Origin of the sequence: Variovorax sp. SG517 (assembly GCF_013376045.1) — a bacterium.
Classification (GTDB): domain Bacteria; phylum Pseudomonadota; class Gammaproteobacteria; order Burkholderiales; family Burkholderiaceae_C; genus Variovorax.
On sequence record NZ_JABMJG010000006.1, the window covers coordinates 393,699 to 507,023 of the forward strand.

Annotated in this window: 98 protein-coding genes and 2 pseudogenes (2 of these 100 running past the window's edge); 50 read left to right on the plus strand and 50 right to left on the minus strand. The window is 67.1% G+C overall.

The features are described from left to right. From FHT32_RS20465 to sctQ, 3 genes are all read right to left on the minus strand, one after another. Positions 1-5,988: the 5' portion of a DUF4781 domain-containing protein gene (locus FHT32_RS20465; RefSeq protein ID WP_176666421.1), read on the minus strand. Its footprint begins 3,846 nt before the window's first position; 5,988 of the gene's 9,834 nt are visible here — the first part of the coding sequence; the start codon lies at positions 5,986-5,988; its stop codon lies beyond the left edge, outside the window. Between the two features lie 253 nt (positions 5,989-6,241). After that, positions 6,242-6,901 carry a type III secretion system export apparatus subunit SctR gene (gene sctR / locus FHT32_RS20470; RefSeq protein WP_125947233.1) on the minus strand — a complete coding sequence of 220 codons (660 nt, stop codon included), beginning with the start codon at positions 6,899-6,901 and terminating at the stop codon, positions 6,242-6,244. 28 nt (positions 6,902-6,929) lie between these two features. Next, the gene (gene sctQ, locus FHT32_RS20475) at positions 6,930-8,045 is read right to left on the minus strand and encodes a type III secretion system cytoplasmic ring protein SctQ (protein WP_176666422.1); all 1,116 of its coding nucleotides are present in this window, start codon (positions 8,043-8,045) and stop codon (positions 6,930-6,932) included. A gap of 312 nt (positions 8,046-8,357) precedes the next feature. Between sctQ and sctV the strand changes: the two genes are divergently transcribed. The 13 genes from sctV (at position 8,358) to FHT32_RS20540 (ending at position 20,385) form a co-directional block, all read left to right on the plus strand. Then, positions 8,358-10,430: a type III secretion system export apparatus subunit SctV gene (gene sctV, locus FHT32_RS20480; protein WP_176666423.1), complete on the plus strand. Its 2,073-nt coding sequence runs from the start codon at positions 8,358-8,360 to the stop codon at positions 10,428-10,430. Positions 10,431-10,474: 44 nt separating this feature from the next. Continuing rightward, complete coding sequence (sctS, locus tag FHT32_RS20485) at positions 10,475-10,741, plus strand: type III secretion system export apparatus subunit SctS (protein WP_093200459.1); 267 nt, start codon at positions 10,475-10,477, stop codon at positions 10,739-10,741. 14 nt (positions 10,742-10,755) lie between these two features. Further along, positions 10,756-12,519 (plus strand): type III secretion system outer membrane ring subunit SctC, encoded by a 1,764-nt coding sequence (sctC, locus tag FHT32_RS20490; protein ID WP_176666424.1) that lies wholly within the window; start codon positions 10,756-10,758, stop codon positions 12,517-12,519. A gap of 2 nt (positions 12,520-12,521) precedes the next feature. Next, positions 12,522-13,712, plus strand: a complete 1,191-nt coding sequence (locus tag FHT32_RS20495) for an FHA domain-containing protein (RefSeq protein ID WP_371132210.1) — start codon at positions 12,522-12,524, stop codon at positions 13,710-13,712. A 145-nt stretch (positions 13,713-13,857) separates the two neighbouring features. After that, positions 13,858-14,064 (plus strand): hypothetical protein, encoded by a 207-nt coding sequence (locus FHT32_RS20500; protein WP_021004014.1) that lies wholly within the window; start codon positions 13,858-13,860, stop codon positions 14,062-14,064. A gap of 72 nt (positions 14,065-14,136) precedes the next feature. Beyond that, positions 14,137-14,550 (plus strand): hypothetical protein, encoded by a 414-nt coding sequence (locus FHT32_RS20505; protein ID WP_176666425.1) that lies wholly within the window; start codon positions 14,137-14,139, stop codon positions 14,548-14,550. 7 nt (positions 14,551-14,557) lie between these two features. After that, entirely contained in the window at positions 14,558-15,364 is an 807-nt protein-coding gene (sctJ, locus tag FHT32_RS20510; RefSeq protein ID WP_371132211.1) for a type III secretion system inner membrane ring lipoprotein SctJ, read from the plus strand. A gap of 6 nt (positions 15,365-15,370) precedes the next feature. Next, the gene (locus FHT32_RS20515; RefSeq protein WP_176666426.1) at positions 15,371-16,075 is read left to right on the plus strand and encodes a type III secretion system protein; all 705 of its coding nucleotides are present in this window, start codon (positions 15,371-15,373) and stop codon (positions 16,073-16,075) included. After that, positions 16,057-16,695 (plus strand): type III secretion system stator protein SctL, encoded by a 639-nt coding sequence (gene sctL / locus FHT32_RS20520; protein WP_176666427.1) that lies wholly within the window; start codon positions 16,057-16,059, stop codon positions 16,693-16,695. The genes FHT32_RS20515 and sctL overlap by 19 nt, the downstream gene beginning before the upstream one ends. Then, on the plus strand, positions 16,692-18,038 hold the full coding sequence (locus FHT32_RS20525) for a FliI/YscN family ATPase (protein ID WP_176666428.1): 1,347 nt from the start codon (positions 16,692-16,694) through the stop codon (positions 18,036-18,038). Before sctL ends, FHT32_RS20525 begins: the two co-directional genes overlap by 4 nt. Continuing rightward, positions 18,035-18,523 carry a serine kinase gene (locus FHT32_RS20530; protein WP_176666429.1) on the plus strand — a complete coding sequence of 163 codons (489 nt, stop codon included), beginning with the start codon at positions 18,035-18,037 and terminating at the stop codon, positions 18,521-18,523. Before FHT32_RS20525 ends, FHT32_RS20530 begins: the two co-directional genes overlap by 4 nt. Positions 18,524-18,566: 43 nt before the next feature. Then, the gene (gene sctT, locus FHT32_RS20535) at positions 18,567-19,349 is read left to right on the plus strand and encodes a type III secretion system export apparatus subunit SctT (RefSeq protein WP_371132212.1); all 783 of its coding nucleotides are present in this window, start codon (positions 18,567-18,569) and stop codon (positions 19,347-19,349) included. 4 nt (positions 19,350-19,353) lie between these two features. Then, positions 19,354-20,385 carry an EscU/YscU/HrcU family type III secretion system export apparatus switch protein gene (locus FHT32_RS20540; protein ID WP_176666431.1) on the plus strand — a complete coding sequence of 344 codons (1,032 nt, stop codon included), beginning with the start codon at positions 19,354-19,356 and terminating at the stop codon, positions 20,383-20,385. A gap of 14 nt (positions 20,386-20,399) precedes the next feature. Here FHT32_RS20540 and FHT32_RS20545 read toward each other — a convergent pair whose 3' ends face one another. Then, positions 20,400-21,299, minus strand: a complete 900-nt coding sequence (locus FHT32_RS20545; RefSeq protein ID WP_176666432.1) for an AraC family transcriptional regulator — start codon at positions 21,297-21,299, stop codon at positions 20,400-20,402. 265 nt (positions 21,300-21,564) lie between these two features. Here FHT32_RS20545 and FHT32_RS20550 point away from each other — a divergent pair, with 265 nt between their 5' ends. The 5 genes from FHT32_RS20550 to FHT32_RS20570 all read left to right on the plus strand — a co-directional run bounded on the left by FHT32_RS20550 (position 21,565) and on the right by FHT32_RS20570 (position 26,734). After that, entirely contained in the window at positions 21,565-22,503 is a 939-nt protein-coding gene (locus tag FHT32_RS20550) for a LuxR family transcriptional regulator (protein ID WP_176666433.1), read from the plus strand. A gap of 6 nt (positions 22,504-22,509) precedes the next feature. Beyond that, positions 22,510-22,995 (plus strand): hypothetical protein, encoded by a 486-nt coding sequence (locus tag FHT32_RS20555; protein ID WP_371132214.1) that lies wholly within the window; start codon positions 22,510-22,512, stop codon positions 22,993-22,995. A gap of 454 nt (positions 22,996-23,449) precedes the next feature. Continuing rightward, the gene (locus FHT32_RS20560; protein ID WP_176666101.1) at positions 23,450-23,812 is read left to right on the plus strand and encodes a hypothetical protein; all 363 of its coding nucleotides are present in this window, start codon (positions 23,450-23,452) and stop codon (positions 23,810-23,812) included. Beyond that, complete coding sequence (locus FHT32_RS20565) at positions 23,812-25,653, plus strand: ATP-dependent DNA helicase RecQ (RefSeq protein ID WP_176666434.1); 1,842 nt, start codon at positions 23,812-23,814, stop codon at positions 25,651-25,653. The genes FHT32_RS20560 and FHT32_RS20565 overlap by 1 nt, the downstream gene beginning before the upstream one ends. A gap of 208 nt (positions 25,654-25,861) precedes the next feature. Then, entirely contained in the window at positions 25,862-26,734 is an 873-nt protein-coding gene (locus tag FHT32_RS20570; RefSeq protein WP_256099080.1) for an IclR family transcriptional regulator, read from the plus strand. A 31-nt stretch (positions 26,735-26,765) separates the two neighbouring features. Here the strand turns inward: FHT32_RS20570 and FHT32_RS20575 are convergent, their stop codons facing one another. Genes FHT32_RS20575 through gstA (FHT32_RS20595) form a run of 5 tightly spaced genes read right to left on the minus strand, consistent with a single transcriptional unit; the run spans position 26,766 to position 31,137 of the window. Beyond that, positions 26,766-27,770 (minus strand): tripartite tricarboxylate transporter substrate binding protein, encoded by a 1,005-nt coding sequence (locus FHT32_RS20575; RefSeq protein WP_176666435.1) that lies wholly within the window; start codon positions 27,768-27,770, stop codon positions 26,766-26,768. Positions 27,771-27,809: 39 nt separating this feature from the next. Next, positions 27,810-28,793 (minus strand): tripartite tricarboxylate transporter substrate binding protein, encoded by a 984-nt coding sequence (locus FHT32_RS20580; RefSeq protein ID WP_176666436.1) that lies wholly within the window; start codon positions 28,791-28,793, stop codon positions 27,810-27,812. Between the two features lie 32 nt (positions 28,794-28,825). Next, positions 28,826-29,797: a tripartite tricarboxylate transporter substrate binding protein gene (locus FHT32_RS20585; protein ID WP_176666437.1), complete on the minus strand. Its 972-nt coding sequence runs from the start codon at positions 29,795-29,797 to the stop codon at positions 28,826-28,828. A gap of 32 nt (positions 29,798-29,829) precedes the next feature. Continuing rightward, positions 29,830-30,477 carry a glutathione transferase GstA gene (gene gstA / locus FHT32_RS20590; protein WP_176666438.1) on the minus strand — a complete coding sequence of 216 codons (648 nt, stop codon included), beginning with the start codon at positions 30,475-30,477 and terminating at the stop codon, positions 29,830-29,832. A 33-nt stretch (positions 30,478-30,510) separates the two neighbouring features. Continuing rightward, positions 30,511-31,137, minus strand: coding sequence for a glutathione transferase GstA (gene gstA / locus FHT32_RS20595; RefSeq protein ID WP_176666439.1), 627 nt, complete (start codon positions 31,135-31,137; stop codon positions 30,511-30,513). A 582-nt stretch (positions 31,138-31,719) separates the two neighbouring features. Between gstA (FHT32_RS20595) and FHT32_RS20600 the strand changes: the two genes are divergently transcribed. From FHT32_RS20600 to FHT32_RS20655, 12 genes are all read left to right on the plus strand, one after another. Further along, the gene (locus FHT32_RS20600) at positions 31,720-32,706 is read left to right on the plus strand and encodes a tripartite tricarboxylate transporter substrate binding protein (protein ID WP_256099081.1); all 987 of its coding nucleotides are present in this window, start codon (positions 31,720-31,722) and stop codon (positions 32,704-32,706) included. Between the two features lie 48 nt (positions 32,707-32,754). Beyond that, entirely contained in the window at positions 32,755-34,314 is a 1,560-nt protein-coding gene (locus FHT32_RS20605) for an acetolactate synthase large subunit (protein ID WP_176666440.1), read from the plus strand. 44 nt (positions 34,315-34,358) lie between these two features. Beyond that, the gene (locus FHT32_RS20610; RefSeq protein ID WP_176666441.1) at positions 34,359-35,153 is read left to right on the plus strand and encodes an SDR family NAD(P)-dependent oxidoreductase; all 795 of its coding nucleotides are present in this window, start codon (positions 34,359-34,361) and stop codon (positions 35,151-35,153) included. 25 nt (positions 35,154-35,178) lie between these two features. Continuing rightward, on the plus strand, positions 35,179-36,216 hold the full coding sequence (locus FHT32_RS20615) for a glycosyl hydrolase (protein WP_176666442.1): 1,038 nt from the start codon (positions 35,179-35,181) through the stop codon (positions 36,214-36,216). A gap of 16 nt (positions 36,217-36,232) precedes the next feature. Then, a complete protein-coding gene (locus FHT32_RS20620) occupies positions 36,233-36,736 on the plus strand; it encodes a VOC family protein (protein WP_176666443.1) in 504 nt (167 codons plus the stop codon). 55 nt (positions 36,737-36,791) lie between these two features. Beyond that, positions 36,792-37,394 carry an amino acid synthesis family protein gene (locus tag FHT32_RS20625; RefSeq protein WP_176666444.1) on the plus strand — a complete coding sequence of 201 codons (603 nt, stop codon included), beginning with the start codon at positions 36,792-36,794 and terminating at the stop codon, positions 37,392-37,394. Positions 37,395-37,414: 20 nt separating this feature from the next. Continuing rightward, positions 37,415-38,287: an alpha/beta fold hydrolase gene (locus tag FHT32_RS20630; RefSeq protein ID WP_176666445.1), complete on the plus strand. Its 873-nt coding sequence runs from the start codon at positions 37,415-37,417 to the stop codon at positions 38,285-38,287. Continuing rightward, positions 38,284-38,580, plus strand: coding sequence for an NIPSNAP family protein (locus tag FHT32_RS20635; RefSeq protein WP_176666446.1), 297 nt, complete (start codon positions 38,284-38,286; stop codon positions 38,578-38,580). Before FHT32_RS20630 ends, FHT32_RS20635 begins: the two co-directional genes overlap by 4 nt. A gap of 47 nt (positions 38,581-38,627) precedes the next feature. After that, positions 38,628-40,310 (plus strand): bifunctional 3-(3-hydroxy-phenyl)propionate/3-hydroxycinnamic acid hydroxylase, encoded by a 1,683-nt coding sequence (locus tag FHT32_RS20640; protein ID WP_176666447.1) that lies wholly within the window; start codon positions 38,628-38,630, stop codon positions 40,308-40,310. Positions 40,311-40,373: 63 nt separating this feature from the next. Next, positions 40,374-41,801: an NAD-dependent succinate-semialdehyde dehydrogenase gene (locus FHT32_RS20645; RefSeq protein ID WP_176666448.1), complete on the plus strand. Its 1,428-nt coding sequence runs from the start codon at positions 40,374-40,376 to the stop codon at positions 41,799-41,801. A gap of 11 nt (positions 41,802-41,812) precedes the next feature. Further along, positions 41,813-43,264, plus strand: coding sequence for an NAD-dependent succinate-semialdehyde dehydrogenase (locus FHT32_RS20650; protein ID WP_176666449.1), 1,452 nt, complete (start codon positions 41,813-41,815; stop codon positions 43,262-43,264). A 122-nt stretch (positions 43,265-43,386) separates the two neighbouring features. Then, complete coding sequence (locus FHT32_RS20655; protein WP_176666450.1) at positions 43,387-43,977, plus strand: nitroreductase family protein; 591 nt, start codon at positions 43,387-43,389, stop codon at positions 43,975-43,977. A 27-nt stretch (positions 43,978-44,004) separates the two neighbouring features. Here FHT32_RS20655 and FHT32_RS20660 read toward each other — a convergent pair whose 3' ends face one another. From FHT32_RS20660 to FHT32_RS20685, 6 genes are all read right to left on the minus strand, one after another. After that, the gene (locus FHT32_RS20660; protein ID WP_256099082.1) at positions 44,005-45,033 is read right to left on the minus strand and encodes a YCF48-related protein; all 1,029 of its coding nucleotides are present in this window, start codon (positions 45,031-45,033) and stop codon (positions 44,005-44,007) included. 20 nt (positions 45,034-45,053) lie between these two features. Continuing rightward, positions 45,054-47,444 carry an efflux RND transporter permease subunit gene (locus FHT32_RS20665; protein WP_176666451.1) on the minus strand — a complete coding sequence of 797 codons (2,391 nt, stop codon included), beginning with the start codon at positions 47,442-47,444 and terminating at the stop codon, positions 45,054-45,056. 59 nt (positions 47,445-47,503) lie between these two features. Continuing rightward, positions 47,504-49,168, minus strand: coding sequence for a DUF1302 domain-containing protein (locus tag FHT32_RS20670; RefSeq protein WP_176666452.1), 1,665 nt, complete (start codon positions 49,166-49,168; stop codon positions 47,504-47,506). Positions 49,169-49,214: 46 nt separating this feature from the next. After that, complete coding sequence (locus FHT32_RS20675) at positions 49,215-50,615, minus strand: DUF1329 domain-containing protein (RefSeq protein ID WP_176666453.1); 1,401 nt, start codon at positions 50,613-50,615, stop codon at positions 49,215-49,217. Positions 50,616-50,877: 262 nt separating this feature from the next. Next, the gene (locus FHT32_RS20680) at positions 50,878-51,507 is read right to left on the minus strand and encodes a cytochrome b (RefSeq protein ID WP_176666454.1); all 630 of its coding nucleotides are present in this window, start codon (positions 51,505-51,507) and stop codon (positions 50,878-50,880) included. A 38-nt stretch (positions 51,508-51,545) separates the two neighbouring features. Next, positions 51,546-53,000, minus strand: coding sequence for an aldehyde dehydrogenase (locus FHT32_RS20685; protein WP_176666455.1), 1,455 nt, complete (start codon positions 52,998-53,000; stop codon positions 51,546-51,548). Positions 53,001-53,327: 327 nt separating this feature from the next. Here FHT32_RS20685 and FHT32_RS20690 point away from each other — a divergent pair, with 327 nt between their 5' ends. Both FHT32_RS20690 and FHT32_RS20695 read left to right on the plus strand, forming a co-directional pair. Next, positions 53,328-54,290: a helix-turn-helix domain-containing protein gene (locus tag FHT32_RS20690; protein WP_176666456.1), complete on the plus strand. Its 963-nt coding sequence runs from the start codon at positions 53,328-53,330 to the stop codon at positions 54,288-54,290. 154 nt (positions 54,291-54,444) lie between these two features. Beyond that, on the plus strand, positions 54,445-55,917 hold the full coding sequence (locus FHT32_RS20695) for an APC family permease (protein WP_176666457.1): 1,473 nt from the start codon (positions 54,445-54,447) through the stop codon (positions 55,915-55,917). An 18-nt stretch (positions 55,918-55,935) separates the two neighbouring features. On the opposite strand, the gene FHT32_RS20700 is transcribed toward FHT32_RS20695, so the two are convergent. Continuing rightward, complete coding sequence (locus FHT32_RS20700; RefSeq protein WP_176666458.1) at positions 55,936-56,484, minus strand: GNAT family N-acetyltransferase; 549 nt, start codon at positions 56,482-56,484, stop codon at positions 55,936-55,938. Positions 56,485-56,642: 158 nt separating this feature from the next. Here FHT32_RS20700 and FHT32_RS20705 point away from each other — a divergent pair, with 158 nt between their 5' ends. Beyond that, the gene (locus tag FHT32_RS20705; RefSeq protein WP_176666459.1) at positions 56,643-57,383 is read left to right on the plus strand and encodes an IclR family transcriptional regulator; all 741 of its coding nucleotides are present in this window, start codon (positions 56,643-56,645) and stop codon (positions 57,381-57,383) included. A gap of 34 nt (positions 57,384-57,417) precedes the next feature. Here FHT32_RS20705 and FHT32_RS20710 read toward each other — a convergent pair whose 3' ends face one another. Continuing rightward, positions 57,418-58,794: an aspartate aminotransferase family protein gene (locus tag FHT32_RS20710; RefSeq protein ID WP_371132216.1), complete on the minus strand. Its 1,377-nt coding sequence runs from the start codon at positions 58,792-58,794 to the stop codon at positions 57,418-57,420. 228 nt (positions 58,795-59,022) lie between these two features. Between FHT32_RS20710 and FHT32_RS20715 the strand changes: the two genes are divergently transcribed. Genes FHT32_RS20715 through FHT32_RS20725 form a run of 3 tightly spaced genes read left to right on the plus strand, consistent with a single transcriptional unit; the run spans position 59,023 to position 62,353 of the window. After that, a complete protein-coding gene (locus FHT32_RS20715) occupies positions 59,023-60,423 on the plus strand; it encodes a flavin monoamine oxidase family protein (protein WP_371132217.1) in 1,401 nt (466 codons plus the stop codon). A gap of 59 nt (positions 60,424-60,482) precedes the next feature. Next, positions 60,483-60,860, plus strand: a complete 378-nt coding sequence (locus FHT32_RS20720; RefSeq protein WP_176666460.1) for a DUF4440 domain-containing protein — start codon at positions 60,483-60,485, stop codon at positions 60,858-60,860. A gap of 41 nt (positions 60,861-60,901) precedes the next feature. Beyond that, positions 60,902-62,353, plus strand: coding sequence for an APC family permease (locus tag FHT32_RS20725; protein ID WP_176666461.1), 1,452 nt, complete (start codon positions 60,902-60,904; stop codon positions 62,351-62,353). 124 nt (positions 62,354-62,477) lie between these two features. Here FHT32_RS20725 and FHT32_RS20730 read toward each other — a convergent pair whose 3' ends face one another. From FHT32_RS20730 to FHT32_RS20765, 8 genes are read right to left on the minus strand one after another with little or no spacing between them, the layout of a single operon-like run. Further along, the gene (locus FHT32_RS20730; RefSeq protein ID WP_176666462.1) at positions 62,478-63,767 is read right to left on the minus strand and encodes a porin; all 1,290 of its coding nucleotides are present in this window, start codon (positions 63,765-63,767) and stop codon (positions 62,478-62,480) included. 44 nt (positions 63,768-63,811) lie between these two features. Continuing rightward, complete coding sequence (locus FHT32_RS20735; RefSeq protein WP_176666463.1) at positions 63,812-64,768, minus strand: tripartite tricarboxylate transporter substrate binding protein; 957 nt, start codon at positions 64,766-64,768, stop codon at positions 63,812-63,814. 31 nt (positions 64,769-64,799) lie between these two features. Then, positions 64,800-66,212, minus strand: a complete 1,413-nt coding sequence (locus FHT32_RS20740) for an MFS transporter (RefSeq protein ID WP_176666464.1) — start codon at positions 66,210-66,212, stop codon at positions 64,800-64,802. A gap of 43 nt (positions 66,213-66,255) precedes the next feature. Further along, positions 66,256-67,326 (minus strand): GTP-binding protein, encoded by a 1,071-nt coding sequence (locus tag FHT32_RS20745; protein ID WP_176666465.1) that lies wholly within the window; start codon positions 67,324-67,326, stop codon positions 66,256-66,258. 2 nt (positions 67,327-67,328) lie between these two features. Beyond that, entirely contained in the window at positions 67,329-67,697 is a 369-nt protein-coding gene (locus FHT32_RS20750) for a hypothetical protein (protein ID WP_176666466.1), read from the minus strand. An 8-nt stretch (positions 67,698-67,705) separates the two neighbouring features. Beyond that, complete coding sequence (locus FHT32_RS20755) at positions 67,706-69,493, minus strand: hydantoinase B/oxoprolinase family protein (RefSeq protein ID WP_176666467.1); 1,788 nt, start codon at positions 69,491-69,493, stop codon at positions 67,706-67,708. Beyond that, on the minus strand, positions 69,490-71,592 hold the full coding sequence (locus FHT32_RS20760) for a hydantoinase/oxoprolinase family protein (RefSeq protein WP_176666468.1): 2,103 nt from the start codon (positions 71,590-71,592) through the stop codon (positions 69,490-69,492). The genes FHT32_RS20755 and FHT32_RS20760 overlap by 4 nt, the downstream gene beginning before the upstream one ends. A 15-nt stretch (positions 71,593-71,607) precedes the next feature. Further along, positions 71,608-72,459: a fumarylacetoacetate hydrolase family protein gene (locus FHT32_RS20765; protein WP_176666469.1), complete on the minus strand. Its 852-nt coding sequence runs from the start codon at positions 72,457-72,459 to the stop codon at positions 71,608-71,610. Positions 72,460-72,613: 154 nt separating this feature from the next. On the opposite strand from FHT32_RS20765, the gene FHT32_RS20770 reads away from it, so the two are divergent. Next, positions 72,614-73,543 (plus strand): LysR family transcriptional regulator, encoded by a 930-nt coding sequence (locus tag FHT32_RS20770; protein ID WP_176666470.1) that lies wholly within the window; start codon positions 72,614-72,616, stop codon positions 73,541-73,543. A 180-nt stretch (positions 73,544-73,723) separates the two neighbouring features. Here FHT32_RS20770 and FHT32_RS20775 read toward each other — a convergent pair whose 3' ends face one another. The 8 genes from FHT32_RS20775 to FHT32_RS20810 form a co-directional block, all read right to left on the minus strand. Beyond that, positions 73,724-75,415 carry a cyclic peptide export ABC transporter gene (locus FHT32_RS20775; protein ID WP_176666471.1) on the minus strand — a complete coding sequence of 564 codons (1,692 nt, stop codon included), beginning with the start codon at positions 75,413-75,415 and terminating at the stop codon, positions 73,724-73,726. A gap of 144 nt (positions 75,416-75,559) precedes the next feature. Further along, complete coding sequence (locus FHT32_RS20780; protein ID WP_176666472.1) at positions 75,560-75,796, minus strand: hypothetical protein; 237 nt, start codon at positions 75,794-75,796, stop codon at positions 75,560-75,562. Between the two features lie 338 nt (positions 75,797-76,134). Further along, a complete protein-coding gene (locus FHT32_RS20785) occupies positions 76,135-77,328 on the minus strand; it encodes a HAMP domain-containing sensor histidine kinase (protein ID WP_176666473.1) in 1,194 nt (397 codons plus the stop codon). Then, positions 77,325-78,020 carry a response regulator gene (locus FHT32_RS20790; protein ID WP_176666474.1) on the minus strand — a complete coding sequence of 232 codons (696 nt, stop codon included), beginning with the start codon at positions 78,018-78,020 and terminating at the stop codon, positions 77,325-77,327. Before FHT32_RS20790 ends, FHT32_RS20785 begins: the two co-directional genes overlap by 4 nt. Before the next feature lie 543 nt (positions 78,021-78,563). Beyond that, positions 78,564-78,785 (minus strand): hypothetical protein, encoded by a 222-nt coding sequence (locus FHT32_RS20795; protein WP_176666475.1) that lies wholly within the window; start codon positions 78,783-78,785, stop codon positions 78,564-78,566. Beyond that, positions 78,782-79,753 (minus strand): ChbG/HpnK family deacetylase, encoded by a 972-nt coding sequence (locus FHT32_RS20800; protein WP_176666476.1) that lies wholly within the window; start codon positions 79,751-79,753, stop codon positions 78,782-78,784. The genes FHT32_RS20795 and FHT32_RS20800 overlap by 4 nt, the downstream gene beginning before the upstream one ends. Continuing rightward, the gene (locus FHT32_RS20805; RefSeq protein WP_256099083.1) at positions 79,750-80,889 is read right to left on the minus strand and encodes a glycosyltransferase family 2 protein; all 1,140 of its coding nucleotides are present in this window, start codon (positions 80,887-80,889) and stop codon (positions 79,750-79,752) included. The genes FHT32_RS20800 and FHT32_RS20805 overlap by 4 nt, the downstream gene beginning before the upstream one ends. Continuing rightward, positions 80,876-82,315, minus strand: coding sequence for a glycosyltransferase family 39 protein (locus FHT32_RS20810; RefSeq protein ID WP_176666477.1), 1,440 nt, complete (start codon positions 82,313-82,315; stop codon positions 80,876-80,878). The genes FHT32_RS20805 and FHT32_RS20810 overlap by 14 nt, the downstream gene beginning before the upstream one ends. Positions 82,316-82,773: 458 nt before the next feature. Here FHT32_RS20810 and FHT32_RS20815 point away from each other — a divergent pair, with 458 nt between their 5' ends. The 4 genes and pseudogenes from FHT32_RS20815 to FHT32_RS20825 all read left to right on the plus strand — a co-directional run bounded on the left by FHT32_RS20815 (position 82,774) and on the right by FHT32_RS20825 (position 87,459). Further along, on the plus strand, positions 82,774-83,988 hold the full coding sequence (locus FHT32_RS20815) for an efflux RND transporter periplasmic adaptor subunit (protein ID WP_256099084.1): 1,215 nt from the start codon (positions 82,774-82,776) through the stop codon (positions 83,986-83,988). After that, a pseudogene (locus FHT32_RS20820) lies at positions 83,982-85,457 on the plus strand (ABC transporter permease); the annotation flags it as partial. The gene FHT32_RS20815 and the pseudogene FHT32_RS20820, both read left to right, overlap by 7 nt. 168 nt (positions 85,458-85,625) lie before the next feature. Next, positions 85,626-85,943 carry an FtsX-like permease family protein gene (locus tag FHT32_RS35450; protein WP_371132232.1) on the plus strand — a complete coding sequence of 106 codons (318 nt, stop codon included), beginning with the start codon at positions 85,626-85,628 and terminating at the stop codon, positions 85,941-85,943. 58 nt (positions 85,944-86,001) lie between these two features. After that, positions 86,002-87,459, plus strand: coding sequence for a TolC family protein (locus FHT32_RS20825; protein WP_176666479.1), 1,458 nt, complete (start codon positions 86,002-86,004; stop codon positions 87,457-87,459). A 33-nt stretch (positions 87,460-87,492) separates the two neighbouring features. Here FHT32_RS20825 and FHT32_RS20830 read toward each other — a convergent pair. After that, a pseudogene (locus FHT32_RS20830) lies at positions 87,493-87,759 on the minus strand (IS21 family transposase); the annotation flags it as partial. Between the two features lie 368 nt (positions 87,760-88,127). Between FHT32_RS20830 and FHT32_RS20835 the strand changes: the two are divergent. Next, complete coding sequence (locus tag FHT32_RS20835; RefSeq protein WP_176666480.1) at positions 88,128-90,467, plus strand: LamG-like jellyroll fold domain-containing protein; 2,340 nt, start codon at positions 88,128-88,130, stop codon at positions 90,465-90,467. Here FHT32_RS20835 and FHT32_RS20840 read toward each other — a convergent pair. Continuing rightward, positions 90,454-90,834 carry a hypothetical protein gene (locus FHT32_RS20840; RefSeq protein ID WP_176666481.1) on the minus strand — a complete coding sequence of 127 codons (381 nt, stop codon included), beginning with the start codon at positions 90,832-90,834 and terminating at the stop codon, positions 90,454-90,456. The genes FHT32_RS20835 and FHT32_RS20840 overlap by 14 nt on opposite strands. Before the next feature lie 226 nt (positions 90,835-91,060). Here FHT32_RS20840 and rrtA point away from each other — a divergent pair, with 226 nt between their 5' ends. Continuing rightward, positions 91,061-91,561 (plus strand): rhombosortase, encoded by a 501-nt coding sequence (gene rrtA, locus FHT32_RS20845; RefSeq protein ID WP_176666482.1) that lies wholly within the window; start codon positions 91,061-91,063, stop codon positions 91,559-91,561. Between the two features lie 40 nt (positions 91,562-91,601). On the opposite strand, the gene FHT32_RS20850 is transcribed toward rrtA, so the two are convergent. After that, positions 91,602-94,367, minus strand: coding sequence for an endo-1,4-beta-xylanase (locus tag FHT32_RS20850; RefSeq protein ID WP_176666483.1), 2,766 nt, complete (start codon positions 94,365-94,367; stop codon positions 91,602-91,604). Positions 94,368-94,635: 268 nt separating this feature from the next. On the opposite strand from FHT32_RS20850, the gene FHT32_RS20855 reads away from it, so the two are divergent. Then, positions 94,636-95,637 (plus strand): LysR family transcriptional regulator, encoded by a 1,002-nt coding sequence (locus tag FHT32_RS20855; protein ID WP_256099085.1) that lies wholly within the window; start codon positions 94,636-94,638, stop codon positions 95,635-95,637. Between the two features lie 86 nt (positions 95,638-95,723). Here the strand turns inward: FHT32_RS20855 and FHT32_RS20860 are convergent, their stop codons facing one another. The 4 genes from FHT32_RS20860 to FHT32_RS20875 form a co-directional block, all read right to left on the minus strand. Continuing rightward, on the minus strand, positions 95,724-96,149 hold the full coding sequence (locus FHT32_RS20860) for a cupin domain-containing protein (RefSeq protein WP_176666484.1): 426 nt from the start codon (positions 96,147-96,149) through the stop codon (positions 95,724-95,726). Between the two features lie 77 nt (positions 96,150-96,226). Further along, the gene (locus tag FHT32_RS20865) at positions 96,227-97,057 is read right to left on the minus strand and encodes an AraC family transcriptional regulator (RefSeq protein WP_176666579.1); all 831 of its coding nucleotides are present in this window, start codon (positions 97,055-97,057) and stop codon (positions 96,227-96,229) included. A gap of 137 nt (positions 97,058-97,194) precedes the next feature. Then, the gene (locus tag FHT32_RS20870) at positions 97,195-98,397 is read right to left on the minus strand and encodes a major royal jelly family protein (protein WP_256099086.1); all 1,203 of its coding nucleotides are present in this window, start codon (positions 98,395-98,397) and stop codon (positions 97,195-97,197) included. 202 nt (positions 98,398-98,599) lie between these two features. Further along, complete coding sequence (locus tag FHT32_RS20875) at positions 98,600-99,304, minus strand: type 1 glutamine amidotransferase domain-containing protein (protein ID WP_176666485.1); 705 nt, start codon at positions 99,302-99,304, stop codon at positions 98,600-98,602. 120 nt (positions 99,305-99,424) lie between these two features. Here FHT32_RS20875 and FHT32_RS20880 point away from each other — a divergent pair, with 120 nt between their 5' ends. Continuing rightward, a complete protein-coding gene (locus FHT32_RS20880) occupies positions 99,425-100,330 on the plus strand; it encodes a LysR family transcriptional regulator (protein ID WP_176666486.1) in 906 nt (301 codons plus the stop codon). Positions 100,331-100,563: 233 nt separating this feature from the next. Here FHT32_RS20880 and FHT32_RS20885 read toward each other — a convergent pair whose 3' ends face one another. Then, positions 100,564-101,259: a hypothetical protein gene (locus FHT32_RS20885; RefSeq protein ID WP_256099087.1), complete on the minus strand. Its 696-nt coding sequence runs from the start codon at positions 101,257-101,259 to the stop codon at positions 100,564-100,566. A 256-nt stretch (positions 101,260-101,515) separates the two neighbouring features. On the opposite strand from FHT32_RS20885, the gene FHT32_RS20890 reads away from it, so the two are divergent. Beyond that, positions 101,516-101,977 carry a tetratricopeptide repeat protein gene (locus FHT32_RS20890; protein ID WP_256099113.1) on the plus strand — a complete coding sequence of 154 codons (462 nt, stop codon included), beginning with the start codon at positions 101,516-101,518 and terminating at the stop codon, positions 101,975-101,977. A 51-nt stretch (positions 101,978-102,028) separates the two neighbouring features. On the opposite strand, the gene FHT32_RS20895 is transcribed toward FHT32_RS20890, so the two are convergent. The 6 genes from FHT32_RS20895 to FHT32_RS20920 are packed head-to-tail and all read right to left on the minus strand — an operon-like array spanning position 102,029 to position 106,981. After that, the gene (locus FHT32_RS20895; protein ID WP_176666582.1) at positions 102,029-102,757 is read right to left on the minus strand and encodes an amino acid ABC transporter ATP-binding protein; all 729 of its coding nucleotides are present in this window, start codon (positions 102,755-102,757) and stop codon (positions 102,029-102,031) included. A 20-nt stretch (positions 102,758-102,777) separates the two neighbouring features. After that, on the minus strand, positions 102,778-103,527 hold the full coding sequence (locus FHT32_RS20900; protein ID WP_176666488.1) for an amino acid ABC transporter permease: 750 nt from the start codon (positions 103,525-103,527) through the stop codon (positions 102,778-102,780). Between the two features lie 6 nt (positions 103,528-103,533). Next, the gene (locus FHT32_RS20905) at positions 103,534-104,229 is read right to left on the minus strand and encodes an amino acid ABC transporter permease (RefSeq protein WP_176666489.1); all 696 of its coding nucleotides are present in this window, start codon (positions 104,227-104,229) and stop codon (positions 103,534-103,536) included. 25 nt (positions 104,230-104,254) lie between these two features. Continuing rightward, positions 104,255-105,076, minus strand: coding sequence for an ABC transporter substrate-binding protein (locus FHT32_RS20910; protein WP_176666490.1), 822 nt, complete (start codon positions 105,074-105,076; stop codon positions 104,255-104,257). Then, positions 105,069-106,313 (minus strand): aminotransferase class I/II-fold pyridoxal phosphate-dependent enzyme, encoded by a 1,245-nt coding sequence (locus FHT32_RS20915; RefSeq protein WP_176666491.1) that lies wholly within the window; start codon positions 106,311-106,313, stop codon positions 105,069-105,071. Before FHT32_RS20915 ends, FHT32_RS20910 begins: the two co-directional genes overlap by 8 nt. Positions 106,314-106,327: 14 nt before the next feature. Further along, positions 106,328-106,981, minus strand: coding sequence for an RraA family protein (locus tag FHT32_RS20920; protein ID WP_176666492.1), 654 nt, complete (start codon positions 106,979-106,981; stop codon positions 106,328-106,330). A 92-nt stretch (positions 106,982-107,073) separates the two neighbouring features. Here FHT32_RS20920 and FHT32_RS20925 point away from each other — a divergent pair, with 92 nt between their 5' ends. From FHT32_RS20925 to FHT32_RS20935, 3 genes are all read left to right on the plus strand, one after another. Beyond that, positions 107,074-108,009 (plus strand): LysR family transcriptional regulator, encoded by a 936-nt coding sequence (locus FHT32_RS20925; RefSeq protein WP_176666493.1) that lies wholly within the window; start codon positions 107,074-107,076, stop codon positions 108,007-108,009. 312 nt (positions 108,010-108,321) lie between these two features. Beyond that, positions 108,322-108,933 carry a DUF421 domain-containing protein gene (locus FHT32_RS20930; protein WP_256099088.1) on the plus strand — a complete coding sequence of 204 codons (612 nt, stop codon included), beginning with the start codon at positions 108,322-108,324 and terminating at the stop codon, positions 108,931-108,933. Continuing rightward, a complete protein-coding gene (locus FHT32_RS20935) occupies positions 108,930-109,436 on the plus strand; it encodes a DUF421 domain-containing protein (protein ID WP_256099089.1) in 507 nt (168 codons plus the stop codon). Before FHT32_RS20930 ends, FHT32_RS20935 begins: the two co-directional genes overlap by 4 nt. Before the next feature lie 151 nt (positions 109,437-109,587). On the opposite strand, the gene FHT32_RS20940 is transcribed toward FHT32_RS20935, so the two are convergent. Then, complete coding sequence (locus tag FHT32_RS20940) at positions 109,588-111,171, minus strand: tannase/feruloyl esterase family alpha/beta hydrolase (protein ID WP_176666494.1); 1,584 nt, start codon at positions 111,169-111,171, stop codon at positions 109,588-109,590. A 101-nt stretch (positions 111,172-111,272) separates the two neighbouring features. Here FHT32_RS20940 and FHT32_RS20945 point away from each other — a divergent pair, with 101 nt between their 5' ends. Continuing rightward, positions 111,273-111,968 (plus strand): Crp/Fnr family transcriptional regulator, encoded by a 696-nt coding sequence (locus FHT32_RS20945; RefSeq protein WP_126472218.1) that lies wholly within the window; start codon positions 111,273-111,275, stop codon positions 111,966-111,968. An 83-nt stretch (positions 111,969-112,051) separates the two neighbouring features. Here the strand turns inward: FHT32_RS20945 and FHT32_RS20950 are convergent, their stop codons facing one another. Beyond that, entirely contained in the window at positions 112,052-112,246 is a 195-nt protein-coding gene (locus FHT32_RS20950) for a hypothetical protein (RefSeq protein ID WP_176666495.1), read from the minus strand. A 54-nt stretch (positions 112,247-112,300) separates the two neighbouring features. Further along, positions 112,301-113,325, minus strand: the 3' portion of a protein-coding gene (locus FHT32_RS20955) for an efflux transporter outer membrane subunit (RefSeq protein ID WP_176666496.1). 433 nt of this gene lie beyond the right edge of the window; 1,025 of the gene's 1,458 nt are visible here — the last part of the coding sequence; its start codon lies beyond the right edge, outside the window — the gene reads right to left on this strand; its stop codon occupies positions 112,301-112,303.

The window sequence follows — 113,325 nt, forward strand, 5'->3', positions numbered from 1 at the left end:
GTCGTGGCCGAGCAGCGTGGCCAGGCGCTGCGCCATCGGCACCGCGCCGTCTCCGCTGAGGCACGACAGCATCAGCACCGGCTGGCCGTGATAGTTCTCGTGCGCGACGATGGCTCGCGCCAACCCCTCGGCCGTGAGCGGATTGCCGCTCGCGTCGTTCATCATGCCTTCGAGCCCGTGGCCGTTGACCGCGAAGTAGCCCTCGGGAATGGGGACCGCCTCGCTGCCCGGCTTGCCGTCGCTGCGTACGGCGCGCTCGCCCGGCGCGAAGATCTCGAGGTCGGCCACGCGGCGGCGGAAGGCGTTGATGCCCATCTCGCTGCGGCCGGACTGCGTGTTGAGCAGGTCGACGCGCTGGCCGTTGGCGCTGGTGTAGATCAGCGGCCGGCCCGGCGCATAGCCCTCGGGGTAGGCGATGCGCAGGGCGGGCCTGCCCGGATGGGCGGTGACCTGCATGGCCTTCGCGGGGCCGCCTTGGGTGGTTTCGACCTTCACGGTGGCCATCACGGCCGAGGGTGGGACGCTGCCGTCCGGCGCGATGCTTGCCGCGTGCACGATCGCGATCTCGTCGCCCAGCGCGACGAAGCCCTCTGGCTGCACCGTCGCGAGCGCTTCGTCGAGGGTGGCGTAGTGAGCGGGCAGGACGCCGGAGAAGTCGCCGCTGTTTTCGCCCTGTGCATGGGCGCTGGCGCGCTGCGCGGCGCTGGGGCTGTCCGTGCCGGCAGGCAATCCGTCGCGATGCGCGGCGAAGACGAAGCCGTTGTCGTCAACGGTGCGCGGATAGACGTAGTAGCGCACGCCCTCGGCTTCGCCGCCGGCGGCGAACACGGTGAGCAGCGAATCCGACCAGTTCGTCGGACCGAGACGGCTGGTTGCCGGCAGCGGATAGCTCGTGGGCCCGCCGAGCTCGGGGTCCTGTGCCGGCTTGTAGACAGCGAAGCTGCCCTCGTCGCCCTTGGCGGGCGATGCCGGCGTGGACTTCACGCTCACCAGGTCCTTGGTGCCTGCGTTCTGCTTCAGCCCGATGCGTTGCGCCGAGCGCACGAAGGGGGCGTTGGCGCGCGGTGCGTCTTCCGCGGTGTTCGAGCCTGGGGCCGCGCGTTTCTCCTGGGGACTGCGTGCGCCCGTCGGTGCGCGCGCGGCTCCCGGGGCATCGGCGGTATCGCCCGCGCGTCGCACCGAGGCCATGACCGGGTTGAACGAGACATCGGTCACGATGGACGGCAGCGCCGCCGGACCGGCCACGTCGGCGGGCACCGTACGCGGCGTTGTCGGCCATGCGACGCTCATGCGCGGCGGCTCGCGGAACGGCGTGAGCGCGTCGGGCTTTGTCGTTGCGTCCGCCGGCCTGGCGGCACCGGCCGTATCGGCGGCATCGACCGCATCGACAGGCTTGGGCGACGCGGATTGCGCCGGTCGTCCGGGCACGGCCGCGTCGGTGGGCGTCGTGTTCCGCGCCTCGTCGCCCACCGTGCCGGCCGGCCGGTTCACGACCGCGGGCCGCGCGGTGTTCGTGGATGGCGGCTTGATCGCGTTGTGCACGCGCACGTAGCCCTTGGCGAAGATAGGCGAGGCAAAGCCCGCGGCGTTGACGCTGAGCATCATGATCTGCTGCTCGCGCTCGGCCGGGCTCATCTGGTCCCAGTTCTTCACCAGCGAGTGCACGCCTTCCCCGGTGGCGTAGGCGCTGCCGAGGCCGAGCGGCTTGGAGGCCATCGCCGCGGGCTTGCCCCAGGCCTGGGCAGTCTTCGCGTAGCGCGCGAAGTCGGCCGCGCGTGCCTGTGCCGTCACGGCGTCGCCGGCGGCTTCGGCGGCCGTGGCCGCCTTGGCGGCCCGGCCTGCGCGCAGCGCGGCCATGGTGGCGCGCGTGGAGGCGCCCACCACCGGCACGCTGACCGTCGAGAGACCGAGGTTCAGCCAGTCCATGCGCGCCTGCTCGCTGTTCGCCGGATTGATGCTCTGGCCGTGCGCGCTGAGCTTGTTCAGGTCTTCGACCGAGGTCGCGACGCCGTAGCCGGCCGCGAGCACGGTGAACGCGCCGGCCGCCAGCATGACGCCAGGCGCCGCGAGCGTGCCGAAGGAGCCCACCGTCAGCGCCACGCCGGCCACCAGGCCCACGCCGGCGACCACCATGTCCAGGTGGGTCGCGCGCCGGAAGGTCTCCCATCCGGTCTCGGTGCGCGCGTCGCCGGCGAAGAGCTTGACGTTGCCGTTCTGGTCGAGCGAGTAGCTGGCGTCCTCGGGCGTGACGAGCTTCACGCCCTCTACCGGCAGGCTGTTGTTGGCGCGGTAGTCCGTGAGGTTCTTGTAGGTCCAGGCCTGTTCGTCGACGAGCTTGGTCTCGCCCGGCTTGTCCTTGCTCTCGACCTTGAAGATCGCCGTCTTGATGATGCCGCCGTCGTCGCTGTCGAGGGCGTAGACGACGGGCAGCACGGTCACGTGCGCGTGCTCGCCGCCGACTTCCACCACCTTGTCGACCATCTTCGAGAGCAGGTCCTTCTGCGCGTCGCCGAGGTTGCCGAAGAGGCGCTGGTTCTGCCGGATGCGCTCGCTGTCGGCCGGCGTCGCGGCATCGAGCGAGCGGCTGGGGTTCCAGCCGAGCGCAAGGCCGATCTCGTTCTCGAGCTGCGTGCGGCTCTTCATCTCGATCGGGCCGCCGCCGTACTGCACGAACTGGTCGTTCATGATGGCCTGTGCCATCACCTGCGGGTTCTTCTCGAAAAGCCGGTAGAGCGCGCGCTTGTCCTCGCGCTGGTTGAACGGCAGGTTCTGGATGGTGAATTCCTGCTGCTGCGCGTAGGCGTTGTCGCGTGCGCCGGCGGCCTGGTAGCGCACGGCCGTGTCCGACTGGGTCTGCGCCGCCTGCAGCTTCTTCCATGTGTCGCTGCCGGTCTCGGCCAGGCCGGGGTTGGCACTCTTCCATTTCTCGTGCGCCGACTTCGCGGCTGCGAGATCGCGCGCCGCAGTGTCGGTGTGGAACTTGTTGACCGAGCTGAGCCAGTCCTTGCGCGCGGCGTCGGCCTTGTCGCGCGCATCGTCGGCGGTCTGCTGCGGCGAGGTGGCGTAGCACAGCTGTGCGCGGCCCGCGCGCTTGTCGGCTTCGATGCGCTGGCGCGCGTGGTTGGCCTCCTGCCAGGCGATCGCGGCATCGACTGCGAGCTGTTCGTTCTGGGCGATGGTGACGCGCGTCTTGGCGTCGTCGAGGTCGTTGCCCAGCGCGGTGCGGTCGCCGGTGCCTGCGTCGTAGTCGGCCTGTGCCTTGTCGCGTGCCTTGATCGCATCCGTGAGGTTCTGGTCCACCGTCTTCTTGCGCGGCGCGAGGTCGTCGCCGAAGTTCAGCGTGGGCGCGGGCTTGCCGTCGGGCCCGGGCGCCGGCTGTGCGCCGGGCTGCGGCGGCGCATCGGCCGCGGCCTGCGCAAGGCGTTTCTCGACGTCGGCGCGCGCACCGCGCGCCTTCGCCAGGTCGCCGTCGCCGAACTCGGAGGTCTTCCACCGCGCGGCCGTGGCGGGGTTCATCTTGTAGGTGCCGGCGCGCACCGAGAAGTCGACCATCTTGCCCTGGTCGGACTGCTGCCAGCCGAAGACCTTCGAGTCCTTCTTGATCGTGACGTTGTAGCCGCCGTTGCAGTCCGAGTGCACCTCGATGTCGTCGGGCGAGAGGCCGCGCGGCAGGCCCTCGGCGCTGACCTTGCCGTCGTCGCCGCGCTTGATGTTCCAGGTCGGGTCGTAGTTCTTCGGGTAGACGTCGCCTGTGGTCGACTTGTCGCCGTTCATGAACATCGTCAGCTGCGGCTTGGCGAAGGTCGTGCGGTCGTACTGGTAGCGAGCGGCATACCAGGCGCGTTCGGCGTCGATTAGGCCGAGCTGGGTCTCGATGTCGCGCTTGGAGAGATCGAGCGCGTCGAGTTCGTCGAGCGCCTTCTGCTGCTCGGCCCCGGTGGCCTTGCTGCCGGGCGCGGTGAGCGTCGTCACCTCCGCGGCCTTCTTGTCGTAGGCCTCCTTCGCCGCGGGCAACTGCGTCTCGCGCATCTTCTTCTCGTCGTCGGCCGAGAGCTTCGGCTTCGCGCCGTCGGCCAGGCGCTGGGCCTCGCGCGCCGCCACGCGCAGGTCATCCAGCTTGCCGCCGTCCACGGTCTTGCCCGCGGCCTGGTCGCGCTCGGCCGCGCGCAGGTCCTGCATGGCCTTCAGCGCCTTGGCGTCGGCCTGCGCGGCGCGCTGCTGCTCGAGCGCCCGGCCCAGGTCCTGCGGCCTGGCGTTGGCGACGGCGTTGTTGGCGTCGGTCAGCCCCCGGTTGATCTTGTCCGCGCGATCGAGATAGCCGGCCTCGTCGAGCTTGGCGCGGCTGCCGTCGGCGCCGCCGAAGAGGTCGTCCTTGACGGCGTTCAGCGTGGTCGTGGTCTGGTCGCCGCGGGCCTTGGCGGCATCCTGTTTTTCGTTCGCGGCGTACAGCGCGGCGGTCAGCGGATCGAGCTCGGTCTTCTTGTCGCCGTCGACGTAGAAGTACTTGCCGTCGATGTTCTTGACCTTCTTGCCTTCCTCGCTGCCGGGCTTGGCCCAGAACGCGGGGTCGTAGCCGTCGGGATCGATGTTCCGCGTTGTGGTCTTGTCACCGTCGTGCTCGGTCACGGTGACGCGGGCGGGGCGCTGCAGCGATGCCGCGCTCCATGCGCTCTCGGCGTCGGTCTTGGCATTCTCGGCGTCGCTGGCCCCGAGCTTGGCGTCGAGGTCGTCGCTCAGCGCGTGCATGTAGCGCTGGCCCTGCTGCGCATCGCGCAGGGCGGCGTCGGCCTTCTGGATCTCCTTGGCATCGCCGCCGGCCACCGCCTGGTCGTACTTGAAGCTCAGCTCCTTGACCTCGGCGTCGGCGACGCGCGCGTTGTAGTCGGCATCGACCGTGCCGAGGGTGTTCGTCTTGGGGTTCTGCGGGTCCGACGGATCGGTGGTGCCGAAAGCCTTCTCGGCGCTCTGGAGTTCGGACTTGGCGCGGTTGGCCACGGCCCGCAGGCGCTCGGCTTCGGCCTTCGCGTTCTGCTGCGCGGTGATGATCGTGTCGTTGCCGCCGCCGCCGGTGCCGAAGCTGGCGGCGTATTTCTCGGCCTTGGTCGCGGCGGCGTCGGCGTCCTGTGCGCGGCTGCGCGCGTCGGCCACGTGCGCCTTGCCGGCCTGGCCGGCGTCGTATTGCTCGCCGCGCAACTGCCGCACCTCGGGCGAGTCCGCGCGCACGCCGTCGCGCGCCTTGTCGATGTACTCGCCGATGCTCTTCGGGTCGAACACGCCGCCCTTGTCGAGCGCGTCGTGGGCGTCGGCCGCCACCTTGTCGATCGCGTCGTTCGGGTCCTTGCCTTCGGCGATCGCCTTGAGGCTGGCCTTGCGCATGTCCTGCTCGGCGGCCTGCAGCCAGTCCGTCATGGCGGTGTCGACGGCGGCCTTCTGTTCCTTGGTGCCGTCGCCGCCGTTCGCCTGCGCCTTGAACACCGGCTTGGCAGCGGTTTGCGCCTTCTCGAGCAGGTCCTGCGTGCCCGGGCTGGTCGCGGGGGCCTGGCCCTTGGGCTGGTTGGCCGGCGGCTCGAAGATGGCGTTCATCTTCTGCGCCGCGTCGACCTCGCCCTGCGCGGCGCGCGTGGCTTCCGACGGATTGTTGTCCGCGCGGCGCTGCTGGATGTCGTCGAGCTTGGCATCGGCGAGCGTGGACTGCTTCTGCTTGAGGTTGCTCGCCGCTTCCTGCTTGAGCGCATCGCGCTCGGCCGCGTCGCTGGCACTGCGCGCCTTGGTGGCTTCCTGCTGGTCGGCCTCGGCCTTGCTTTTCTCGGCCTTGGCCTCGGCGGCTTCCGCGGCCTTGCGCGCTTCCTCCGCCTTGCGGCGTGCCGCTTCGGCTTGCTTGCGCGCTTCCTCGGCCTGCCGACGTGCCTCCTCGGCCGCGCGCTTCGCCGCGGCTTCCGCCTGGCGCCGCAGTTCTTCGGCAGCCCTGGCGGCCGCCAATGCCTCCATCGCTGCCTGTGCGGCGGATTGCGTTCCCGACCCATCGCTGCTGACTGCTAGAACCATAAGACCCCGGATGAAGTTGCAGATTGAAAGAAGGGCGCGCGGAACTGCCCGGCCGGCTCCGATGCCGCGCGAACTCTAAGTGGCATACCCGCGCGCGGGCAACAACGAGTTCTCGTAGACGGGCGCGCGCCAATGCGTGGATTCGAGGGGCTGCGCGATGCGCGCGGCAGCCGAAGAGTCATGCGCCGTCGCGAGCTCATCGATACGACAGCACGAGCCCGTGCACCAGTCGCGTCCAGCCGTCGAGCATCACGAACAGGAGCAGCTTGAAGGGCAGGGAGATGGTGGTGGGCGAGATCATCGACATGCCCAGTGCCAGCAGCACCGTGGCGACGATCAGGTCGACCACCACGAACACCAGGTAGATGATGAAGCCGATCTGGAACGCTCGCGTGAGCTCGCTGAGCGTGAAGCTCGGCACCAGCACCATGAAGTCGTCGTCCTTCAGTTGCTCGGCGCGTGCCTTCGGCCAGATGTTGGCGGCCGACTTCAGGAAGAACTGCCGCTCGCGCTCGTGCGTGTGCTTCTGCAGGAACTCCTTGACCGGTGCCTTGGCCGCGTCGATGACGGCCATGATGTCGCCGAGTCCTTCGCCTTTGGCGCCGAAGCTGCGGCTGCGCAGCGTGTCGCCGATGTCCATGCCCACCGGCGCCATGATGTAGACCGACAGGATGATCGCGATGCCGTTGAGCACCATGTTGGGTGGCGTCTGCTGCAGGCCCAGCGCGGTGCGCAGGAGGCCGAACACGATGACCAGCTTGGTGTAGCTCGTCACCATCAGCGCCACGAACGGCGCGATGCCGAAGGCGACGATGAGCGCGACCAGCGTGAGGGGTTCGGGAAGTCCGCCTTGCATGGGTATGGACCGCTTGAGGGGCGGCCTCTCAGACTTCGCCCGGCGCGAATTCCGACACGCGCACGCCCAGTCGGTCGCCCACCGCGACCAGATAGCCCTTGCCCAGCACGTTGCCGTGCGCAAGGATGCGCACCGGGCTGCGATTGAGCGGCTGGCCCAGGTCGAAGACGTGGCCTGCGCGGATGCTCCGGAGTTCGCCCAGCGACACGGAGAGGTCGCCGACCTCGAAGCGCAGCGTGACCTCCAGCGCGTCGAGCCGGTCGATCGGCAGGTTGGCGTTGTCCGCGACGTCGGTCGCGAGGGCGGGTGTGTCTGGCTTCATGGCACTGTCTCTCGATTGCTGAACGGTGATGCGCGAGCCTTCGGCAAAGGCGGAAAGATGCCGCCCCGCGGGGCCTCCGAGTTCCGCCGTGACCACGATGGCGGCTCCAGAAGAACTCCATTGCTCGATGCCGACGATGTCGCCGGGCCGGATGCTGCCCACCTCGCCCAGGCGGATCGGCGTGCTGCCGAGGCGAAAGCTCACGGGCAGGCGCAGCGCGTCGAAGGCATTGGCGGCGTGGGCGTTGTGGCGCGGGCCGGAGCCCGCGGGCACCAGCGCGTCGAGCGTGGATGAATCCTCGAACTGCACGAAGCCGTGCAGCACGGCGCTGCCTTCCAGCGGCATGGCGACGAAGAAGGCCGCGCGTTCCGGATCGCAGTGAAGCGGCACCGCCTGCGGGCTGCGCTCGCGGGCCTCGCGCGCTTCCGCTTCGGAAGGCTGCCATTCGAAATGAAGCCGCAGCGCCTTCTCGAGCGCATCGACCAGTGGATGCAGCGCATCGGCAAGCAGGATGTAGCGAAGGTCGCGCGGCAGCAGGTCGATGCGGCGTTCGCCCAGCAACGCCTGGAGGCTGGGCGCATCCATCGAGAGATGACCGATGTGCGCGCCGAGCCTGAAGCGGAAGCTCTCGCGCGCGGTGCGGCCGGAGGCCGGGTCGTGGTGCCAGCGGATGCGGTAGCGCGCGCCGCGCGCGGCCGCCATGTCGGGCAGCGGCGCGGCGCCGTAGAGGCGATTGAGCGCGCGCACATTGGCTGCATCGGCACGCGGCAATGCGCGGGCTTCGCCGAGCTCAGTCACTGCGTCGGCGCCTGCGTCAGGCATGCGTGCTTTCGGTCGGTATGCGGATGCTGGCGGCTGTGCTTCTTGTCACCTTCTTCATGCCTCGGAGCAACGCGAGACGGCTCGCATCGGGACCGGCAGCTTAGCCAGACGCATTGCGCGAAGGTAGTCCGCAAACACGTAGTGCCGTGCGCGCCACACGCGGCGAGCGTTTACGAAAACTCGTGGTTGCCGTGAATGGATGGCGGCGCATAGAGTCCGTCGCGACGCGAATCCCCGCGATCGACAACGAAGCGATGCAATGCAATCGGCATCGCACGGCACTTCGGAACACCCGCAAGAAGAAAAGACACCATGGCGAGTTCTCCGCGACCCTTCCCTGCCTACAGCGGCGGCGTGCGCGACCTGCTGGGCAATGCGGGCCGCTACAACGACCTGCTGCTCGCGGGACTGCTGGTGGTGATCGTCGCGCTGTTCGTGTTGCCGCTGCCCACGCCGTTGCTCGACCTGCTGATCGCGAGCAACCTCGCCATCAGCCTGGTGCTGCTGATCGTGGCGATGTACGTGCCTTCGGCGCTTTCGCTTTCGACCTTTCCGTCGCTGCTGCTGTTCACCACGCTGTTCCGCCTCGCGCTGAACATCGCGTCGACCAAGCTGATCCTGCTGCATGCGCACGCGGGCCACATCATCGACACCTTCGGCAAGCTGATCGTCGGCAACAACGTGGTGGTCGGCGGCGTGGTGTTCCTGATCATCGCGATCGTGCAGTTCATCGTGATCGCGAAAGGCTCCGAGCGGGTGGCCGAGGTGGCCGCGCGGTTCGCGCTCGATGCGATGCCGGGCAAGCAGATGAGCATCGACGCCGACGTGCGCGCCGGCGTGCTGTCGTCCGCGCAGGCGCAGAAGCGCCGCCAGATGCTGGAGCAGGAGTGTCAGCTCCACGGAGCCATGGACGGCGCGATGAAGTTCGTCAAGGGCGACGCGATCGCGAGCATCGTGATCGCGCTGGTCAACATCCTCGCTGGCATCGCGATCGGCACGATGATGCACGAGATGAGCCTGGGCGGCGCGCTGCAGCGCTACGCGATCCTCACGGTGGGCGACGGCATGGTCTCGCAGATCCCGTCGCTGCTGGTGTCGATCGCGGCCGGCATCGTCATCACGCGCGTGAGCACCGGCGAGCGCCGCGACACGCAGCTCGCGAACCAGATCGGGCAGCAGCTGATGGCGCACCCGCGCGCGCTGATCATCGCGGGCCTCGCGGTCGCGAGCTTCCTGGTCGTGCCGGGTTTTCCGAAGTGGGTGTTCGGCCTGCTGGCAGCGGTGCTGCTGGGTCTGGGTTTCGCCGTGCGCATGCGGCGCCAGAAGAACCAGACGCCGGGCTGGATCTCGCACCGCGAGGGCGCCGACCAGGAGGACACCGACGGCGACCACGCGATCGCAGCGCCGCTGGCGGTGCGGCTGTCGAGCGGCCTGCGCGGCGGCATCGACCGTCATGCGCTCGACCTGCAACTGGCCCGGGTCAAGACTTCGGTCGAGTCCGATCTCGGTCCCGTGTTCCCGCGTTTGCAGCTCGCGTACGCGGACGGCCTTGCCGAGCACGGCTACCAGGTTCTGGTGCACGACGTCGCCGTGACCGAGGGCACGCTCCGGCCCGGGTGGCTGATGCTCGATCCGGCAGAAGCGGCCGCACCGCCGGCCGGTGCCGAGGTGGCCGAGCCTTTCGGTCCCTTCGCGCGGGTGGTCTGGGTGCCGGGCGAGGCTGCAGGCTTCAAGGCCTGGGACAACGAGGAGGTGGTGGGCCTGCATCTGGACCATGCGGTGCGCGGCAACGTTCGCGAGCTCATCGGCCTGCAGGAGGTGCAGCGCCTGCTGCATTCGGTGCAGCGCGATGCGCCCGAGCTCGCGGCCGAGGTGTCGCGCGTGGCCTCGAGCCAGCGCATCGCCGAGGTGCTGCGCCGGCTGCTGCAGGAAGGCATCCCGATCCGCAACCTGCATGCGATCTTCGAATGCCTCGCGACCTGGGCGCCGAAGGAGCAGGACGCCATCGCGCTGACCGAGCTGGTGCGCATCGACCTGGGGCGCTACATCACCAGCCGCTACGTGGGGCCTAACCGGCAGCTCGAGGCCATCCTTTTCGAGTCGAGCCTGCTGGAGCGCGTCCAGAACGCGATCGAGCGCTCGCCCCGCGGCAACCTGCTGCTGCTGAGCCCGGCGGTCACGCAGGACATCCGCGAGCAGGTGCGCCGCATCCTCGGGTCGGCCGCGACGCGCGTGGTGGCCATCGCCTCATCGGACGTGCGCCGCTACATCAAGACGCTGATCGAGCCGGTGGCCCCGCTGCTGCCGGTGCTGTCCTACCAGGAAGTCGACGAAGACGTGGCCCTGCAGCCGGTGGGCTGGGTCACCAATCCGCAAGCCCACTGATGAACTTTTCACAGCCTTCGAAGGCGCACCGCAAGAACAACGCAATGACTCCGCAGAACATCCTGGACATCACGCGCGAGGGCCTGCTCCTCGTGCTGTGGATCTCGCTGCCGGTGGTGGCTGTGGCGACGCTCACGGCCCTCGTGGTGGCGGTGCTGCAGGCCGTGACGCAGGTGCAGGACCAGAGCATCGGCCAGTCCATCCGGATGATCGCGGTGATGGTCGCGATCATCGCCACCGCGGGCTGGATGGGGCGCGACGTGATGCGCTTCGCCGAGCGCGCGATCCAGGCATTGAGTTCGCTGCCGTGAGGAACTTCTTCGACATGCCCGCACCGCGCCTGAAAACCTTCAGCCTGCGCAGCCTCGTGCTGTGGGGTTACGCCGCCCTCGCACTGCTGGCCGTGCAGCCGCCGGCGCGCGCGGCCGAGCTGCGCTGGAGCAACCGGCCGTTCCAGATCGTCGCCAACGAGAAGCCGCTGGCCGACTTCCTGCGCGAGCTGGCGTCTTCGCAGAACGTCACGGCGGTGATCGACACCAAGGTGGCCGGCGTCATCAGCGGCAAGTTCGCCGGCTCCGCGCTGGCCACGCTCAACAGCGTGTGCGCGGTCAACGGGCTGACCTGGTACTTCGACGGCGCCTTCCTGTTCATCGACCTGGCCGCCGACGCGAAGAGCGAGGTGCTGCCCATCGCGGCAGAGAACGCAGGGCGCATCGCCGAGACGCTGGTGCGCCTGCACATCTCCGACGAGCGCTATCCGCTGAGCATCAGCGAGCGCGACGCCAGCGTGTACGTGACCGGGCCGCGCCGCTACGTCGAGATGGTGCGCCAGGCGGTGAAGCTGGCCGACCAGAAGAGCGCGATGGCCGAGGGCGCCGAGATCAGGCTGTTTCCGCTCAAGTACGCGTGGGCGTCGGATTTCCGGATCAACCGCTCAGGCAAGGAGACCGTCATTCCCGGTGTGGCCAACGTCCTGCGCAGCCTCTATGGCCGCGCCAGCGGGAATGCCCCGTCGGGCGGCGGCGGCGCGCGGGGCATGAGCGGCGGCATGTCGCTCGGGCCGAACCGGCAGATCAAGCTGCGCAGCGGCGAGACCATCAACGCCCCCAAGGTCGAGATCGCCGGGGGCGGCGGCGGAGATGCCATCGCACCGGGCGGCGTCTCGGGCATCGCGGGCGGCGAGCTGCCCCAGTTCCAGGCCGACACGCGCATGAACGCGGTGCTGGTGCGGGACATGCCCGACAAGATGGCGCAGTACGCGAAGCTGATCGAGTCGATGGACGTGCGCCCGCGGCTGGTCGAGATCGAAGTGACCATCATGGACATCAGCTCCGACACGCTCAACAGCCTGGGCATCGACTGGCGCCTGCATGGCCGGCACGCCGACTTCCAGACGGGCCGCGGCGACCGCGGGCAGCTGACCTGGGGCGGCACGGGCAGCGAGGCCGGGCAGATCGGAAGCTCCGACGGTTCGGGCAATCCGCTCACGCCGCTGGGCGGCATGTTCACCGCCGCCATCGGCAACAGCGCGCGCAACTACCTGCTGGCCCGCGTGACCGCGCTGGCCACCAACGGCAACGCGAACTTCGTGGCGCGCCCCAAGGTGATGACGCTGGACAACACCGAAGCCGTGCTGGAGAACCTCAGCGAGTTTTACGTGCGGGTGGACGGCTTCCAGGACGCGGGCCTGTTCAGCATCACGGCCGGCACCGCCGTGCGGGTGACGCCGCTGGTTATCGACGAGAAGGCCTCCCGCGGCGTGATGATGTCCATCGACATCGTCGACGGCGACCTCAGCCCGATGTCGGTCGACAAGATCCCGATCGTGCGGCGCCGCACCGTCAACACGCAGGCGCTGGTGGAGGAGGGCGCGAGCCTGCTGATCGCGGGCTACTCGTCGGAAGAGAGGAGCAATGCCGTCACGGGCGTGCCGCTGCTCAAGGACATTCCGGGCGTCGGCGGACTCTTCCGCTCGACCGAGAAGAAGCAGTCGAACATGGAGCGTTTCTACCTGCTGACGCCGCGCCTGGTGCTGCCCGGCGCCACGGCGAACGTGCCGACGCTGCCCTTGCCGGAAGTGGGAGGTTGAACGTGCGCGACCAGGACGACGACATCTCCCTCGACGGCGAAGAGCAGGCCGCGGCCGGCCCGGCTCCGGCGGCGCTCGGCGACGGCTGGTGCCTGCGCTTCCTCAGCGGCGCGGTGAAGGGGCGGACCATCGCGCTCAAGCCCGGCCTCAACGTGCTGGGTTCGGGCGGCGACTGCGAAGTGATGCTGCCCGGCGGCGACGTGCTGCCGCGCCATCTGGCGTTCACCGTCGGCGAACTGGTGGTGTCGATGCAGCGCCTGGGAGCGGCCTCGGCGCGGCTCAACGGCGAGGATATGCGGCAGCCGCGCAGGAGCGTGGTGGCGGGCGATGTCGTGAGCCTGGGGCAGATCGACTTCCAGCTCGACCGCAGCTATGCGACCCGCGTGCGCGAGGACCGCATGTTCGCTCCGGACCATGTGGCGCAGCCCGATGCGCTCGCACAGGCGAGCCCGTCGTCGGCCCGATCGCGGCGCCTGGGCTACTGGGCGGGCGGCGTGATGGCGATGCTGGCGCTCGTCGGCCTGGCCGCCGTGTCGCTCGGCGATGCGGGCGCCAGTTCGCGGCGCACCGCCCGCGTGGACCTGGCGGCGGTGGAGAAGGCGCTCGTGCCGTTCCCCGAGGTGGAAGTAGTGGCCGCGCAGGGCGGCCGGCTCGGCGTGAAGGGCTATGTCGAGTCGAGGCAGCGCCGCGAGGCCCTGCAGCAGGCGATGGAGCCCTTCGGCAGCCAGGTCAGCGTCAACGTGCATTCCGCCGAGGACATGGTCGAGCAGGCGCGTCGCTACGTCGGCGACCCCGGCGTGGCGGTCACCTACACCGGCCAGGGCCGCCTGGTGCTCACCGGCACCGTGGAAGACGCGGCCGTGCGGCAGAAGATCCGCAGGCTCAGCGAAGACCTGCATCCGTCGGTGCTGGTCTCCGACAAGGTCCAGTACCGCGAGAAGCCCGCCGCCGAGCCCAAGGAGACCGACCTGCGCACGCAGTGGGACGGCTGGCAGAGCGTGCTGCCGGCGCGCATGGTGAGCATCACCGAGGACGGCAACGGCCTGCGCCACATCCAGCTGTCCAACGGCAGCAGGTACTACGAAGGCTCGGTGCTGCGCTCCGGCGCGGAACTCAAGCGCATCGACGCCGATGGGCTGGTCCTGAGCGGCGGCGTGCCCGACAGCGGCAACAACAACAGGCGCGGGAGGTGAGGCATGGCCATCGGCAAGGTCCTCCTCGCGCGCACTCCGGATTTCATGCGGCGCCGCATCCGTGCGCCGCGTGGAATGGCTCCGCCCCGCCGGGACGGAGCGCTTCAACCCTCGTAAATCATCCTTTCTTGACCAGGAGATACACATGGCAGGCGCAGTTGACAGCTCTATCCAGCAGATGAACCAGGCCGCGGCGGACAACGCCAGGCTGATGTCGGCCAGCATGGCCGCCTCCACCAGCATCCAGGGCGCGGCCTCCACCGCGCACACGGTCAACGGTGCGAGCGCCGCCGGCGGCGAGGTGGCCAAGTCCACCGGCAACGACATCCGCCAGTCGGCCAAGTCCTCGTAAGCAGGTCCGCGCGATGCCCCCGGGGTGCATCGCGCGGCCCTTTTCCCCAAGGACCCCCGAAAGAGGTGAACCATGACCGATTCCACCGCGCTGGTCGCGGCAGGCGCGCAGCCGGCCGGCGTGTCCGGGCCCGCGGCGCCGCAGCAGTCCGCGGCCCCTTCGCGCCTCGATCCGGGCGAGACCCGGATGTTCGCCAACATGATGCAGGGCGTGCAGGCGCCGCCGTCCGCGGTGGCCGCGCCGAGTGCGCTGGGCGATGCCGCCAAGGCGCTCGCGTCCCAGCTCTCGGGCAACGTGCGCTCCTACGAGGAGATGCGCCGCAGCATGCTCGAGTCGATCGACATGTCCGACCCCATCAAGACCATGTTCGCGATGACCGACCACGCCATGGAGGCGCACATGATGTTCGCGAAGATGCACATTTCCACGGGCCTGGCGAGCGCCGCCACCAGCCTGTTCGGCACCCTGCTGAAGAACCAGCAGTGAGGACGCCGTGAAGCTGCTGTCGCGCACCCTTTCATTCATTCCGCGCCGCAGCCGCTGGCTCGCGGCGCTGGCCCTGCTGATGGCATTGGGCGGCTGCAAGGTCGGCCTGTATTCCAACCTCAACGAGCAGGAAGCCAACGAGATCGTCGCCGCGCTGTCGTCCGAAGGCATCGATGCGGCCAAGAGCCGCGTGGAGGGCAGCAACTGGCAGGTCGAGGTCGACGAAAGCCGCATGAGCGCCGCGCTCGACGTGCTGCGCGCCCAAGGCCTGCCTCACGAGCGCTTCGCCACCATGGGCGAGGTGTTCCAGAAGCAGGGGCTGGTGTCCACGCCCTCCGAGGAGCGCATGCGCTACATCTATGCGGTCTCACAGGAGCTGTCGCAGACGCTGCGCAACGTGGACGGCGTGGTGTCCGCGCGCGTGCACGTAGTGATCCCGGCCAACGATCCGCTCAGCGAGAAGACGCGGCCGTCGTCGGCCGCGGTGTTCATCAAGCACCGGCCGGACGTGGACATCCGCCTGCTGGCGCCGGCCGTGAAGGAGATGGTGGCGCACAGCATCGAGGGGCTGACGCACGACCAGGTGTCGCTGTCGCTGTTCGAGGCGCGCCGGCCGGCGGTGTCGGCGGCCGCCCTGGCAGGCGGCGCCAGGGAGCGCCCGATGGTGCTGGGCCTGTTCCCGGCCTCGACCGCGATGGTGCTGTTGGGCCTGCTGCTTGTGGCCGCCGTCTGCCTGATGGTGCTGCCGGTGCTGCTGCGCAGGCAGGGCGTCGACTGGCGCAACTGGGCGCGCCGCCAGGTGCTCAGGCGCTGACACGCCATGCCGGCATCCGCTCCTTCCGTCGACCCCCAAACCGCACAGGCCGCGCCCGGCCCGATGGACCTCGTGCGGCTGGTGATGCGCTTCAACCTGCATCCCGAGATCGACCTGCACCCGAGCTGGCTGCCCGCCGACTGGCCGGCGCGCCACCGCATCCCGGCGCGGCTGGGGGAAGCGGGCCGCACGGTTCTTGCCGGCCAGCTTCGCCGCGGCCAGGGGCCGGCGAACGGTGCCGCCGACTACAACTTCGACGCCCGCCTCAAGCGCGTGGTGCTGCTCGACGGCGCCGCGCTGCGACGGCTCGCGGCCTACATGGGCTTCTGCGTGCACCTGCCGCTGTTCCGGCTGCGTGGCGGAGCGGGCGCGCAGATCCGCCGCCAGGCCCGCCGCTTCGACGCGGATGCCGTGCAGTTCCTGCTCGAGCGCGTGCCGCAGCTCACCGAGCTGCGCATGGACAACGCCGCGCTGCAGCAGTGGCCGCTTTCCGCGGGCCGGGTCGCGGTCGACCGGGGCTATCGCCTGCTGCTGGCGGCGGCCGCCGCCGAAGGCGAGGTGGTGCGCCGCCGCCTGGAACACAAGCTGCCGCGCCGCATCTCGGTGCTCGGCGCGCCGCCGCTGCGGCGACGCCAGATCCTGCAACTCAACGAACTGATGCTCTCGTGCATCGTTCCCGAAAGACTGCCCCAATGGGATTGGCTTTTCTGATCACCACCGAGAACCTTCAGCTCCTGAGCGAGCGCAAGGTTCTGAAGGAACACGAGTACGCGGCGCTGCTCGACGCTTCGACCGTGGTCGAGACCGCGCGGCGCGAGGCGCGCCGCATCGTGCAGCAGGCCACGCAGGATGCCGAGGCCGGCCGCAGGCAGGGCTACGAAGAGGGCCTGCGGCAGGCCAGGACGGAATATGCGACCCAGCTGGTGACCGACACCGTGGCGGCCGAGCGCCAGCTCCATGCCCTGCGCGAGTCCATGGCGCAGATCGTGGTCAAGGCCGTGGGGCAGTTCATTGCCGACGCGGACCCGACGGCGCTGTTCGAGGCGGCGCTGCTGCGCGTCGATACGCTGATCCGCCAGGAGCCCTTCATCACCGTGCGCGTGGCGCCAGCGCAGGAGGCGATCCTGCGCGGCGTGGTCGCGCGGCTGCGCAGCGACGCCAACTGGTCCATGACCGTGCACTTCGTGGCCGACGCGGCGCTGCCCGTCGGTGCATGCGTGCTGCAGACGGCGTCCGGCGTGCTCGACATCGGCGCCGATGCACAGCTCGAGGCCTTTCGCCGCGCGGTGGAGCGCAGCGGCCTTGGCGAGGGCGGGGAGGGGCAGCAGTGAATCCGGTGTCCGACGCGGCGCTGGGCATCGTCGCCGAGCTCGAGCAGGCACTGGGCCGCGTCACGCCGGCGACGATCCGCGGGCGCGTGAGCAAGGCGGTGGGCATGCTGATCGACGCATCGGGTATCCAGGCCCATGTGGGCGAGTTGTGCGAGCTGGTCACGCCAGGCGAGCCGCCGCTGCTGGCCGAGGTGGTGGGCTTTCGCGACAACACCGCCATCCTCACGCCGCTCGGGCCGATCACCGGCATTTCGGCGCTGACCGAGGTGCTGCCCACGGGGCGCGGCCATGTCTGTCCCGTCGGCGCGGGCCTGCTCGGGCGGGTGCTCGATGCGCTGGGCCAGCCCATCGACGAGAAGGGGCCGCTGAAGACCCGCACGCTGCTGCCGGTGCACCGCGAACCCGTGAGTCCGCTGGCGCGCCGCATGATCGAGGCGCCGCTGCCCACGGGCATCCGCGCGGTCGACAGCCTGCTCACGCTCGGCGAGGGGCAGCGCGTGGGCGTGTTCGCGCCGCCGGGCGTGGGCAAGAGCACGCTGCTGGGCATGCTCGCGCGCGGCGCGACGGCCGACGTGAACGTGATTGCGCTGATCGGCGAGCGCGGGCGCGAGGTGAAGGAGTTCATCGAGCACAATCTCGGCGCAGAGGGGCTGGCGAAGACGGTGATGGTGGTCTCCACCTCCGACCGGCCGCCGATGGAGCGCATCAAGTCGGCCTACGTGGCCACCACCATCGCCGAGCATTTCCGCGACCAGGGCAAAAAGGTGCTGCTGTTGGTCGATTCGCTCACGCGCTTCGCGCGCGCGCAGCGCGAGATCGGCCTCGCGAGCGGCGAGCCGCCCACGCGGCGCAGCTATCCGCCCTCGATCTTCTCGATGCTGCCGCAGCTGCTGGAGCGCGCTGGGCAGGGCAGGACCGGCTCCATCACGGCCGTCTACTCGGTGCTCACAGAGGGCGACGAGGAGAGCGACCCCATCGCCGAGGAGGTGCGTTCGATCCTCGACGGTCACATCGTGCTGTCGCGCAAGGTCGCGGCGGCCAACCGCTATCCGGCGATCGACGTGCTCGCGAGCATCAGCCGCGTGATGCCGCTGGTGACCTCGCGCGAGCACCGCGCGGCGGCGGCGCATTTTCGCGGCCTGCTGGCCAAGTACCAGGAGATGGAGCTGCTCGTGCAGATCGGCGAGTACAAGGCCGGCGCCGACGCGCTGGCCGACGAGGCGATCGGCGCGCGACCGGCGACGCTCGAATTCCTGTCGCAGCCGCCGGACGCGAGCCTGCCCTATGCGCAATCGGTCGAGGTACTGCGGCAGTTCGGCTGGACCGGGGAGCGCGCGCGATGAGCGGCGTCGACTGGAAACTGCTGGTGGGCGTGCGGGAGCGCCAGAAGACCGCGGCCATGGGCGTGGTCGCGCGCGACAGGGCCGCCGCCGAACAGAGCCACGCCGAACTCCGGCAGGCCGAGGCGTGGCAGCAGCAGCAGGTGCAGAACAAGGCCGCGCACTGGCAGGCGACGACTGGCGCGCTCTCGCACGGGGAATGCAGCGTTGCGCAACTGCGGCATGCGGGTGCTTGGAGCACCGCGCTCGATGCGCGGATCGCCGAGGCAGGCCAGCTCGCCGCGCAGGCCGGACAGGCCCACGCGCTGCGCGAGAGCACGCTCGAAGCCAGCCGGCAGAAGCTGCGCGCCGTCAGCGGCGATGTTGAGAAGGCGCAGCAGATGCTGCAGCGCGCACGCAGCGAGCAACTGCGCCTGCGCGAGCTCCGGCTCGACGATGCGACCGAGGAAGCTACCTCGCAGGCATGGGCTGCGCGGCGCCGGGCCTAGGGGCAACGAAAAGACGAAAAGACAACCAGAGAGATCCATTGCCGTGGACGCTTCCATCGAACTGGCCAGCCTCGAGAGGTTCTTCTCGTCGGTGGTGCTCACCCTGCCGCGGCTGTTCGCGATCTTCGCGGTGGTGCCCTTTCTTTCGGGCGGCATGATCACCGGCACGGTGCGCAACGGCCTGTTGCTGATGCTCGCGCTGTTCATGTCGCCCGTGGCGGGCGACATGCCGGTGGCCTCCATCGGCACCTGGGTGCTCATCGCCGGCAAGGAGGCTTTCATCGGCCTGCTGCTGGGCCTGGGCTTCGGCATCTTCATCTGGGCGGTGCAGAGCGTGGGCGACCTGATCGACTTCCAGACCGGCTCCAGCAACGCGTCGTTCTTCGACCCCGTGGCGGGCTACGAGAACGGGCCCACGGGCGAGTTCCTTGGCTGGATGGTGATCACGCTGTTCGTCTCGGCCGGCGGGCTGCTCGCGATGCTGGGCGTGGTCGTCGACTCCTACCGGCTCTGGCCGGTGGCCTCGTTCTTTCCGAACCTGGGGCTGGTGATCGAGCAGTTCGCGATCCGCCAGGGCGAAACGCTGTTCCTGTGGATCGTCAAGCTGGCCTCGCCGGTGATCTTCGTGCTGCTGCTGGTCGAACTGGGCGTGGGCCTCGTCAGCCGCGTGGCGCCGCAGCTCAACGTGTTCGTGTTCTCGCAGCCCCTCAAGAGCCTGCTGGCGCATCTGATGATGCTGCTGTTCGTGTTCTTCGTGTACGAGTCGCTGCAGGAATTCCTGCGGCCCGAGAACGGCGTGCTCGACTTCCTGCGGGCCACGCTCTAGTGCCATGGCGGAGAAAGACCAGGACCCAACGCCCAAGCGGCTGCGCGACGCGCGCAAGCGCGGCGAGGTGGTGTTCAGCAGCGACGTGGCATCGACCGTCGTGTTCGCCGTGGTCGTGGTCTGCATGTGGCTCGGGGGCGGTGCGCTTTACAGCCTGCTGCGCGAACTCTGGCTGCATGCCACCAGCACCAGCCTGCTGACGCAGCCCGACGACCGCTTCGCCGAACTGCTGCTGCACACGGGAGAGGCACTCGCGTGGGGCACGCTGCCCATCATGGCCATCGCGGCCGTAGCCGGCATCGCGGGCTCGCTGGCCCAGGTGGGGGGCGTGGCGGCGTGGGAGCGGCTGAAGCCCGACGTGAACCGCATGAACCCGGCGCAGGGGCTGCAGCGCATCTTCTCCACGCGCAACCTCATCAACCTGCTGAAGATGAGCCTGAAGACGCTGCTGCTCGCGGGCCTGATGTTCGTGGTGGTGCGCGGCTTCGTCGATACCTCGCTCAAGCTGGGGTATGCCAACCCTGCAGCCATCATGACCGCTTCGGCCCACATGGTGCTGGTGACCTTCGGGTGGTCGGTCGTGATCTTCGCGCTGATGGCCGCGGTGGACTACGCGCACGAGCACTTCGAGTTCATGAAGCAGCAGCGCATGTCCATCGAGGACATCCGCCAGGAATACAAGGAAGTGGAGGGGGACCCGATCAACCAGTCGCGCCGCCGCTCCGCGCACTTCGAGGCGGTGTATGCCAGCCTGGGCGATCGTGTGCGCATGGCTTCGGCCGTGATCCATTCGGCCCGCACGGCCGTCGCATTGCAGTACCTCGGCGAGACCGACCTGCCGCGCGTGATCGCGCGCGGCGAGGGCGAAGTCGCGGCGCAGATCCGGCGCTTTGCCGGCGAGGGCCTGGTGCCGATGGAGTTCGAGCCTTCTCTGGCCGAGCGCATCTATGCGGAGGTTCCGGTGGACCAGCCGATTCCGCGTTCGCTGTATGCGCCTGTGGCCACTTTGCTGCGCTGGGCGCAGGGCCTCGGATGACACCGGGTCGCGAGCTATCCGGCGATGCCGTTCCTGGCCGAGGGTGGCTGCAGCGCGTCGAGCGCGGCGAGCCTGCGGTAGTCGCCCGGCAGCACGGCGTAGGTGCTCATGAAGGTCTTGTGCAGATGACTCTGGTCGGTGAAGCCCGCCGCATGCGCCGCGTAGGTGACATGGGCGCCGCCGGCGATGAGGTCGCGCGCGTACTCGATGCGGTGGCCCACCAGCATCTCGTGCGGCGTGAAGCCCCAGGCCGCGCTGAAGCGCCGCTGCACGTGCACGGGGTGCCAGCCGACCGCATCGGCCAGGCTGTCGAGGGTCATGCGTTGATGGAAGCCCGACGCGATCAGGGCATAGAGCCGGTTCAGGCGTTCGTCGCCGCTGTCGGGGAATGGTCGTTCCGCGTCGAGGGAGTCGTTCTCCGTGGGCGAGGGAGCGGGGAGCCACTGCGCGAGGCGCCGGCGCAGCAGTGCGCGGCCGGCCGCGATGTCCTCGGGGTCGCCGGTGCTCGTGGGAACGAAAAGCAGGCGGTGGCATTCGAGAAATTCGAGCGCGGCGGCGGCGTCGATGAACACCGAGACACCCGCATCGTTCTCCACGCGCGCGAGCGGCGGCGCATCGTCCGCGGGGCTGATGCAGCGTGCCACGGCAAGGCTGCAGAAGAGGGCGTCTTCGCGCCAGGCATGCGAGCACGCCTGCACGGAGTGCCAGACATGCGGCGCGATCCGGAACAGTGCGCCCGGCGGCACCACGGTGACGCGCGTGCCGCTGCGCACCTGGAGCTCGGTGTCGGCCACCGCGAGCGTGAAACCCACGTGCCGGTGCGGCCGGACTTCGCGATGGCGAAACCGGTTGATCGTGAATTGAAGACCAGCGAGATCCGCGTCTCGCCAGTATTGGGAGGCAGGCAGTGCCATGGAGGACCGGGGTGTGTGCGGAGGTCGGGCGTTTGCCTCGCGCGATGTGCAGCATGCCAGCGCCGCCGGCATCTGTGAAGCCTCCGCCGGACAAGGACCCGTGCAGACTACGCCTTGTTCAAGCGAAGGTACTCAATTGGATGCGTGGGGTTTTGGCAAATGCGCCGGAAGCTAAAAATTTACAAGGCGATGACAAGGCCCTTGCGGTACTTTGGCCCAAGTCCGTCGTCCTCTCCGGCATGGCGGTACATCCATCAGGCCTTCCATGATTCTGTCCACCTTGTTTCATCGTGCCTCGCCTGCGTCGGCGTCCGAGGCGCAGGGTTTCGATCCGGTGTCGCGGTCGCAAGCGGAGCAGCAACCCGCCAATCCGGTTCCGCAGTTCTATGACGAAGAACATCTGTACCTGCCGCGAAGTGCGCCGCCCCATGCCGGCGGCGTGCCGGCCATAGTCGGCGAGCTGCTGGATGCGCCCAGCAATGAAGCCCGCACGGCATTGGTGCGCAGCATGCTCCACGCGCTCGATTTCGATTGGCTGGGCTACGGCACGGTGGCGTACATGCGGGGCCACTGGTGGCCGCTGAGCTTCTTCACCGCCTACGCGAACCCCGAATGGACGAAACGCTACTTCGCGCACAACCATTGCGGCGTCGACCTCAGGCAGCAGGGTGTGCCCGCGTCGAGCCTTCCGCTGGCTTGGGACGTGGCCCAGCTCGAGGCCCTGGCGGCGGAGACGTCGGACGAGCTGAGCGAAGAGCGGCAGCGGTTTCTCGACGACCTGTATGCCAGCGGCATCCGCAGCGGGCTGCTGTTTCGCCTGGCATCTCCCACGCACGTGAACCAGCACACGGTGATCAGCCTGCTGTCGCGCAGGCCAGGAAGCGACTGGATCAGCGACAGCGTGATCGGGCAGGGGCTGATACTGGGACTGGGCGTGCACGAGTACGTGTCGCGCCACACGCGCATCGTCGGTGCGCCGGGCGCGGGCCGCATCGAGATCTCGGCCACGCAGCAGGACATCCTCCAGCATCTGCTGCAGGGGCGCAGCGACAAGGAAATCGCCAACCGGTTGGACCTTTCGTCCCATACGGTGGACTACCACATGCGGCAGCTGCGGCGCCGCTTTGCAGCGCGCAACCGGGTGCAGCTGGTCAATGCCGTGCAGCAGGGCGACAGCGATTTCGGGGTGCTCGGAGAGAGTTGATGCCGCGTGATCCACGAGCTGATCGAGTTCGCACACGGCCGCGGCATGGCCCTGAGCCTTATTGAAACCATGCCCTTGGGCCAGACCGGCTGCGATCGCACGGAACAGTTCCTGGGCCTGGACGCGTTGCGCCGCGAGATCAGCAGGCGCTGGACTCTCAGCGACCTGACGGACCGCAGCGGAGGCCCTGCGCGCTACGCAAGGGTCGAGCAAACAGGAGGGCTTATTGGTTTCATCACGCCGCTCACCGCGCACTTCTGCGGTGACTGCAATCGCGTCCGCGTGACGGCTGACGGCACTCTCTATACCTGCCTCGGGCATGAGAACGGCATCGATCTCAGAAAGCTGTTGCGTAGCTCGATGAGCGAGGCGCACGTGCATGAGGCCATCGGCCATGCCGTGGAGCAAAAGCCCAAGGGACACGAATTCTCGCTTCAAGGACGCGTCTTGCCGGTCAAGCTGGTCCGCCACATGTCCGCGACTGGCGGGTAGGCATGGCCTCGCCGTTCCGGGTCCCAGGATTGCCGCATGTTCAGCATCCTGCGCAAGCTACTTGAGCCTTTCTGCGTCTAGCGCTTAGCGCACGGCCAGTCGTTTGCGCATGCAGGCAAGTGCGTGGACCGCGCAGGCGCGGACCGTGAGCACGAACTCAGCTCTCGAATGTTCGCCGGCGTCCGGCTGAAAATCTCGTCTGGCAGCGCCACGCGATGAGCCAGGGCATGAGCGCTTCGCCCGCGGCGGTCAGTTTGATGGAATGCCGTACATGCCCTGCGCGCGCCCGTGCAGTCGGCTACGCGGCGTGGCACGTGACTGCATGCATCGCCCCAGCGCCTGTCTGCGTCTCGACCGAAATCAGAAGCGGCCGGAACGCGCCAATCTCCTACTTCCTCGACGCCCGGCAGCGCGCAGGCTTGGTGCATCTTTTCTTTTCGAGGCACGGAAGATCATGGCAACCAGCAGCATCCTCGGCGGCGAGCGCGCGCCGATCACCCCCAAGGGCACCGATGCGAAGAGCCTCGGGCCGAGCGACTCCAGCGACAGCGGGAGCGACGCATCGGGCACCAATGATGCGGCGGACGAAGGCGGACTCGAGACCCCTACCAATGCCGACATTCTTCCGGACCGCGTAGGCGTCCTCCCGGATGCCGCGGCCGAGGTTGAGGGTTCGGTGGACGACCCGGAGGCGCTGAGCGCGCAGGACCTGGCCGACGAGGTTGCAGTCGATTCAGAAGGCGAGGGCGAAGCGGCTGAAGGCGAAGAGGGCGAGGGGAGCGAGGAGCCTGAGGACCAAGGCAGCGGGCAGCGCTGATGCCTTCAACCCGCTTGCCTGCCGCTGCCGGAGGGCGGCCATCCTCCAGCCAGCTGAACCGCACCCTGCGCAGCGTGTTCGGTCACACCCGTCTGCGTGCCGGCCAAGCCGAAGTCATCGAGCGGGTCATGCGGGGGCTGTCCACTCTCGCCGTGATGCCCACGGGAGCAGGAAAGTCGCTGTGCTACCAGTTGCCGGCGATGTTGCTGGAGGGGCGCACAGTAGTGGTCTCTCCACTGATCGCGCTGATGAAGGACCAGTGCGACAAGCTCAGAGCCCTGGGTATTCAGGCGATCCAGGTCAACAGCGCCCTTTCCGCAGACGAGCTCGCTTCGGCCGAGGCGGCACTGCGCGATGGCAGCGCGCGCATCGTGCTGACCACGCCCGAGCGGCTTGCCGATCACGCCTTCTTGCAGCAGCTCGCGACCCATCCCGTCGCTCTGGTGGCGGTGGACGAGGCACACTGCATCTCGCAATGGGGCCACGACTTTCGGCCGGCGTTCCTGGACATCGGCCCCGCCGTTCGGGCGCTGGGCGCCCCCACCGTGCTGGCCCTCACCGCCACGGCCGGCTCCGAGGTTGCCGCAGACGTGATGAAACACCTCGGGATCCCGCGCAGCGGGCTGATCGACACGGGTGCCTATCGCGCCAACCTGCACTTCTCGGTGGAGCAGATGCAGCAGGAGGACGATCGCCAGCGACGCATCGTGGAGCTGGTGCAGGAGGAGACCGGATGCGGCATCGTCTACGCAGCCACGGTGAAGGCCGCGGAGCAGGCCTTCGAGACGCTGCGCGCGCGAGGCGAGTCGGTCGCGCTCTATCACGGCAAGTTGGGAACGCGCGAGCGTGGCGAAGCCCAAGAGCGTTTCATGAGCGGTGCCACGCGGGTGATGGTGGCGACCAATGCCTTCGGCATGGGCATCGACAAGCCGGACATCCGCTTCATCGTTCACTCACAGATGCCATCGAGTCTGCACGCTTACTACCAAGAGGCGGGGCGCGCCGGCCGCGACGGGCTGCGGGCGCGTTGTGTGCTGCTCTTCCATGCCAAGGACCGGGCGGTTCAGCAGTTTTTCCTGGCCGGAAAGTATCCCCAGCTCGAGGACCTCGATGCGGTCTATCGGCAGTTGCTCGCCACACCGCCTGCGGGCGAGGGCTGGACCTCGGCCAGTCTCCTCGACGCAATGGATCGCCCGCGCAGCAAGATGCAGGCCGCTGTTGCACTGCTGCGGCAGGAAAAGCTGCTGCGCATCGGCCGGCGAGGAGAGATTGCGCTTCGACAGGAGGCGGCCTCGCGCGCCGACCTGGGCACGATGCTGGACGCCTACAAGGAGCGCCGGCTGCAGGACCGGGAGACGCTCGAGCGCATGCTGTCGTACGCCCAGGCAGGTCAGTGTCGCTGGCAGATGCTGTTGGCCGATCTGGATCCTTCGGCCGAGGCGAAGCGCTGCGACACATGCGACAACTGCCGTCGTATTGCAGCCCATGAGGCCGCGATGGCGCAGCCGATCCTCATGAACACGCAGTCGACAACGGCGACTGTGGCCGTGGCTCCGAACCCTCCGGCGAAGGCGCCCGCACGGAAGCTGCGTTTCGCCGAAAGCGATCCGGTCAAGGTCAGGCGTTTTGGTGCGGGCGTCGTCGTCGCCTCGACCGAGGGGTCCATCACCGTGGCTTTCGAGGATGGCACCCAGCGTTGCATTCATCCGGACTACGTCACTCGTCGTCGCGTGCCACGAAAGTCGGTGAGCTCCGATCCCGAGACAGAGACTGATACCGATGCCCTCTTGGCCGGCGGTGCATCGGCGCGCGGCCTGCTCAAAGCAAGCATGCCGGCCTGAGTGCCTCGGCAAGATGAACTTGCCCGGCCGAGTGACCTGGCCCGAGCGATATGTCGCTTCGGAGCGAGGCCTCGAAAGCATGGCAACGCCGAGCTCAGTTCGGGCCTCGCCGATGCCGATCGGGTCGGACGCGGCGCCTGCCGCTCAGCAGCGAGTGAAGCATCGCAAGACCCGCCCCGCGCAGATCGCATCCACTAAGATCGGTCCGATGAAGCAAGAGGGCGGGCGCGAGTCGCGCCGCAAAGTAAGCGTGGAGCGCAGCGCACCTGCGGATGCAGGTGCGCCGGCGCTGTCCGGCGAGATCGATGGACAGCTCGACGCCGCATCGCGCGGCGCGGCGGAGTCGAGCCTTTCGCGCCTGCTTGGCACGCTGGGGCTTTTCTCCACCGCCAGCCCCTCGCTCACCGTCGAAGAGATCGCCACCCGCCTCAAGGTGCCCAAGAGCACGGCCTACCGCTACATCCAGGAACTGTCGAAGGTGGGTCTGCTGGTGCGGCTGGACCGCAGCATCACGCTGGGTCCGCGCATCATCGAGCTGGACCGTTGCATCCGCGAGTCCGACCCGGTGATCCGTGCCGCCGCGCCGCCGATGCGCGAACTGGCCGAGCAGACGGGGCTGGATGTGTTCCTGTCCAAGCTCTATGGCCACTCCATCATCACGGTGCACACCGAGTTCAACGACCCGCTGCCGCACCTGCGCTATGGCCGCGGCAGGCCAGTGCCGGTGTCGCGCGGCGCGAGCGCGAAGGCCCTGGTGGCCTTCCTGCCGGCTGCGCGGTTGCGCAAGCTGCACCAGGAAATGGCCGGCGAGGCGGTCGACACCCCGCCATGGGATGCGTTCTACGAAGAGGCGCAGCGCATCCGCCGCGAGGGCTACTGCCGTACCTCGGGCGAACTCAACGAGGGCAAGACCGGCGTCTCCGCGCCGATCTTCGGTCGTGGGCGGCTCGTGGTCGCCAGCGTCACTGCGCTGGGCAGCGATGCGCGGCTGGCGCTTTTCGATGCAGAGGCCATCGCCGAGCTGGTCAAGCGCACCGCGCACATGATCAGCGTGCGGCTGTCGGCCGACGGGCACCTGTAGACACCCCAGTCGACCCGGCAGGCTGGCCACTTCAGAAGACGATGTTGGCCTTCTTGACGATGGGCGCAGCCGCGGCCAGCGAGCGGCGCCAGGTCTCCAATGCCTGTGCGGGCGTGCTCACCACGGGTTCGAGGCCCAGCGCCACCATGCGCGACTGCACCTCGGCATCGCCCGCGATGGACTGCAGCGCAGTCGCCAGTCTGGCGACGACCGGGGCCGGCGTACCCGCGGGAGCGAACACCGCGAACCAGCCGGCGTTGCCCATGTCGCGCACGCCCAGTTCCTCGAAGGTGGGCACCGCCGGCAGCGAACTCACGCGGCGCAGGCCGGTCACCGCCAGCGGGCGCACCGAGCCGGCCGTCACCATGGCCTCGACGGCGGCGACGGTGAGGAACACCGCATCCACCTGGCCGCCCATCAGGTCGGTGATGGCGGGCGACGAACCCTTGTAGGGCACGTGCAGCAGCTCGACGCCGGCCGACCCGGCCAGCACCTCGCCCATCACATGGGCCGAGGAACCCGCCCCGAAGCTGCCGTAGCTGAGCTTGCCGGCCTTGGCCTGTTGCAGGAAGGCGCGCAGGTCCTTCGCGGGGCTGTCGGCGCGCACGGCCAGCACCAGCGGCGCGTTGGCCATCACGCTGACGATGGTGAAGGCCTCCTGCATGCTCTTGCCGGGCGCCACCTGTTGCTTCGAGGCGAGCGCGGCGATCACGTGCGTGGAGTTGCTGCCGAACATCAGCATGTGGCCGTCGGCCGGCGGCTGCAGCACGGTGCGCGCGGCGATCAGGCCGTTGGCGCCGGGCTTGTTGTCGATCACGACCGTGCCGCCCAGCGCGGCCTGCAGCTTCTGGCCGATGAGGCGGGCCACAGTGTCGGTGCCACCGCCAGCGGCGAAGGGCACCACGAGGTTGATCGACCGTTCCGGCCAGGTCGCCGCTCGCGCCAGGCCGCTGCCGCAGGCGGCCAGGGCGGCGAGTGCGCCGAGGGCCTTGCGGCGATGGACGAGAAGTTCGCGATGGAACGGGGCTGAAGTCATGGTGTGGCGGGAAAACTGGGAGAAGAAGAGGGCTGCGCGTCAGTCGACGCGGATCTGCCGCGCCTTGACGATGCGGTCATAGGTTGCGCGGCCCTCGGCGATGCGGGCCGCCATCTGCTCGGGCGTGCTGTAGACAGTGGTGAAGCCCAGGTTGCCGAAGGTCCTGGCCACGGGCTCGGAAGCGAGTGCGGCGCGCATGGCCGCGTTGAGCCGCGCCACGGTCTCCAGCGGCGTGCCGGCGGGGGCCAGCAGGCCGAAGAAGCCCTGGATGGTCATCTCGGGCAGGCCGGCCTCGGCGGCGGTGGGAATGTCGGGGAAGGCCGGGTCGCGCCGCTCGCCGGTCATGAACAGCGGCACCAGCTGGCCGGCGCGCAGGGCGCCGATCAGGGGCGAGGTGACTTCGTCCATCAGCTGCGCCTCGCCGCGGATCACCGCGTCCTTGGCCATGACGGCGCCCTTGTAGGGCACGTGCACCACGGGCGCGCCGGTGGCGGCCAGGAAGATCTCGCCCAGCAGGTGGTTGCTGGAGCCCGCGCCGGCCGAGGCAAAGTTGAGCTTGCCCGGCTCGCGCTTGGCCAGCGCCACGAATTCCTGCACTGTGCGCACGCCCAGGCCCGGATTCGTGACGAAGACGAAGGCCTGCGTGGCGCCCAGGCTCACCGGGACCAGCGTAGCGACGTGCTCCTGGTTGGGGTAGATCGCCGGTGCCGCCGTCAGGCTGCTGCCGCTGCCCCACAGCAGGGTGTAGCCGTCAGGCCTGGCCATGGCCGCCGCCTTGGTGCCGATGCGCCCGCCCGCGCCCGCGCGGTTCTCGACCACCACGGGCTGCTTGAGCTCCACTGACAGTGCCTGCGCCACGGCACGCGCCGAGATGTCGGTGGAGCCGCCCGGCTCGAAGGAGACGATGAGCGTGATCGGGCGCGAGGGCCAGGCATCGGCGCAGGCGGCGGTGCTGCCGAGCAGGCAGGCCGCGGCCAGGAGGGAGAGCAGGGCGCGGCGACGCGTGGAGGAAAGGATCGGCATGGCGGGCTCCAGGAAAAGGTGCAACAGCGGCGTCAGTCCAGTGACACGTTGGCCTCGCGGGCCACGCGACGCCACTTGTCCAGCTCGGCCTGCAGCTTGGCGCAGAACTGCGGGCCGTCGGCCGCCGTCACCGCCACGCCGCGCGCATTGAGGCGCGATTCCATGTCGGGCGTGCGGATCACCTTGTCCAGCGCGGCGCCCAGGGTCGCCACCACGGCCGGCGGCGTGCCCGCGGGCGCGAACACGCCCATCCAGCCTTCGGCCACGAGCCCGCCGTAGCCCAGTTCCTGCAGCGTGGGCACGTCGGGCAGGCCCGGCAGTCGGCTGGGGGAGGGCGTGGCCAGGGCGCGCAGCTTGCCGGCCTTGATCTGCGGCAGTACCACGGCGGTGGTGTCGAAGGTGAAGTCCACGTCGCCGGCCAGCAAGGAGGTCATGGCCTGCTGGCTGCCCTGGAAGGGCACGTGCGCAGCCCGCGTGCCGGTGGCCTTCAGGAAGATCTCGCCGATCAGGTGGTTGGTCGAGCCCATGCCGAAGGACGAGTAGTTGAGCTTGCCCGGCTGCGACTTGGCGGCGGCGATGAGTTCGCGCACGTCCCGCACCGGCGAGCCCGTGGGCACGGCCAGCACGAAGCTCACGGTGCCCACCTCGATGATGGGGACGAAGTCTTTCAGGAGATCGTAGGGAGCGGTCTTGCGCGTGACCGGGTTGATCAGCAGTTCGGCGCCCGTGCCGAAGAAGAGCGTCTGGCCGTCGGGCCTGGCGCGTGCCACCGATTGGGCGCCGATGGTGCCGCCGGCACCCGCGCGGTTGTCCACCACGATCGACTGCCCGAGTTCCGGCGCCAGCTTCTCGGCGATCAGCCGCGCCGCGCCGTCGGTGCCGCCGCCGGGCGGAAAGGCGACCACCAGGTGGATGGGCGCCGAGGGAGAGGCCTGGGCGCAGACCAGCGCCGGCAGCAGGCAGGCGAGGGCGGCCAGGCAGGGGAGGCGTCGGAGCATGGGCATGGTCGGTCCTTGCGAGGGTGGCGAAGACGGGCTCAGTGCGCGACTGCGGCTGCCGCTGCAGCGCGCTCGCGTTCGCCCTGCGCGGCCGCGGCGGCTTCCGCGGCACGCACGCTGGGCCGGGCGCTGCAGCGCGCCAGGTAGGCCTCCAGGTCGGGCCAGCGCCGCGTGTCGATGGCATGCGCGCGCGTCCACATGGCGATCGTGTAGCAGTGCGCGTCGGCGATGGTGAAGGTGTCGCCGGTGAGGTAGGTGCGGCCCGCCAGCTGCTCGTCGACCCACTGCAGCTTGGCCTCGACGATGCCACGCGCGATGGCCTTGTACTCGGGCGGCGTGACGGCCTTGAACAGCGGCATGAAGCCGCCCTTGTGCAGGTCGGCCGCGATGAAGCTCATCCACTCCAGCACGCGGTAGCGCGGCAGTCCCGACGCGGGCAGGAGCGTGTTGCCGGGGCACTGGTCGGCCAGGTACTGCATGACGATGCAGCCTTCGCTCAGGTGCTGGCCGTCGGGCATCTCGAGCGTGGGCACGGTGCCCTTGGAGTTGACGCCGAAGTAGTCGCGGCCATCGGCCAGCCGCTTGGTCTTCATGTCGACCCACTCCAGCGCCAGGGGCAGCTGCAGTTCGCGCGCGACGATGTCCACCGAGAGCGAGCAGCCGCGGACTTCGTGATAGAGCTTCATGGGGTTCTCCGGGAATGGAACGGCGCCGGCGGCTCAGGCGGCCGGGTGGGTGGCGAGCTCGTCGCGCTCGTCGGCCAGCGCCGCCCGCACGCTGGGGCGCGCGCCGATGCGCTGCAGGTAGCCGTGCAGGTGCGGCCATTGCGCCAGGTCGATGGCGTGCAGCTCGGCCCACATCACGATGGTGAAGCAATAGGCGTCTGCCGCGGTGAAGCGCTGCGCGTGGAGGAAGCTTCGAGCGGCGAGCACCCGGTCGAGCCAGGCGAAGCGGCGCTGCAGGTTCTCGATGGCGATGCCGCGGTAGGCGGGCGGCGTGTTGGCGCGGAACAGCGGCGTGAAGGTCTTGTGCAGCTCCGAGCTCATGAAGCTCATCCACTCCAGCACGCGGTAGCGCTCCATGTCGAGGCTGCCAGGCAGCAGGTGGTCCGCCCCGTGGCGGTCGCACAGGTACTGAATGATCACGCCGCCCTCGGTGAGGAACTGGCCGTCGTCCGTCTCCAGCGCGGGCACCTGGCCCTTGGGATTGATGCGGTGGAGGTCACCGCCGTCTTTGAGCTTCTTGGCCCGCACGTCGACCCAGACGAGTTCGAGCGCGAGGCCGATCTCGCGCGCCACGATGTCGACGGCCAGTGCGCAGGTCCTGGGAGTGAGATAGAGCTTCATGGCAGCAAGGCGCCTCGCGGGGATGGAGGGGCGCGCCTGCGTGCCGGCAGACCCGGGATGAGCGCCGTTGCGGGCGCGGATGCGGTGCCGACCCGCTGCCCGCGCAGCGTTCTGGTGCAACGGTGCCCCGTTGTGTTGCATAGGGTCGAAGACATGGTCATGAAATTACTTCTATGCGATAAATATGCCATTCGATCTGGGCCGCACGTGTCGGTAGAAGTACCTGGATAGTTGACAAACGCTTGGTTGCGGCGCGCGTTTCGTGCCGGCGGTGACATCCTTTTCCCTAGGACGTGGTGCCTGAATCATCACTTATCACTATGCAGTAATACGTAGATTGTCGGCCCACACTCGCCCTGGAACGCCGATTGCTTGCTCATGTGTCACATGGACGAAAGTTGATCCTAAGGGAAACCACTAAAAGCCAATTAGATTGCTGAATTTCGTTTATTCGACAAATCAGCATATGATTCGGCGACCGATGAGTGTTCGGTGTCGTCAGTCGTCCATTGCCGCCCAGGAGCGTCCCCTCTGGCTCCTGGTGTCGGCCCCGTCTTCGCAGGGGTACCGAGGAATCGCGCAATGAATAGAAAGTCCGTTCTGCAGGTCTGTGGTGCCGTCGCCTTGGCGGCGGCATGCGGGCTGGTGTCGCCGCTGGCTTCGGCCCAGGGCAGTTGGCCCTCGCGGCCGATTCGCATCGAAGTGCCCTACCCGCCGGGCACGGGTCCCGACGTCATGGCCCGGCTCGTGGGCGAGGGGCTCTCCAAGGAGCTGAAGGCTTCCGTCGTGGTGGAGAACAAGGCCGGGGCCAACGGCATCATCGGCACCGCCGAAGTGGTGAAGGCGCCGGCCGACGGCTACACCTATCTGCTGGTCGACCGGCTCACGCTGACCGTCAACCCGCTGCTCTACCAGCCGCCCTACGACCCGAAGAAGGACCTCGTCTCCGTCAGCAACATCGCCGACGTGAACCTGTACCTGGTCACCAGCGCGCAGCTGCCGGCCAACGACTTCAAGTCCTTCATTGCCTATGCCAAGGCCAACCCGGGCAAGGTCACCTTCGGCACGGGCGGCGTGGGCAGCGTGATGCACCTGAACATGGAGCTGCTCGAATCTGGCACCGGGGTCAAGTTCCTGCACGTGCCCTACAAGGCCCTGGCGGAGGTGATTCCGGCCATGCTCGGCGGCCAGGTGGAAGTTACCTCCGGCGGCGTGGAGGCCATGCTGCCCTACGTGCAGAAGGGCAGCTTCAAGCTGCTGGCCGTGGGCGCGCCCACGCGCCAGGCCATCGTGCCGAACGTACCCACCATCGTGGAGGCGGGCGGCTCGGACATGCTGCTGTCCACCTCCTATTCCTTCCACGCGAAGAGCGGCGTGCCGCCCGAGATCCTGGCGCGCATGAACGCGGCGCTGACCAAGGTGCTGGCGCAGCCCGAGCTCAAGCGCTGGGCGGCCGAGCGCGGCCTGGGCGCCGGCGCCTCCACGCCCGCGGAACTGGACGCACGCATCGCCGTGGACAACGACCGCATCGGCCGCCTCGTGCGCGAGCGCGGCATCAAGGTGCAGTGACGTCGGTCGCTGCATTCCCAACACAGAAGCAATGAGAGGACATCGGCGATGACTGAGCAGACTGGCGCGCAGGCCCTGTGGGCAGCGCTCTCCGGCGAAGGGGTGGACACCTGCTTCGCCAACCCCGGCACGACGGAGCTGGACCTAGTGCGCGCGCTGGAAGGCCAGGACTCGATCCGCTGCGTGATCGGCCTGCAGGAGAACGTCTGCACCGGCGCGGCCGACGGCTACGGTCGCATGCTTGGGCGGCCCGCCGCCACGCTGCTGCACCTGGGCCCAGGCTTCGCCAACGGCATCGCCAACCTGCACAACGCACGGCGCGCGCGCACGCCGATCGTCAACCTGATCGGCGACCACACCAGCTGGCACCTGCCCTTCGATGCGCCACTGACCTCGGACATCGAGTCGCTGGCGCGGCCGGTGTCGGGCTGGGTGCACCGCATCGCCAGCACGGCCGATGCGCCGCGCGCTGCTGCCGAGTCCGTGCGCCAGTCGCTGGCCAACGGCGGGCAGGGCGCAACGCTGATCTTTCCGGCGGACTACCAGGCCGATCCGCTGCAGGCCGCGGCGGCCGATGCCGTTGCTCCGGCGCGGGCCGCGGCATCCACTGCGCCCGTCGACATCGCCGCCTGCGCGCAGCGCCTGCGCTCGGCGCGCCGTATCGTTTTCCTGCTGGGCGGCGGTGGCGAACTGGGCGGCCTGGGCGGGCGCGCCCAACGCGCCGCCGCGCGCCTGTGCGCGGCGCTGGGCGCCACGGCCTATGCCGAGACCTTCCCGGCTCGTGCGGAACGCGGCCAGGGCCTGCCGGCCTTCGACCGACTGCCCTACTTTCCCGAGCCGGCGCGCGCCGTGCTCGATCCCGCCGACCTGGTGGTGCTGGCCGGCGCGCTGCCGCCGGTCACCTACTTCGGCTACGCGGGCCATCCCAGCCTGATGGTCGAAACCGATCGCCTGCTGAGCCTGGGCGAGCCCGGCCATCCCGTGGCCGAGGCACTCGAGCAGCTGGCCAATGCGCTGCAGGCTCCCCCGTTAGAGGCGCCCGTGCATCCGCTGCCGGCGGAGCCCGCCGGCGCGCTCACGCCCGCGGCCATCGGCGCGGTGCTCACGCGTGCGCTGCCCGAAGGCGCCATCGTCTCGGTCGAAGGCGGCACCTGCGGCTATCCCTTCTATGCGGCGTCGGCTGCCGCGGCGCCGCACACGACGCTGACCAACACCGGCGGCGCCATCGGGCAGGGCCTGCCCGTGGCGGTGGGCGCGGCCATCGCCTGCCCCGGGCGGCGGGTGGTGGGGCTGCTGTCGGACGGCAGCACCCAGTACACGATCCAGTCGCTGTGGACGATGGCGCACGAGCAGCTCGACGTGGTCGTGCTCATCGCCGCCAACCACCAGTACGCCATCCTGCGCAACGAACTGCGCCGCGGCGGCGCCGCGCTGGGCGCGCGCGCCGAGGCGCTCACTGCGCTCGACTCGCCGCGCATCGACTGGGTGGGCCTGGCGCAGTCCTATGGCGTGCCGGCCACGCGGGCCACCACGGCCGAAGAACTCTCGGTCCAGCTGCGTGACGCCTTCGGGCGCCGCGGGCCGGCCCTCATCGAAATGGCGCTCTGAGCCGCAGGCCGGCGCCTTTCCCAACATCCAAGGAGCAATCGAACATGGATCTCAGACTCAAGGGCAAAGTGGCCGTGGTGACGGGCGGCAGCCTGGGCATCGGCCGGGCGGTGGCGGAAGCCTTCGCGGCCGAGGGCGTGCGCGTGGCCATCGTGGCGCGCAGCCAGGGCGCGCTGGAGGAAGCCGCGCGCGAAATCACCGCCAAGACCGGCGTGGAGGTGCTGGCCACCCCCGCCGACGTGAGCGACACCGCGCAGGTGCAGGCCGCGGTCGACAAGGCGGCGGCGCACTTCGGCCGCATCGACATCCTGATCAACGGCGCAGCCCATCCGGGCGGCCTGGTGCGCAGCGAGATCGAGAACGCCGACCCCGAAGGGCTGCTGCAGGACATCGACATCAAGGTGGTCGGCTACATGCGCTTCGCCAAGGCCTGCGCGGCGCACATGCGCAAGGGCGGCTGGGGCCGCATCATCAATATCGGCGGCCTCACCGGGCGCGGCAGCAAGCAGCTCTCGGGCATGCGCAACGTGGCCGTGGCGCACATGACCAAGACGCTGTCGGACCAGCTCGGCCCCTCGGGCATCACGGTCAACGTGCTCCACCCCGGCGTGGTCGAGACGCCGCACATCCACGAGCTCTACGCCAAGGAAGCCAGGCTGCAGGGCCTCACGCCCGCGCAGGTCGAGGCGAACTACGCCAAGGCCACGCCCATCCGCCGTGTGCTGCAGGTCAATGAGATCGCCGACGTGGTGCTCTTCCTGGCCTCGGACCGCGCGGCGGCCATCACCGGCGAATCCATCGCGGTCGATGGCGGCATCACGCGCGGCATCTTCCTCTGAGCCATCCATCCAAGGAGTCGCAGACATGAACGGAACCATTCTCGTGGGCACGGCAGGGCAAGGCATCCTGCGCAGCGTGGACGACGGCGCCACCTGGCACCGACTGGGCCTGAAGGAGGCCATCGAATTCGACGGCACGGTGCGCGCGCTGGCCGTGGACCCATCGGACCCCAGCCGCGTGCTGGCGGGCGCCGACGCGGGCATTTGCCTGTCGATCGACGGTGGCGCGCACTTCCAGCGCATGGCCTCGCCGGCCGATGGCCAGACCGTGTGGGCCCTGGCCTTCAGCCCGCTGGACCCGCAGCTGGTGTTCGCCGGCACCGGCGCACCTTCGCGGGCGCGCATGTACCGCTCGCGCAACGGCGGCCTGAGCTGGCAGCTGCTGGACGTGGAGCTGCCGGAGTTCTGCTCCGGCGTGCACCGCCCGCGCATCCTCACCATCGCCTTCCACCCGCAGCGCGCGGGCGAGGCCTGGTTCGGCGTGGAAGAAGGCGGGGCCTGGCGCACGCGCGATGCGGGCGACAGCTGGGAGCGCATCGACACGCCCGGGCGCGGCATCAACAACTCCGACATCCACGCCATCTCGGTGCTGCCGGCCACGCAGGATGCGCCTGCCAAGCACATCGTGGTCACCGTCAACTCGGTGTGCGAGAGCATCGACGATGCCCAGAGCTTCGTCTGCCATCCCTCCAAGGACCGCTTCGACGGCCTGTACTACACCCGCACGGTGCAGCCGCTGGACCCTGAAGGCCGCGAACTGCTGCTGGCCATCGGCGACGGCACGCCGGGTTCGCGCACGCGCATCTACCGCTCCGCCGACCGTGGCGAGACCTGGGCGCAGACGCTCTTGAACACCGCACCCAATTCCACCGTGTGGGCCTTCGGCGGCCACGCGAGCAACCGTGGGCTGCTCTTTGCCGGCACCAAGTACGGCCACCTGCTGCGCTCCACCAACGGCGGGCGCAGCTGGTTCAAGGAGTGGCGCGACTTCAGCGAGATCACCTCGGTGGCCTGGACGCCCTTCGTGGCGCCGGTGCACGCGCATCCGCAGTCCATCCACTGAAGCACGGAGGCCGGCCATGAACACCCGCAACCCCGCATCCACCGCCGGCGGCACTGCCGAAGAGGTCCGTCCGCGCATCCGCCGCACGCACCTGGCGCTGTTCGTGAAGGACCCCTTCGCCTCCGCGCCCTGGTACGAGGAGGTGCTGGGCATGCAGGTCACGGCGCGCGGGACGCGCTGGGTGTTCCTCTCCTTCGGGCAGAAGCACCACGACATCGCGCTCATCCAGGTGGACGAGCCCGAGGCCGCCACCCGCGGCACCGTGAACATGCAGCACTACGGCCTGGAGATCGAAGGCGGCCTGGACGACCTGCGCCGGCTCTACGGCATGTTGCTGCGCAAGAACGTCGAGGTGGTCAAGACCACCGACCACAAGGTGGGCTACGGCCTGTACTTCCACGACCCCGACGGCCACCGATTCGAGTTCTTCCTCGAGCTCGTCCACGACGACGAGGAAGCCAAGCGCCTGCTGGGCGAATACAACGCGCCCAGCAACGCCCTGGACCTGCAGCCGCTGTGAGCGACAGCCCGCTGCACATCCGTTCCATCCACTCCCATTTCCGCAAAAGATCATCATGAGCACCCCCGACCTCAGCGCCTTCCACATCCGCAAGTGGTACCTCCAGATCGAGGACACCCTGGCCGGCGAGACCGGCGCACCCGCCGACGGCGAGCCGCTGCGCAAGATCGTAATCGCCGCCTGCCTGCGCAACCCCTTCGCGGGCCGCTACGTCGAAGACCTGTCGTCCTGGATCGCGCCTTCGCCCGAGCTGGGCAAGGAGTTCGGCCGCCGCATCCGCGAGGCCGCGGGCGGGCAGGCCATCGAGAGCTACGGCAAGGCCTGCCTGGTGGGCATCGACGGCGAATACGAGCACGGCAACGCGCTGCTGACCAATCCCGCCGCCAACCCGGTGCGCGAAGGCGTGGGTGGCGGCAAGTCGTGGGTGCCTTCCACCGGCAAGCGCGGCGGGCCCGGCACCGTCATCGACATTCCGCTGGCGCACAAGGACGCGCTGTACGTGCGCTCGCACTACGACACCGTCTCGGCCATGTTCGGCGACGGCCCCAACCGCGACGAGGTGGTGCTGATCTGGGCCTTCGCCACGCGCGGGCGGCTCAACGCGCGCCTGGGCGGCCTGAAGGCCTCGGAGATCAAGGGCGAGGACGGCCTCGTCTGAGCGCGGCCGGAGCAACGCACATGCAGCGCCGCGATTTCCGCCTGAGCCACGATGGCCTGGGCTTCCACGTCACCGAATGGGGCGAGCCCGATGCGTGGCCGGTGCTGATGCTGCATGGCATCCGCGGCTATGCCGAGACCTTCGCGGGCGTGGCGGCGGCGCTGCAGCCCGGGTTCCGCGTCATCGCCTTCGACCAGCGCGGCCGCGGCGAGACCGACTGGGACCCGAGGCACGACTACTACACCGACACCTACGTTGCCGACGTCGAGGCGCTGGTGGCGCAGCTGGGCCTGCAGCGTTTCGACCTGCTCGGCCATTCGATGGGCGGCATCAACGCCATCGTGTATGCCGCGCGCCATGCCGGCCAGGTCCGCCGCCTGGTGATCGAGGACGCCGGCCCCGGCGCCTTCGACGCCAGCGACGGCGCCACCCGCATCCGCAGGGAACTGGCGAGCACGCCCAACGCCTTTGCTTCCTGGGACGAAGCCGCCGCGTTCATGCGCGCGCTGCGCCCCACGGTGACGGAGGAAGCGCGCCAGCAGCGGCTGCAGAGCATGCTCAAGCCCATGAGCGGCGGCGGCTTCACCTGGCGCTACGACCATGCGGGCATCGCCGCCACGCGCCTGAACCCCGACCCCACCCGCCAGGTGGACCTTGCCGCATACGTGAGGCAGCTGCAGTGCGAGACCCTCGTGGTGCGCGGCGGCCGCTCCGACTACCTGCAGCCGGCCATGGCCGAGCACATGCGCGCGCTCAACCCGCGAATCTCCACGCTTGAGATTCCCGATGCGGGCCACTACGTCCACGACGACCAGCCGGCGCTCTTCGCCGAGGCCGTCACCACCTTCCTGAAGCGGCCCGAGGCGGCCGCCGCGGGCCAGTCCCATCCATGATCCACGAACTCAGAACCTACACCCTCGTCCCCGGCGGCGTGCGCGACTACCTGCGCATCTACAACGAGTGCGGCCGCGAGCTGCAGACCCGCACGCTCGGGCAGCTGGTCGCGTTGATGACGCCCGAAAGCGGCGACATCAACCAGCTGGTCTTCCACTGGGCCTTCGACAGCCTCGAAGAACGCGCGCGCCGCCGCACCGCGCTGATGGCCGACCCGGCCTTCGCGGAATTCCGCAAGCAGGTGCGCCACCTGCTGGTGCGCCAGGAGAGCCGGCTGCTCTCGCCCGTCTGAGGCGCTCGCGCAGGCCGCCGTTTCCGTCCCAGTCCCAAGGAGTTCCCATGAGCGCTTCCGTGGAAGCCCCCGTCCTCATCATCGGCGCCGGCCCGGTCGGCGTGACGCTGGCCAACCTGCTGGGCAGCTACGGCGTGCAGACCCTGGTGGTCGAGCGCAGCACGGCGGTGTTCGACTTTCCGCGCGCCGTGGGGCTGGACGACGAGGCCCTGCGCACCTTCCAGGCCACCGGCCTGGCCGAGGAGATGCTGCGCGACATGATCCAGAACGTACCCATGCGCATGTACACCGCGCGCAAGCAGTGCTTCGCCGAGATACTGCCCAGCACGCGCGAGTTCGGCTGGTTCCGCCGCAACCTGTTCTCGCAGCCCCTGGGCGAGAAGACGCTGCGCCGCGGCCTGGCGCGTTTCGACCACGTGCAGCTGCGGCTCGGCTTGGAGCTGGTGGGCCTGGTGCAGGACGAGGCGGGCGTGACCGCCACCCTGCGCGACGAAGCCGGTGCCGAGCACCAGGTGCGCGCCGCCTATGCGGTGGCCTGCGACGGCGGGCGCAGCGCCGTGCGCGAGATGCTCGGGCTGTCCTACGAGGGGCGCACCCACCCTGCCAAGTGGGTGGTGATCGAATGCGACCAGGATCCGCTCGACGCGCCCTACACCGCGCTGCACTGCGACCCCGAGCGCCCCTACGTCTGCCTGCGCCTGCCCTACGGCCTGCGGCGCTGGGAGTTCATGCTCTTTCCCGGCGAGGATGGCGAGCAGATGCTCGCGCCCGACAAGGTGCGCGAGCTGCTGGGCCGCCACGTGGCCGACCCGGCGGCGCTGAACGTGATACGGGCGCGCGTGTACACCCACAACTCGCGCGTGGCCGGCAGCTTCGTCGCGGGCCGCGTCTGCCTGGCCGGCGATGCCGCGCACATCACGCCGCCGTGGATTGGCCAGGGCCTCAACGCTGGCGTGCGCGATGCGTTCAACCTCGGCTGGAAGCTCGCCTGGATCCTCCAGGGCCGGCTGCGGCCCGAGCTGCTGGCCAGCTACCACGACGAACGCCATGCCCATGCCAAGGCCATGATCGACCTGGCCGACACCTTCGGCGCCGTGCTGTCGCAGCGCAACCCGCCGCTGGCCTGGGCGCGCGATCGCTTCTTCATGGCGATCCGGAACATTCCGAAGGTGCGCGACTACGTGCTGCAGATGAAGTTCAAGCCCATGCCGCGCTTCGCGAAGGGCATTGTGCGCAACAGCGGCGTGGCCGGGCGCGACGCGCTCGTGGGCCGCATGTTCATCCAGCCCAACGTGGAGCGCGAACGCGGCCTGCCGCGCAAGCTCGACGACGTGGTCGGCGCGCGCTTCGCGCTGCTGAGCTGGCGCTGCGATGCGCTGGCCGGCGCGCCCACCGCGCTGCACGCGCAGCTCGCCCGGCTGGGCTGTGACCACTACGTGGCCGTGCGCTCGCGCAGCATGGGCAACGAGGCCGGCTCGCCGATGCCCGGACAACTCTCGGGCACGGTGATCGAGGACCTGGAGAACACGCTGCATTTCTGGTTCCAAGGCAAGGACGTGGACTGGGTGCTGATCCGCCCCGACCGCTTCATCGCCGCCGTCGGCCGCCGGGCCGACGCCGCGGCCGAACTGGGCAGCTTCTGCGATGCCGTGCTGGCCCCCGACGACACGGCGCGGCCGCAGGCCGCGGCCAATCAATCCCTTAAGCAGGCCGAGGCCCTGGCGGCCTGAAGCCCCGCGCAAACCGCGCCCAAACGCCCGCGCCCAAACGCCCGCCCCGCGAGCCCTCCCACCATGTACCCAGAACTCTCGCTCTACATCGCCGGCCGCTTCATCGACGCGCAGGGCCGGCGCACGCAGGCCGTGCACGATCCCGCCATGCTGCAGCCGCTGGGCCTGCTGCCGTGGGCCGAGGCCGAAGACGTCGAGGCCGCCGTGCAGGCCGCCCATGCGGCCTTCGCGGGCTGGCGGCGCGTGTCGCCGCTCGAACGCTCGGACCTGTTGCGCCGCGTGGCCGCGCTGGCCCGTGAGCGCGCGCCGGAGATCGGCCGCGCCATGACGCTGGACAACGGCAAGCCGCTGGCCGACGCCGTGGCCGAGGTGCTGAACGCCGCCGAGCACGTCGAGTGGCATGCGGAGGAGGGCCGCCGCGTCTACGGCCGCGTGGTGCCCGCGCGTCAGCCGGGCGTGCGCCAGCTGGTGGTGCGCGAGCCGGTGGGCGTGTGCGCCGCCTTCAGCCCGTGGAACTTTCCCTTCGGCCAGGCGATGAAGAAGGCCGCCGCCGCCATCGCGGCTGGCTGCCCCATCGTGCTCAAGGGGCCGGAGGAATCGCCCAGCGCGCTGGTGGCCATGGCGCGCCTCTTCCACGATGCCGGCCTGCCGCCGGGCGTGTTCAACCTGCTGTGGGGCGTGCCGGCGGACATCTCGCGCCAGCTCATCGAGTCGCCGCTGGTGCGCGTGGTCTCGTTCACCGGCTCGGTGCCCGTGGGCCGGCAGCTGGCCGCACTGGCCGGCCAGCACATGAAGCGCATGACCATGGAACTGGGCGGCCATGCGCCGGTGCTGGTGTTCGACGATGCCGACGTGGACGCCGCCGTGGCCTTGCTGGCGCGGCTGAAGACGCGCAACGCCGGCCAGGTCTGCGTGTCGCCGACGCGCTTCCATGTGCAGTCGGGCGTGCACGACCGCTTTGCCGCCGCCTTTGCGGATGCGCTGGGCGCGGTCAAGGTGGGCCACGGCCTGGAGGATGGCGTGCAGATGGGCCCGCTGATCCACGAGCGCCGTTTCCAGGCCGTGCAGGCGTTGGTGGACGACGCACGCGCGCGCGGCGCTGAGCTGCTAGCGGGCGACGGGCACATCGGAGCAAAAGGCCACTTCCATGCGCCGACGCTGCTGGCCAACGTGCCCGCCGATGCACGCGTGATGCACGAAGAGCCATTCGGCCCCGTCGCCGCGCTGTCGCGCTTCGACACCGTCGAAGAGGCGCTGCAGCAGGCCAATGCATTGCCCTTCGGTCTGGCGAGCTATGTCTTTACCCGTTCGCTGCAAACCGCGACCCGCGTGGGCGACGGCCTCGAGGCCGGCATGGTGAACATCAACCATTCGGGCATGGCGCATCCGGAGCTGCCCTTCGGCGGCGTGAAGGACAGCGGCTTCGGCAGCGAAGGCGGCACCGAATCCTTCGACAGCTTTCTCAGTACCAAGCTCATCACCCAGATCTGAATCGGAACCCCATGCTGACTCTCGACGACCCCTCGCTGCTGCGCGAGCAATGCCTGGTGGCGGGCGAATGGATATCCGCCGAGCGGACCATCGCCGTCACCAACCCCGCCACCGGCGCGCTGATCGCGCACGTGCCCCGGCTGGACGCCGCCGCCACACGGCGTGCCATCGAGGGGGCCGAGGCCGCCTGGCCGCAGTGGCGCCGCCGCACCGCGCACGAGCGCTCGGCCATCCTCGCGCGCTGGCACGCGCTCATCCTGCAGAACCAGGAAGACCTGGCGCGCATCATGACGGCCGAGCAGGGCAAGCCGCTCGCGGAGGCGCGCGGCGAGATCGCCTACGCGGCCTCCTTCATCCAGTGGTTCGGCGAAGAAGCCAAGCGCGTGTATGGCGAGACCATCCCTTCGCCCGTGGCCTCGCAGCGCATCGTGGTCGTGCGCGAGCCGGTGGGGGTGTGCGCCGCCATCACGCCATGGAACTTCCCCGCGGCCATGATCACGCGCAAGGCCGGACCCGCGCTGGCGGCCGGCTGCACGATGGTGGTCAAGCCCGCGAGCCAGACGCCGCTCACGGCACTGGCGCTGGCGGTGCTGGCCGAACGCGCCGGCGTGCCCGCGGGCGTGCTGTCGGTGCTGGCCGGGTCCGCCGGCGACATCGGCACCGAACTGGCCACCAACCCGGTGGTGCGCAAGCTCAGCTTCACCGGCTCCACCGAAGTGGGGCGGCTGCTGATGCAGCAGACGGCGGCCACGGTCAAGAAGGTGTCGATGGAGCTGGGCGGGAACGCGCCCTTCATCGTCTTCGACGACGCCGACCTGGACGCGGCGGTCGAAGGCGCGCTGGTTTCCAAGTTCCGCAACGCGGGGCAGACCTGCGTGTGCGCCAACCGGCTCTACGTGCACGAGCGCGTTCACGACGCCTTCGCGCAGAAGCTGGCCGAGGCGCTGCGCGCGCTGAAGGTCGGCCCCGGCGACGAGGAGGGCGTGCGCATCGGCCCGCTGATCGACGAGGCCGCCGTGCGCAAGGTGGAGGAACACCTGGCCGATGCGGTGGCGAAAGGCGCGCAGGTGCTCAGCGGCGGACGCCGCCATCCGCTGGGCGGCAGCTTCTTCGAACCCACCGTGCTGACCGGCGTGACGCAGGCGATGACGGTGGCGCGCGAAGAAACCTTCGGCCCCCTTGCGCCGCTCTTCCGCTTCCACGACGAGGCCGAGGTCGTGCGCATGGCCAACGACACCGAGTTCGGCCTGGCGAGCTACTTCTATGCCCGCGATTTGGGCCGCGTGTGGCGCGTGGCCGAGCAGCTGGAGTACGGCATGGTCGGCGTCAACACCGGCCTCATCAGCAACGAGGTCGCGCCCTTCGGCGGCGTCAAGCAGTCGGGCCTGGGCCGCGAGGGCTCGCGCCACGGAATCGAGGACTACCTGGTCATCAAGTACATCAACATGGCCGGCATCGACTGATGCCCGGCTGAAGCGCATTCGCATTTTTCGCGCGGCAACTTCGCGGCGCACCTCTGCGTACATCCGCGCGGCACCGCCGTGCCGCACCTTCTTTCATCTTTCTTCGTTCCCTGGAGTCATCAATGAGCAACCCCCGCCAATCCACCCACCCCATCGACCCGCTGTTCACCAACCGGTGGTCGCCGCGCGCCTTCGCCGAAGAGACCATCGCCGAGCCCGCGCTCATGAGCCTGCTCGAAGCGGCCCGCTGGGCGCCCTCGGCGTACAACGTGCAGCCCTGGCGCTTCATCTACGCGCGCCGCGACACGCCCGCCTGGCAGCCCATCTTCGACAGCCTCGTCGAGTTCAACCAGATGTGGACGAAGCGCGCCGCCGCGCTGGTGGTCGTGGTCTCGCAGCGCGAGGCCCTGTTCCCGGGCCGCACCGAGGCGGCACCCAACCAGTGGCATTCCTTCGATGCCGGTGCCGCCTGGGCCAGCCTCGCGTTCCAGGCCACGCTGTCGGGCTGGTCGGCGCATGCGATGGCCGGCTTCGACGCCGAGAAGCTGCGCGCGGCCATCCAGCTGCCGCAGGGCTATGCCATCGAGACGGTCGTGGCCGTCGGCAAGAAGGGCGATCCGGCCGTGCTGCCGGACGGCGTGCGCAAGCTCGAGACGCCCAATGATCGACGTGCGCTCGCCGAGACGGCCGCCGAGGGCGTGTTCCGCCAGTAGCCTGCGTTCCTGCCGGGTCCGTGGCGCTCAGCGCGCCGACGGATCCTTGGCGCCAGCGGCTGCCACCACGCCCTGGCGCGAATACATCGTCGCGCGGCCCTGGCCGTCCAGCACCACGCTGGTCAGGGGCTGGCGGTCTTCGCGCGTGCTGGCGGTGAAGCTCGCACCGCCGTCTTCGCTGTCCAGCACCAGGCCGTCGAGGCCGACTGCGACGATCTTCCTGCCGGCGCCGGCAAGTGCGGTGATGGACGACTCCGTGTGCGTGTCCACGCGCTGCCAGCTGCCGCCGTCGTCGACGCTGCGGTACATCGAGCCACGCAGCCCCGCCACCAGCAGGCCGCCGCCGGGGGCCGCGATGCCGCTCCAGAAGGAGCCCGCATAGCCGGTCTTCATGTACTTCCAGCTCCGGCCCTTGTCGTCCGAGCGCAGCACCATGCCGCGCTCGCCCGGCGCGAACAGCTGACCGCGCGCGTCGGCGAACAACCCGAACAGGTTGAGGTCGGCGCGCTTGCCGCCCTCCGGCGGCGCCAGTTCGACGGGCTGCCAGTGGGCGCCGCCGTCCTCGGTGCGCAACACCAGCGACCACAGGCCCACGGCCACGCCCTGCTTCTCGTCGAAGAAGTGCACGGCGAAAAGCGGCCGGTCTTGCGCCGCATCGCTGCGCTGCACCTGCCAGGTCTCGCCACCGTCCGTGGTGTGCAGGATCACGCCCCAGTGGCCCGCGGCCCAGCCGCGACTGGCATCGATGAAGGAGACCGAGGTCAGCGCCACATCCACCGGCACCTGGCGCGCCTGGCGGTGGCTGCGGCCGCCGTCGTCCGACAGCAGCACCACGCCGTGGTCGCCGACCGCGACGATGCGCCCGCCGGCCCGCGTGCTGGCAAGCATCGTGGCGCGGGCGGCATGCGCGGCGCGAACCGCGGGAACCAGCACGGGTGCGCCGTCGGTGGCGGCGGAGACCTCTTTTGCCTGCGGCGCCTGCGCCGCGCAAGCCAGCGACAGGGAAACGAGGGCGCCGGCCAATGCCGTGCGCGCAAGGTGGGAAGTCGGTTTCATCTTCGATCGTCGGATGGAATTCAGTGGTGCTGCAGCCCGGTCGCCCGCACCGGCTTGCGACGCGGGAAGAGCCTTTCGAGCCATACCGCCATGGCGGGCAGGGCGGTCATCGCCATCACCATGTTCACCATGAACATGAAGGCCAGCAGCTTGCCCATGTCGGCCTGGAACTTCAGCTGCGAGAAGGACCAGGTCGCCACGCCCACGGCCAGCGTGATGGCGGTGAAGATGGTGGCCGTGCCCACTTCCAGGATCGCATGCTCGATGGACTTGACGATGGTCTGGCCCGCGGCCATGTGCATCAGCAGGCGGTTGTAGATGTAGAAGGCGTAGTCCACGCCGATGCCCACCGCCAGCACCATCACCGGCAGGGTCGCCACCGTCAGGCCGATCTGCAGCTCCTTCATGAACCAGTAGCCGATGAAGGTGCCCACCGTGAGCGGCAGGCAGCAGGCCGCCACGGCGCGCAGGTCGCGGTAGACCAGGAAGACCAGCACCACGATGGCCGCGTACACGTACAGCATCATGGGCAGCTCGCTCTTCTCCACCTCGTCGTCGATGGCCGCCAGCACGCCGGCATTGCCCGCGGCCAGGCGGATGTTCACGCCGGGCATGGGGTGGCCGGCGCGGAAGGTTTTCACCGCGTCGATCACGCGCTGGATGGTGGTGGCCTTGTGGTCGGTCAGGAAGAGGTTCACCGCCGTCATGCTGCAGTCCTTGCGCATGGTGCCGCGGATGCGGGCGATCTCGGTGGACAGGGCGGCGTAGTTGGCCGAGTCGATGGGTACCACGGCCATCTTGGGGTTGCCTTCGTTGTAGCCCTCGTTGTAAAGGCGCAGCTGCCCGGCGTACGAGGAGATCGAGAGCACGCCTTCCACCGGCTGCATCGCCCAGACGAAGCGGTCCTGGTAAAGGCCGATGTTCACGTTGCCGCAGCTCTCGGGCGGTGCCTCGAAGACCACGGTCAGCCAGTCCAGGCCCGTGTCGAAATTGCCTGCGATGGACGCGGCGTCGCGGTTGAAGCGGGCGTCCTCGCGCAGCTCCGGCGCGCCGGGCTGCAAGGTGCCGACCACGCGGTCGCGGCTTTGCCACACGGCCGCGCCGAACACCACCGCGGTGACCAGCAGCATCACGGCCGCCGCGCGCGGCTGGGCGAGCCGGGCCAGCACGCGCAGCCAGCCCGAGCGGCGCTCGCGCTGCAGCAGGGCCTGGTCGGCGAAGTCGCGGCTCACCTCGAAGAAGGAGGCGGCAACCGGCAGCATGACGAGGTTGGTCACGATCTTGTAGGCCACGCCCAGCGAGGCCGCGATGGCCAGCTCGCGCACCATCGGGATCGGGATCATCAACAGCGTGACGAAGGAGACGAAGGCCGTCACCAGCGCCAGCGTGCCCGGGATCAGCAGGCCGCCGAAGCTGTCGCGGCAGGCCTCGTAGGTCGTGTGGCCCTGCGAGATGCGCCGCACGATGTAGTTGATCTGCTGCACGCCGTGCGACACGCCGATCGCGAACACCAGGAAGGGCACCAGCACCGCGAGCGGATCGAGCCCGAAGCCCAGCAGCCGCAGCGTGCCGAACTGCCACACCAGCGAGGCGAGCGAGCAGGCGATGGGCAGCAGCGTAAAGCGCACCGAGCGGCAGTACCAGTACACCGCCCCGGCGGTCAGCAGCAGCGCGACCAGGCAGAACTTGAGCACCGACTGCGCGCCGTCGGCGATGTCGCCGATCTGCTTGGCGAAGCCGATGATCTGGACCTCGAAGTCGCCGTCCTCGAAGCGTGCGCGGATCTTTTCTTCGAGCAGATGGTTGTAGGCCACGTAGTCCAGCTTGCGGCCCTGCGCGTCGTACTCCGCCAGCTCGGCCGTGACCATGGCGCTGGTCTGGTCGCGCGACACCAGCGTGCCGATGAAGCCGCCCTGCGCGGCCGCGCGCTGAATGCCGGCAATGATCTCCGGCGTGAGCCGCTCGGGCGTGATGGTGGCGTCGATCAGCGGATCGGCGCGGAACCCTTCCTCGGTGATTTCGTTGACAAAGCTGTTGGGCGTCCACATCGACTGCACGCCCAGCCGCTCGATGCCCGGCAGGTAGGTCACGGCCTGGGTCACTTCGTACAGGCGCTTGAGAGCCGGTGCGCTCCAGATGGTGCCGTGGCGCGCCTTGACCACCACGTTGAGCCGGTTGGCGCCCAGCACGTCCTCGCGGTAGGCCTGGAAGGTCTGGATGTACTCGTGGCCCGAGGGCATCTGCTTGTCGAAGCCGGCATCCATGCGCAGCTGCGCCGCGAACCAGGCCATGGCCAGCGTGAACAGGGCCAGCGCGACGAGGATGCCGCGGCGATGAGAGAAGCAGAAGGCCTCGAGGCGCTGCACGGTGCGCTGCAGCGCGGAGGCCGGGGCGGGGTTGGAATCGGACACGGAATGCTTTCAGCAGGCGGCGCAGCCACCGCCGCGCGGGCGGTGCGCGGCGCGACGGGTCAGAAGTTGCGCGACAGGGTGAGGCCCACGAAGTTGCGGTCGCGATAGGGCTGGTCGAACACGCGCTTGCCGCCGAAGAAGGCCGCGTAGTTGATCGAGGCTTGCCACTTCGCCGGGTTCTGCACGAAGGTCACGACGAGGTTGACGGACTTGGCGCCCTCCATCAACTGGCCCGCGCCGTTGGGCGTGCGTCCCTTCACGGCCTGGAAGTAGTACACCTCGGGAATCACCTGCCAGCCGGGGATCAGCGTGCCGTCGTAGACCCAGCTGAAGTCCAGGTTGTAGGCCCACGCCGTCTTGGACCCCACCGGCTGCGGCGTGCCCGCGGCGCTGAACTCCTGGCCCCAGCCCCACGCGCCGGCGGCGATCGGATCGGACCCGTAGTACTGCTTGAGGTTGGGATAGCGCACCACCACGGTCTCGGCCATCAGGGTCGCGGTGTCCGCGCCCAGGAGGCGCAGCACGCCGGGCGCATTGCTCGGCGTGAGGCTGAGCATGCCGGTCAGGTGCCACTGCAGCTTCTTCTCGTCGACCCAGCAGTTGCCGTGGTTGAACGAGCAACCGCTGGCCGCCGGGTTCAGCGCCACGGCATCGCGCGGGCGGTAAGACAGCTCTGTGCCCACCGACCAGTCGCCCACCGGCATGTTGGCGCTCAGGCCGTAGAGGCGGCGGTTCTCCGGGTAGGCCCACCCCGAGCGGCCGGTGCCGCCCGCATTGGTGCTGAAGTTCAACGACTTGTCGTTGTAGTTCATCACGTAGGCACCCAGGTTCAGCTGCGTGCCCTCGGGCTGCCACTTCAGGGCGGTGCCCCACTGCCCGCCGTTCTTCGGCTTCGTCTCGATCAGCCCGTAGGCGTCGTGGCCCTTGCCCATGCCGTTGGCCACAGACCAGTAGGAGCCGGTGGGTGCCATGTAGTTGCCGTTCCACCGCGACTGCACGTAGGCCTCGAAGTTGAGGCCGTGGCCCAGGCCGGTGGCGAAGCTGGCGATGGGCGCGGGCAGCACCGCCTCTTTCAGCTGCGTGCCCGGCTGCGACAGCCGCATGATGTCCAGCGCGTTGGTGGAGTTGATGCCGCCCGGCAGGAAAAGGCTTTCCCCCCAGCTGATCACCTGGTTGCCCACGCGCACGCGCGCCGTCTCGCCGCCGAGCTGGAAGGTCTTGCTCACCCAGAAGTCCAGCAGCCGGGCCTTGAAGCGCAGGTCGCTGCGCGCGTCGCTGGCCAGGCCGTCGGGCAGGTACTGCGTCGCGGCGGCGCTGGTGTAGCCGGAGGTGCGGGTGGCCGTGAGGTCGCGGACCCAGTTCACCCGCCCGAGGAAGGTGACGTCGTCGGGCATCTTCAGGAGCAGCTCGTGGCTGCCCTTGACGTAGGTGGTGAAGGCATCGCCCTTGCGGTAGTTCAGGTTGCCCTGGTCGCCCATCGACGAAGTCGGCGCCAGGCAGCCGGCGGGCGCGCCGACGCCCACCGCGCCCTGGATGACGAGCGTGCAGGAGGGATCCTTGACGCGGATGCCGGTGCCGATGGTGATGGTGGAATCGAAGCTTCCTCGAACGTTGTCGGTCTCGAAGGTGAAGGCGTGGGCGGCCCCCGTCGCGGCGAGCAGGCAGGCGGCGGGCACGGCGCTCAGCCGGGCGAGGGTGTTGGAGGGGCGGGCGGTGAAGTTCATCGGTTCTTCTCCTCGGGGCTTGTTGTCGTGGTTCGAAGCGCGCAGATCAGCGTTCGCTGATGGCGCGCAGGTTGTCGGCCGTGTAGAAGCCCGAACGCATGCGCGGGCCGGTCGGCTCGGTGAACCAGCGGATGTCCTTGCCGACGCCCGCGGTGTGCGTGTCGAAGACGTAGCGGCCTTCGGCCAGGTTGTTCTGCACCATGGCCATCGCGTCGCAGGAGCCCGTCTCGTACACCGGGATGAGGAAGCCCTCGCGCATCTTGGCGAGCTTGTTCTGGCCGTCGAAGTCGTCCATCAGCAGCGGCGCCCAGCTGTCCTCGTCGAGGTAGACGGTGCGCTTGGGCGCCGAATGGCGCATGCCGGCCTTGACGGTGGCCTCCACCACCCACACGCGGTGCAGCTCGTAGCGGCGGTGCGATTGCGCAATGAAGTCGTCGCGCGCCACGTCCTCGAACTTGGCCTTGAAGTCGTAGGCGCCGAAGGCGTTGTAGGGAACGTAGATTTCCTTCTTGCCCACCAGCTTCCAGTCGAAGCGGTCGAGCGCGCCGTTGAAGACCTGCGGCTCGTCCAGCGTGTACTGGTTCTCCATGCCGATCTGCGGGGAGTCGTGCGAGTAGGTCGGCATGCGGCGCACGCGGCGCTGGCCGGGGAAGTAGTAGAAGGTCTCGTTCTCGGCCTGGTTCATGTACTGGGTGATCGCCAGGGCCTGGCCGGCCAGCGCGGCGGGCGAGGTGTAGCCGAAGTACACGTAGAACTCCACGGGCGGCAGCGAGGACAGTTGCTGCGAGCCCTTGGCGCCCGAGGGAATGAACACCGTCTGCTCCGAATCGGCGCGGATCCACTCCGTGCTGCCACGGCGCGGCGAGACGGCGGTGATGGTGCCCTTGTAGTCGACGCCCACGCCGCGGTAGCGCATCTTGGAGTTCCACATCGCTTCCACGCCGTTGGAGGGAAGGGGGAACGGATAGCCCGGCACGGTCGCCTCCTTCAGGCTCCAGCCGTCGTCGTTGAGGCGGGCGGTGCCCACGTTCTTGCGCGTGTTGGCGGCCACGAAGTCCGGCACGCCGCAGGTGCGGTGCGAGAGGTAGACATCCATGCGGTAGTCCTTGCGCTGCTTGAGCATGGCGACCTGGCCGGCCGAGAGTTTGTCGGCGTACTTGTCGACGTTGGCCGCATCGATGGTGAACAGCGGCTTCTCGTCCTTGTGCTTCCAGAAGTCGCGCCGCAGCTTGCCCCACTCCCACCCGGCCAGCGGCGGCTCCGCGCCCTGCCAGGCGGGAATGCTGCCGTCGGCGTTGCCCTCGCGCTGGGCGCCCGAGGGCGTGAGCTTGTCGAGCTGGGCCGCGTCGGGCGCGGCCATGGCGGAGAAACCGGGGCAGAGCAGGCCGGCGGCGATGGCCGCCGCCAGGGCGAGAGGGCGAAGGGTTCTTGCACAGTGCTGGGTCATGGGAACTCCTGAAAGATGAAGAGGCGAGGTGTGTGGATCCGGATCGCCCGGACCGTGACCGGGCTGCGCCGATGCCCGCTTTACCAACCGGCAGTGGGGTCTTTGGACTATCGGAGGGAGGCGATGCCGGCCGTTATCCGAGATCGGCATCTGCTTGCAGGTACGTCGTCGCGCCGCTTCGGGCGTGGCAGCACGACGCCGCACCACCACGCACCGCGATGCGGTGCGTGGTGGTGCGGGTCGGGTAACGGAGGGGAGTGGATCAGCCGGCGCTGCGACGCAGCGGCAGCATGCGCCGCAGCACGGCGTCCTTGCGCACGAAGTGGTGCAGCATCGCGGCCCCGATGTGCAGCACCACCAGCGGCCAGGCAAGCCAGGCGCCGATGAAGCTGTGTACCGCCCAGGCCGCATCTTCCAGCTGCGCCACGGACAGGCCGAAGGCGTCGCGGATCGCGGCTGCGATGGCGGTGTCGCGGCAGGCGGGGATCACGAACAGCCCGAAGGCGGTCGGGTCGTAGGTCGTCATGTAACCCGACAGCGGCATCAGGATCAGGATGGCGTAGAGCGCCCAGTGCGCCGCGTCGGCCGACAGACGCTCCAGGCGCGAGCCGGCGACATGTCGCGGCACGCCGCCGGCGATGCGCCACACCAGCCTGGGCAGCGTGAGAAAGCCGATGGACAGGCCCAGCACCCAATGGATGTTGAGCAGCGGCACCACCCGCTCGGCATTGGGCGTGGTGCCAAAAAGCGCCGGCTTGATGCTGGTCTGCGGATCGACGAACCAGATCACGTAGTACACGACCACGTAGGCAGTGATGAAGGCCGCGGCCGTGGCCCAGTGGAAGAGCATCGAGGCCCGGCCCCAGGCGTCGATCGTGTTGCGCCAACCCATGTCAGGATTCCTTGTGTGGTGCATTGTGAGGCCGGGCCTCAGGCCGGCAGCAGCACGGTGACGACCTTCTCCTCGGTGTACGCCAGCGCGCCGGGCAGCCCGCCCTCGCGGCCGATGCCGCTGGTCTTGAGGCCGCCCCAGGGCAGGTTGGCGTCCAGCGGACTCCAGCAGTTGACGCCCACGGCCCCGGCCTTGACGCGCGCGGCCACGCGATGCGCCCGCGCGAGCTGCGTGGTCCACACCGTGGCCGCCAGCCCGTAGGACGAATCGTTGGCCAGCGCGATGGCTTCTTCCTCGGTGTCGAAGGCAATCACGGTGCCCACCGGCCCGAAGATCTCCTCGCGGGCGATGGTCATCTGGTTGGTGGCCTCGGCGAAGATGGTGGGCTGCACGAACCAGCCTTTCTCGGGCCGGGAAACGCCGCCGGCCAGCAGCACCGCGCCTTCGTCCCGGCCGAGCTGGATGTAGCGGTTGACGCGTTCGAACTGCGCCTTCTTGGCCACCGGCCCCATCTGCACGCCGGCCTGGCGCGGGTTGCCGACAGTGACCGCGCGGGCGGCCTCGGCCAGCGCCTGCGCGAAAGGCTTCGCGAGGCTGCGCTGCACCAGGATGCGCGAGCCGGCGGCGCACACCTGCCCCTGGTTGACGAACAGGCCCATGGCGCAGCCGCGCAATGCGTTGTCGAACGAGGCGTCGTCGAACACGATCTGCGGGCTCTTGCCGCCGAGCTCCAGCGTGACGCGCTTGAACAGCGGCGCGGCGATGCGCTGGATGGCGCGGCCCGCCTCGGGACTGCCGGTGAAACTGATCTTCGCGACCAGCGGGTGTTCGCACAGCGCGCGGCCCACCACGTCGCCGAAGCCGGTCACCACGTTGATGACGCCGTCGGGAAAGCCCGCTTCCTGCGCAAGCCGCGCCAAGTGCAGGGCGGACTGGGGCGTTTCCTCGGCGGGCTTGACCACCACTGTGCACCCGGCGGCCAGCAGGGCGGCGAGCTTCCACACGGTGATCATCAGCGGCGAGTTCCACGGCACGATGGCCCCGACCACGCCTACCGGCTCGCGCAGCGTATACGACAGCGTGGGCGTGCCCATGTAGCCCCCGGTGGGCACCGTGCGGCCTTCGAGCTGGTTGGTCCAGCCGGCGGCCGCGCGCAGGTTGGCGACGGCGTTGGGCACGTCCATCATGCGCGGCTCCATCGGCGAGCGGCCGATGGCGTCGGCGTCCATGTCGGCCAGCAGGGCCGTGTCGCGCTCGACCAGGTCGGCAAGGCGAAGCAGCAGCTGGGCGCGCTGGCCCGCGTGCAGCCGGCTCCAGGCGCCGCCTTCGAGCTGGGCATGGGCCGCGGCCACGGCGCGGTCGACGTCTTCAGCGGTGCCGCGCGCGGCACTGCCGTACTCCTGTTCGTCCACGGGGCTGACGAGGCGCATGCGCGCGCCGTCGGAGGCTTCGGCGTGGGCGCCTTCGATGAAATGCTTGAGGTTCTGGGTCATGGTGTCTGCGGGTGTTCGAGCGGCCGCAGTGTCCGGGACGTTGCCGCCCGGCGTTAGCCCAAATCAGCAACGATGCGCGGCGCCGACGCACCGCAAGGGTGCGGTTGGCGTGCCGCATCTGTGCACGATTGTTGCTCTGAACAAATCAAGCAAGCCGAAAACCGTCCTCAGCCACAGGCTGAGGCGTGAAATTCCAAGAATTTCCAATACTTATCCACCGGGTTTCCCCTGTCTGGCGGTAGGCATGAAAAATGCAGAATTTTCCCTATCTGAGAAAAATGCATATCTACAGATCAACGCAGCCTTCCAGATCCAGGACCCCGCAACATGAACCGAAGCATCCACCACTTCCAGGACGTGCATGCGCATGCCGCATCAGTCGCTCATTGGAGCCAGCTCCTGTACAGCCAGCTCGCGGCCGGCGCACTCGAGAGCTCGCTGCAGCAATTGTCCAGCGAACACTGCCATGCTTTCCGCGAGCGCATCAACAAGCGTGTTGTGCAGCAGGGAGAAGCACCCCGCGACAGCGTCTGCTTTGCAATCCCGATCTCCATGCCGGGCACCGTCCGGATGCAGGGGCGCGATGCGGACGGCAGCAGCCTGTACTTCCTGCGCGGCGGCGAGGAGTTCATGTGCCACATGCCCACCGGGATGGATCTTCTGTCCATCGCCTTCGACCGAGCCTTCTTCGACGCCACGCTCCGGGAGGTGCCGTTCGCCGACGAGATCGCACGGCTGCTGCGCCAGCCCGTCATCAAGGTGCCGGCGCAGCGCTTCGTCGAATGCCGCCAGCGCCTGCTGGCGATATTCTCCGAGGCCCTGGTCAACGACGAGATGAGCGGCACGCCCGCGCGGCAGGACGAACTGGAACATGCGCTGCTGGGCGAACTGCTGCAACTGGTGATGGACCCGGCCTGCGACCGGCACCAGCGCAGCGGCAGCTCCACCCAGGACTTCATCGTCGAGAAGTGCCACCGGATGGCCATGGCCGAGACCATGAGCGCGCCCAGCGTGATGGAGCTGTGCGAGCGCCTGCAGGTCAGCCGGCGCACGGTGCAGAACAGCTTCCGCGCGGTGGCGGATACCACGCCGCTGAGCTACCTGCGCTCGGTGCGCTTGAACGGCGTGCGGCGCGCCCTGATGGGCAGCCGCGCCGGCGACCTGACCGTGGGCGACGCGGCGGGGCAGTGGGGCTTCTTCCACCTGAGCCATTTCGCGGCGGAGTACCAGGAGCTTTTCGGCGAACTGCCGTCGCAGACGCCGCGCGCGGCGAAGTGGCATGACGCCTGAAGCGGGCGAGTGCGTCCGGATTGCCGATCCGGGATACCGCTGCGCGCGCATGCCTTCCTAGACTGCCCCTGTCGGCGGCCGGCACTCCGGTGCGCGGCCTTCTTTCTCTCTCCCCGCTGCACGCGTCCGCGCGCGGCATGCATTGCGACGCACCATGGAAACGCTGAACCCCGCGATGACGCCTGCCCACGAAACGCGCCACCCCCACGCCACCAGCCTGCGCCGCGGCACACTGAGCGCCGGCTTCATCACGCTGCTGGTCATCTCGGCCGCGAGTCCGCTGAGCGTGGTGGCAGGCGGCTTCCCGATCGGGATGATGCTGGGCAACGGCGCCGGCACGCCGGTGCTGGTGCTGGTGGCCCTCGGCCTGCTGCTGATGTTCGCAACCGGCTACACCGCCATGGCCAGTTGCGTGACCAGCGCCGGAGGCTTCTATGCGATGGTGGCGCGCGGCCTGGGCGGCAGGGCGGGTGGGGCGGCGGCCATGGTGGCCGTGTTCGGCTACGTCACGCTGCAGTTCGGCCTCTACGGCATGCTGGGCGCGGTGGCGTCCGAGACGCTGCAGGCGCAGTTCGGCCTGGCGGTGCCGTGGTGGGCCTGCGCCTTCGCCGCCTTGGCCAGCGTGGCGGTCTTCGGCTACAGGCAGATCGACTTCTCGGCGCGGGTGCTCGCGGGCTTCGTGGTGGCCGAGTACCTGGCGGTGCTGGTCCTGGACGTGCTGATCCTGTCGAAGGGCGGCGCCCACGGCATCGATGCGCACTCCTTCTCTCCCGAGGCCTTCACCAGCGGCAACCCCTTCATCGGCCTGCTGTTCTGCTTCGCGGCCTTCATCGGCTTCGAGGCGACCACCATCTACAGCGAGGAGGCCAGGGACCCGAAGCGCAGCATTCCCATTGCCACCTATGCGGCGCTGCTGCTGGTGGGCGGCTTCTATTCCTTCTCGCTGTGGTGCCTGGTGCTCGGCGTGGGCAGCGACCGGGTGGCGGCCACCATCACCGGGCTGGCCGATCCGACCAATCTGCTGTACCTGCTGTCGGACACCTATGCAGGGCACGGCCTCACGGTGCTGCTGCGCCTGATGTTCATCGCCAGCATCTATGCGGGGCTCATCGCCTTCCACAACTCCAGCGCGCGCTATTTCTATGCAATGGGCCGCGAGGGCCTGATGCCCGTTCGCCTGGGCTGGACGCATGCGCGCCACCGCAGCCCGCATGTGGCCTCGGTGCTCCAGACGGTGCTGAGCACCGTGGCGGTCGGGCTGTTCGCGCTGCTGGGCGCCGACCCGGTGCTGACGCTGTTTGCCTGGCTCAGCAACCTGGCCACGCTGTGCCTGCTGGTGCTGATGATCGCGACTGGCGTGGCAGTGGTGCGCTTCTTTCGGGCCGACTCGCATGGCTACGGCCAGATGCGGATCCGCGCGCTGCCGCTGCTGGCATGCGCGGGCTTGCTGGCGGTGCTGGTGCTGGCCGTCGGCAACTTCCATGTGCTCACCGGCGCGAGCCGGGGCATCTCGGCGGCGCTGGTGATCACCGTGCCCCTTGCCGCGGCGGCCGGCTGGCTGGCCGCATCGCGGCTGGCGAGGCGCGATCCGCAACGTTTTGCCGCGCTGGGCCAGGACCGCGGCTGAACGCCGGCGTGGCGCCCGTCAGGCCGATGAAGCGCGCAGCCATTCTTTGCGAAGGATCGCGTATTGCATGGTGTTCTCGTAGATGGGCTTTCCCTGCGTGTCGTTCCTGAACGAGATGAACTCCAGGAACAGCCCTTCGGCGCGCATGCCCAGCTTCTCGCACAGCCGCCGGGAGGCACCGTTGTGGTCCTCCACGTAGGCATAGAGCCGGCGGGCGGCCCGGGCAGTGAAGAGATGGGCGAACAGCGCCGCGGCAGCCTCGTGGGCGTAGCCCGTGCCGCCGAAACGCGGATTGAGGTTCCAGCCGACCGAGAAGGTGTCTTCCTCCTGCATGGCGAACAGGTCGCCGATGAGCTGCCCCGATTCCTGGAGGCACACGGCCACGTGCTCGCCGTCGGTACTGCGTCTTCGGGCCTCGGCCCGAGCGGCTTCGACGTCCGCGAGCGCGAGCGACAGGAAGCAGCTCGCAGTCGGCGCATGCAGGTAGTCGAACAGGGCAGCGGCATCCTGCTCGCGAAAGCGCCGGAGGACGAGCCTCGGGGTGTGGATGGGTTTCTCAAGGGGCATGGTCTTTACTTGCGTCCTGTCTCAGGTGTCTGTGCCTCGGGGATCCGGCGCCGCCGCGGGCCCCGATCAGGTCCTCGGATGGTGCCCGACAATGAAGGGCACCACGCCTTCGCGTGCCCGTACGATTTCTTGTTTCACGACCGCAGCCTTCCCAGACGATGAACAGCCTTCGCCGCATGCTCGATGTCCTCGATCTCTTCCGGCCCGACCAGCCGGTCATCGACGTCGAGATCATCTGCAACCAGCTCGGCTACACGCCCGCCAGTGCCTACCGCTACCTGCGCGAACTCGGCGATGCCGGCCTTCTCGTGCGCCTGCCCCGCGGCTATGCGCTGGGGCCGCGCATCATCGCGCTGGAGCACCAGATGACCGACTATGACCCGGTGCTGGTGCGCAGCCGCGACCTCGTCGAGAAGCTGGTGGCCGAGACGGGCCTGGACGCTGTGATCAGCGAGTGGTACGGCGACTCGGTGGTCAACGTGCTGATCCGCCGCGGCCCCGACCCCGGGCCCGTGGGCGGAGGCCGCGGCCGCCCCATCGACCTGTTCCACAGCGCGACTTCGCGCGTGGTGCTGGCCTACCTGCTGCCGAGGCAGATCCGCCGCGTCTTCGATGCCCATGCCAGCACGCCCGAGGGGCAGCAGCAGGGGCTTGAATGGAAGTCCTTCTCCAAGGGCCTGCTGGCGATCCGCAAGCAGGGCTACTGCATCAGCGAAAGCGAACTGCATCCGGGCCGCACGGGCGTGGCCGCGCCGATCTTCGACGAGAAGCAGCGCGTGCTTGGCAGCATGACGCTGGTGGGGCGCAACGAACGCTTCAGGGCCTTTCAGGAAAGCTACCTGTGCACGCTGGTGACCACCGCCGCGTCGGAGCTTACGGCCCGCATCGCCCAGCAGTAGGCGAGGCGGACGTACCGCGCGCGGCACGGCCGGGTCAGAGCGAGGCCAGCGCCTCGCCGAAGACATCCAGCGCGCGGTGCAGCAGCCGCTTCGAGATGGTCAGTGACGGCATCACGCGCATCACGTTGCCATAGCGCCCGCAGGGCACCATCAGCACGCCGTGGCCGAGCACGTACTCCATGATTCGGCCGACCTTCTCCGGCGCCAGCGGCTCCTTGGTGGCCTTGTCCTCGACGAGCTCGATGCCGATCATCAGGCCCTTGCCGCGCACTTCGCCCACGTAGGGGCTCTGGAAGCCGCGCACCCGGTCCTGCACCTCCTGGCCCAGAAGCTCCGCGCGCGGCATCAGCCCGAGTTCGGGGTCGTGCAGGATCTCGAGGTTGGTAAGCGCCACCGCGGCCGACAGCGAGTTCGCCGCGAAGGTGTTGGGGACCGAGCCATCGGGAATGCGCGCGGCCAGGTCGCTGCGCATGGCGATGCCGGCCATGGGAACGTCGCCGCCGATGCCCTTGCCGAAGGTCAGCATGTCGGGCTTCACGCCCGAGTGCTCCACCGCCCACATGCGGCCCGTGCGGCCCGCGCCGCACTGCACCTCGTCCACGATCAGCAGCGTGCCGCTGCGGTCGCAGGCCTTGCGCAGCAGCTGCAGGAACTCGGGTGAAGGCGGAACGTACCCGCCTTCGCCCTGCACCGGCTCCACGATCACGGCGGCCACGTCGTCGGCGGCCGTGTAGGGCGTGTTCAGCAGGTAGTCCACGTATTCGCCGGCGATCTGCTCCGCCGACTTGTGGGTGGTGTCGAACGGAAAGCGATAGGCGTACGGGTAGGGCGCATGGATCACGCCGCCCATGAAGGGCCCATAACCCTTGCGGTAGGCCGTGCCCGTGGTCAGCGCGTTCGACGCATGCCACACGCCGTGATAGCCGCCGTGGAAGGCGATGATCTGATGACGGCCCGTCACGCGCCGCGCGAACTTCACAGCCGCCTCGAGCGCATCGCTGCCGCTTTGCGCGAAGAAGGTGATGCAGTCGTTGCGCAGGCCTTCGGGCATCAGGGCCGACAGGCGCGCGGCCAGTTCGGTGCGGCGGGTGCTGTTGACCTCCATCGCATGCATCAGGTGCTGCGACTGCTCGGCGATCGCTTTCTGCACCTTGGGATGGCAGCGGCCCACGCTGCTCACGCCGACGCCGGCCGAAAGGTCGATGAAGGTGCTGCCGTCCGGGTCCTTGAAGGTGGCGCCGAAGGCGCGGTCCATCACGACCGGCATGCGGCCGCCGCCGCGCGCCATGGATTCGGTGCGCGCAGACAGCGCCAGGGCTTCGGCCGCGCGCGGTCCGGGATAGGGGCCTGCAACCATCTTCGGTGCGTCGGGGAAGTGCAGGGTTTCGAGAAGGGATTCGATGTCGGTCACAGCATGCCTCGTTGAGTCTCTGGGTGCTTGAGTGCAGGCGCGTTCAGCACGCCAGCTGCGGTGATGGTTCCATCGATCACCGGAGTCCGTTAGCCCGAATCGGCAAGTCCGCTGCCATGGCGGCGGGCCGGAACGCACACTGCAGCGCTTGCCGATTTCGGCTATTTGCACCCGAAGGGATTCGCAATCATTGCGCCCATTCCCGACACAACACCATCCATTCATCCCGTGAAAAAAACTTCAGACGGATTCAACATCAAGCCAGGACTCCCGTTGAGCCGCGGCTTGACCTCGCCTGCGGCGCTTCCTGCAAAAGGCCTGCCGCACGACGACTATGACGTGGTCGTGATCGGCGCCGGGTTTGCCGGCCTGACGGCGGCCAGGGAGCTGGGCCTGAGGGGCTTGCGCGTGGCCATCGTCGAGGCGCGCGATCGAATCGGCGGCCGGACCTTCACCGCGGAGCAGGACGGTCAGAAATTCGAAGTCGGCGGCACCTGGGTTCACTGGGGCCAGCCGTACGTCTGGAATGAACTGCATCGATACGGGCTGGACACCACCGAGTCCGTCAGCGGCACGGCCGACTCGATCAGCCTGCTGACTGCCGAGGGCTTGGTGACGGACTCCGCGGAAGCAATGGGCAATGACCTCGACGCGGCGCTGAGCGCGTACTGCAACGTGGATGGAGCGAACGGCCGGATCGCATTCGCGAACCCTCATGTCGATTCCGACAACCTGCTGTCGGACTTCGATGGCCAGAGCCTGGCGGATCGATTCAGGGACATGCCCGTCTCCGGCCGGCAGCGCGATTTGCTGTTCTCCTTCATCTCCATGAACGCCGCGACCGATCCGGCAAAAGGCGGCCTGTATGACCAGCTGCGCTGGTGGGCGCTGGGCGACTACTCGGCGGACTCGCTGCTCAAGCGCCTGGGACGCTACAAGATCGCGAAAGGCACGTCCGCGCTGGCGCTTGCGCTGCTGAAGGATTCGAATGCCGATCTGGCGCTCGGAGAGCCGGTCACCCGCGTTGAAACGGTGGAAGGCAAGGTCCGGATCCAGGCGAAGAGCTTTTCCGTCGGATGCAAGGCGGTGGTCGTCGCGGTTCCGATGAACGTGTTGAGCGACATCGACTTCGTGCCAAAGCTGCCAGAAGCACGCTCGGCTGCACATCGCGAACGACATGTCTGCGCGGGCACGAAATTCATTGCCCGTGTCGATCGCAATGTCGGCGCGTGGGTCGGCTTCGCGCCTTATCCCAATCCGCTGACCATGGTGGTCGCCGATCGCGCGGTCGACGGCAAGTCCGTCCTGGTCGGCTTCGGGCCGGACGACGCGGTCGACCTTCAGGACATCCGCGTGGTCGAAGCAGAACTGCGCAAGTTCCTACCGGGAATCAATGTGCAGGAGGTCGTTGCGCACGATTGGACGCACGACCCGTATGCCAAGGGAGGCTGGACCTGGTTCTCGCCAAACCAGACCTCCAGGGTTTTGGCAACGCTCCAGACCCAGGCGCCGCCACTCTTCTTCGCCAGCACCGATTGGGCCACCGGCTGGAGGGGGTTCATCGATGGCGCGATCGAAGACGGGATTCGAGGTGCCAGGGATGCACTCGAATTCTTGCGATCGCAGTAGCAATAAGAGTCCCAAGAGCCCCCGATCCGACACACCATTTTTCAAAGGAAGACAAAGCAATGACACTGGAACAGGCCATCGAAAGACTTCAGACCTTGTGCCGCCAAGGCGACGCTCGCTTGCTGCAGCAGGAGATGTTCGCGCCGGACGCGAGCGTCAGCGGCGAGGGAGCTCCCGGCATCACCGTGGGTGCCGACTTGCTGCCAGCGCTCACGGAAATGCTCAAGATGACGCCCAAGCTCTCGATTCGCTCCGTGCGGACGATGGAGCTCTCGGAAGGCGCGGCTGTCACCTGGCTGGAGTGGACTTCCCCACCGGCAGACGGGCCGGCCGGCGAGTTGATCACGCTACGATCGCTCACGGCCTGGCGCAGGCAAGGGGCATCCTGGGTCATCGCGGCCGACATGTATGGCATGGGCGATTTCGGTACCTCCTAGGCCGATGGGCAGGTCCACGATTTATGCGCAAGGAGCATGCGATGTCTGAACCAGCGAGTCCGCCAGCGGAACACACGGGCCTCAAGCGGGATGCGATCGGTTGGTTCGGCATCTTCCTGATGGTGATCACGACGAATGGCCCGCTGACCTCCATGGGAGGCGGTGTGCCCGTGAGCATCACGCTGGGCAATGGCATCGGCCTGCCGGGCTCCTACGCCATCGTCTGTGCTGCATATCTGCTTTTTGCCGTCGGCTTCTGCGCCATGAGTCCCCATGTGGAGAACGGCGGCGCCTTCTACGCCTACATCACCAAGGGCCTGGGCACCATTGCGGGCATCGGGGGCGCATGCATCGCGGTGTTGTCGTACATCGCGATCCTGCTGGCCTGCTATGCGATGCTGGGGCACTTCGTCCACATCGCGATGGCTTCACTGGGCCTTGACGCGCCATGGTGGGCCTGGGCCATGGGCTGCGCCGTGGGTGCGCACCTGCTTTGCGTACGCGGCATCGAGTTCAGCGGGCGACTGCTCCTGATCCTGATGCTGTCGGAGGTCGGTGCCATCTTGTTGGCGGACCTTCTCGAAGTCTTCAACCTGCGGCTCGTCGGCCACTCGCTGTCCCTCGCGCCGTTCTCGCCGCAGGCCGTGTTCACCCCCGGGTTCGGGCCTTCGCTGATCTTCGTCGTCGCATCGTTCATGGGCTTCGAAACCGCGGCGATCTACTCGCAGGAGGCCAGGGACCCTCGACGCTCGGTGCCTCGAGCGATGTACCTGTCGATCGCATTCATCGGCATTCTGTATGCGGGGTCCATCCTGCTGATGCTGAATCATTTCGGCCTCTCGCAGGCGGTGGCCGTGGCAACAAACGATCCCGGCGGCATGTGGCTATCGATGTTCTCGACCCTGGCCGGACCCACCGCGGCCAGGATCGGCGCGGTGCTGGTCATCACCAGTCTCTTTGCCGCTGTACTGAGTTTCACGAACGTGCTGGCGAGATACTGGCACGCGCTCGCCGTCTGCGGCCTTGTCTGGAGCCGCCTGTCCCGCACGCACCACAGGCACAGATCCCCGCACGTGGCGTCCGCGGCAACGCTGTGCATATCGGTGATGCTGGTTCTGCTGTGTGCAATGGCGGGCCTGGATCCGATGCTCCAGGCCCTGCCCTGGGCGAGCGTTCCGTCGGCGATCGGCGTGTTGACCTGCCAGGTGCTCGCCGCGTTGGCCGTCATCGCATTCTTCCGAAAGCATCCGATGAAGGTCTCGCGCTGGCGATCGCTGCTTGCACCGGTGATCAGCGCGGCCGTGCTGACGTCCTTCCTGTGGCAGATGATCACCCACGTCCAGCTCCTGTCGGGGCTGCCGCCCGGACCGAGCTACGCGTTGGCTTTCAGCGTGCTGGCAGCCGGATTGCTGGCGGCGATCTATGCGCTCCATCTGCGCTTCCGATCCCCGCAGCGGTTTGCGCAGCTGTCATCGCTGGTCCGGCTGCAGTGATGCCATGTCGAGCGGGTCCGAAAGGAACTCGCAGGTCGGAGTAAGGAACATGCGAATCGTGACCTCAAGATCGATCGATGACCGACCGGTGCGACTGTAGAACGCAGCCAGATGTCGGCGCACCTCAGAACACGTGCCGGATCCCGAAGTCGTATCCCGTAGACCGGCTCGGTGCGTAGCCCGAACCACCCGCCGCACCGGTCGACAGATAGGGCGCAGTTCCGGTGGCCGCGCCGATGATCGCGGCATTGTTCTGCGCATCCTTTGCCCGGATCCAGGCAACCGTTGCATACAGTGCCGTCCGCTTGGAGAGGTTATGTTCGTATCCGATCGCGAACTTGCTGACGGAAGCGTCGCGACGCGGCATGAATGGCGTCGCCAGCGGCCCCAGGTCATTGTCGAACTTGACCCGGGAATAAGCCGCTTTGATCAACCCGGGGCCCACCGGAACCGTGACCCCGACGAGACCACCGTTGTACTTGTCGACGTCGCGGACGACGAGCAGGGTCCCCAAACCAGATGGCGCCGTCGTGGTCGACTGATCCTTGACCCGCGACAGTTCACCGAAGAGTTTGACAACCCCGAAGTTGTAGGAGGCTCCGAGATTGAACGTCTTGATCTTTTCGTTCGCTCCCACGCCGGTGGGGAGTCCGAGCGCATTCACGGCAGTGGCATCCGCCGCGGTGCTTTGCCCATAGGCCACGGCGACATCGAGCGGTCCGGAGGCATAGCCGAAACGCCCGCCGGCAAACTGCCCTTTTCGTGTCGGGCTTCCGGGCAAGCCGCTCTGCGCAACGTTCTCGTGCAGCGCATATTGCAACTGGCCGTAGAAGCCACCGAGGGTGGGCGGCAGGAAGTAGCCGATGCTGTTGCTGGTGCGCAGGTAGTTGTCGGAAGCCGCGACAGCGGAACCCGGTCCCCTGGCGATGGCCAGATTCGTTCCTACCGTGGATATGACGTTCGCCCCGACGCCGATGGTGCTGAATGGACTGAACACCGAATCGTTCCAGAAGGTCGGTGTGAAATCGCGCCCAAGCCGGACTTCACCGAAGCCGCCGGAAAGACTGATTGTCGAGCGACGCGAGAAGCTGGTCAGTCCGCCCGCGCCCGAATCGTTGGCGAGTGGGGATTCAAGCCAGAAGCTGGCGGCCAGGCCACCGCCCAGGTCTTCGGTTCCGCGGAATCCCAGCCGGCTGTTCGAGTTGGCGCTATTGGACAGGACCGTTTGAGTTCGGGTGACCGCATTGCCATTTGCGGGGAGGGGCACGATGCGGCCGGAGTCGTTGTAGAACTCGCTTCGAGCTGTGTAGTGGCTGATGGCTGCGTCGAGAACGCCAAAAAGTGTCACGGACGATTGAGCGGAAGCAGCGGCGGCAGAGGACAGCAGCGCTGTTGCCACGAAGGCGGTTTTCATGGATGTCTCCTTTTTCTGGTGGGCGGGAAAAGACAAGGGGGATGTCACTCGGGCTTGAAGCCCGCGCTTTTCAGGAGGTCGGCGCTCTGGGTTACGTACCCTGTGATGTAGCGAGCGAATTGATCCGCATCCTGGTTCACGGGGTCGATGCCCAGGCCCGCGAATGCGCCGGATCTGGTGAGCTCGTTGACGGAGGCGTTGATCGCCTTGTTGAGAAGTTGCACACGCTCCGGTGCCGTGCCCTTCGGCGCCCAGATGCCGTACCAGGACGCATAGGTCAAGCCGGGCAACCCGCTTTCCTGCGCTGTCGGTACGTCCGGCGCGAGCGGACTGCGTTTCGGCGAGGTAATCGCGACGGGCTTGACGCGGCTGGCTTTCGCCAACGGCAGCACCGAGATCATCGAGTCCAGCATCAGCTGCACATGGCCACCCGCGACATCGACCAGCGCGGGCTGCGTGCCCTTGTAGGGAACGAAGCTGAATGTGACGTTGCCCTGCTTGGCCAGCAGGAGCGTGGCCAGGTGGCTCGGCGCGCCAGCCGCCGGGATCGCGGCCGTCCAGGTCGTCTGCTTCGCGGCGGCAAGCAGTTCCGGCAACTTCTGCACTTCGAGTTGCGGCGCGATCACCAGCATCAACGGCGCCTCGGCGACGCGTGCCACGGGGGCGAAATCGACGACCGGGTCGTAAGGTGCGTTGCTCAGCACCTGTTTGGCGAGGACATGGGTGGCCGCCGAGAACAGCAGCGTGTAGCCATCGTTGGCCGCTGTCTGCACTGCCTTGCCGCCAAGCACACCGTTCGCGCCGGCGCGGTTCTCCACGATCACCGAGACACCGAGCTGGGTTTGCAACCTGTTGGCGACCAGCCGAGCCGTAGAGTCGACCCCACCGCCTGCGGCAAAGGGAACGATGATCCGGATCATTCGATCCGGGAACTTGGCAGTCTGCGCCCCCGCGGGTGCCGCAAAGATTGCAGCGAGGGCAATCAGGCTTGGGATTCTCATCACGTCTCCAGTTCGTTTTGGTTTGGGTTGGTCACGGCGAGATCTCCTCGAGCGCACGGTTGGCCGTCTCGACCATGCGCTGCGCCGCGAAGAATCCGACCACGTTGGCCAGCGCGAACATCAGGAAGACCGTCGCGATGCCATGGGAAGTCAGGACGATCCCGACAATGGCGGGAGCGGTAGCCGATGCCACGCGCAACCACGATGTCGCCAATCCCGTTCCGATCGCGCGCATCCGGGTCGGGTAGATCTCCGGCGTGTAGAGATAGAGCAGCACGGTGGTCGTGCCCATCACCGCGTAGGCCGTGGACGCCAGCACCACTACCGACCAGGGGCTGCCGGCCCCGATCGCGGCGAGGAGGCCGAGCAACAGGCCACTGACCAGGAAGCTGGAGGTCGCCCACCGGCGCCGGCCGACGCGATCGACCATCAAGGCGCATACCAGCACGGCGCAGGTACTGAGAACATTCGTCAGAGACGCCATGCGCAGCGACTCCTGCAGCGGCAGGTGATAGACCGTGCGGTAGAGCGTGGGCAACCAGTTGTTGATGCCGTTGGCCACAAAGTAGGAGGACGCCCACAGCACCCAGACGACCAGCGTGCGTGGTCGGTACAGCGGTGAGAACAGTTCCTTCCACGACCCCTTTCGGGTGTTGGCCAACCCGGTCGCGAGGGCGGCAATGCGCGCCGCCACCTGGTCCTTCTCTCGCGTGATGTCCAGGCTCCGCCTCGGGGTGCTCGCCTCGATGCCGGCGATCACACGCTCGGCGTCGGCAAACCTTCCCTTCGAGGTGAGCCAGCGGGGAGATTCCGGCAGGCGCGCCATGAAGACCAGGATGAGCAGCCCCGGGATGCCGCCGGCGAGAAACATGTATTCCCAGCCGAGGCGAGGCACAACGAATGTGCCGACCTGGGCCGCCGCGAGCAGCCCCAGGGGAAAGATCAGTTCATAGAGGATGAAGAAGCGGCCGCGTCCCCTCGCCTGGGAGAGTTCGTTGATGTAGGCAGCCGCGATCGGCACCTCGCCGCCGACGCCGATGCCCTGCAGGAAGCGCAGTGCAAACAGCACGTCGAAGCTGCCGGCCGTCGCGCATGCGATGCTCATTACCGACATGAGGGCCACGGTCGCCGTGACGCTCGGCACCCGGCCGTAGCGTTCCGCGAGCCATCCGAACAGGAGAGCACCGATGACCTGACCCGCGTAGCCGGAGGCGATCAGCATGCCCACCTGCAGCGGCGAGAGATGCCAGAGCCCGATCAGGACCGGCAGCACGAACGCCAGTGCGAGCGCATCGAACGCGTCGAAGAAAGTGGCGCTGCCCATGATGATGCGGGCCTTGGTGTGCCAGCGGCTGAACGGCACGTTCTCGATGCGAAACAGCAGTCCGGCAGCCTGTTGAATGGCGCTCCTGCTCTGTCCCGTCTGGGGCGAATCGACTGTCATCTTGTCTCCGGAATCTTTTCTGTTCGAGTGTTGGAGCGGCGGATCAGGGCGGCGCGCCTGCTGGCCTGGGTCCGTCTCGCCGGATATGCCGGCGCACCATCACGTCCAACGTCTCGTCCAGAGACTCCGCATCGACGCCGCGGGTAATGAAGACGATCCGCGTACTCCGGTCCGGGCTGGGCCAGGCCGCAAGAAATTCCGGTGGCGCAAAGAGGTGCTGCACGCCGTGGATGACCATGGGGCGATCGGGCTCTTCGGCAAGCTGCACCAGCCCCTTGACGCGCAGCAGGTCCTCGCCGCGCATCGCGATGACCATGTCCAGCCAGGCGGAGAACGCAGCGCGCGGCAACGCGACATCGCGAACCACCATGAACGACGAGATGCCGTCCCTGTGCTGTGTGGCAGGCTGCGCGGCCTGCGCTGCCGGCCTGTAGAAAGGCGTCTCGTCCACATCCACATCGCTGCCCGAGGCCGTGCGTACGAGATGGGCGAGCAAACGCAGCTGTTCCTCGCGGCCGGTACGCCAAGGCGCCGCGGCGTTGATGCCACGCACGCGCTCGAGCAGGGCCGTTGGAGGTGCTGTGGCTTCCAGCAAATCGGTCTTCGTGAGGAACAGGTCGTCCGCGACCGCGATCTGCCGAACCGATTCCAAGTGACGGTCCAGTGTCCCCATGGCCAGCACCGCATCGACGGTGCACACCAGCCGACCCAATGCGAATCGGGCGCGGATTCCGGCGTCGCCCGTCAGTGTGCGGATGATCGGACCGGGGTCGGCCAAGCCGCTGGTTTCGATCAGCACATGGCGCAACGGGCGATCCGTTCGCGCGGCGAGCCGGCCCAGCGCGTCGACAAGATCGCCCCGTACGGCACAACACAGGCAGCCGTTGGCGAGCAGCACGGTGTCGTCATGGGCTTGTGCGATCAGGTCGTGGTCGATCCCCACTTCGCCGAATTCGTTGACGATGACGGCGACCCCATGGAGCTCGGGCTCGCGCAGCAGCGCGTTCAGCAGCGTGGTCTTGCCGCTGCCGAGGAAACCCGTGAGCACGGTCACCGGCACCCGGGCGGCAAGCGCTTCAGGCTCGGCCAGCAAGGAAGAGAAATGTCCGCCCATGGTCAGTCCCGCGCCCTGGGTCCGTGCAGCTCTGCGAAGGAGCGCAAGGTCTTCTCCAGCTTGGGCAGCAGCCATTCGGCCACTGCCGCCGAGAGCTGGTCGTTGCGAGCGTCTTCCAGAATCTGGCGCAACGGTTGCGGTGGCATCCCTGCCTTCTGCAGGTCACTGAAGAAATCGACCACCTCCGCAATGCCTGATCGCAGGCCGTTGTCTTCGAGGTAGCCGACGATGTCGAGTTCGAAGTCATCGAGCCGCAGGCTGATGCCGCCTGTGCCGCAAGCACAGGCACCGCCCAACGCCACATGGAGCATCGACAGTTCGCTCCACAGCGACAACAGGCGGTCGGCGCGCTGCGAGACCTCGTCGGCCATGACTGCGATCACTGACCGTCCCAGGCGACTGCAGGAGACGGGAGGCTCGCGGCTTTCCCGGGAGCGCGGCGCAGACCTTGCGTGGCGTTCCTGTCCACCTCGCCGCGCGAATCCAGTGCCACACGGTAGACCTCGCGGGCGACTTCCGCGCTCACATAGCCTTCGCGCACGTCCTCGGCCACCAAGTCGACGTCACGCTCCAACGGGTCGCCGAAGCCGCCGCCGCCGCCAGACAGCATCTTGTAGGCGTCTCCGCGCTCCAGCCGCACATTGAAGATCTTGGCGTTCAGATGGTCGGTCTTCCACTCGCCCTTGTGGCGTACCGCCAGGCCGTTGCCCATGGCATCGCCACCACCCTCCAACCCCCAGGGCTTGCAATGCACCCGGTCGATGCGCGTGGTGACGGTGAACGGCGACAGCGCCTGCACCACCATCTCGGCACCCAGCCCGCCACGGTACCTGCCGGCGCCGGCGCTGTCCCTGCGGATCTCGTACTTCTCCACCAGCACCGGGTATTTGGCTTCCAGCTGCTCGGTCGGGCTGTTGTGCGTGTCGCCGTCGTTGATGCAGACGGTGACCGAGACGCCGTCCTCGGTGCTCTTGGCACCCCAGCCGCCGCCCAGCGGGCCAATGCCCACGATGAACAGCCTCCCATCTTCCGGCGAGATGCCGTGGATATTGGGGAACACCAGGTCGGCATGGTGGCCGGCAATGGAGCGGTCGGGAATGGCAGGTGCGAGCGCCTTGAAGATGGTGTCGATCACCGTCATCGGGAACGTCATCCAAACCCGCATCGGGTATGGCCGCTCGGCACTGATCACCGTGCCCATCGGCATGATGACCTTGAGCGACCGGAAGCTGCCGTCGTTGACCGGGTAGTCGGTGGGCGTGGTCAGACACTTGTAGGCCACCTGCGCACAAGCGATGCCTGTCGTGAAGCCGGAGTTGTAGAAGCCGCGCACCTGCTTGCTGACGTCCGACAGGTCCACGGTCATCTCGTCGCCCGCGACCGTCACCTTGACGCGGATCGGAATGCGCTTGCCGATCTCCAGGCCGTCGTCATCCATGAAGGACTCGGCTTCATAGACTCCGTCTGGAATCGACAGCGTGTTCTTGCGCGCCACCGCTTCGGATGAATCCATGATCTGGCGGATCGAACCATTCACCGCCTCGGCGCCGTAGCGCTGCAGCAGCTCGACGTAGCGGCGCTCGCCGGTGGTGATGGCCGTGATCTGGGCACGCAGGTCACCCAGGGCCCGCTCGGCCAGCCGCACATTCATCGCAATGATGTCGATCAGGTCCTGGTTGACCACGCCCTCGCGCTGATACTTCAGGATGGGGATCTGGATCCCTTCGCTGAAGATATCGGTGGTCACGTTGCCCAGCGTGCCGCCCACGTCCAGCCAGTGCGCCATGCAGCAGGTAAAGCCTTCCAGCTTGCCCTCGTGGAATATGGGCATCGTGAACGTGAAGTGGTTCAGATGGCTGCCCGTGGTGTACGCGTCGTTCGTGACGAGGATGTCGCCCGGCAGGATGTTCTCGTAGCCGAAGTGCTTGATCTTCGCCTTGACCGTCTCGGACATGCCACGGATGAACATCGGCAGGCCCAGGCCGATCGAGACGGTGTCGCCCTCCTTGGTGAACAGGCCGACCGTGAAGTCCAGCGCCTCGTAGATGATGAGGTTGTAGGCGGTACGCGTGAGGTTGGTCTTCATCTCCTCCGTGACCGCGTACAAGCCGTTGCGGATGATCTCGACGGTGACCGGGTCGATCGGCTTGTCGTGCGGGTTGCTCATGTCCTGTCGCTCCCAATGGAAATTTGAAGGTTGCCCAGTTCGTCGACGCGCAATTCATCGCCCGGCTGCACCACGGTGGTGGAGGCGTGCTCCTCGATCAGCGCAGGCCCTGCCACGACGTTGCCCGAGAGCAGCAGGTCGCGCTTGTAGACTGGCGTGTCCGCCCAGCCTCCCGAACGGAAATACACCCGCTTGACGACGCGCAGGGCTGCCTTTTCGGGCTGCTCGGAGCCCGCCTCGACACTGTGCTTTGGCGGCTTCTTCATGGTGCCCAGCACCGTGACGCGCAGGCTCACCAGGTCTGCAGGTTCCTTCGGCGCAGAGGTGCCGTAGCGCACCTTGTGAAGTTCGTCGAACTGACGCTTGATCGCAGAACGGTCCTTGCTCTCGAAGAAGGCCATCGGGAGGTCGACGGTCACTGCGTGTTCCTGGCCGACATACCGCATGTCGGCGGCCCGCTCGATGACGATCCCGTCGGCTTTGACGCCGGACTGCGCCAGCGCGGCGCGGCCCTCGTCTTCCATCCCCTGGTAGAGCGATTCGATCTCTTCGAATGACACGTCGTTGAGCTTGCGGAACACCGAGCGCACGTAGTCGTAGCGCAAATCGGAAAACAGCATGCCGTAGGCCGAGAAGTAGCCGGGAGCGAAGGGGATGAGCACCTTGCGAATGCCGATCCCGCGCGCAATGGCCGAAGCGTGCAGGGGCCCCGCACCGCCGTAGACCACCATGGTGAAGCTGCCGGCATCAAGGCCGCGCTCCGTGGTCACCGCCTTCACAGCGTGCGACATCTGCGTCACGGCAATGCGAAGGATGCCGTCGGCCGCCTCGGTCGGATCCAGCCCCAGCGGCCCGGCGACGCGCTCGCGCATCTGGCGTTCGCAGCCGGCCATGTCGAGCTTGAGTTCGCCGCCCAGGAAGTGGTCGGCGTCGAGCCGGCCCAGCAGCAGGTTGGCGTCCGTCACGGTGGGTTCGGTGCCGCCGCGGCCATAGGCCACAGGCCCCGGAATCGAGCCGGCGCTCTGGGGGCCGACACGCAGTGCACTGCCGGTTTCAACGCGCGCAATGCTGCCGCCGCCGGTGCCCACTTCGTGGATGTCCATCATCGGGATCTGGATCGGCAGCGCGCGTTCGTAGCCACCGATGAGTGCTGAGCCCGTCGTCAGGGGGCGTCCCTCGCTGATCACGCCGGCCTTGGCTGTCGTGCCACCCATGTCGAAGGCGATCGCATCCCCCATGCCGAGCTGGGCGCAGATGGCCTGCGCGCCGATGACGCCGGCCGCCGGGCCCGACTCCAGCATGCGCACGCAGTCTCGCCGGGCATGCTCGCTGGGAAAGAGCCCGCCGGTGGACTGCACGACGTAGAAGTCGCCCTCGAACCCGCCCTTGGCAAGATGCTTCTCCAGTTCGCCGAGGTAGGCCGACACGCGAGGGCCGACGTAGGCATTCGCCACGACGGTGGAGACGCGCTCGAACTCCCGGTATTCCTGCGAGAGTTCGTGCGAGGCACTGACGAACGCGCCAGGCAGTTCCTCCTGCAGGATCTGCTTGACGCGCTGCTCGTGCGCGGGGTTGCGATAGGAGTGCAGCAACAGCACGGCGACCGCCTCGATGCCCTGTCCGCGCAGTTCTCGCGCGAGTTCGCGCACGGCCGCCTCGTCGAGCGGCTTGTGCGTGCTGCCATCGGCGCGCAGCCGTTCCGCAACCTCGAAGCGCAAGGAGCGCTTGACCAGCGGCGTATGCTTGTTGAAGAAGAGGTTGTACGCGTCGGGGCGATTGACGCGGCCGATCTCGTAGATGTCGCGGAACCCTTCGGTAATCAGCAGCGCCGTCTTGGCACCGTTGCGCTCGAGCAGCGTGTTGATCGCGATGGTCGAGCCGTGCAGAAAAAGATTGCCGTTGTGCACGTCGATGTCGGCGCTGTCCAGCGTGTGCTGGATACCGTCCACGAGTTGCCCGTGCGTGGACAGCGCCTTGCCGAACAGGAGCTTGCCGGAGACTTCATCGAAAGCCGCCATGTCGGTGAACGTGCCGCCGATGTCGACCGCGATGCGCAGCTTGGCGCTGGCGGGAGGCACCGCCTGGGATTTGTTTGCCATGGTGATTTCGTGCGGTCAGGCCGCGGTACCGATGCGATTTTTGAGAATGCCGAGGCCGGTGATTTCGACCTCGACCGCATCGCCGTCCTTCATGTACACAGGCGGCGTGCGGCGGTCGCCCACGCCACCGGGCGTGCCGGTGGCAATCACGTCACCAGGGGACAGGGGGGTGAAGCGGGAGATGTATTCGATCAGCACCGGGATGGTGAAGAGCAGGTCGGCAAGCGAAGCCTTCTGCATGACTTCGCCGTTGAGGCGCGTCTCGAGGGTCAAGGCGTTGACGTCCGGGACTTCGTCGGCGGTCACGAGCCAGGGGCCCAGCGGACCGGTTCCGGGAAAGTTCTTGCCCGGCGTCCACTGGTGCGTGTGGCGCTGCCAGTCGCGCACGGTGATGTCGTTGAAGCACGCGTAGCCGGCAACATGGTCGAAGGCTTGTTCCTGAGAGATCGCACGCCCTCCCTTGCCGATGACGACGGCGAGCTCGCCCTCCCAATCGAAGCGCTCCGAGAAAGACGGGCGATGCACGACGTCCCCATTCGCGGCCAGTGAATCCGCGAAGCGCACGAACAGGGCGGGGTATGCGCTGTCGTCGCGCTTCGTCTCGGCGACGTGGGTCTTGTAGTTCAGGCCGACGCAGATGAACTTCTGCGGGGTGGGCAGGACCGGCAGGGCCTGCGTCGCTGCGGCCTGAATTGAAATACCACTGCTGATTGCGGCCTGTTCGAGTTCGCGTTGTGCGTTGGCGCGCAGCACCGCTGCGAGGTCCGGATAGCGGCTCAGAAAGTCGGCCGGGGGCTGCAGATAGCGGTCTGCCTGTGCCACTCCGTAGGTAGCTCGTCCGTCGTGTTTGAAGCTGGCGAGTTTCAAGGTATCTCCTTGGAATAGATCTCTGCGGGTTTGGAATTTCGTATGCCCTTGTGGAGCGCTGGACCAAATGTAGAAATCGGCGAGCCATCCGCCTAGATAGAATTCAGGCGTTTCAGAGTTGCCAATTTAGGCATGGCTCTTAAGGGAAATCCCTATGAACGTCGCAAGCGTCAGGCTCTTCCTCGAAGTGGTCGAGGCCGGTAGCCTCAGCAAGGTGGCTGCACGCCGCCAGACGGTGCAATCGCATGTCAGTCGCCAGATCAGCGAGTTCGAAGCGGCACTGGGCGGCCCGCTCTTTCGCCGCACCGGCCGCGGTGTGACCCTGACCGAACTGGGCGCAAGGGCTGTGGTGCGACTGCGCTCATGGCTGCAGGAAACGGAACGCCTTACGGAGGAACTGCGCACGGAATCAGGCAAGCTGCTCGGTGAAGTCCGGATGGGCATCATTCCTTCAGGCGCACATCCACTGGTGACCCGGTTGTTCGAGCGGCTGCGCTCGGAGCACCCGGGTATTCGTCTCAACATCACCGAGTCGCAAGGCACTGAACTCGACACGCTGCTGGACAGTGGTGCTGTCGATATGGCGGTTCTCTTTCGCTTCAACCGCCCGAGCGGCCGAGAGGAGAAGCTGTTGAGCGTCGCGCATACGTACCTGGTCTCTGCCCCTGGTGACGAGATCACACGGGAGGCCACCGTTAATTTTTCTCGTCTGTCCGGACTGCAGTTGGTCCTTCCGCGCAGGCCCAGTCATTGGCGCGAAGCACTCGATGAGGCGGCACGCAGCCTCGGGTTCAAGCTCGTATCCGTCGCCGAGGCGGACTCATTGACGGTGCAGAAGGAACTGGTGGCCCGGACGCCGGGCCTGTACTCGGTGCTCGGTCCGTACTCGATGACTGCCGAGCTGCAGAGTGGCCGTCTGCAAGCCAGCAAGCTGGTGAAGCCCGACCTGGTCCGACATGTGACGTTGGCTTTTCCCAAGCAGGGCAAGCTCTCGCCGGCGAGCCGCGTTGTCGCGGAGTTGGTTCAGCAGCTGGTTGAAGCTTGGAGCGGCCAACTTACCGAACCGGCAACTGAAGTCAAATAGGGAGTCAGCTGCCTGCCCAGGTTGTCTTCGGGATACACATCGAGCAAGCTTCAACGACAAATGATTGGGGTGTCTGCGGGGGCATTCGCGTTGCCGCATCCCAGCAAAGGCTCTGAGGCTCGGTCGGTTTGCGCAGCTGTCGTCGTTGGTCCGGCTACGGCAATGCAGCCGCAGCGTGCCCTATCGGACATCCGCCACGAACGCCCTGGATGACTTCGGCTTCCCAGGCGGGACGAACGCCTCGACGATCCGACCCGCGCTCATGCGAATCACGCGGTCCGCGACGTCGAAGTAGCGGTCGTCATGCGAGACCACGATCAGGGTCTTGCCCTCGCGCTTGAGTTCCGGCAGCAGCTCGCGATAGAAGACGCTGCGAAACTCCGGGTCCTGGTCCGCGGCCCATTCGTCGAACATGACCACCGGGCGGTCTTCCAGCCAGGCATGGACGAGCGCGAGGCGCTTGCGCTGGCCCGTCGAGACGTCCGTTGTGGAAAACATGCCGTCGACGAGCTGGACCTTGTCCGCGACTCCCAGCCGCTCCATCAGTTCGCCGGCGCACCGGATGTGCTCGGCATCCTGCGCGACCAGTTCATCGAACAGGTGGTAGTCGGAGAAGATGGCGGAGCAGAGCCCACGATAGGCTTCGCGGCTGCGGTCGTCCACGGGCGCTCCGTCGAGCAGAAGCCGTCCCTCGCTCGGCTGGTAGAGGCCCAGGAGCAGCTTGACGAGCGTCGTCTTCCCGCTGCCGTTGCCGCCGACGATGAACAGCGTCTCGCCGCGCCGGAGCCTGAGGTCGATCGGCCCCACCTCGAAGGGTTTGGCGCCTTCCTGCCGCGCTTCGAAACGGTAGCGGGCCTGCCGCAGTTCGATCTGGCTCGCGAGAAATGCCGGCTGCGCGGGGCCAGCGGCGTGCGGTTCCTTGCGGAACTCCGCCGACAGGCGCGCGATCCGGCGAAAAGCCACCTGCGCCTGGCTCAGGAAAGGCAGCAGGGCGGCCAGCTCCTCGATGGGCCCCTTGACGAAGAGCAGCACGATGATGAAGCCGCTGACGACCTGGGCATCGATTCCCAGCGACGGACGCGCGGCCAGGATCCAGACGACGACCAGGAAGAAGATCGCCGAATTCGTACCTTCGGCGGCCCAGAACAGGCCGAGCGCCCGAGCCTTCAGCCGCGCGACGAGATCCGCTGCGCCCGACAGGCGCACGCCATGCACCTGGGCACGGCGCATTCGGTTGAGCCGGAGCTCCTTGGCGCCTTCCACGACGCTGCGGTAGTGCTTCTGCAGTTCATCCTCGCCGGCCCGGGCCTTCTCGAAGTTGCGACTCCAGGCCCTTGCCGCGGCGAAATTGATCCAGATGCCCACGACCAGCGCGAGCGCGCTGACGAGGAAAAGAACGGGCGAGAGCCTGAACAGGTAGATCGCGCAGCCCGCCGTGACCGCGAAGGCCGAAGCATGGCCGGCGAACTCCGAGGTGAAGTCGCTGATGGTGTCGATGTCCTCGTTGAGGATGGCCTGCAGCCGGTGGCTCTTCATGCGCTCGACGGCGGCGATCGGCGCGCCCATGATCCGCAGGGAGACGTCCTTGCGAAGGGCTGCGACCACCCGCTGGCCCGTCACGCTGTTGAGGACGCCTGCCACCGTATGCCCCCCTACGGCGAACACGGCCAGTACCGCGAGTCCGGCGATGGCGGAAACGGAAATGGCCGCACTACCGTGCAGAGCCGAATTGATCTGCTCCAGCAACGCGGCCGTGGCCAGGCCACCTACGCTGCCGATGAGCGTGGCGACCGCGGCGACACCGGCGAAGGGTTTCAGAAGACGCCACATGTCGGTGGCAAAGGGGGAAAGGCCTGGAGGCAAGGCGTTCATCGGAGCAATGGAGTTCTGCTGCCGCGAATGCAACAGGCATGATGGGCAGCGACGCGGGCGAGCGACGACCCCGCGGTTGGACAATGACTTCAGGGCAGGCGCGTTTCGCGCGGCGCCTCACGCCGCGGCGCTCATCGGCGAGCTTCAGTCGTCATCGCAGTCGTCGTCGTGCCTGTGGTAGTAGTAAGGGCCGTGGTCATGGTCGACGCGCAGGGCGACGGACGGCGGCTGATAGATGACCGGTGGCGCAACGACGACCCGCGGCGCGACCGGGTACACAGGCGCTGGGACCACGTAGGCCGGTGCGGCTTCATAGACCACGGCCGGCGGCCGGGGCGCCACGACCACAGTCGGGGAACTGATGCCAATGGACCAGGTCACGCCAGCGGTCGCGGACCCCGCTGCCAGCAGCAAGAGCGCAGCCATTGCGGATGAACACAGTCTTTTGCGTTGCGGGTTCTTCATGAAAGATCCTTGCATTGAAGTCCTTGAGGTGTGGCAGGAGGGGCGGACCTGCGTTTCCGGAAGCGGCAGCGGCGTGCGGTTCCCGAGGCCCTTGAAGTGATTCATACCGCGATGTTGCCGATGCTTCATCGAAGATCGGTGGGTGCAGCATCAAGGATTGGTCAAGCAGCCTTCTTTTCGAAAGCCTTGCAGCGCTATGTCGTGCCCCGAGCAGGCGAACCGCGCCTTCCTCCCTCAAGGGAAAGAAAGAACGCTTATCCGCCGATCGATCTGCGCAGGCCTTGATCGCGCGGCAGGCAGATCCGGATCTCCAGCCCGCCTCCGGGGCGCGCAGCGGCCTTTGCCTCGCCGCCATGTGCCTTGCAGATCGCCTGCACGACGGAGAGCCCCAGGCCGGTTCCCCCCGCGTAGCGGGAGCGCGACCGTTCGCTGCGCCAGAAGCGCTCGAAGAAACGCGACACGTCGTCCACCGAAGCACTCTTGCCTCGATCCCGCACGATCAGTTCGAGTGTGGATGCATCTGCACGGCAGTCGATCTCCACCAGGCGGCCGTCGCTCGCATAGCGCACCGCGTTGTCGACCAGCGCCGAAAGGACCTGGCCCAGCCTGCCCCTGTCGGCGCGCACCGTCTCTTTCCTGCTCACATGGTTGGCCGCCGTCATGCCGCGTTCCTGAAGGGAAGGAAGAGCCCATGAGAGGCGCTCCTCGACGAAACCGTGCAGGTCGAACTCCGTCATTTCCAGCTGCAGGCGGCCACCTTGGGCCAATGACAGAACCTGGAGATCGCCAATGATGCGGTTGATCTGCCCCAGTTGATCGAGCACGGTCCGGATCTGCTTTTCATCGAGCGGGAACACCTCGTCGACGATCCCCTGCAGCCGCCCCATTGCGGCAGTCAGCGGCGTGCGAAGCTCGTGGGCGATCGCGGCGCTGGAGTCCTGCAGTTCGCGGTCGTAGGCCTCCAGGCGCTCGGCCATCGCGTTGAAGTGGTTGGCCAGGCGCTGGAGTTCGGCCGGTGCGGATTCGAGCACCGGCGCACGGGCGGAGAAACGCCCCATCGAGACCGATTCCGCCGCCGTCGCGACATCGGAGACGGGCTCGACGATGCGGCGCGCCAGGAGCAATCCGAACGCCGCTACGAAGGGGGTGATGGAAAGGCTCAGCAGCATCTGGATGAGCAAGTCGTCCGAATCCGACGGCATTGCGAAGCGGTCGCCGTACTGGGTATAGAGCTCGACCAGGCGCTTCGAGACCTCCTCGCTCTTGGGCGCGTTCTCGAGTTGCCTGAGTTCTTCGGCGACGCCGGGCGGCAGCTGGGCCTCGTTCTTCGATTCCCAGTAGCTGTAGCGCACCCACATGCCCGCCTGCACGGCCGCCGTGGCGGCAATCGCCAGCGCGATCATCCGCCACGTGAGCCACGCCCACAGCGAACGGCGCGATGGCTTCATCTGGAATCGCCAAGGCGATAGCCGACGCCCCGCACGGCCGTCGGGGTGCCCTGGACGCCTTGTTCTTCCAGCTTTCGCCGCAGGTTGTGCACATGCGTGTCGACCACCCGCTCGAGCGCATCGCTCTCCGGCAGGCATGCTTCCAGCAATTCGAGGCGGCTGAAGGCTTTGCGCGGATTGCGCATCAGGGTCGCCAGGAGCTTGAACTCGGTGATGGTCAGGTCGAGAGGCTCTGACTTGTCCGCGACACGTGCCATCACGGCGTCGAGATCGAGCTCCAGCGGCCCCCACGCAAGGTGAGTCTGGCTGCTCTGTTGAGAGCCATTGCGCACGCGCTTCAAGATGACCTGCACGCGCGCGACCACCTCCTTGGGGTTGAAGGGCTTAACGACATAGTCGTCCGCGCCGTAGCGAAGCGCACCCAGCTTCTCCACTTCCCCATCGACGGCCGTGACCATGATGACGGGTATATCGCCGGCCCTGCGAATGGCGCCGAGGATCTCGTTCCCATTGACCTGCGGCAGCATGTAGTCGAGGAGCACCAGGTCCGGCTGCCATTGCCGGAACATCTGCATGGCCTCGCCGCCATCGCGGCAAATGGACGTGAGATAGCCATCGCGCTGCAGATAGGCGGCCAGCACCTCGGCGATCTGGGAATCGTCTTCAACAATCAGGATGCGTTCGTTGGCCATGGGAATCGTGTTTCTTGTTTGCGGCGGGCATGACCTGGGTTCGCGATGGAATCGCACATGCGCGAGGGCGGGAACTTTCGTTTGGAGCCTGTGCGGGAACACTCTCGCGAACAACCCCGGCATTATCCGGCGCGTGCGAAGAGCGCAGGCAGAGACATCGTTGCCGCTGCCGCATCGAAACGCGCATTGCGATGGCAACGCGGGCATCGCGCGTAATGAACGGGATCTCGAGCCATTGTCAGGTCCATCTGTCAAAGCTCGAACCACCCTTTATCAAGATCTGATCAAGACTCGGTAGTCGTCGGAGTTGGGGAGGCCAAGCTGAATCGAGCCGCGCCTGAAATTTCCAGATAAGAACGCTTCTTGAACGAAACCACATAGACATTCAATCGCGGCTTGATCGGCGCACGAGAACATGGCTTGCATTTTCATCGAGAACAAGCCATGGAATTTCAGGTCGAGGCATTCCCCACGCCGAAGTCCTCGGATACGCGCACGGCCACGGCCACGGGCAGGGGCAGGGGCAGGGGCATACGGCGTGACTCAACGATCGTGGCATGGGTCTCTGCCAGAGGCGACAAGGTGCTCATGGTGGTCGTGCTCTTTGCCGTGGCATCGTGGTTGTTCTACTGGTTCGGGCCCTGAGCCGCCGCGCGCTGGTGCAGTGGCGGCCGGCAGCACGCCCAGTTCGAACCCGCCGAGTTCTGCTTCCAGCGAGCAGATGAAGCTGCCGCCGAAGACGCAGCCTGGGCTCGCGATCTTCATGCCGTCGCTGCCCTCAGAGCCGACAGAGGTGCGATGCGAACGCCCAGCTCTCGCAGAAGGTGCGGGAGGTGAGGGTCGGACCACACCGCGAACTCGACACAGCGCCCGCGGCTGATGACATCGCCCACCGCCAAGCTCCCGGGGTGGCACATCAGCAGATCGCCGCTGCGGGCCTGCCTCAGCCATCGCCGCAACAAGGAGCCGTACCCGCTTTCGGTGGCATCGAAGCCGTAGACACCCAGCAGACGGCGATTGGCGACGAAGCCCAGCGAGCGAGCGCGGCGGCGGAAAGGCTCGGCGCCCACCAGGTGATCGATGAGCCATGCCTTGCGTCCGTCGGCACTTCGAAGGCCACCCGAGAGCGAGGCAGCCGGCGCGGCGCTCACGCGAAGCCACGGCAAGGTGCCGCCGTACCGCCTGAGCAGCACGTCCAGCACCACGTCCCGTATCACGGGCAGGTGATGCACGTGTTCGTGGCTGTCCACATGGGCGGGAACGCGGAACATCTCTTCCTCGAAGGCGTCGAGCTGGCGCAGCAGGGCTTCGCGCACAAGGCGCTTCGGCAGCAGCCGGAGATGGGCCGCTGCGATCAAGGTCTGCACCGACCCCAGCGCGGGCGCTCCGCTGAACGACTGCGTCAGGTTGAAGTGAAGCCCGACATCGATCCGCCGGCTGTCCAGGAGCCGCGCACGCGCCGCGCCGTCTTCCCACTCCGGTGCCTGGGTCATTGCACTCAGCGCACTCACGCGCCGCATTTCCGCCAGGTGCAGCGCGGCTGCATTGACACCGGTATTCAGGCCGAAATCATCCACGCACACGGCGATGGTGCGCTCGGGACATGCGGACACCTCATCGCCCCCCATCTGGACTTGCTCGGCACATGGCCCGCATGCGACTGCCGGGTCTGCATTGCCGGGCGAGATGCGGCAAGCCTCCGGCGCCACGGATGTGGGTTGCTTGTTCTTCATCGGTGCCGTTCCTCTTGAGGTGCGGCTTCCAGCGGATCCGCGCCGCCGTCCGGACCACTGTCCTTCAGGCCGGTTCCCTGAGACCTGCGAATCAGATACAGCGGGCGTCCCTTCACTTCATCAAAGACCCGCGCCAGGTACTCTCCGATCACGCCGAGCGACATCAGCTGCACGCCCGCCAGCAGGAACATGGCGACGACGATCGTGGTCCATCCCGACACTTCATTGCCCCAAAGCATGTACGACAAGGCCAGCATGCCGCCGTAGCCGAACGCGGCAAGCGCGAGCAGTCCTCCAAGCACGCTGGCCGCGCGCAGAGGCCAGCTGGTGAACATGGTGATGCCGGTCAGGGACAGGCTGCACAGCGCCTGCAAGCTGTAGTGGCTCCGGCCGTGAGGCCTCGCAGGCGGCACGTAGGCAATGTGCTCTACGCGGAAGCCGACCCAGGCGAACAGCCCCTTCATGAAGCGGCTGCGTTCCGGAAGGGTGCACAGCGCGTCGACCACCACGCGGTCCAGCAACCGGAAGTCGCCTGCGTCGGCGGGTACCCGATAGCGTCGATCGCAGTCGAGAAGCCTGTAGAAGATCCGCGTCCCGATGCGCTTGACCCAGCCCTCCGCATCGCGATTCGAGCGCCTCGCGCAGACCATATCGGCGCCCTGCGTCCAGCGGGCGATCATCTCGGGAATCAGTTCGGGAGGGTGCTGGCCGTCGCCGTCCATCAAGAGGACGAGATCGCCGCGCGCCGCGTCCAGGCCCGCGCTCAGGGCCGCCTCCTTGCCGAAGTTGCGCGAGAGCTCCAGCAGCCGCACGCCCTGGTCTTGCCAGCGCAACGCCGACTCGCAGGTGGCGTCGGTGCTGCCGTCGTCGACGACGATGACTTCCCACTCCCGCGACAGCGTGACCAGCACCGCGATCAGCCGCGGCAGAAGCAGTTCGAGGTTCCTGGCCTCGTTCCGGCAGGGAATGACGCAGCTGATGGAGGCGCCGTGATCTCGCTGCGCGGGTTGTCTGGGTTGCGCCGACGCCAGAGGCGCATCGTTCGACGGCCGTTCGGCCGGCCTGAAGTCATCGAGGTGCAAGCGCATGTGGGCGTCGAGCAGCGCTCTGCGGGTCAACGAGTCAATTCGCTGCATTTGCTCTCCGCGTGCAGTAGATGGACGGCGAGCGAGGGACGACGGTTCGCCAGTACAAGCCGGGGAATTTCTCGCCTACCGGCCGATAGCCCGGGTGTGATGCAGCCTTGCTCAGTTCCAGGACGCCGCAGTTGTCGACCAGCTCCTTGTTCACCCAAGGGCTGATGTCGAAGCGGCCATCGATCAGGACCAGAGGGCGTTCACCGAGCTGCAGCGCCAGTGCGCCTGCCTCGGCGGGAGGCCCCGCGATCACGCGGACCGGTCCTCCGAGTTGAGCGCGTGCTGCCGGCGCTACCGCGTCGGCCAGCGCTTTCGCATCGAAATTCCGCCAGTGATGGCGCTGCAGCCGAAACTCTCCGTTGGCGGAAATCATTTGGCCCCAGGCCAGCAATACCAGTTGAATGAGGCAGAAGCTCACCAGCGCAGATTTCAACGAGACGCGGGGCCACACTTCTTTCCAGGGACCCAGCTCCATGAAGGCCGGAACGGCGAGCAGGAGGAACGGAGCCCCCCAATGCAACTGCAGGTCCGCGCCCACGGCCAGGCCCAGCACGAGAGTGAAGACCAGCGGCGTGAGGCCGAAGCACAGCAGGAGCCTGCGGCTCATTCCATCGTCGTCGGGCAGCGGCGCACGCGGTGGCGCGTGGACATCCGTGCGTGCGCGGACTGCAAGCCAGAGCACCGACAGAAGTAGCAGCCACGCAGGCAGCGCCCGGTTCAGGAGCTGATCGAACAACCAGCGCAAGCAGACGCCCAGCCTCCGCATCCCGTGGAGATCGAGGCCCAGCGACGACTCCATCGCATAGCGGATCGGACCGAGGTCGTGCGTCCAGAGCCAGTACAGATGCGGAGCCATGACAGCCAGCGAAACGGTCGCGGCCAGGGCAAGGCCCCGTCGATGATCCGCATCTCGCCAGCCTCTTTGCCACACCCAGAACACCGCCACGGCGAGGGCCATCACGACGATGTGATATTTCGCGAGCCCTCCGACGCCGAGGCAAACCCCCAACCACAGCCACCAGCGGCGCTGCCTCGAGACAAATGCCTTCCAGGTGAGAACAGCGCTGGCCACTGCGAACGGGATCAGCACCACTTCGTGGTTGTAGTAGTAGAGACGGCCGTTGTAGTAGGTGATGCACAGGGCCGCAAGCAGTGCCACCGTGGCATACACGGTGCCGCGAAGGGCGGCAAGAAATCGCCAGAGCATGCCCATCGCCGCCAGCACGAAGGCCGCGCCGAGCACATAGGTGATGGCCCCCGACAAGCCCATCAACTGCACGGGAAGCCAAAGCACCCACGTGGGCAGCGGAGGATGCTTGTAGTAGCCCCATTCGAGGCTGCGCACCCAGGTGAGCTGCTCGATGTTGTCCGTGGGCGGCACGAGGCTCGACTGCGCAAGGTGCGGCAGCCAGATGGCGGCGAACACGGCGAGCAGCGCGATGACCCAGGCTCCGCTGGGCCGGGGCGGCGAGGTGCCTCGGGACTCGGCGGACCGCGATGCCGGCCTGGCGCGATCGGGCCGCGGTACAGGGCCGCTGAGCACGGCCTCGGCGGAGCGGACCACGGCCGACAAGGATGGACCGGGATTGGAATCTGGAAGCGGAGAGTGCATTCGAAGGCGCGCGAGCCCAGGCGGGCTTCAGGATTGACTGTGACGAAATGCTCTCTTCGCACGATGCAGAAGCACTGGGGGTTTCATCAACGTTCGATCAATTCGCGTTGAACGGCCCTTGAGCGCGCCCGAGCGCTTTGGCTCTCGATCGGATCTGGATCGTGCGCAGGCTCTTTCTCGATGCGCTTTCACAAGAATCCTCTCCGGTCCCTTCGATGGGACGGACCTCGTTGCCGCACGGATGGCCGCCCCTGGCTGTCCGGCACAGGGCCATGAACCCCAACCTTGAAAGCGATGCATTGAAGACAGCTCGTAAATGGGCACTCGCGGTCGGCGCCGTCGTCGTTGCCACTGCCGGCGCGTTCGCGCTCGTGGAAATGAACACAGGCCCGCAATCCGATCTGGCCACCGCAGTGGTCGAGCGCGGCACCTTGGCCCAGGAAGTACAGGCGGTGGGCCGGGTCCGTCCCAAGGAGTTGGTCGCCGTCGGCGCACAGGTGTCGGGCCGGGTGGAGCGCCTGCACGTGAGCCTGGGGCAGCGTGTAGCCAAGGGACAGCTGATCGCCGAAGTCGATGCGCAGCCGCAGCAGATCGCGCTGCGCAGTGCCGAGGCTGTGGTCGACTCGCTGCGCGCGCAGCTCAACGCGCGGCGCGTTGCAATGGCGCAGGCCCGGGTGCTGCTGCGCCGCCAGCAGACGCTGACCGTGGCCGAGGCGACCGCGCAGGCCGATCTTGAAGCAGCGCAGGCGGCGGTGGATACGCAGCGAGCCGAGATCGACTCGTTGCAGGCCCAGGTCGTGCAGGCGCGCACGCAGGTCGACACGGCGCGCACGCAGCTCGACTACACACGCATCGTGGCACCGATGGACGGCGTCGTGGTGGCGGTGGTCACCCGGCAGGGACAGACGCTCAACGCCTTCCAGAGCACCCCCACCATCGTCATGCTGGCGAAGCTGGACGTGATGACCGTGCGCGCCGAGATTTCCGAGGCCGACGTGAACCTGGTGGCGGCGGGCATGGCGGCGAGCTTCGTCGTGCCGGGCAGCCGCACCGACCGCTATCAGGCACGCATCGCCCTGATCGAGCCGGCTCCCGACTCCATCGCCAACGAGGCTGCGGCGGCCGGAGGCGCCTCGTCCACAGCCGCCGCGGCCAAGGCCGTCTACTACAACGCCCTGTTCGATGTGCCCAACGAACACGGCATGCTGCGCCCCTCCATGACGGTCCAGGTCTCCGTGCACGTGAAGAAGATCGAGGACGCATTGCTCATTCCCGCCGTGGCGCTGCGACCGGGTGCGAAGGCCGGACACGGAACGGTGCGCTTGCTGCAGCCGGACGGGGACGTGGTCGAGCGCCAGGTGCAGACCGGCCTGCGCACGCCCCTGCAGGTGCAGGTACTCGGCGGCCTGGCCGTCGGGGAACGCGTCGTGGTCGGTGAGCCGGTCGCGGCGGATGCCGCAGTGCCTCAAGGACCGGCGCTATGGTAGGCACGTCCCGGACATTGCTGGAGACGCGCGGCCTGCGCCGCGAGTTCGTGGCGGGGGAGGGCACTCTCGCCGTGCTGGACGGCATCGACCTGCGGATCGACGCGGGGGAGATGGTGGCCATCGTGGGTGCTTCGGGCTCCGGCAAGTCGACGCTGATGAACATCCTCGGCGCGCTGGATCGCCCGACTTCGGGCAGCTACCGCGTGGCCGGCCAGGAGGTCGCGGATCTGGACGCGGACGGCCTGGCGAGGCTGCGGCGCGAGCACTTCGGCTTCGTCTTCCAGCGCTACCAGCTGCTGGGCGAATTGACCGCGCTGGACAACGTGGCGCTGCCCGCCATCTACGCCGGCTGCAGTGCGCAGCAGCGCCAGGCCCGCGGGCTGCTCCTGCTCGAGCGCCTGGGATTGGGAGCGCGCGCGGACCATCGGCCCAGCCAGCTCTCGGGCGGACAGCAGCAGCGCGTCTCGATCGCGCGCGCGCTGATGAACGGCGGCAGCGTGATATTGGCCGACGAGCCGACGGGCGCCCTGGACACATCCAGCGGCGAGGATGTGCTTCGCCTGCTCGCCGAACTGAATGCGCAAGGGCACACGGTGATCATCGTCACGCACGATGCCCAGGTGGCCCGCCGCGCGTCGCGCGTGATCGAAATCAGCGACGGCCGCATCGTCTCCGATCGGCGCAGCGAAGCTGCGATGGTGCCGTGCACCACCATGTTGCCGGCACCGCCGGAAGGCGAGAGCGGGCGCGAAGGCACGGCCACGCCGGCACGCATGGCGCAGACGCTGCGCATGGCGCTCTTCGCCCTGCATGCCCACCGGCTGCGCGCGCTGCTGACGATGCTGGGCATCGTCATCGGCATCGCAGCCCTGGTGTGCGTGGTCGCGTTGGGGCGCGGTGCGCAGGATCAGGTCATGGCCCAGATCCGCGAACTGGGCACCAACACGCTGGAGATATTCCCCGGCCGCGACTTCGGTGACCTGAGGGCGAGCGCGATCGAGAACCTGTCGGTGGCCGACGCCGAGGCGCTGGCGCAGCAGTTCTACGTGGACAGTGCCTCGCCCAACATCTCGGTGTCAGTGGCGGCACTGCGCGACTCTGCGGTGGCATCGGCCCAGGTCAATGGCGTGGGCGCGGGGCTGTTCCGCGTGCGCGGCCTTTCATTGGCTGCGGGCCGCTTCTTCGACGCCCGCGAGCAGGAAGCGCGCGCGCAGGTGGCCGTGATCGATCAACGCGCAGCCACGGCGCTCTTCGGTACCGCATCGCCGCTGGGGCAGACCGTGCTCCTCGGCGAGATGCCGGTGCAGGTGGTCGGCGTGCTGCGCCCGATGCAGAGCAGCTTCGCGTCGAGCACGCCGGGCTTCTTCGTGCCCTACACGACGGTGGCGACCCGCCTCGCAGGAAGGCAATTCCTCGAAAGCATCACGTTGCGCATCAAGGACGAAATCTCCAGCCGAGCAGCGCAAGGCGCCGTCACTTCGGTGCTGCGCGACCGCCACGGCAGCCAGGACTTCTTCATCATGAATTCGGACCAGGTCCGGCAGGCCGCCACGCGCACCAGTCGCACCCTGGCGCTGCTGATCTCCGGCGTGGCGACCCTGTCGCTGATGGTGGGAGGCATCGGCGTGATGAACATCATGCTGGTGTCGGTGACCGAGCGCACACGAGAAATCGGCGTGCGAATGGCGGTGGGTGCGCGGCGCGCCGACATCGTTGCGCAGTTCCTCATGGAAGCCGTTCTGATCTGCCTCATTGGCGGCGCAGCCGGCGTGTTGCTGGCCTTCGGCCTGGGTGCGCTCATCGCCTTGGCGATGCCGCAACTGCCGATGTCCTTTTCCGCGCTCTCGGTGGTGCTGGCCGTGGCCAGCTCCTGCCTGGTCGGCGTGGCTTTCGGTTACCTGCCCGCAAGAAACGCCGCGCGGCTCGAGCCGGTGCAGGCCCTCGCGCGGGATTGACATGACGCGTTCCTTATCTTTCTCTCTTCTTCGCCTTCGGGCGTCCTTGCCCCGAGTCATGGTCACCGCGCTGTTGGCCTGCGCAGCGGTGGGATGCGCCACGCCCGAGGCCCCCAAGCCGATGCCTATGCTGCCGCCTGTGTATACCCATGCCGGGACCACCTCGGCGGCCCAGACAGGCAGCAAGGGTTTGGTCTGGTGGCGCGCGGGCGAACTGCCCGTGCTCGACGCCTGGGTCAACACCGCCCTTGCACGTAACGCAGACCTTGCCGTCGCCGGCGTGCGGTGGCGCCGGGCGATGCTGGAGGCCCGCCTCGCCGGCGCGCAGCTGGCACCAACCGTGTCGGGCGCATGGAACACCCGCGTCGCGAGAGGCCTGGGCAGTGGACAAGCGGATCCAGGCTCAGGCAGCACCGGGCAGATCGCGGTGAGCTGGGAACTCGATCTCTTCGGGCGCCTCGGGGCGTTGCAGGATGCCGCCAGCTTCGAGGCGCAGGCAAGCGAACAGGACAGGCAGGCCGTGCGGCTCGTACTGGTCGCCAGCGTCACCGACTTGTATTTCCAGCTCTCCCATGCCAACGGCCGCGTGGCGATGGCCGAAGCCAGCGAACGCGACGCCCAACGCATCGTGGCTCTGGTGCAGGCCCGCTTCCAGGCGGGGGCGGAAGGAAGGCTGGCGCTGCACGAGGCGCTGCAAGTGCGTGAGGAACGTGCCGCTGATCTGGCGGCCCAGCGCCAGGCAGCCACGGTGCTGCGCGAGCGCGTGCGCGTGCTGCTGGATGGCGCTTCCGTGCCGGAACCCGAGCCGCGGACACTGCCCGAGCTCGCCTTGCCGCCAGTACAGCCGGGCCTTCCGGCCGAGCTTCTCGGTCGCAGGCCCGACCTGCGCGCTGCCCAGTGGCGGCTTCAGGCCGCGGGCGCGCGCATCGACGCGGCGGTTGCGAGCTACTACCCTGGTATCGCACTCACCGGTGCCCTGGGGAGCTCCAGCAGAGCCCTCCTCGACGTACTTGCCAATCCGGTCGCGACATTGGGCATCGGCATGACCTTGCCCTTCCTGCAGGCGCGCACGCTGGGCATCGAGACGGACATCGCCCGCACTCGCTACGAGGAGGCGGCAGTGGGTTTTCGCAAGGCGCTGTACACCGCGCTCGGCGAAGTGGACCAGGCCCTCTCCGCCCGCACCCGTCTCGCCGAGCAGGAGGTCGCGTTGCGCCAGGCCCAGCAACAGGCGGCGGAAGCGGCACGGGTCTACGAGGCACGCTTCCTGGTCGGGCTGCTGCCGCTGAGAAGCTGGCTCGATGCGCAGGAGCGTCTGCGTACGGCAGAGGTCGCCCATGCTTCGATACGGCTGGCCCAGATGCAAAACCAGATCCAGCTTTCTCAAGTGCTCGGCGGCGGCTGGATGACGAACCGCTATGGCCTCGTCTATCCAGGGCATCTGGGGCGGCGCGATGCCGAGGACTTCGGTATGAACGGGCGCAAGAGTCGTGGGCACGCGGTCGACCCAGGTTAGTTGGGGGACTGCGCAAGAATAGGTCCTGACCAAAGAGACCGGCACGCTATAGCGGTTGCGCTCGAAGTGCAACAGACAAATGGGCGAGACACGCGTGGTGGACTCGATGAAGCCATCGAAGGGCCTGGGCACCGGCATCAGCAGCGCACGCTCCTGCGCCCAGACTTCGGCGATGCTGTCTGGCAGCTTGTCGTGGGCGATCTCGCCCTACAGCGCCTTGCAGCGATTCTTCAGACAGTCGTTGAGCAACGCCGGCACGGGCTGCCACAGCCGGTTCCGCGCATCGCGCACAGGTTCATCGCTGCGCGATAAACGCAAGCAGGTTGCGTTGCCTTCGGTCATTCCGAAAATGAAATTCAGTCGCTCATTTTCAGAGGTAATTCAACGCTCGTTACCGCCTTTGTACAGGTCACACTCGTAAATCCCGGCCTGTCGTGCAGGTCGATGCCGCATGGGCTTCTCGTCGAATCCATGCGCGCATGACAAGGGTAGTGACATTCAATGTCGCGTAGCTGACGTCGCATGTGACAACGAATGTCACTTCTTGCCGCAGCGTGTCTATCGCAACGCATGCAATGCATTCATCGGTTTTACCGATTTCATTTTATTGAGCCATCGAATCGGATGGCATGCAGCTTGCTGAATCATTTGTTTACAAATCGCGCCCAATGACACATTACTCGAACGACGACGACAAGAAGGCGGCCGTGCTGGACCGTCGCACCTTCTTCATCGGCACTGCGAGTGCACTCGCCCTCGGCACGACGGCTTGCGGTGGTGGTGGCGGCTCTTCGGCTGGCGTACCTCAGGCTGCGGGAGTCGCTGTTTTGCCGCAGCCCGCAGCGTCCGACGCAGGTCAGCTGCCGGCTGCTGCGCCAGCAGCTCAGCCAGCTGCTGCGGCGCCAGCAGCGGTTCCTGAGCGCCAGCCCGCGTCCGTCACGGGCGTGTTCAAACACCCCGGACTGTTGGTCACGGAGCCAGACTTCGCGCGTATCCGCGAGCTGATCAAGACCGGCCAGCAACCGTGGACGGACTGGTACAAAAAGCTGTGCGCCGATAAATTCAGCATCCTGGAAACCCGGCCCTACCCGTTAGCGGGCGTATACCGGCAGGACGGCAGCAAGAATAATCTGTACGTCGACATCTGGCGTGCCTGGAGCCTGGCGCTGCGCTGGAAACTCTCGGGCGACGATCGCTTTGCCGACAAGGCGGCAGAGTTCCTGGACGCCTGGGCGGACACGCTGAAGGAGATCGGGACGGTTCCGCCTGGGTCGACCGCCCATGACGACCACACCTTCATCCTGATGGCGGGTATGCAGGGCCACCAATTCGCGCAGATCGGCGAGATCCTGCGCACCTACCCCGGCTGGCCGCGGGACAAGCTCAAGCGCTTCCAGGACATGCTGATGACGGTGTGTGCGCCCATTTCGTCGTGGTTCCTCAGCGAAGGCCGGATGGGGTCCCATGCCAACTGGGACATGGCCTCCATGGTCGGTGCGATGGCCATCGGCATCTTCTGCGACAACGCCGAGCTGTACCGGCTGGCCTGCGATTCGTACGCCGCCAACAACCGCGGCAAGCTGCGGAACTTCGGCAACGGCTCGGCCCTGCACGGCGTGTACTACATGCACCCGGGCCACTTCGGGCAATGGGAGGAGAGCGGACGCGACCAGGGGCATGCGACGCTGGGCATGTCGCTCGGCGGCGACGTGATGGAAATGGCCTGGAACCAGGGCGACGACCTCTACGGGCTGTACAACAACCGCTTCCTCTCGGCCGCCGAGTACGTGGCGCGGACCAACCTGCAGGACGAGAACGGCAAGCCGTACGTCATGCCGTACGTGCTTGAGCAGAACCCGACCGCGCCCCACACCAGCCAATGGACGGAGGTGGCCTTTGGTCCCACCCCTGACGGCAAATACATCGGATTCGGCCGCAACTGCTGGGAGCCGATGTTCAACCACTACGTCAACCGCCTGGGCATCGCGGCACCGAACGTTGCGCGCATGGTGCCGTACTGCGAGGCGAAGTACGGCGGCAGCAGCGACGACATCTGGTGGCCGACGCTGATCCATCGCCGCGTGCCGTATGCCGGGCCGATGAAGCCGCCCTCGGGTCTCACGGGTTATCTGAATGACGGCCGCGTGCTGCTGTCGTGGTGGGGGAGCGTGGGAGCGACTTCCTATGTGGTGCAGTGTGGCAGTTCGGCCAGCGGCCCCTTCACGACGGTGGCCACAGTGGCAGCGGACCAACTGCTGACCTACACCGATGCGCCCTCCAGCGGCACGTGGTTCTACCAGGTCATCGCGCAGGGCCCCGGGGCACCGGGGACCGGTTCAAATATCGTCCGGGTCGCAGTCCCCGGCGAACTGGGCTTTCGGATGCCGCTGGACGGGGCGAGCGGCCTGGTCCCCACCGGCACGCTGCTGCGCCCGGATGGCACCACGACGGTCGTGGAGGGCAAGCTGGTGGACGGCGTGACCTGGGGCGAAGGGCGCAACAAGGACAAGGCGCCCATGTTCGATGGCAAGTCATCGGGCATCCAATTGCCGGCGGGCCTGTTCAGCAACCTGGACGACTTCACGGTGTCGATATGGGCCTATGCCAACGGGTATCGCTGGGACACCTGCATCCTGTTCGCCGGGACCGATGCCAATTCCGCCCTCGGTATTGCCCCTCAGGCCGGCCGAGGTGGACTGCGGTTCGGCATATTCGGCGCAACCGGAAATGATGCACGTGCGTTGGAAGGCCCCAGCGCCCTCCCCACGAGGCGCTGGGTTCATGTGGCGTACACGCAGGAGGGCACGACGGGGCGGCTCTATCTCGATGGCGTCGAAGTGGCGAATGCGGACTACATGACCCTGACGCCGCGCCAGGTGGGCGACCAGGTGGCCTTCCTGGGCCGCAACTGGGCGCATCCGGCATTCAACGGCCGCCTGCAGGACTTCCGCATCTATGTGGGCGCACTGAGTGCCGTGGAGATCGCCGCACTCGCTAAGAGCGACTAACGAAACGCGGGCAGCGTACGAACGCAGGTAACCGGTAGTACGGCGGGTAGTCCACGAAGCGGCTGGTCAGCGTGTGCGCGATGAGGCTGGCGGCCATGATGCCGCCGTCGATGACTGGCGCGCGCACAACTGGTCTGGTTCTGATGACCGGAGGGCCGCCGAACCGGAAAAACTTGTCGAGGACTCCGCTGTGGCCGTCCACCATCCAGGGAATCTCGCCGCGCTGGGTCTTGGACGGGTTGGCATGCACGTCGAACTGGGCCATTGTGCGATACCAGGGACGGTAGTCCTCGCCGAAAATAGCCACTTGCTCCACCAGTCCGTTCTGGGCGGCAATCCACTGCGCAGCCGCAGTGATTTCTTTCATGAAACCAGGCTTCCGCTCACGGCCCCACCGCGACATGGGCTTGGGTCAGAATCCGGCCAAAACCAAAAGCATCACCGAGCACCTTCGACTGCCTCATGGGCAATTCCCTAAATCCCTGAACAGGCCGCGTGCCGTGCGACCTCTCCCACAACGGTCCTTCGCCAATTGGCTCGTTCCTATCGGGCTCGTCTGCCTGGGGTTGGCCTTGCAGGCAGGCGGCGAGCCGGTGTACGAAGTGCTGCGCTACGAACGCGCGGCTGTGCTCGGCGGACAGCCCTGGCGTCTTCTTTCGGCGCATGCGGTGCATCTCGGTTGGGTGCATTGCCTGATGAACGTGGGCGGGCTGGTACTGTGCGCCGCGTTCGCGGCAGGCACCCTCAGTTGGCGCGCCTGGGCCACCGCGATCGTTGTGCTGGCCCTCGGCGTGGGGATGCTGCTGTTGGTTGCATCGCCCCGGGCCACGAACTACGCGGGCCTCTCGGGCGTGCTCTACGGGCTGTTCATCTGGGTGCTGTTGCCGCGCGCCTGGCGTGGCGAACGAGTGGCCTTGATCGTCCTGGTCGCCATCCTTGCACGCATCGGCTGGCAGATGTTCCATCCGCCTGCGGAGGTGCAGCGTGCGCTGATCGGCGGCGAGGTGATGGTCGAGGCTCACCTGTACGGCGCCCTGTGCGCGCTGGCGCTCTGTCTCTGGCAGGGTGCGTGGGCGTACTTGCGGCGGGTCTGAGCCGGCGCCGAGACCTGGCCTCGGTGCCGGCTTCACCGCTTCAGGGCCGACGGCGGCGGGCGATCGCAAGCGCCGCGAGGGCCGCCAGTGCCAGCGCGAGGTCGCCCGCATCCAGCGATCCGCCGCTTCTGCGGAATGGGAAGGCGATCGGCATCACCGGAGGCGGGGAGGGAGGCTCCGTCGTAGGCGGATTCGTCGTCGGCGGCGCTTCATCGGCCGGCGCGTAGGACTCGATGTCGTAGGCGTAGAGCCTGACACTCGTGCCCTCCTTGGGGCTCTCCGCCTGCATGGCGACGAACCCGCCGACGGATCCCTGCCGCTGGCTGATGGCGTTTCCGGCGTCCCTGTTCGGTGTCTCGCCATCGCCCACTTCCTTCAGGACATGGTGCTGTTTGACTCCGTCCTTCTCGGTGTACAGGAACATCTTTATCTCGCCGGACTTCGGGTCGATGGGCGTGTTGAACCACACGGCCTGATCCAGCGCTCTTTCGGCGATCTGCGAACCCTCCTGGCCGTTCGTCTGTCGCGTGATCAGCGAATTCTGACCCGCCACGACGGTGCCGGTCGCTCCGTTGCCTCGGAAGACGATGTGCGGGTAGGCGTTGGTGCCATGGATGAAGCTCTGCATCGTGTGCCCTTCCTGGGCCGCGTACGGTCCTGCGGCAGGGCTCTTCGCCTCCTCGAAGACGAACTTGAGGTTGTCCTGGGCCAGGGCGGGCTCGCCCGAGGGCGCATTCGAATTGCGCGATGGCACGAGGATGTCGCCACGCAGGACGACGGGCGTGCGCGACAGCGATTCCGGCGAGGTCGTGGTCGCGGGCTTGCTTCTGTTGGTCAGAGCCGCAGCCTGCGTCTGTCCGCTGAAAGTCGACTCGCCGGACACGACCATGTATGTCCTGCCGGGTTCGAATCTCGTGGCGAGTCGCCAGGCTTTCTCCGTCGACGCATCCTTTTGCAACCTCAGTCCAAACGGGCTGGCGATCGGGTCTTGCGGCAGCAGGACAAGCGTGGTGCGACCATGTTTCGGCACAGCCTTCGTTTCAGCGACGCCAGACGCCCTCGCCATGCCGTCGCTTCCATACGAGGTCTTGTATTGCTTGAATGCGGTCACACCGTCGCTGAAGCGAACGTCCGCATAGGAGAAGGGCGCCTCCAGGGCGTTGGCGGCATCCATCCACCCCACGGTCATCTTGCCGAAGGACAGTACGAAGGTCGCCGTGTTCTCCACGGAGGCAGTGGCCGGCGCGGGCCCCCGCGCGGTCACCGTCACGTGGCACGGCTTTCCGGGAACCACGGCGCAGTCGGGCGGGTTGAACTTCATGCTCTCGACGGCAAACCCCGCGGGCAGCGAGACGTTGGCAGCGGTGAAGACGACGTTCTTCGTTGCGACCGGCACGTTGATGTCGATCATCGCCTGAGCGTTCTTGCCGCCCCAGGTCCTGGCCTTGAAGCTTTCTCCTCCATAGCTGAAGGTCGCGGTGACCCCGTTCGGCGGCAAGCCCGCATCGATGAGGTACTGCTCGGGGTTCGTCGTGGCCCAGTACGCTTCCTTCGGCTGGCCGACGGCGGACCACGGATAGCCGTTGGTGTGATAGCCCGGGTCCGTCATCCCCCACCAGGTCACCCGGTGCACACCGCCTTTGTACCCGGGGTGACGGCCTCCGGGGCCGGCGGCGTATTCCTTGAGCAGGCTGAAAAGCTTCGCATACTGGATGCCCTGCTCCTTGAACAGCGCATCCATCTCGGGGCCGTTCTGGATCCGCTGGCCCTTGTCCAGGCCCAGGGTGGGTGCGAGATCCAGCTCGGTCAGATCGACATTCACCCCCGTCTCGAGATAGGTCTTGATGGTCCTCTCGAAGGCATCCAGGTTGAGCCTCATGTCCCAGTGCCCCTGCGTGCCGATGACGTCGACCAGCGGCCTGGGATTTCCCTTGGCGTCCAGAAGGATCCGCCCCTTGCCTGCGGCCGATTCGGCCGCATACCGTTCATTGAACTCCTTGACCATCGAAGCGATCGCGGTGGCCTTCGAGGCTCGCTCGTTGTCGTTGAAGTCGTTGTAGTTCAGGATCGCGGTCGTGTTCTGGCGCGCGGCGGAGAAGGCGTCATACATGTAGTCCCAGCTCTTCCCGCCTTTGGCGTAGGCCTGGGCCCATCGGGATGGGCGCTCCTCGGGGCTGTAGCCGGTTCGCAGGGCGTTCCTCCAGTCGGCGGGGTTGTCGGGGTTGTCCTTGAACGCTTCGTTGACGACGTCCCAGGCGTAGGTCTTGAACGGTTCCTGGTCGAAATGGCCGGCCACGGTCCGGATGTAGTACTCCAGATTCGTCTTCGCCGTCGCGTAGTCCCACGGGGTTTCCCATCCGCCGCTCGCAGTCAGGACATTGGGGGCGGGCCATTGGGCCGACTGGTTGTGCCAGACCAGCACGTGCCCGGTGACCTTGACGCCGCGCGCATTGGCTGCGCCGATGTCGGCATTGATGCCCGAGGTCAGGTTGGTGAGGAAGTTCGGGGTCGGATTGCTGATTCCCCCATTCCAGAACTCCGGCTTCATCGCGTTGCCGGGCGTCACCACGTTGAAGTGCTTCACGGTCATGGCGGCGACCGAGTTCTCGCCCGGCACCACGTCGGCGCCGAAGTTGCGCGCGTCGAGATTGGTGCTGCCGATCAGGAAGTGGTTCTTGTACACGTCCTTCAGCGCCGGCCATTCGGCAGGGTTCGTTGGCCGGTCGGCCGCCAGGGCGGCGTTCGCGATCACGAGTCCGGCTGGCAGCGCAATCAGGAGGCTCTTGATGCAAGGCCTTGTGAACATGGTCCCGATCCTCCTGGCGGTCCTGAGGGTCGGAGGGTTCGTGCTGCGCGTGTTCCTCGATCTGTAGGCGGGGCCGGTCGATGCGGCCGGCCGTGCGGTCGCCAGACCCGATGATCTGATTTGCATGATGTCTCCGGAATGGAATATGCGGGGTGCGGCGAACTTGCCGCGACTCGCCGGCTCTCTGCGGAGCCCTGGTTGACCGACCCGAAGGCTAGGTGACGGCCCCCTGACGGTCCACTGACTTTTTCGCTAGCATCCATTCCAAATGCTGATGAGTTCAGGCAAGACCTCTGGTAAACCCCTGATGCTGGCGCAGGTCTCGCGTCTGCGTTTCCGCCACCTGCAGTTCCTCGACATCCTCGGAAAGACGCGCAACTTGCGCCTGACTGCCGAGCAGATGTACATCACGCAGCCGGCGGCCACCAAGGTGCTCATGGACATCGAGGAGATGCTGGAGGCGCGCCTGTTCGATCGCCTGCCGCGCGACATGCAACCCAACGAGCTGGGGCTCTTCACATTGCGTTACGCGCACTCGGCACTGGACGGCTATCGCAAGTTCGTGGACGAGTTCAGCACCCTGAAGCAGGGAGGGCACGGCCATTTGTCGATCGGCGCCGTCTCAGGTGCGGCGCATCTGCTGACCGGCGCGGTGGCCGAGCTGCAGCGCCTGCGGCCGCTGCTGGTGGTGAAGGTGCTGGAGCAAAGCAGCGACCAGCTCATCGTGTGGCTGGCCGAGCGCAAGATCGACGTGATGATCGGCCGCTTCACCGACGAATCCCAGCGCGACCAGTTCCACTACGAGAACCTGACCGGTGAAAGGTTGCAGATCACCGCGGGCGTGCACCATCCATTGCGCGGACCGAACGCCCCTGGGCTGAGGGAGCTGTCGAACTGGCCGTGGATTCTGTACCCGACATCCACGGCGCTGCGCAAGGTGTCGGACGACATCTTCCGCAGCACGGGCCTGTCGCTCACCTCGGGCATCGTCGAGACGCCGTCGTTCCTGTTCGCGCTGGAGCTCTTGCAGAGCACGACCATGCTGTCGCTGCAGCCCGCCGCGTTGGTGGACAAGTATGTAAGGCGCGGGCTGCTGACGCGCATCGCGACCGAGCTCCCCACCCGCATGCCCGACTTCGGCCTGATCACGCTGCAAGGAGAGCCTCCCAGCACGGCCGCGCTGGCCTTCATGGATGTGATCCGCAACATGGCGGACCACCAGGCCGAAGCGGCATTGGCTGAAAGGGCGACGCCGGGCGCCGGGTCCTAAGCCACCGGGGCGCGCATCCGCCGAGCGACATTGCCGCTGCTCGCAGTTCTACGCCGAGGCAGTAGAACCCCTACGAAGGTCCCGTCTCAGATCCACTGATCATTCTCGACAGTCCGTACCCCGGGCGCGCCATCGCCCGTATTCACCACGCCTCGCGGCTCTACCAGCAGCATTTTCACCTCCGCGTGCGCGGAAGGCCTGTGTTCCACGCCCTTGGGCACCACCGCCATCTGTCCCGCGCGCAGCACGATGACGCCTTCGTCGGAAAGGCTGGCGCGATGATGGATGTGCAGTTCGCCTTCGAGCACGATGAAGGTCTCGTCGGTCTCGGCGTGCACATGCCATTGGAATTCGCCCTGTACCTTTACGACCTTGAACTGGTAGTCGTTCATTTCGGCGACGACGCGCGGTTGCCAGTGATCATCGATCCGGTGGATCTTCTGGATCAGGTCAATGGCCTGGCATTGGCCACGCCCGGCTGGCGTTGTGGTTGAGCTGGTGGGCAGGGACATCGATTGCTCCGTTCTTGGGAATGACGTCGAAGATAAGCAGCGCTCCCACCGCTGTATTGAACGTTCGTGGCCGATCGCTAAACGTCGCGCTCGCTCGCCGCGATGCGCAACCACCGCCCGGGCGTCAGCCCGAATGTCTTTGCGAAGTGTCGCGTCATGTGGCTCTGGTCGGCGAACCCTGCCGCCGCCGCGGCGTCGGCCAGCGAGGTGCCGCGCACCAGCATGCAGCGCACCATGTCGAGCCGCCTCATGGTCTGAAAGCGGTAGGGACTTGTGCCGTAGAACATGCGAAAGTCGTGCGAAAGGCTCCAGCGATCACGCCCCGTGGCAGCTTCGAGGTCGTCCAGCGTGATGACCTGCGCCCGGTGCGCGCGCAGGTAGTCGTGCGCGCGCTGCGCGGCAAGAAAGTCGCCCTTCGGTCGTCGTGCGGGTGTACCCGCCACTGTTTCGAGGGCGAGCGCCAGTTCGGCAATTGCCTCGCTGTACTCGAGCGGTTCGAGCGGGGCATCGACACCCTGCAGCAAGTTCCGGGTCGCGGCCGCAAGGCGCGAGTCGGTGGTCACGCCGCCTTCAATGAAGGGCAAGGCCCGCCCCTGGAGCACCGCTTGAAAGAGTGCGGGCTCGACGTAGATCATGCGGTACTGAAACCCTTCGTCAGTACCCGCCTGACCGTCGTGGGCCTCGTCGGGGTGCAGCACGATCGTGTGGCCCGGCAGGCTGTCGCGCCGGCTGCGCCGGTAGTTGAAGCTTTGGACGCCGGCCAGCGTACTGCCGACCGCGTATGTGTCGTGGCGGTGCATCGCGTACGCCTTGCCGTGAAAGCGCGCCTCGATGCGCTTCATTCCGTCGATGGGTTCGGTATGCCTCACCCACTCGACAGGTGCGGCGGGTGCTGGTGCGCGACTCATGGCCGGTATGGTATCGAAACCACGCGGGCAGACGAGAAGGACAACCGTCGCTGCCGCAGCGATGCGCATGCGCGACGCACGATGCGCCAGCGACCTTGCTGCTCATCCACATCCCCTGTTGCGCTGAGATCAGGCGCTCAGCGGAGCTTCGACTTGCGGTCGTTGAGTGGCAGGCGCCACAGGTCGTAGCGTTCGTCCCCGCTCTTGACCGAACCCGCAAAGTGGTTGTTCAAGGAACTGGACGTGAAGATCAGATCTCCGCCAGGACGGATCGCGGGGGTGTCTGGCCATTGCACACCGTCATCGGCTGCGATCAGCGACATCGTCTTCGTGCGCGGTTCGTATTTCACGATGCCGTTGTGTGTGACGTCGGTGATGTAGAGCGCTCCCTTGGCGTCGGTCACGATCCCGTCGGTGTTGCCGCCCACTGCCCCCAGGTCGTGGATGGCTGCCGAGATTTGTTCATCGCTCGCATCGGCCCTGCGCAGGATTGCAGTCGGAACGGCGCGTGCGCGAGTCCCTGTCGTCACGGTCCAGTACAGCGTGCGGCCATCAGGCGACAGCGCAATGCCGTTGACGCCGAGCAGCAGTGGATTGCCGGGCCACACCTCGGCGCCATGGGAAACGACCTTGACGCCAGGCTCGATCTGCAGGCTCGGATGCTTGTCGAGCACGCGTCGAGCCTCGCCCGAGGCGAAGTCCACCACGATCAAGCCCACCATGTTGGCGGGCGCGCTGCGCATGCCGCTGTCGGAGATGTACGCGACGCGGCGGCGCTCATCGACCACGATGTCATTGAGGAAGCTGCCCTTGCGATCGGCCACGCCGTCAAGGGCGATGCGCTTGACCGTCCGACCCGACTTCAGGTCGAGCACCAACACCTTCTGAGCACCTGCAGGTGCCTCGGTCTCCCCGGCGACGAAGCCCATGTCCAGCGCCCACAGCCAACCGTTCTTGCGATCGACACGGAAGCCCAGGACATTGCGCAGGCTTTGCTCCGGCGCGGCCGTGACCGCATTGCCTTGCACCGAGGGGAACGCGGTCAGCCGAGCCGGTCCCGTTTGCGCGCGGGTGTCCAGCCTGCTGAGGGTTGCCGGGGCGCCGGCAGAAACGAGGCGCGGCGTGCTCACGTAGGCGGTGCCCCGTGCATCGAAATGCAGCCCGGCGATCGGTGCGCTGACGGAGCCGGCGAAGGGGGCCGGGCCCGCGCCGTCCTTCGACGGTTCCCAGCTGACGCCGGCATAGCTGCGCCAGCGTTCGAGGGGCGTGGTATCGGCGGCATGCGCCGCCGCGCAGAGAGTGGCGAGCGCGGCCAGCGCGATGGAAGCCAGTTTGGGCATGTGAAGAGTCATGAGAAGTTCGAAACAGGAAGGAAAAAACCGACGGCGGCTCAGGCCACCCGGTGCATGCATCTGCAGCAATTCGAAGGCGCCGATCGGAGGCCCCGCCTTGGCGCGCAAGGCATCCAGAGTGCGGCGGCGAGGGACCACAGGTGCTTGTGCATGTGATTCACCGATTGCTTTCGGCCAGGTTGCGGCACGCTCAGCCCCGGCTCAGCAGCAGATCGCGCATGGCAGCGCCGACGCCGGCGGCCGACTGCGGGTTCTGCCCGGTGACGAGGCGGCCGTCTACGATGACCTTGGCCGTCCAATCGGGCGCCGGATGGTGGTGTGCACCGCGCTGCTCGAGCGTACTGGCGAGCAGGAAGGGCACGACCTCGTCCAGTTGAACTGCGCGTTCCTCGTCGTCGGTGAAGGCGCTGACGTTCTTGCCCGCGACCAGGTAGGTGCCGTTGCTCAGCTTCACGTTGACCAGTGCTGCGGGGCCGTGGCACACCGCCCCGACCACGCCACCCGCTTCGTAGATCTCGCGGGTGACGCGCGAGACATCGGCGCTGGCGGGGAAGTCCCACATCGCGCCGTGGCCGCCGGCAAAGAAGATGGCGCTGTATTTCGAGGCGTCGACCTCGCCCAGGCGCTGCGAATGGCTTAGGGTCTCGCGAAAGGCGAGATCCGCCCAGTAGCGAGCGTTGACCTCGTCCTGGAAGTCCAGTCCGTCGACCGGCGGGTCACCGCCCTGGATCGAAGCGAGTTCGCAGGGAATGCCGGCAGCTTCGAGTTCGGCCAGGGGATGGGTCAGTTCGCCGAGATAGAAGCCGGTCGGCTCGCCCGTGGTGCCTTTGGTGCCGTGGCTTGTGAGGACCATGAGCACGGGCTTGAGCGAATGGGCCGTGGCAGTGGAAGTCATCGTGTTGCTCCTGTAGCGGGAAAGTGCAGAACCGCAGTGCTGCGATGACTTGAATGTATTGATTGCACCTTCGGGGATAAACTGGCCTTAGGGGAAAATATTTGTTCTTGAAAGGATCAAATGAGTCGCAGATTCGATCACCTTGGTGACGTGGAGACCTTCGTCACGGTGGTCGAGAAGGGGTCGATGACCACGGCCGCGGTCGCGCTGGCCACGACACCGTCAGTGCTGAGCCGGGCGATCACGCGCCTCGAGGCCCGCTTGGGCGTGCAGTTGCTGCGACGCACCACCCGGCGCCTGAGCCTGACCGAGCAGGGGCGGCTGTACCTGGAGCAGGCGCGGGCGGCGTTCGCGCTGATCGACGATGCCGAGCGCACGATACAGGGACAAGGCGATGAGTTGAAGGGCAGCGTGCGACTAAGTGCTCCCACCACCTATGCCCATCACCGGCTGCCTGGGCTGATGCAGCGCTTCTCGGCTCAGCACCCGCAGGTGCGTATCGAGTTGAACATCGCCAACCGCAACGTGGATCTCGTGGCGGAAGGCTACGACCTGGCCATCCGCATGGGCAGTCTGCCCGACAGCGGATTGGTCGCGCGCAAGCTCGAGGACGCAGCCATGTGCCTGATCGCCGCACCGAGCTATATCGCCCGCGCCGGTGCGCCCGCGGACATCGGCGACCTGGCGCGTCATCGCTGCCTGGCTTTCGTGATGCCCAGCACGGGGCGCGTCTCGCCCTGGATCCTGCGGGCGGATGGACGCGACATCGATTGGGTGCCGCAAGGCGGCTTGCAGGTCTCGGACGATGTACTGGGGGTGGTCACGCTTGCCCAGAGCGGCCTTGGCATCTGCCAGACCTATGACTTCATCGCGCAAGATCTCATTGCACAGGGACGAGCTGTCGAGGTGCTGACACAGGCACGTGGGCGTTCGCGGCCGTTTTCCGTGATCTACGCACCGCACCGGCGACTGTCGTCGGCATCGAGAGCGCTGATCGATTCATTTGTCGCGACCGTGTCGGAATAAGCGCGGGCGCTGAAGCAGGCGAGTCCTGCTGGCGTTCAGACAAGCCTCCGACGCCGCACGGCTCAAGGGCTTGCGGCTCCCGCCAGCAAGGATCACGGTCATCCCGCGGACCACGGGGGCGCCGGAAAGCAGAGAGAGGCATCGAGGACGCCAGTCAGCCAAATCGACCGGATCTCGGTCGGATGGGTGCACCGGAAGATGAATGAAGCCGCCCAACCTGAGTGAGCGCACTTTCAGATTTCGGGCCGCGGGTCCTTGTCCGTGATGGCGAGATTGATCGGAATCCGAATTTCGCGTGTGATGCTTCCAGGCATCTCGAACATCAGTGTGATGTGCCCCTTGACCCGTTCGAAGGGTTTGTCCAGCTTTACGTGGAAACCTCGTTGGCTGCACAGCACATTGTCGTAGGTCCAGAGCGCGAACTCCCGCAGCGACGACGCCTTGCTGCCTTCCTTCACTTGCAGCCTCTCGTTCTTCTCATTGGTCAGCTCGTAGTCCTTGATCTTGTAGGTTACGAAGTCAGCGATGTCGTCGTTCGTATTGGCGATGTGGCCATTGCGCTTGTACTCGTCAAGTTTGGTTTTGGATAGCGGGTAGTAAGTCAACAAGTCGAACTCGCTCGCCGGCTTCTTCTTGATCAGGGTCAGATCGGAGTTGATGATCAACACATGGGCGCTGAGATGCGTGAGCAGCGCTCTCGCTTGATCCTCCGAGTACGGAGGTGCCGCGTGGGCGTGGCAGGCGAACAGGGCACAGAGAAATAGCTGCAGCAATTTTTTCATCGAAGGACGCATGTAAGGTGGATTGCAAGATATCAGGACTTGGCGACTCGCTTCCCGACCGGCTGCATGAATGAGGGAGGACTTGGCCTCGTCATTGTCAGCCTCTTCAAAGTCGCCCGACCGGTTGAATCCGTCGCGGAATGCCACCACTCCCGGTCAACCATCGATTCCGACTTTTGGGATTTCCTTGCGTTGTGTGTCGATGGGTCATGGGTTCCGGTCTCTCACGCATGGGATTGCTTGAATTGCCGACCGCCAAGGTGTGGTTCTTGCCCTTGGCGCGGCGGTTTGCCTCGAGCGTTGCAACCCCAGTGCTTGGCACGCCGCGCATCTTTTCAAGTGCCAGAGGCACCCACTCATGATCCTAGTCAGCGGTTCAAACAGGCGCGACTCCGTGACCGCAATGCTGCAGGAAAGCCTTTTCTATATTCTCTTGTCTTCAATGAAGCACATCGTTATTGCGTCGTTCGCAGTGTTGAGTACAGCATCATGTACCAACATTCCTCATTTCAACCGCCCGCCTCCACCAACAGGGATCAGGTATGACCCCAATGTCTTTGTTGCGGGCATTGCAACCATGTCGGATGCAGAGTTAGCGCGTCAAAAGGAGCTGGCGAACGCAGGTGACAAAAGAGCTGCCTTCAACGTCTACGGACACTATCGCTCTGCTCTGAATGATCAGACGAAGGCCATGGAGTGGCTTTTGATGGCCGGCGAACTCGGTCATGCTCCTGCGCAGTACAACTTGGGTCAGATCTATCTGCATGATGGCGATAAGGAGAGGGCCATCTACTGGACGAGACGGGCAAAGGACAGCGGATACCCCAATGCGCAAGCTACATTGGAGTCTCTGGAGACTCAATAGCTGATGTCCTTCTGGACAAGCCGACGTTGAAATGACTGGTGACCAAACACCTTAGTGCATTCGCAGATCCGACAGGAACTTCCTCGCCCGCTCGCTCTGTGGATTGGCGAAGAACGCTTCCGGCGAGCCGGTCTCGACGATGCCGCCGTGGTCCATGAACCAGACGCAGTCGGCCACCTCGCGGGCGAAGCCCATCTCGTGCGTCACGCACATCATCGTCATGCCTTCGCGCGCGAGCGACTTCATCACCTGGAGCACCTCTCCGACCATTTCCGGGTCGAGCGCGCTCGTCGGCTCGTCGAACAGCATGGCCGGCGGGTCCATGGCCAGCGCGCGTGCGATCGCCACCCGCTGCTGCTGGCCACCTGACAGCTGGCCCGGATAAGCATCGGCCTTGTTCGCCAGGCCCACGCGCGCCAACAACTGCTCGGCGCGATCGCGGGCCTCGCCCCGGCTGCGGCCGAGCACACTGGTGGGTGCCAGCATGATGTTCTGAGCCACCGAAAGGTGCGGAAACAGGTTGAAGTTCTGGAAGACGAATCCGACCTGGCTGCGGAACTTGTTGACGTCGACCGACTTCGCGTGGATGTCGCGGCCATCGAAACGGATGCAGCCCTGCTGGATCTCCTCCAGCCTGTTCACGGTGCGAATCAGCGTGGACTTGCCGGAACCGGAAGGGCCGCAGACGACCACCACCTCACCGCGGGCGACTTCCGCCGTCACGTGCTGCAGCGCATGGTATTCGCCGTACCACTTGTCGACGGCCTCGAAGGCAATCATGGGAGAGGTGTTCATGGGGTTCACTCGGCAGGAACTGGAACGGGGTGGGCGGGCCGGGAGGCCGACACGGCAGGCTGGCCGGCGCGCCGGGTCGCGATGCGCCGCTCGAGGTGCCGCGCCAGCTGCGTCAGCGAGAAGCACAGGATGAAATAGATGACGGCAAGCAGCACGAACACCTGGAATGGCTTGGTCATCAGCGCGCTGTTGACCTGGTTGGCAGCGAACGTGAGTTCGTTGACAGTGATCACGTAGCCGAGCGAAGTTTCCTTGATGGTGGACACGAACTGACCCAGCATCGCAGGGATCATGTTGTAGAGCGCCTGCGGCAGGATCACCAGCCGCATCGCCTGCATGTGGCTCAGGCCCACGGCGCGCGCGCCTTCCATCTGGCCCTTCGACAGCCCTTCGATGCCGCCACGTACGACTTCCGACAGGTAGGCCGCCTCGTAGATCACGAGCGTGGCCAGCATGGTGGCGAAACCGCCCACCGGCCGCCCGATCAGCATCGGCAGGAAGAAGTAGACCCAGAAGATGAACATCAGCAGCGGCACGCCGCGCACCACGTAGACGAGCACCGTGGCAGGCCAGCGCAGCACGGCAAAGGGGCTGATGCGCGCCAGCGCGAGCAGCACCCCGAGCGGAAAGGCCAGCGCGATGCCGAGCACCGCGAGCGCGAACGTGATCGCGAGCCCGCCGAGCGGACCGTTCGGATACTGCCCGACCAGCAGCAGCATGCCGTGGTCGCGCAGGATGGCCAGAAATTCGTTCATGCCTTGTTACCTCGTCGGGATGCGCAGGCGGCGCTCGGCCAGGCTGCCGCCGGCCATGATCAGGAACGAGAACCCGAGGTACACGAGCGTCGTGAAGAGGTACACCTCCACGGTCCGGAACGACTGGCTCTCGATGTCGCGGGTGACGTAAGTGAGCTCCGCGACGCCGACCGCCATGGCGAGGCTGGAGTTCTTGAACAGCAGCACCGTATGGTTGACGAAGGTGGGCAGCGCGATCCGGACGGCCTGCGGCAGCACGACCTGGCGCAGCGACTGCAAGTAGGTGAGCCCGAGAGCCCGGGCAGCCTCCAGCTGCGATTTGGGGATCGAACGGATGCCGCCGCGCAGTCCTTCGGACATGTAGGCCGCCATGGCCAGGGCGATCGCTAAGAAGGCGAAGAAGAACTCGCTTCCCTGCCGGTTGATCCACTGCTGCCAATCGCCCGGCAGCAGGGTCGGGATGCCGAAATACCAAAGGAAGAGCTGCACCAGCATCGGAACGTTCTGGTGGTACTCGACATAGCCCGCCACGAAACCTTGCGCTGCGCGGTTCGGCGCCATCCGCAGCAAGGCGAGCAGCGTGCCGAGTACGACGGCCAGCAGCCAGGCCGCCGCCGTGAGCTCGAACGTGGTGGCGAGTCCCTTCGCGATCAACTGCGGGTTGTCGCCCCGCAACAGCACGGAAAAGTCGATGGGGTTCACGGCAGCTCGCCTGGCAGGAGATGGGTCAGCCCTTGATGGGACCGCTCTGGAAGCCGCGTTTCAGCTTGTAGGGCGTGCCGGTCCCGAGCCACTTGTCGAAGATCCTCGCAGCTTCGCCCGACTTCTCCATGCTATCCAGCACCCCGTTCACGTGCTTGATCAGAGCCGTCTCGTTCTTGCGCATGCCGATGCCCCAGCTCTCGTTCAGCAGTGCCGGCTCCAGGATGTCGATCGGGGCACTGGCCTCGACCTCCGTTTTCCATTTGACCAGTACCAGCTCCGACGCCACGGCGGCATCGGCCTTTCCCTGCTGCAGCGCGAGAAAGATCGACGGCGGATCCTGGTACGTGATGACCTGGACGTCGGGAATGGCCTTGCGCGCAGCGACCTCCGAGGTCGAGCCCTTGGCGGTGGCCACCCGCTTGCCCGACAGGTTGTTCACCGCCGTGTACTTGTCTGCGCGCCGGGTGGCGGCCTTGGTCAGGCTCACGTAGTAGCTGTCGCTGAAGGCGATCTGCTCCGCACGTTCGGCGGTCCAGCCCAGGTTGGCCGCCAGCACGTCGACGCGGCCCTGCTGCAATTCGGGGATGCGCGCAGGAACGGCCACGAGCTTCAGCTCCAGCTTCACACGGAGGCTCTTTGCGATGGCACCGCAGAAATCGACGTCGTACCCTTGGGTCTCCCGTGTCTGGGGATTGGCAAAGCTGAAAGGCTCCGCGATGCCGAGCGTGCCGCACACGAGGGTGCCGCGCTTCTTGATGTCCTCCAACTGGTCGGCGTGGGCCGCCGCGGCGCACAGAGTGAGGCCGGCAAGCAAGGGCAGGGCGAGCGGCAAGAGCTTAGGCATGGTCGTTTTCCTTGGGCGAAGAAGCGGTGGCGGGTTGCAGCAGGTCGACGGCGCGGGCGATCGCGGCGCAGCCCGCCTCGATCTGCGCGGTGGACGTGGCGAAGGACATCCGCAGGTAGCCGGGCATGCCGTACGAGCTGCCGTCGATGGTGGCGACCTGCGCCTCGTCCAGGAGGTACATCATGACGTCGAGGTCGCTCGCGAGCACTTTGCCTTCCGGCGTGCGGGCACCGAGCAGGCCCTCGACACTGGGAAACACATAGAAGGCACCGTCGGGCGACAGGCACCGCAGACCCGGCACTTGGCGCAGCAGCCCGACCATCCTGTCGCGCCGCTGCTGGAACACCTCGGATGCGATGTTGACGCAGGTCTGGTCGCCCTGCAGCGCCGTCGATGCCGCGGCCTGTGCCACGCTGCTCGCGCAGCTTGTGCTTTGCGACAGCAGCAGCGCGATCGCCCTGACCAGGGGAAGGGGGCCTGCGCCGTAGCCGATGCGCCAGCCTGTCATGGCATAGGCCTTCGACATCCCGTTCACGATGAGCGTTCGGTCCTGCAGTTCCGGCGCCACCGCAAGGATGGACACATGGCGGGCTTCGCCAAACACGAAGTGCTCATAGATTTCGTCGGTGAGCAGCCAGACCTGCGGATGCCGTGCGAGCACACCGGCCAGCGCTTCGAGTTCTTCGCGCGAATACACCGCGCCGCTCGGGTTGTTGGGCGAATTGAAGATGAGCCAGCGTGTTCGCGGCGTGATGGCCTGTTCGAGGGCCTCGGCACCGAGCTTGAACCTCTGTTCCTCGCCGCAGCGCACCACCACGGGCTCGGCCCCGTGCAGCACGACCATGTCGGGATACGACACCCAGTACGGCGCGGGCACGATCACTTCATCGCCGGGATTCAGCGTCGCGGCCAACGCCTCGAAGATGATCTGCTTGGCCCCGCTGCCCACCACGATCTGTTCGGGCGCATACGCCAGGCCGTTTTCGCGGTCGAACTTCGCAGCAATCGCCTGGCGCAGCGCCGGTGTGCCGGCCGAGGCCGTGTAGCGGGTCTGGCCGCCAAGCAGGGCTTCGATGCCCGCCTGCACGATGTGCGGCGGCGTCGGGAAGTCAGGCTCGCCGATGGTGAAATCGACAACAGGGCGACCGGCGGCGCGAAGGCTGTCGACGCGCTGCTTCGCAGCCATGCTGGCGGACGGCTTGATGGCGTCGAGGCGGTGGGCAAGGAGTTGGGTCATGGCGGCATCCCTTCTTACAGCCCGATGGCCGTCAACCAGCTCTGCGCGACGCGGCCGGTGGCGATCTCCTGCTGGATCGCCGCTTCCTTGGCCGCGCTGAGCCGCGCGGCCTCCAGCAGGCGGGAGGCTTGCGCGGCAGGAAAACTGACAATGCCGTCCTCGTCGCCGACCACGATGTCACCGGGATGCACGACCTGGCCACCCACGGTGACCGGGACATTGATCGACCCCGGGCCGTTCTTGTAGGGACCGCGGTGCGTGACGCCCCGTGCGTAGCAGGGGAAGTCCCGCTCCCGGAAGGCCGAGCTGTCGCGGATCGCGCCGTCGATGACGAAGCCGGCGCAGCCGCGCTGCAACGCGTACTGCAGGAGCAACTCGCCGACCAAGGCGTTGTTCAGGTCACCGCCCCCATCGACCACCAGCACGTGGCCGGGCTGCATGTCCATGACCGCCTTGTAGATGGCGAAGTTGTCGCCGGGACGCGTCTTGACGGTCACGGCGGTTCCGACGAGTTTGCGGTTCCCATGGAACCGGTGCAGGCCGACGATGCCGGCAAGGCGGGCCAGGTTGTCGCTCAGGTGCGGCGTGACGACGCCGCGGAATGCGTCTACCAGAGCGGAAGGTACGAGCGGCGGGGCGGGGTGGATGATCAGGTCGGAGGCAGGCATGAGGCGAATTCTGGATAGTCGAAAGAGCAAATAAAAGCGATATTTGCGATTTAATTAGCATCACTTTTTTTCTAACCCGGAGGGCGGCGCCGATGGTGACTTTCAAGCAGCTGGAGGCGATCTACTGGGTGGTGCGACTGGGCGGCTTTTCGGGTGCGTCGCAGAAGTTGCACACGACCCAGTCGGCCGTGTCGAAGCGCGTGCAGGAACTCGAGGCGCTCTTCCATGCGCCGCTGTTCGATCGTTCGTTGCGCACGGCGCGCCTGACATCCAAGGGCGAGGAAGTCTTCGCCCTGGCCGACCGCCTGCTGCAGGGGCGCGAAGAGCTGATGCGAGGCGCACTCGAGTCCGGCGAGCCCGAGCGGCGCTTGCGTATCGGCGTGACCGAGGTGACGGCCATGACCTGGCTGCCGCGCTTCGTGGAGCGCATCTACCAAGCCCATCCCGGCGTCATCATCGATCCCGAGGTGGACACCGGCTCTCGGCTGCGCGACAAGCTGCTGGCCAGTGAGATCGACCTGATGATCGTCGCCGACACGTTCCGCGAAGAACGCTTCAAGGTGTCGCCCGTCGGCAAGCTTCGGTTGCGCTGGATGTGCAAGCCCGGACTGGTGGCCCACGGGGGCAAGCCGCTGAAAGTGCAGGCGATGGCGGACTACCGCATCCTGACGCAAGGCCCGCAGTCCGGCACCGGCATCCTGTTCCATGACTGGTTCCAGTCGCATGGGCTCAAGGCGGCAGACCTGGTGGTGAGCAACAGCCTGATCGCGCTGATCGGGCTCACCGTCTCCGGCTTCGGCGTGAGCTACCTTCCGCCCGCCGCCGTGCAGAACCTCGTGGGGCAGGGATTGCTGGAGGTGCTGCAAGTGCGCCCCGCGCTGCCCGACGCGCCCTACGCTGCGGTGATCCGGCGCGACCAGCGGAGTTCACTGATGGCCTCGGTGCTCCGGCTGGCGCAGGAGACCTGCGATTTCACACGCCTCTACCAGACGGCGACGGCAGTCGGTCGTCGGTCCAGTCTCAGCTAAGGGGGCAACCTGAGGCCGTATGCATGGACCACGACATGTCGGATGGCACTTCCCGGTGTCAGGCTCAGTGGGCTGCCTGATCGCGCGCGGGTCAGGCGGGTCGGGAAAGACCTGACTGCCCTGGACCTGCGGCGCGAACCGGTGTCTCTCCTTTTCATCGTGAGGGCAACGGGTCCGTGCAGGCCACCGTCCGTGGCCCCGGCGTGACGGCATCCCTGCCATCCAATTGATATGCGGACCTGCTAGATGCCGTGATTCCTTCTCGTTGGTCCGCCTCTGCGGCGCCTACAAGCCGCTGAAGCGCTCTCTGACATGGCGCCACCGTATTTCGCCCTAGGTTGGACGTCGGTCGATTTTCAAGTTCCAGGAATTCATACAACCATGAGCGAGGTCGCCGAACTTTTCGCCCGCGAGTTTCCCGTGTGGCACATGGTGGTGCGCGGCACGCTCGTGTACTGGTTTCTGCTTCTCGTGTTTCGCTTCGTGTTGCGGCGCGACATCGGCTCGATGGGCGTGGCCGATCTGCTCTTCGTGGTGCTGGTCGCCGATGCATCGAGCAATGCGATGCAGGGCGAATACAAGTCCATCGACGACGGCTTCGTGCTGCTCGCCACCCTGGTTGCGTGGAACTTTGCGCTCGACTGGCTCAGCTTTCATTTCGAGCCCGTTGCGCGCTTCCTGGAGCCTCGCCCCGAGGTGCTCATTCGAAATGGCCGCCTGAACCGACGCGCGCTCAGGCGCGAAATGATCACGACGGACGAATTGAGGGGCAAGCTGCGAGAGCAAGGTGTGGCCGATTTCTCGGAGGTGCGCGTCGCGCGGCTGGAGAGCGACGGGACGCTCAGTGTGTTCAAGAAGGAGAAGAGCGAGCAAGCCTCCGAGCAGCACCAGCCACCCGAGACCTCCAAGCCGCCAGCCCAATGATGGCGAAGCCAATGCAGTTCATCGACTGGCTCTTCGGCGAAGGGTCGGAACTCGCTGCCTGGCAGATGGGCGCACGGGCGCTGGTGGTCTTCTTCCTCGCGCTGGCGATGATCCGCGCATCGGGGCGCCGCTCGTTCGGGCAGCAGAGTCCGTTCGACACCTGCATCACGGTGCTGCTCGGCGCGGTACTTAGCCGCGCGGTGGTCGGTGCCTCTCCTTTCTGGAGCACCATGGCGGCCGGCGTTGCGCTCGTCGTCACGCACCGACTGGTCGCTCTGGCCAGCATGCGTTGGCAAGGCTTCGAAGACCTGATCAACGGCCATGAAATCACGCTGGTGCGCGACGGCCGGATGGACTACGACGCCATGCGTCACGCACTGGTGTCCCGCAAGGACCTCGACGAGGCCCTGCGCCAGCAGGCCGGCGGCGTGCGGCTGGACGAGGTGGAACGCGCAGTGCTCGAACGCGACGGCAAGCTGAGCATCGTCAGGCGGCGGTCCTGACAGACCCTCTTTTGTCTGCCCGCGCCTTCTTTCTCCGCTGGCGCGCCGTGCCATGAATGTCGCGGCAGTCTGGTACTTCGCCGTGAACCGGCCGCAGGAGGTGGCGACCGGACACGCGGGAAAGGAGGGCGAACTCAGCAGACGAAGACGCTCACGAACTCTGGCAGCTGTAGCTGTCCGGCGAATTCACGTCGCCGCTGCCCTTGTATTTCGGGAAGGTCGGGTACTTGCACAGGGGGCGCGCGAGTACCGGCGCCTTGGTCGTCGAATCCAGCTTCGTCGCCACGATGTTTTGCATGGAGGGCTTGGCGCCACCCTCTCGCCACTTCGCGACTGCGTCCACCAGGTCGACGGTGTCAGGACCGACACCGCCGGCGCAATGCTGAACGCCCGGCTGGAGGAAGAATTCCATCGAGGCATCCCGCGTGGACGCGCTGCCGACCGTGGTCGCTACATCGTTGAAGTACTTGATCGAGCCCTTGTAGCTGATGGCCCAGTCGTTCGTTCCATGGGCGAGGATCATCTTGCCGCCCTGGCCGAAGAAGGAGCGAAGGTCCGGCGTCGCATCGAGCGTGGTGGCCGCGAGCCGCAGCCCCGCGGAATAGAACTCCGGATCGAAGCCCAGCACGTCGAAGGCCGGATCGCCCGTGACCCAGTACTTCACGAGGCCGCTCCCGAACTGGAACTGGAGGCCGGTGCCGCCGATGGCGGAGCCTGTCACCCACAGGGGCCAGCCTTGGTCTTCGCCGCCAGGTCCCCAGCCGGGGTAGACGGTTGTCCCGTCCTTGCGCTTGAGTTCGGAGTAGATCGTGTTGGCAGTCGCGATCTGCGCATCGGTCAGGCATGTGTCGGCATCGCCTGCGGTACAGCGCAACACCACCGGGTTGAACGTGCAGGCTTCCTGGTTGCTCACGATGCCGTCGGACACACCGTCCAGGGCGTCGCACTGCGTGGTGACGGTCTTGCCGATGAGCGAGACCTTCGCATCGTTCAATTGCCCGCCCGGCGCGGCGAGCGCCTTTCCATTCGCCACAAAGGCCTGGAACAACTCGGTGAAGGAGTAGGCCGGCGCACGCACGACGATGCCGTCGAAGTCGTTCGGGAAGCGCGTGGCCTGGATCAATGCCTCCCTGCCGCCGTTGGAGCAGCCCTCGAAATAGCTGAACTCGGCATCAGAGCCATAGCGCTTGCGAACGATCTCCTTGGTGACTTCATTGACCGAATGGATCGAGAGATAGCCGAAGTCTGCCTGGGCCGTGGGATTGTTCAGGAAGGCCGAAGCGTCCAGGGCGTTTCCCTGGTGCCCGCCATCCGAGGCCACGAGTACGTAACCCGCAGTTGCGCCGCTTGGCGAGACGGGCGTGATGTTGATGCTGCCGTCCCAACCGCCGCCGCCGGCATACAGGAGTTTGTTGTTCCACACGGTAGGCAAATGCACTTCGAAATTGAGCGTGCCATGAAGGGTGCCCGTGACCTTGCAGTACTCCGCGGCTCCTGCTGCTGCCGGGACGAGCGTCGCCTCTTTGAGCGCTGCACCGGCAAGCGAAGCGCCGGCGAAGACCGCGCACTTCTCCTGCGTTGTCGCAACCGGTGCCGGTGGCGGCGTTTGCGTGGGCGCCGGCGCCGGGAACAGCACCGGCCAGCTGCCTGCGCCGTCACCTCCGCCGCCGCAGGCGGTCAGCAGCATGGGAATGCTCAGCAGCGCGTAGCCTGCCATCGAGAGAGGGTTTCTCATGATTTGTCTCCTGTTCGTACTGCCACATAAACTCAGACGACTCAGGCCATCGCCTGCGCAGCGCATGCTAGGCACTAAGGCCGGGGAAGAAAGTCTTTCCGATGACAAATCACGCGCAGACCATCTCGATGTTGCGAGCGGCTGCTTGGGCTGGCGGTCTGACGCGCGAGCAACTCCAGCGTGTCGAGCTGGAGACGCAGGACCGCTTCTATTCGGCTGGTGAGATCGTCTGCCACAAATCAAGCGCGGCGACGCACTGGATCGGAATCGTCGAAGGCATGGTCAAAGTGGACGTCCTCTCGGCGGATGGCCGAAGCACCACATTGACCGGGGTCACCAATGGCGGCTGGCTCGGGGAAGGTTCCGTGCTCAAGGGGGAGTTGCGTCCCTACGGCGTTGTCGCGCTGCGCGACACCCGCATTGCGTTGATGCCGAGCCAGACCTTTCACTACCTGGTCGCCAACAGCTTGAGCTTTTGCCATTTCATGATCGATCAGCTCAACGCAAGGCTGGGTCAATTCATTGCGCTGGCCGAGAGCTACCGGATGCACGACATCAGTTCGCGCGTGGCAGGCTGCCTGGCCGAACTCTTCAATCCTCAGCTCAACCCCCGGACCCAACGAGTCCTGCACATCTCGCAGGAGGAGATCGGCCGGCTGGCCGGAATTTCCCGCCAGGTTGCCCATCGCGCCCTGCACGAGTTGGAGGAAGCGGGCCTGCTTCACATCCGCTACGGAAGCATCGACGTCTTGAACGTCGATGGCCTGCGTGTGTACGCGCGCGAGCACTCGGAGTGAGGGCCTCGTGCCATTCGGGTGGCCGCCCAAGACCTCGTGCCTTCGGGTCAGGACGTCATCGAACCGGAGGCTTCAGAAGCACTTCAGGTAACGTCGTGCGGCGAGGCGCTGCCGCGCCTTCTTTCGATGTCACCCAGTCGAGCTACCTCGACTTCGAGCATGCGAATGCGCGATTCCAAGTCCGCGACACAGGACTCGTCCATACCTTCAAACGCCAGCATCAATTTCCGCCAGAAACCTGGCGCGGGTTTTTCCGTAGCACCGCGGTCATCGCTCATTTGGATCTCCCCAGTTCAAGTGCGCACGAAGGGTCGTGCACGGACGACACCTGTCTATCGGCTTGCAACCGTGTCGGTTCCGCTTGGTTGCCAGCCACCCCCCAATGCCTTGAAGGCGGTGACCGCGGCGCGTGCCGATTCGGTCTGCGCCTGTGCTCGCGCGTCGGAAGCGCGCAGCAGGTTTTCGTCTGCCTGCAGTACCTCGATCAGGCTGACGACGCCTTTCTGGTAGGCGGCGAATGACGCGCCTCGCGCGCGGCCGAGCGAGTCGACGCCCTGCGCAAGCACGCTGGCTTGTTCCTCGCGCTTGACCAGGGTCGAGAAAGCGTTTTCCACGTCTTCTGTAGCGCGCAGCACGGCCAGCCGATACGCGGCCAGCAGTTCGGCATCCTGGCCCTTGGCGAGATCGATCTGCGCGTTGATGCGGCCAAAGTCGAAGAGGCGCCAGCGCAGGCCCAGCACGCCGGCGGCCTGGCTTGCGCCGCTGGTGAACAGGTTGCCGCCGGACACCGACGTCGCGCTGCCGATCAGGCCGCTCAGGGAAAGCTTGGGGTAGTACTCGGCAATGGCGACACCGATGCGTGCATTCGATGCGGCGAGGCGGCGTTCGGCCGCGATCAGGTCGGGCCGCCGCCTGAGCAAGTCGCCCGGCGTTCCCGCGTCCGCGATCTGCGGGGCGACGGGGATGGCGCCCGGGTCGGCCAATTCCGCCCGATGTGTGCCCGGGGGCGAGCCCAGCATCACATCCAGCGCATTCATCGCCGCGTCCAGCCCAGCCTCGAGCGCCGGGACGGATGCCTGGACCTGGGCCAGCGCGCCTTCGGCCTGCCGCACCTGGAGTTCGGCCGCCAACCCCTTGCCGTACAGAAGATGGACCTTGGACAGCAACTCCTGCTGCGTGCGCACCTGCCGGCGCGCCACGTCCAGCCGGGTCTGCAGTCCGCGGATGCTGATATAGATGTCGGCAGTCTGCGCCGCCACGGTCAACCTCGTGGCGGCCGCGCCTGCTTCCGAGGCCTGGTACTCGGCAAGTGCCGCTTCGCGGCCACGGCGCAGGCCGCCGAAAACGTCCACTTCCC

Coding starts and splice junctions, on each gene's coding strand:
- FHT32_RS20835 (WP_176666480.1), top strand. CDS start 88,128: ATGACACATTACTCGAACGACGACGACAAGAAGGCGGCCGTGCTGGAC.
- FHT32_RS20615 (WP_176666442.1), top strand. CDS start 35,179: ATGAACGGAACCATTCTCGTGGGCACGGCAGGGCAAGGCATCCTGCGC.
- sctV (WP_176666423.1), top strand. CDS start 8,358: ATGGCGAGTTCTCCGCGACCCTTCCCTGCCTACAGCGGCGGCGTGCGC.
- FHT32_RS20750 (WP_176666466.1), bottom strand. CDS start 67,697: ATGGCCGACGAGGTCTCGCAGCGCGCCGACCGCCTGTTGTCGCTGTGG.
- FHT32_RS20870 (WP_256099086.1), bottom strand. CDS start 98,397: ATGCCCAAACTGGCTTCCATCGCGCTGGCCGCGCTCGCCACTCTCTGC.
- FHT32_RS20840 (WP_176666481.1), bottom strand. CDS start 90,834: ATGAAAGAAATCACTGCGGCTGCGCAGTGGATTGCCGCCCAGAACGGA.
- FHT32_RS20940 (WP_176666494.1), bottom strand. CDS start 111,171: ATGAGAAACCCTCTCTCGATGGCAGGCTACGCGCTGCTGAGCATTCCC.
- FHT32_RS20700 (WP_176666458.1), bottom strand. CDS start 56,484: ATGCCCCTTGAGAAACCCATCCACACCCCGAGGCTCGTCCTCCGGCGC.
- FHT32_RS20585 (WP_176666437.1), bottom strand. CDS start 29,797: ATGCCCATGCTCCGACGCCTCCCCTGCCTGGCCGCCCTCGCCTGCCTG.
- FHT32_RS20795 (WP_176666475.1), bottom strand. CDS start 78,785: ATGAAGATCGCGAGCCCAGGCTGCGTCTTCGGCGGCAGCTTCATCTGC.
- FHT32_RS20775 (WP_176666471.1), bottom strand. CDS start 75,415: ATGAACGCCTTGCCTCCAGGCCTTTCCCCCTTTGCCACCGACATGTGG.
- FHT32_RS20645 (WP_176666448.1), top strand. CDS start 40,374: ATGTACCCAGAACTCTCGCTCTACATCGCCGGCCGCTTCATCGACGCG.
- FHT32_RS20755 (WP_176666467.1), bottom strand. CDS start 69,493: ATGAGCAACCCGCACGACAAGCCGATCGACCCGGTCACCGTCGAGATC.
- FHT32_RS20770 (WP_176666470.1), top strand. CDS start 72,614: ATGAACGTCGCAAGCGTCAGGCTCTTCCTCGAAGTGGTCGAGGCCGGT.
- FHT32_RS20855 (WP_256099085.1), top strand. CDS start 94,636: ATGCTGATGAGTTCAGGCAAGACCTCTGGTAAACCCCTGATGCTGGCG.
- FHT32_RS20935 (WP_256099089.1), top strand. CDS start 108,930: ATGATGGCGAAGCCAATGCAGTTCATCGACTGGCTCTTCGGCGAAGGG.
- FHT32_RS20735 (WP_176666463.1), bottom strand. CDS start 64,768: ATGAGAATCCCAAGCCTGATTGCCCTCGCTGCAATCTTTGCGGCACCC.
- FHT32_RS20915 (WP_176666491.1), bottom strand. CDS start 106,313: ATGACCCAACTCCTTGCCCACCGCCTCGACGCCATCAAGCCGTCCGCC.
- FHT32_RS20950 (WP_176666495.1), bottom strand. CDS start 112,246: ATGAGCGATGACCGCGGTGCTACGGAAAAACCCGCGCCAGGTTTCTGG.
- FHT32_RS20505 (WP_176666425.1), top strand. CDS start 14,137: ATGACCGATTCCACCGCGCTGGTCGCGGCAGGCGCGCAGCCGGCCGGC.
- FHT32_RS20945 (WP_126472218.1), top strand. CDS start 111,273: ATGACAAATCACGCGCAGACCATCTCGATGTTGCGAGCGGCTGCTTGG.
- FHT32_RS20690 (WP_176666456.1), top strand. CDS start 53,328: ATGAACCGAAGCATCCACCACTTCCAGGACGTGCATGCGCATGCCGCA.
- FHT32_RS20920 (WP_176666492.1), bottom strand. CDS start 106,981: ATGCCTGCCTCCGACCTGATCATCCACCCCGCCCCGCCGCTCGTACCT.
- FHT32_RS20740 (WP_176666464.1), bottom strand. CDS start 66,212: ATGACAGTCGATTCGCCCCAGACGGGACAGAGCAGGAGCGCCATTCAA.
- FHT32_RS20825 (WP_176666479.1), top strand. CDS start 86,002: ATGGTCACCGCGCTGTTGGCCTGCGCAGCGGTGGGATGCGCCACGCCC.
- FHT32_RS20785 (WP_176666473.1), bottom strand. CDS start 77,328: ATGAAGCCATCGCGCCGTTCGCTGTGGGCGTGGCTCACGTGGCGGATG.
- FHT32_RS20895 (WP_176666582.1), bottom strand. CDS start 102,757: ATGATTGCCTTCGAGGCCGTCGACAAGTGGTACGGCGAATACCATGCG.
- FHT32_RS20660 (WP_256099082.1), bottom strand. CDS start 45,033: ATGAAACCGACTTCCCACCTTGCGCGCACGGCATTGGCCGGCGCCCTC.
- FHT32_RS20540 (WP_176666431.1), top strand. CDS start 19,354: ATGGCGGAGAAAGACCAGGACCCAACGCCCAAGCGGCTGCGCGACGCG.
- FHT32_RS20925 (WP_176666493.1), top strand. CDS start 107,074: ATGGTGACTTTCAAGCAGCTGGAGGCGATCTACTGGGTGGTGCGACTG.
- FHT32_RS20725 (WP_176666461.1), top strand. CDS start 60,902: ATGTCTGAACCAGCGAGTCCGCCAGCGGAACACACGGGCCTCAAGCGG.
- FHT32_RS20930 (WP_256099088.1), top strand. CDS start 108,322: ATGGCGCCACCGTATTTCGCCCTAGGTTGGACGTCGGTCGATTTTCAA.
- FHT32_RS20545 (WP_176666432.1), bottom strand. CDS start 21,299: ATGGCACTGCCTGCCTCCCAATACTGGCGAGACGCGGATCTCGCTGGT.
- FHT32_RS20610 (WP_176666441.1), top strand. CDS start 34,359: ATGGATCTCAGACTCAAGGGCAAAGTGGCCGTGGTGACGGGCGGCAGC.
- FHT32_RS20565 (WP_176666434.1), top strand. CDS start 23,812: ATGCCTTCAACCCGCTTGCCTGCCGCTGCCGGAGGGCGGCCATCCTCC.
- FHT32_RS20745 (WP_176666465.1), bottom strand. CDS start 67,326: ATGGGCGGACATTTCTCTTCCTTGCTGGCCGAGCCTGAAGCGCTTGCC.
- FHT32_RS20655 (WP_176666450.1), top strand. CDS start 43,387: ATGAGCAACCCCCGCCAATCCACCCACCCCATCGACCCGCTGTTCACC.
- FHT32_RS20880 (WP_176666486.1), top strand. CDS start 99,425: ATGAGTCGCAGATTCGATCACCTTGGTGACGTGGAGACCTTCGTCACG.
- FHT32_RS20850 (WP_176666483.1), bottom strand. CDS start 94,367: ATGTTCACAAGGCCTTGCATCAAGAGCCTCCTGATTGCGCTGCCAGCC.
- sctS (WP_093200459.1), top strand. CDS start 10,475: ATGACTCCGCAGAACATCCTGGACATCACGCGCGAGGGCCTGCTCCTC.
- FHT32_RS20560 (WP_176666101.1), top strand. CDS start 23,450: ATGGCAACCAGCAGCATCCTCGGCGGCGAGCGCGCGCCGATCACCCCC.
- FHT32_RS20620 (WP_176666443.1), top strand. CDS start 36,233: ATGAACACCCGCAACCCCGCATCCACCGCCGGCGGCACTGCCGAAGAG.
- FHT32_RS20625 (WP_176666444.1), top strand. CDS start 36,792: ATGAGCACCCCCGACCTCAGCGCCTTCCACATCCGCAAGTGGTACCTC.
- FHT32_RS20600 (WP_256099081.1), top strand. CDS start 31,720: ATGAATAGAAAGTCCGTTCTGCAGGTCTGTGGTGCCGTCGCCTTGGCG.
- FHT32_RS20730 (WP_176666462.1), bottom strand. CDS start 63,767: ATGAAAACCGCCTTCGTGGCAACAGCGCTGCTGTCCTCTGCCGCCGCT.
- sctR (WP_125947233.1), bottom strand. CDS start 6,901: ATGCAAGGCGGACTTCCCGAACCCCTCACGCTGGTCGCGCTCATCGTC.
- FHT32_RS20580 (WP_176666436.1), bottom strand. CDS start 28,793: ATGCCGATCCTTTCCTCCACGCGTCGCCGCGCCCTGCTCTCCCTCCTG.
- FHT32_RS20860 (WP_176666484.1), bottom strand. CDS start 96,149: ATGTCCCTGCCCACCAGCTCAACCACAACGCCAGCCGGGCGTGGCCAA.
- FHT32_RS35450 (WP_371132232.1), top strand. CDS start 85,626: ATGCTGGTGTCGGTGACCGAGCGCACACGAGAAATCGGCGTGCGAATG.
- sctL (WP_176666427.1), top strand. CDS start 16,057: ATGGGATTGGCTTTTCTGATCACCACCGAGAACCTTCAGCTCCTGAGC.
- FHT32_RS20760 (WP_176666468.1), bottom strand. CDS start 71,592: ATGGCAAACAAATCCCAGGCGGTGCCTCCCGCCAGCGCCAAGCTGCGC.
- FHT32_RS20790 (WP_176666474.1), bottom strand. CDS start 78,020: ATGGCCAACGAACGCATCCTGATTGTTGAAGACGATTCCCAGATCGCC.
- FHT32_RS20720 (WP_176666460.1), top strand. CDS start 60,483: ATGACACTGGAACAGGCCATCGAAAGACTTCAGACCTTGTGCCGCCAA.
- FHT32_RS20500 (WP_021004014.1), top strand. CDS start 13,858: ATGGCAGGCGCAGTTGACAGCTCTATCCAGCAGATGAACCAGGCCGCG.
- FHT32_RS20605 (WP_176666440.1), top strand. CDS start 32,755: ATGACTGAGCAGACTGGCGCGCAGGCCCTGTGGGCAGCGCTCTCCGGC.
- FHT32_RS20685 (WP_176666455.1), bottom strand. CDS start 53,000: ATGACCCAGAACCTCAAGCATTTCATCGAAGGCGCCCACGCCGAAGCC.
- FHT32_RS20530 (WP_176666429.1), top strand. CDS start 18,035: ATGAGCGGCGTCGACTGGAAACTGCTGGTGGGCGTGCGGGAGCGCCAG.
- FHT32_RS20875 (WP_176666485.1), bottom strand. CDS start 99,304: ATGACTTCCACTGCCACGGCCCATTCGCTCAAGCCCGTGCTCATGGTC.
- gstA (WP_176666438.1), bottom strand. CDS start 30,477: ATGAAGCTCTATCACGAAGTCCGCGGCTGCTCGCTCTCGGTGGACATC.
- FHT32_RS20805 (WP_256099083.1), bottom strand. CDS start 80,889: ATGCAGCGAATTGACTCGTTGACCCGCAGAGCGCTGCTCGACGCCCAC.
- FHT32_RS20800 (WP_176666476.1), bottom strand. CDS start 79,753: ATGAAGAACAAGCAACCCACATCCGTGGCGCCGGAGGCTTGCCGCATC.
- FHT32_RS20910 (WP_176666490.1), bottom strand. CDS start 105,076: ATGCCTAAGCTCTTGCCGCTCGCCCTGCCCTTGCTTGCCGGCCTCACT.
- FHT32_RS20865 (WP_176666579.1), bottom strand. CDS start 97,057: ATGAGTCGCGCACCAGCACCCGCCGCACCTGTCGAGTGGGTGAGGCAT.
- sctC (WP_176666424.1), top strand. CDS start 10,756: ATGCCCGCACCGCGCCTGAAAACCTTCAGCCTGCGCAGCCTCGTGCTG.
- FHT32_RS20570 (WP_256099080.1), top strand. CDS start 25,862: ATGAAGCAAGAGGGCGGGCGCGAGTCGCGCCGCAAAGTAAGCGTGGAG.
- gstA (WP_176666439.1), bottom strand. CDS start 31,137: ATGAAGCTCTATCTCACTCCCAGGACCTGCGCACTGGCCGTCGACATC.
- FHT32_RS20705 (WP_176666459.1), top strand. CDS start 56,643: ATGAACAGCCTTCGCCGCATGCTCGATGTCCTCGATCTCTTCCGGCCC.
- FHT32_RS20695 (WP_176666457.1), top strand. CDS start 54,445: ATGGAAACGCTGAACCCCGCGATGACGCCTGCCCACGAAACGCGCCAC.
- FHT32_RS20650 (WP_176666449.1), top strand. CDS start 41,813: ATGCTGACTCTCGACGACCCCTCGCTGCTGCGCGAGCAATGCCTGGTG.
- sctQ (WP_176666422.1), bottom strand. CDS start 8,045: ATGCCTGACGCAGGCGCCGACGCAGTGACTGAGCTCGGCGAAGCCCGC.
- FHT32_RS20900 (WP_176666488.1), bottom strand. CDS start 103,527: ATGAACGAATTTCTGGCCATCCTGCGCGACCACGGCATGCTGCTGCTG.
- FHT32_RS20680 (WP_176666454.1), bottom strand. CDS start 51,507: ATGGGTTGGCGCAACACGATCGACGCCTGGGGCCGGGCCTCGATGCTC.
- FHT32_RS20640 (WP_176666447.1), top strand. CDS start 38,628: ATGAGCGCTTCCGTGGAAGCCCCCGTCCTCATCATCGGCGCCGGCCCG.
- FHT32_RS20675 (WP_176666453.1), bottom strand. CDS start 50,615: ATGACCCAGCACTGTGCAAGAACCCTTCGCCCTCTCGCCCTGGCGGCG.
- FHT32_RS20670 (WP_176666452.1), bottom strand. CDS start 49,168: ATGAACTTCACCGCCCGCCCCTCCAACACCCTCGCCCGGCTGAGCGCC.
- FHT32_RS20815 (WP_256099084.1), top strand. CDS start 82,774: ATGAACCCCAACCTTGAAAGCGATGCATTGAAGACAGCTCGTAAATGG.
- FHT32_RS20890 (WP_256099113.1), top strand. CDS start 101,516: ATGCTGCAGGAAAGCCTTTTCTATATTCTCTTGTCTTCAATGAAGCAC.
- FHT32_RS20550 (WP_176666433.1), top strand. CDS start 21,565: ATGATTCTGTCCACCTTGTTTCATCGTGCCTCGCCTGCGTCGGCGTCC.
- FHT32_RS20515 (WP_176666426.1), top strand. CDS start 15,371: ATGCCGGCATCCGCTCCTTCCGTCGACCCCCAAACCGCACAGGCCGCG.
- FHT32_RS20635 (WP_176666446.1), top strand. CDS start 38,284: ATGATCCACGAACTCAGAACCTACACCCTCGTCCCCGGCGGCGTGCGC.
- FHT32_RS20630 (WP_176666445.1), top strand. CDS start 37,415: ATGCAGCGCCGCGATTTCCGCCTGAGCCACGATGGCCTGGGCTTCCAC.
- FHT32_RS20575 (WP_176666435.1), bottom strand. CDS start 27,770: ATGACTTCAGCCCCGTTCCATCGCGAACTTCTCGTCCATCGCCGCAAG.